The following is a 114659-nucleotide window of genomic DNA, read 5'->3' as shown; positions in this document are numbered from 1 at the left end:
CGGCGGCACCGGCAGGACGATGTTCAGCGCGGTGAAGCCGGCGGCTGTCTGCCGCTGCATGGCGACGTTGTGGGCGCGGAAGAACTCGGCGATGGTGCCCGAGGCGGCCGGGGCGATGGCGGGTGTGGGCGGCGGCGCCGGGGCGATGACCGGCTGCGCCACCGCGGGCTGGGGAAGTGTGGCCGGCTGGGGTACGGCGGCGGGCTGACCTGCGGGGATGAACGCGGGTCCGGCCGGCTGGGCCGCAGCCACCGGCGCCGGGGCGGCCTGCACCGTGACCGTCTGGGTCACCGTGGCGGGTGCCGGGAGGACGGGCTGGGGCGGCAGGGGATCGGCGGATGCGGTGTTGCCTGCGAAGCCGACGACGCCCGCCAGGCCCGCGGCGACACCTCCTGCCAGAAGCCGCCAGTGGCGGGCGTTCTCGAACATGTGGCGTCGGTCCTTCCGCTTCACTTCTGTCTCACGCGTTGCACTGGTGCCGACTGTAGGTAGGTATGTGCGGTGCCCACCAGATCCGGCGCGCACCTGCAACCGTGCTCTGACCGCACTGCAACGGAACCGAGACCAACGCCGATCGGCTGGCGTGATGCAGGTCGCGCCGGGGGTGTTGACTACCCTGTGCACGTGAGCGATTCCCCGAATGCGCAGGCAGGCGTGCGTCCCGAGGCGGCCGTGGCCGTCGACGCCGACAGCCCGCAGCACCGTTACACGGCCGAACTCGCCGGCCGCATCGAGGCCGACTGGCAGCAGGTGTGGACGGACCGCGGCACTTTCAACGTGCCGAATCCCGTCGGCTCGCTCGCACCCACCGACGGCGCGCCGGTGCCGGCGGACAAGATGTTCGTGCAGGACATGTTCCCGTACCCCTCGGGCGACGGCCTGCACGTCGGGCACCCGCTCGGCTACATCGCCACCGACGTGTACGCGCGCTACTTCCGCATGACGGGCCGCAATGTCCTGCACGCCCTGGGCTTCGACGCCTTCGGCCTGCCTGCCGAGCAGTACGCGGTCCAGACGGGCACGCACCCGCGCACCCGGACCGAGGCCAACATCGTCAACTTCCGGCGGCAGCTGGGACGGTTGGGCCTGGGCCACGACTCGCGCCGCAGCTTCGCCACCACCGACACCGACTTCTACAAGTGGACGCAGTGGATCTTCCTGCAGATCTACAACGCCTGGTTCGACGCGGCGCAGCAGAAGGCCCGGCCCGTCGCCGAGCTCATCGCCGAATTCGATTCCGGCGCAAGGGCTCTCGATGACGGCCGGAACTGGTCGGCGCTGACTGCCGCCGAACGTGCCGAGGTCGTCGACTCCTACCGCCTGGTGTACCGCTCCGACTCGATGGTCAACTGGTGCCCGGGTCTGGGCACCGTGCTGGCCAACGAAGAGGTGACCTCCGACGGGCGCAGCGAGCGCGGCAACTTCCCGGTGTTCCGGAAGCGGTTGCGGCAGTGGATGATGCGCATCACCGCGTACTCCGACCGGCTGCTCGAGGACCTGGACGTGCTGGACTGGCCCGACAAGGTCAAGGCCATGCAGCGCAACTGGATCGGCCGCTCCGTCGGTGCGGAGGTGCTGTTCTCCGCGGGGGACGCCGACATCGAGGTCTTCACCACTCGCCCGGACACGCTGTTCGGCGCGACCTACCTGGTGCTGGCTCCCGAGCACGACCTGGTGGATTCGCTGCTGGCCGGTTCCTGGCCCGCCGACATCGACGACCGGTGGACCTACGGAGAGGCCACACCGGCCGAGGCGGTCGCCGCCTACCGCGCCGCCATCGCCGCGAAGTCCGACCTGGAGCGCCAGGAGAACAAGACCAAGACCGGTGTCTTCACCGGCGCCTACGCCACGAATCCGGTGAACGGACAACAGGTTCCGATCTTCATCGCCGACTACGTGCTGGCCGGCTACGGCACCGGCGCCATCATGGCGGTGCCCGGCCACGACCAGCGCGACTGGGAGTTCGCGACGGCGTTCGGCCTGCCCATCGTGGAAGTCATTGCCGGCGGCGATCTTTCGGAGTCCGCGTACACGGGCGACGGCGCAGTGGTCAACTCCGATTACCTCGACGGACTGAACGTCGCCGACGCCAAGGCCGCCGTCACCGAGAAGCTGATCGCGGACGGCCGCGGCCAGGCCCGCGTCGAATTCAAACTGCGGGACTGGCTTTTCGCACGCCAGCGGTACTGGGGCGAGCCGTTCCCGATCGTCTACGACGCCGACGGCCGCGCCCACCCGCTGCCGGATTCGGCACTGCCCGTGGAACTTCCGGACGTACCCGACTACTCGCCGGTGCTGTTCGACCCGGACAACGCCGACAGCGAGCCGTCGCCGCCGCTGAACAAGGCCACCGAGTGGGTGCACGTCGAGCTCGATCTGGGCGACGGGCTGCAGTCCTACACCCGCGACACCAACGTCATGCCGCAGTGGGCCGGCAGCTCCTGGTACGAGCTGCGCTACGCCGACCCACACAACTCGGAAACGTTCTGCGCCAAGGAGAACGAGGCCTACTGGATGGGCCCGCGGCCCGAGATCTACGGCGCCGGCGATCCCGGTGGCGTCGACCTGTACGTCGGCGGCGTCGAGCACGCGGTCCTGCACCTGCTGTACTCGCGGTTCTGGCACAAGGTGCTGTTCGACCTCGGCCACGTGTCGTCGCGCGAACCGTACCGGCGCCTCGTCAACCAGGGCTACATCCAGGCGTTCGCCTACACCGACTCCCGCGGCACCTATGTGCCGGCGGCGGAAGTCGCCCCGCGCGAAGGCAAGTTCTTCTGGACGGGCCCGGACGGTGAGATCGAGGTCAACCAGGAGTTCGGCAAGATCGGCAAGAGCCTGAAGAACTCCGTCTCGCCCGACGAGATTTGCGAGGAGTACGGCGCGGACACCCTGCGCGTCTACGAGATGTCGATGGGTCCGCTGGAGGCATCCCGGCCCTGGGCGACCAAGGACGTCGTCGGCGCGCACCGGTTCCTGCAGCGGGTGTGGCGCGTCGTCGTCGACGAAACCACCGGTGCACCAAGGGTTTCGGACGACGCGGTCTCCGAGGAGACGCTCAAGCAGCTGCACAAGACCATCGCCGGTGTGAACGAGGACTACGCGGCGCTGCGCAACAACACCGCCGCCGCCAAGCTCATCGAGTACACCAACCACCTGACCAAGGAGGGCGTCACCGCTCGCGCTGCGGTCGAACCGCTGGTGCTGATGGTCGCGCCGCTGGCGCCGCACCTGGCCGAGGAGTTGTGGCGCCGTCTGGGCAGCGAGAAGTCGCTGGCGCACGGCCCGTTCCCGGTCGCCGACGAGCGCTACCTGGTCGACGACACCGTCGAGTACCCGGTGCAGGTCAACGGCAAGGTGCGCGGCAAGATCGTCGTCGCCGCCGATGCCGACAAGGCCACGCTGGAAGCCGCGGCCCTGGCCGACGAGAAGGTGCAGGCCTTCCTGGCCGGCGCCACGCCCAAGAAGGTCATCGTGGTGCCCGGCCGGCTGGTCAACATCGTCGCCTAACCAGGGATTTGTGCACGATTTTTCGCGCTGACCGCGGAAAATCGTGCACAAATCGCGAGGACCGCGCCGATGAGGGCCAGCGTCATGGTCACCAGGGTGGGAACCGCGATACCGGGAAAGCCGAGCGAGGCGAAGCCCACCAGGCCGCTCAACGCCGCGATGGCGAGCAGCGTCACGGGCAGGATCCAGCGTCGGCGGACGAGGCGCAGCACGCCGGGCGGCAGCCGCTTCGTCTGTTCACGGTCGAGCCACAGGACCCCCGCGCCGCCGATGATCGCCAGCACTGTCTCGACGACAGCGGCGATGTTGTGGCCTGCCGCGTTGAGGAATGGCAGCCACACTGCCCAGAACGCGAACGCGGCAACCGTAACCATCGATGTCCTCCGCGCGATGCCGCGGGCGAGTTGATTGGCGTCGACCATGCCGGAGTCGATCGCGGCCAGCGCCAGTGTGGCGTCGACCGATTGCACATAGCGGAAGCGCATCCGGGCGACTTCGGCGGCGACGGCGTGGGTGTGCGGGTTGCCGGGGTCCAGGCGCAGCCCCTCGAGAAGATGGGCATCCGCGCGACGTAGCGGTCCGCGCCGTCGCACAAAGTGGAACAGCCAGATGATGGCCATGACGAACAGCGCGAGGCCTCGGGACAGCAGCACGATCAGCACTGCCCACACCGGATTCGGGCGATAGAACCGCACGCGGTCGATCTCGACGAGTGCCTGTGCCAGCGGTCCCAGCGGCGAAGCGGGCGCAACGGCGCGGATGGACTCCGCCGTTGATTGTGCGTATGCCCGTTGATTCGACCTCAGATAGGCGCGGGTCAGCGTGTACCGGTAGTTGACGTCATTGGGGTCCAATTGCGCTGCCGCATAAGCTGATTGAACAGCCTCCTGTGGGTTTCCCGCGCCGCTGAGGATGGCGCGCGCATGGACCGACAGGACCCAGGGCTGGCGCGGGTCGATGCTCAGCGACCGTTCGGCCCAACCCCGGGCATCGGTGGAGAAGCCCTGTGCCTCCATCGCAATGGCCAGCATTCCCAACAGGGTTGGATTGTTGGGGTCGTGGCGCAGTGCTTCGATGGCCGCTTGCTCGGCTTCGCTGTTGCGGTCGAGCTCGAGAAGTATCCGCACCTTCTCGACGGCTTCAGCGTTGGACGACGTCATCGGCGCCGCTTGCGGCCGTGGAGGTATTGCTCGAGTTCGCCGAACTCTTCCCGGTTCTCGGCGAATGCGACGTAGTTCTGGGCCAGGCTGAACCACGCCCCGGTGCTGGGTGGGGTATCCCGCAGCGCGGCTTCGAGGTGATTCTGGGTCACCGGTTGGGTGGCGCCCCGTCGCACCGACTCATGTAGCGCGAATTCGACTGCGCGGCGGCACAATCCGGCAAGATCGGCCCCGGAATAGCCGTCGGTGCGTGCGGCGATCCGCGCCAGGTCGAGCGGGCCGGTCGGGCTGTGCCGGAGGTGATGGGCGAGGATGGCCTGCCGGGCTGGTTGGTCGGGCGGCAGCACCAGCACCTTGCGGTCGAAGCGTCCGGGGCGGAGCAGGGCCGGGTCGATGTCCCAGACCTGGTTCGTTGCGCCGAGGACCAGCAGCCCTTCGTTGTCGCTGGCGGCCCCGTCCAGCTCGAGGAGCAACTGGTTGACGATGCTGCGGATGTAGCTCGACGTCTGTGCCCGCTTGTGGCCCAGCGCGTCCAGCTCGTCGATGAACAGCACGGTCGGCCGCAGCTGCCGGGCCTCGTCGAAAACGTTCTTGATGTTGCGCTCGCTGTTGCCGAGCCACTTGTCCAGGACGTCGGCGATTCCGACGTGGATGAAGTACAGGCCCAGTTCGCCGGCGAGCGACTTGGCCAGGAACGTCTTGCCGCAGCCGGGAGGCCCCCACAGGAGCATGCTGGACCGCAGCGTGTGCCCGAATGATCGGCGCAGTTCCTCGTTGCGCATGGGTTCGAGGAAACCCATCCGGAGGCGCTCTTTGACGTCCTCCATCCCCGCCACGTCGGCGAGTGTCAGCTCGGGCCGCACGATGTCGATGAGGTCGCTGGCGGAGATGACGTCGTCGTCGTCCTCGGTGGTGGCCCACGCCGGTTCATGCGACGGACTGGCCGGTGGAGCCGGCGGTACCGGGGGAGCTGGCGGAGTCGGTGGAGCCGGGGGCGCGGCTGGCGGAGTCACGGGCGGGTCGACGGGTGGCAGCCCGAACTGACTGAGCGCCTTGGCCTTTCGCCCAAGAGCATCGGCGTCGTCGGGAGACTGCTGGAGCAGCACTTCGCAGTGGCCGAGTGCCGCGGCGTGTTGGCCGTCATCGAGCAGCAGGTCGACGAGGTGCAGACGCAGCGCGCGGTTGGCGGGGTCGGCACGTACCGCGCGGTCGATCGCGGCGAGCACTTGTGGGTCTACGGCCATGTGGCCATCCTCTCCAATACCGAGCCGCACGTCAGCGCGGGCGAATGATCACCTCGTGCTGGTGGGCGTCGTCCGGGGTGGCCACGATCTGCGCGATCACCTGCGCGACGGTCGAGGGCTTCAAGAACCGCGCCGGGTCGTAGTCGCCGCCCTCGTAGGCCACGAGGTTCCACTGCATGTCGGTGTCGATGCGGCCGGGGTACACCGTCGTCACCCGCAGCGCCGGTTCGTCGGTGCGCAGGGCATCGGCGAAACCCCGCAGCGCGAACTTGCTGGCCGCGTACGACGCCAGGCCGGGGGAGGGGCTGCGTCCGGCGCCGGAGTTCACGAAGATCACCTGGCCCCGGGCCGCCCGCAATGCCGGCAGCAGCGGCAGCGTAAGTCCCACGGCGCCAAGCACATTCACTTCCATGGTGGCCCGCCACTCCTCGATCGAGGATTCGCCGACCCGGCCCGGGTACGCGACGCCGGCGTTGTGGACCAGTACGTCGAGTTCGACGATCGGCTCGACCGTCGCCTCGACGCCCTCGTAGTCGGTGAGGTCCATGGGCCACGTGGTCGCGCCCAGACGCTCGGCGACGGCGTCGAGTTCGGCCGTCGGCCGGCCGGCCAGGAACAGCGTGTGGGTCGGCGCGAGGGCTTCGGCGATGGCCATTCCGAGGCCCCGGGAAGCGCCCGTGATCATTGCGGTCGGCATGGCGTGAGCCTACCGATCAGCGAATCCCCGGGCCGCGACGCACAATGGACAGCGATGCCACCCGACCACAGCTTCGCGCCCACCCAGCTCTCGGCCCGCGCCGCCTACCTGCTGCGCGGTAATGACCTGGGCGTCATGACGACGGCCGCGCCGTTGCTGTACCCGCACATGTGGAGCTGGGATGCCGCGTTCGTGTCGATCGGTCTGGCGTCGCTGACGGTCGAGCGCGCCGTCGTCGAGCTGGACACCCTGCTGTCGGCGCAGTGGGCCAACGGCATGATCCCGCACATCGTGTTCGCCAACGGGGTCGACGGCTACTTCCCGGGGCCGGCGCGGTGGGAGACCTCCAGCCTGGCCGTCAACGCGCCGCGCAACCGGGACACCTCCGGCATCACCCAGCCGCCCGTGCATGCCATTGCGGTGCAACGGATTCTGGATCACGCCCGGACCCGGGGGCGCTCCACCCGGGTGGTCGCCGAGGCGTTCCTGGACCGGCGGTGGGACGACCTGGTGCGCTGGCACCGCTGGCTGGCCGAGGCGCGTGACCCACAGGAACACGGCCGGGTGACGCTGTACCACGGCTGGGAGTCCGGCATGGACAACTCACCGAGGTGGGATAGCGCGTACGCCAACGTGATTCCGGGTGCGGTGCCCGAGTATCAGCGTGAGGACAACGCGATCATCACCGACACCAGCCAGCGTCCGTCCGACGTCGAGTACGACCGGTACCTGTGGCTGCTGGAGGAGATGAAGTCCGTCCGGTACGACGACGCGCTGCTGCCGAAGGTCATGAGCTTCCAGGTCGAAGACGTTTTCGTCTCGGCCATCCTGTCGGTGGCGTGCACGGTCCTGGCCGAGATCGGTGAGGACTACAAACGTCCGAATTCCGATGTGCGCGAACTCTATTCGTGGGCCGAGCGGTTCCGGCAGGGCGTGGTGGCGACCAGCGACGAGCGCACCGGCGCGGCGCGGGACTTCGACCTGCGGGCCGGCAAGTGGATTCCGAGTGAGACGGTGGCGCAGTTCGCGCCGTTGCTCTGCGGCGGTCTGCCGCATGACCGTGAACGGGCGCTGCTGCGCCTGCTGGAGGGGCCGCGGTTCTGCGCGCACCCCGACCTCAAGTACCCGCTGATCCCGTCGACGTCACCGGTGTCCCGCGATTTCCGTCCGCGCGAGTACTGGCGCGGCCCGGTGTGGCCGGTGATGACGTGGCTCTTCTCGTGGTGTTTCGCGCGCCGCGGCTGGTCCGAGCGCGCGTCGATCCTGCGGCGGGAAGGCTTGCGGCAGGCCAGCGACGGCACGTTCGCCGAATACTACGAACCGTTCACCGGGGAACCGCTCGGCAGCATGCAGCAGTCGTGGACCGCCGCCGCCGTGCTCGACTGGCTGGGGTGACCCCGACCTAGTCGTCGCTGCTGGTGGTCAGCTTCTCCAGCGGCCCAAGGGCCTTGGCGATGTGGTCGATGTCCTCGGGCGTCAGGTTGGCCATCATCGCGATCAGCACCTTCCGGCGGGCCTCGAGGGCCTCACGGTGCTGCACGAGTCCGCGCGGCGTCACATTGACCAGCACGGCGCGCAGATCCGATGGGTCACGCGAACGCTTGACCAGACCCAGCTTCTCCAACCGCCGGATCGCCACCGTGGTGGTGGGGGTGCGGACGCGTTCGTGGGCGGCCAGCTCCGTCATCCGGATGGGGCCACGATCCAGCAGCGTCAGCAGGATGGACAGCTGCGCCAGGGTCAGATCGGCGCCGGCTTCGGCGTCCTTCGGGATCTCGACGCGTCGGCGCATCACGTTGAACAGCTTGGAGAGGACCTGTTGCAGGTCTCCTGCAAGGTCCGCGACCTGCGGCTCCGTCGACGACATAGTTCGATAGTCTAACGTGTATGCCGGATACTGGTCGGCATTAGACAACCTGCGCCAGAAATTGACGTAAACGTTGAGTTTCCGCGGATTCGAAGATCTGCTCGGGGGTTCCGGTCTCGATCACCCGGCCGTCATCCATGAACACCACCGAATCCGCCGCTGACCGGGCGAAACCCATCTCGTGAGTGACCACCACCATGGTCATGCCGTCCGCCCCGAGTTCGCTGATGAGCGCCAGGATGCCCTTGACCAATTCGGGATCCAGCGCCGACGTGGCCTCGTCGAAGAACATCACCTGGGGGCTCATGGCGAGCGCGCGGGCGATCGCGACACGTTGCTGTTGCCCACCGGACAGGGTTGCTGGGCGCACGTCGGCCTTGTGTTTGAGCCCGACCCGCTCGAGCAGTTGCAGCCCGAGTTCGCGGGCCGCCGCGGCGTCCAGGCCCTTCAGTTTGCGGGGCCCCAGCGTGACGTTCTCCAGCACCGTCCGGTGCGGGAACAGGTTGAAATGCTGGAACACCATGCCGATCCGCTGGCGCAGCTGATCGGGGTTGTCCTTCAGGACCGACCGCCCGTCGAGCAGGATGTCGCCGCGGTCCGGTTCGTACAACCGGTTCAGGGTGCGCAGCAGCGTCGACTTGCCCGAGCCCGACGGCCCGATGACCGCCGTCGTGGTGCCGGCCGGCACGTCGAGGTCGACGCCGCGCAACACCGTGTTGGCGTCGAACGACAGGTGAATATCCTTGGCGGCCAAGGAGACTGCCTGTGGGGTGGTCATATGATCTCCTGGGTCGCGACCTCGGCTGCGACGGGCTTGCCCTTGCTCAGTCGCCGGTCGATGTAGTTGACCAGATGGGTCAGCGGGACGGTCAGGGCCAGATAGAACAAGCCGGCAGCGACCAGCGGAGACAGGTTACCGGTCTGCGCGTTGAGGTCGCGGCCCACCTGGAACAGCTCCCGCTGGCTGGCGATCAACCCGAGGAAGTACACCAGCGACGACGCCTTCAGCAGCGAGATGAACTGGTTCATCAGCGCCGGCAGCACCCGGCGAACCCCCTGCGGCACCACCACCAGGCGCATCGACGCCGGATAGCCGAAGCCCAGCGCGCGCGAGGCCTCGAGCTGGCCGGCGTCCACACTCTGGATACCGGAGCGCAGAATCTCACCGATGTACGCGCCGGCCATCAGGCCCAGCGCGGCAATTCCCAAGGGGTACGGGTTGTTTCCCGTCAGCGAGCCGACGACCGGCCCGATGCCCAGCCCGATCACCAGGATGATCACCACTTCGGGCAGGCCGCGGAAGATGTCGGTGTACACCCGGGCCGGCCACCGCAGCCAGCGCGACCGGGAGATGCCGGCGATGGCCAGCGCCATGCCGATGATGAGGCCGATGACGCTCGCGCTGATGGTCAGGATCAGTGTGTTCGGCAGGCCCGTCTTGAACAGATCGGGGATGGCCTGCCGGTACAGGCGCCAGTCCAGGAACGCGTCTTTCAGTTGCGAGAGCGTGGATTTCGGCGCGGGACCGGCCGACGGGGCCGCTGACGCGTGAGACGCGGCGATGGCGTTGAAGTCGGGCAGCTGCGGTGCGGGTGCGGCCTTTGATCCGGGCTTCCAGCCCGGCGGCAGGGCCCGCGGCACCCAGTCGGCGTAGAGCCGCGCCCAGGTGCCGTCGGCGATCACCGCGTCGAGCCCCGCGTTGAGGGCGTCGACCAGCGGCTTGTTCTCCTTGGCGACCGCGTAGGCCACGAAATTGTCCAAGCTGAAGGTGTTTTCGACGATGCGCGCCGGGTCGCCCGGTTGCACGGTGCCGGAGGCCTGCTGCGACGGCGCCACCCAGGCGTCGAGCTGCCGGGTCTTGATGTTGGCGTACACGGTGGCGTAGTCCGGGAACTTCACCGGTTCCAGGTGCAGGGTGTCGACGACGTAGGCCTCCTGCACGGTGCCCTGCACGACGCCGATACGCTGCCCGGCTTTCAGCGCGCCGAACCCGTTGATGGCCGATCCGGTCGGCACGACGAGCGAAAAGTAGCCGAAGTCATAGCCATTGGTGAACCCGACGGTGCGGCGCCGGGCGTCGGTGGTGGTGATCGATGATGATCCGACGTCGAAGCGGCGGGACGCGACCTGCGCCAGCAGGCCGGCGAAGTCGGTGCCGACGAAGTTGACGCGCAGGCCGATCTTCTCGGCGATGGCCCGCAGCAGCTCGTTGTCGAATCCGGTGAACTGGCCGCTGGAGTTGATACAGATGCTCGGCGGGGCATCGGACAGTGTGCCGACGGTCAGCACTCCCGGCGTGCCGAGCCCCAAGGTGTCGGGCCGCACCGTCGAAAGCGGTTGGGTGCCAGGTGTCGTGTATTTGTCGGTGCCGTCGCCTTGGGCGGCGGTGGCCAGGTTGGTGGGCAGGGCACTGGCGCTCTGCACGCCCGGTGGCGCGCACTGGTCCGTGGTGGCGCGGGCCGGGACGCCCACGCTCAGCGAGCCGACCAGGAGTGCCACCAGTATCGCTACCGTCGCACGCAGGAAAGAGGTCACGCAGGTCAACCTAGCCGGTACCCGGCCGAATGCAGCGGCTTCAGCTCGCCGGGAATTCATCCGGCCGGGCAGCCCCCACTACTGGGTGTCGCGCCACCGGACCAGCGTCTCGGCGTCGGTCAGGTCGTAGTCGGGCCCGTTGACGCCCACCGTCAGCAATGAAACACCGAGCGCGGTAAGGGCTTCGGCGTTGGCGATCAGGCCGTCGCCGCTGTTGTCGACGCCGGCCGAGCGGACGATGGTGCTCGGGTCGCGTCCGATGTCGGCGCAGTGCCGGTCCAGCACGGCGGCCTTCTCCGGGTAGGTCGCCGCCGTGGTGAAGCTGTGCCACATCTGCGCGTACTGCGCGACGAGCCGCAGCGTCTTACGCTCGCCCTGCCCGCCGATCAGTACCGGGATCTCGCGCACCGGCTGTGGGTTGAGCTTGCCGAGCCGCGAGACGATGCGCGGCATGGCCGCCGCCAAGTCGTCGAGTCTGCTTCCGGCCGTACCGAATTCGTAGCCGTACTCGTCGTAGTCCTTCTCTTTCCAACCTGATCCGATGCCCAGGATCAACCGCCCGTCGGAGATGTTGTCGACGGTCCGCGCCATGTCGGCCAGCAGTTCCGGGTTGCGGTACGAGTTACAGGTGACCAGCGCGCCGATCTCGATGCGCGACGTCTGCTCGGCCCAGGCGCCCAGCATGGTCCAGCATTCGTAGTGGGCGCCGTCGGGGTCGCCGTACAGCGGGAAGAAGTGGTCCCAGTTGAAGGCGACGTCGACGCCGAGGTCCTCGGCGCGCCGGACCGCGTCGCGGATGAAGCCGTAGTTGGAGGAGTGCTGGGGCTGCAGTTGAACCCCGATGCGAATGGGAAGGGTCATGACCCCACGCTAACCGCCGAGGACGCCTCGCAGGATTTCGACGAGCGCGGCCGGCTGATCGCCCTGCACGGAATGCCCGGAATCGGCGACTACGTGGGTCTGCCGGAAACCCGGCGCGCCGGCCGCGAAGGCGGCGGCATCGTCGTCGTGGACGAAGTACGACTTGGCGCCGCGCACGAGCGTGGTCGGCATGGTGATCGACGGGACGTCATCCCAAAGCCCGGCAAAACCGTCGCCGACGCGTATCGCGTCGTACCGCCACGTCCAGGTGCCGTCGTCGAGTTGCTTGGCGTTGTGAAACACACCGCGCCGCAACGAGTTCCGGCTGCGGTGCGGTGACGCCGCGACGGTGACGTCGAGCATCGCCTGGAAACTCGGGAAGCTCCGGTCACCCTTCACCAGCGCGACGGCGCCCAGCTGCGCCTGCGTCATCTGCTCGTGGCGCTCGGGGGCCGACGGCGTGACGTCGACCAGTACCAGCTCGGGCACCAGGGCCGGCTCGGTTGCCGCGATGCGCAGCGCCGTCAGCCCGCCGAGGGACATGCCGACCACCAGCCGGGCATCGGGGGCGTGCGTCCGCAGCACCGGCCGCAGCGTTTCCGCGTTGAGCTTGGGACCGTAGTCCCCGTCCTCGCGCCACGCCGACCGCCCGTGCCCGGGCAGGTCGATGGCCAGCGCCGGGACCCCGAGACCCAGGATGACGGTGTCCCAGGTGTGGGCGTTCTGCCCACCGCCGTGCAGGAACACCACCTCAGGTGCCGCGACGCCCCACTTCAGCATGCTGATCGGGCCGTCGTCGAGCCGCGACACCGTCGGCAGCGGACCGTCGGCCCCGATCTGCTCGGCGTTCTCGGGCAGCAGCGCGAACTCGTCGAGCGTCAGCAGGTCGTCGTCAGAAATCTCCTGGGCCACGTCTTCGGACACTACGCCCGAGCCGTGGAGCGCTCAGCTGCCGACCGGTGCGGTGGTCCGGATCAGGTGATCGAACGCCGACAGGGCTGCGGTGGCACCGGCGCCGGCGGCGATGACGATCTGCTTGAACGGCACCGTCGTGCAGTCGCCGGCGGCGAACACACCGGGGACCGATGTCTGGCCGCGCTCGTCGATGACGATCTCGCCGCGCTTGGACAGCTCGACGCTGCCCTCGAGCCACTCGGTGTTGGGCAGCAGGCCGATCTGGACGAAGACGCCCTGCAGGTCGAGCTGGTGCGACTCGCCGGTGGTGCGGTCCTGGTAGGTCAGGCCGGTCACCTGGTCGCCGTCGCCGAGGACCTCGGTGGTCAGCGTGCTCAGCAGGATGTCGACGTTCGGCAGGCTGCGCAGCTTGCGCTGCAGCACCTCGTCGGCGCGCAGCACCGAGTCGAACTCGATGAGCGTCACGTGCGAGACGACGCCGGCGAGGTCGATCGCGGCCTCCACGCCGGAGTTGCCGCCGCCGACGACGGCGACGCGCTTGCCCTTGAACAGCGGTCCGTCGCAGTGCGGGCAGTAGGTGACGCCCTTGTTGCGGTACTCGGCCTCACCCGGCACGTCCATCGCGCGCCAGCGGGCACCGGTGGACAGGATGACGGTGCGGGCCGTCAGCGAGGCGCCGCTCTCCAGCGAGATCTCGATGAGACCGCCCTCGTCGAGCGCCGGCAGCAGCTTCGCGCCGCGCTGCGTCTTCATGACGTCGACGTCGTACTCGTTGACGTGAGCTTCCAGCGCGGCGGCGTACTTCGGCCCCTCGGTGTGCGGGACGGAGATGTAGTTCTCGATCGACATGGTGTCCAGCACCTGGCCGCCGAAGCGCTCGGCGACCACGCCGGTGCGAATTCCCTTGCGGGCGGCGTAGATTGCGGCCGCGGCGCCCGCGGGACCACCGCCGACGACCAGCACGTCGAAGGGCTCCTTCTCGGCGATCGCCTCGGCGGTGCGCTGTGCGGCGCCGACGTCGACCTTGCCGATGATCTGCTCGAGGGTCATGCGGCCCGAGTCGAACACTTCACCGTTGAGGAAGACGGTGGGGACAGCCAGCACCTTGCGCTGTTCGACCTCGTTCTTGAACAGCGCGCCGTCGATGGCGACGTGGCTGATGCGGGGGTTGAGGATCGCCATCAGGTTCAGCGCCTGCACCACGTCGGGGCAGTTCTGGCAGGACAGCGAGAAGTAGGTCTCGAAGTGCAGGTCGGCGTCGAGGTTCCGGACCTGCTCGAGCAGTTCGGGGGCTTCCTTCGACGGGTATCCGCCGACCTGCAGCAGGGCCAGGGCCAGCGACGAGAATTCGTGGCCCAGCGGGATGCCGGCGAAGCGGACCTCGACGTCGGTGCCGGTGCGGCGGATGGCGAACGACGGCCGACGGGCGTCGTCGTCGGTGCGCGCGTAGGTGATCTTGTCCGACATCGCCGCGATCTCGGTGAGCAGTTCGGCGAGCTCGGCGGACTTGGGACCGTCGTCGAGGGAGGACACCAGCTCGATCGGCACGGTCAGCCGCTCCAGCAGGGACTTCAATTGGCCGGCGAGTGAGGTGTCGAGCATGCGGATCAACTCCATCGAGGATAGGAATGGCTGGGCCGTTCGCGGCCCGAAAGATGTTGGGGTGAAGCAGTTCTGGGGGGCGGTACGGGCCGGGCGAACCGGGCCCGTACCGCCATCAGCAGAGCGGAACTAGATCTTGCCGACGAGTTCCAGCGACGGGGCCAGGGTCTCTTCGCCCTCTTCCCACTTGGCCGGGCAGACCTCGCCCGGGTGGTTGCGCACGTACTGGGCAGCCTTGACCTTGCGGACCAGCTCGGCGGCGTTGCGGCCGATGCCCTCGGCGGTGACCTCGGTGAACTGGACGACGCCGTCGGGGTCGACCAGGAAGGTGCCGCGGTCGGCCAGGCCCTGGTCTTCACGGAGCACCTCGAAGTTGGTGCTGATCTGCAGGGTCGGGTCACCGATCATGGCGTACTGGATCTTGCCGATGGTGTCGGACGAGTCGTGCCACGCCTTGTGGGTGAAGTGGGTGTCGGTGGAGACCGAGAACACCTCGACGCCGAGGCGCTGCAGCTCCTCGTAGTGGTCGGCGAGGTCGCCGAGCTCGGTCGGGCAGACGAAGGTGAAGTCGGCCGGGTAGAAGAAGAAGATGGCCCACTTGCCCTGGATGTCGGCGTCCGACACGGGGATGAAGGTGCCGTTCTTGTATGCGGTCGCGGAGAACGGCTTGATCTGCTTGTTGATCAGGGCCACGAGAACCTCTCTTCGGGTCTGTCGGATGTCTCTTACGAGTACCCACCTTAGCCGCTTTTTTTGGACTCAATCCAGTTTAAAATGCGGTTGTGGCCAGTCTCACAACATCGGTCCCGGTCGCCCCGTGGCCTCAAACACAAAGTGGGCGACCAGGTTTCACCTGGCCGCCCACTCTGACGTCGATAATTACCCCTCGATGAAGGCTTCCAGCTGCGTGCGGGCGAGGTCGTCGGCGACCTGCACCGGCGGGCTCTTCATCAGGTAGGCCGAGGCCGGCAGGATCGGGCCGCCGAGGCCGCGGTCCTTGGCGATCTTGGCGGCGCGCACGGCGTCGATGATGATGCCGGCCGAGTTGGGGGAGTCCCACACCTCGAGCTTGTACTCGAGGTTCAGCGGCACGTCACCGAAGGCGCGGCCCTCGAGGCGCACGTACGCCCACTTGCGGTCGTCGAGCCAGGCGACGTAGTCCGACGGGCCGATGTGCACGTTCTTGTCGTAGACCTTGTCGGCCAGCGAGCCGGTCAGGTTCGAGGTGACGGCCTGCGTCTTCGAGACCTTCTTGGACTCCAGGCGCTCGCGCTCGAGCATGTTCTTGAAGTCCATGTTGCCGCCGACGTTCAGCTGGTAGGTGCGGTCCAGGGTGACGCCGCGGTCCTCGAACAGCTTGGCCATCACGCGGTGGGTGATGGTGGCACCGACCTGGCTCTTGATGTCGTCGCCGACGATCGGCACGCCGGCGTCCTCGAACTTCTTGGCCCACACCGGGTCCGAAGCGATGAACACGGGCAGGGCGTTGACGAATGCGACCTTGGCGTCGATGGCGCACTGGGCGTAGAACTTGTCGGCCTCTTCGGAACCGACGGGCAGGTAGGAGACCAGGACGTCGACGTTCGCGTCCTTGAGGGCCTTGACCACGTCGACCGGGTCGGTGTCGGAGACCTCGATGGTGTCGGCGTAGTACTTGCCGATGCCGTCGAGGGTCGGGCCGCGCTGCACGATGACGTCGCTCGGCGGCACGTCGGCGATCTTGATGGTGTTGTTCTCGGAGGCGAAGATGGCCTCGGAGAGGTCGAAGCCGACCTTCTTGGCGTCCACGTCGAACGCGGCCACGAACTTCACGTCGCGGACGTGGTACGGGCCGAACTTCACGTGCATCAGACCCGGCACCGTTGAGTTCGCATCGGCGTCCTGGTAGTACTGCACGCCCTGGACGAGCGACGCCGCGCAGTTGCCTACGCCGACGATTGCGACCCGAACCTCATTCGACTCAGACATGTGACGGTCTCCTTTTCCTACTCTTTCAGTGCGTTCGCCGTGGGCGGGTGCGCTCAGGTTTGGTCGGCGTGGCCTTGTGACGGCGGCGCCGTCGGTCCGGCAGTTGCCACGCGCTCGGCAGCAATCAGCTCGTTGAGCCATTTCACTTCGCGTTCACTGGACTCGAGCCCGAGCTGATGCAGCTGCCGGGTGTAGCGGTCGAGTGAACTGCTGGCCCGTGCGATCGCCTCGCGCAGACCTTCGCGACGTTCCTCGACCTGACGGCGCCGCCCTTCCAGGATTCGCATCCTGGCTTCGGCGGGAGTCCGGTTGAAGAACGCCAAGTGCACACCGAATCCGTCATCGGTGTAGTTCTGTGGGCCGGTGTCCGCGACGAGTTCGGTGAACCGTTGCTTGCCGGCGTCGGTGAGTTGGTAGACGCGACGCGCGCGACGCACCTTCGTCGAACCGAGCGGTGCCGCGTCTTCGACGATCAGGCCGTCGGCCTGCATGCGACGCAACGCCGGGTACAACGAGCCGTACGAGAACGCCCGGAACGCGCCGAGCAGTCCGGTCAGCCGTTTGCGCAGCTCGTAGCCGTGCATAGGGGACTCCAGCAGAAGCCCCAGGATGGCCAGCTCCAGCACAGTGTCACCTCCCCGACATTAATTGACGACATCGCATATTGAGCGCTAGGACGCTTCAACACCTCGCGCAATAGTATCGCGCCGATATATACGCGGCCAATCGAGCCGCATACGGAGATGAACGACATTCGATGCGGCCGTCAACACCGGCCGAACACGGGGCGAATCAGCTGGGGTAGCTGATGCGCTTGGTGTTGCCTTCGGCATCCAGCTCGATGTAGCCGCTGTTGTTGAACTTCCCGGACACATAGATCGAGATCGCGGCGCTGTCCGGCGGGGCGGTGATGTCCTTGCTGGCCTTGATGTCGATGTAGACGGTGTTGATCTCGTTGCGCTTGATACCCAGGGTCTCCGGGGCGCCGTGCAGAATGCCTGCGATCTTCTCGACGTCGAACTTGCCCAGGTCGACGACGCGCTCGTCACTGCTGACCGTTGTGGTGTCGGGGTCGTCCCAGCCGCCGCGGTAGTCGTACCGCAGCACGCGACGCGGCTCGGCCGGGTCGGGACGTTCCAGGATCGCGTAGTCCGAATAGATCGAGAGCTCGTAGCCGGTGGTGTCGCCGAACTTCTTCTTCATCTGGGTGAACAACCCGGTCAGCCCGCCGAGCGACTGCAGCTGGCGCGGCGGGGTCAGCACCAGGGGAGCGACGCCGTCGGGCTTGGCACCCGGGTCCTCCGCGGCGGTCAGCGGGGACTGGCCGGGCGCGGCGTAGATACCCCAACCGATCGCGACGCCGACGACGAGCATCACCGCGGCGCCGGCGGCCAGGATGCCCCAACCCGTCGTGCGGACGGGCCGACCGGCGCCGGTCTTCAAGTTGGGCAGCTTGACCGACGCGTTCGCGGTCTGCAGATCGGTCACCAGCGAGCGCAGTTCTCCGAGGGTGACGGCCTTGGTGGCCGCCGCGACGCGCTGCCGGTGCTCCTCGGCGGACAGCTGGCCGTCGGCCAGTGCCGTGTCCAGAATCTGGCAGGTGTCGTTGCGGTCGCTGTCTTTCGCCCGGGTCGCTGCGGTGGCCACCGGGAAAGCGTAAAGGTCAGGTGGCGCGCCTGCGTGAGCCCGGCCACAAGCCCTTTTGCCACCGCACCTATCGAGCCGGCCACAACCCGGCTACATGCGTGCCATCACGCATCGGCGTTCAGGTGCCCGACGTACTCTGGTCAACGTGCGATTGCAGCGGCAGGTGGTCGACTATGCGCTCCGGCGCAGGTCGCTGCTGGCCGAGGTCTATTCGGGGCGCACCGGCGTCACCGAGGTTTGTGATGCCAACCCCTACCTGCTGCGCGCAGCAAAATTTCATGGTCGTACCAGTTCGGTGATGTGCCCGATCTGCCGGAAGGAACCACTGACATTGGTGTCGTGGGTGTTCGGTGATCATCTCGGAGCGGTGTCGGGTTCGGCCCGCAGCACCGAGGAGCTCGTCCTGCTGGCCGCCAAGTTCGACGAATTCGCGGTTCACGTGGTGGAGGTATGCCGCACTTGCAGTTGGAATCATTTGGTCAAGTCATATGTATTAGGGACGCCGAGTCCCCCGAAGGCGGCGAAGCCTCGCGGCACCCGTGCGGCGCGCTCGAAAGCGCGCACCGCCAGTGAGTGACGGAGTGGGCGGGGCTGGGCGCCACAGCCGATCGGACAAGGACGCGACCAGAGGACCGGGCGCCGGCGCACCGCAAGGACGCCCGGGACCCGTGCCGCCGGATGACCGGCGCACGATGATCCTGCCGCCGGTCGGTAAGGCCGACGATCCGCGGCTGCGCGATCCGATCGACGCCGTGAAGGCCGCGCTCGACGGCACCAAGCGGCCGGGCCAGCCCCCGATGAGCGCGAGCGCGGGCATGAACCCGCCGCCGAAGTCGCCGCCGCCACCACCCCCGCGGACCGGTGGCGGCAAGTCCGGCGGTCCACAGTTGCCGCAGTTCAAGTGGAACTGGAAGGTGTTCCGCCGGTTCTGTTACGCGGGCGCCGTGGTGCTGCTGGTGCTGCCGATCGTCACGTTCGCGATGGCGTACCTCATCGTCGACATCCCCAAGCCGGGCGACATCCGCACCAACCAGGTGTCGACCATCCTGGCCAGCGACGGCACCGAGCTCGCGAAGTTCGTGCCGCCGGAAGGCAACCGGGTCGACGTCAACATCGACCAGATCCCGGTGCACGTCCGCAACGCGGTGATGGCCGCCGAGGACCGGGACTTCTACACCAACCCGGGCTTCTCGTTCTCCGGCTTCGCGCGGGCGTTCAAGAACAACATCTTCGGCGGCGACCTGCAGGGCGGGTCGACCATCACGCAGCAGTACGTGAAGAACGCGTTGGTCGGTGACGCCCGCTCCGGCGTGGGTGGCTTGGTCCGCAAGGCCAAGGAACTGGTGATCGCCACCAAGATGTCGCGGCAGTGGTCGAAAGACGAAGTGCTGCAGGCGTACCTGAACATCATCTATTTCGGCCGCGGCACCTACGGCATCGGCGCGGCGTCGAAGGCGTACTTCGGCAAACCCGTCGAGCAGCTCGACGTGGCCGAGGGGGCGCTGCTCGCAGCACTGATCCAGCGGCCGTCGACCCTGGACCCGGCCGTCGACCCGGAGGGCGCCGCCGAGCGCTGGAACTGGGTGCTCGACGGCATGGTGACCATGGGCGCGCTGTCCAAGGAGGACCGCGCACAGCAGAAGTTCCCGGCCACCGTCCCGCCTGAGCAGGCCCGGCAGCAGAACCAGACCGAGGGTCCCAACGGATTGATCCAGCGGCAGGTGATGAAGGAGCTGCAGAGCATCTTCAACATCAACGAGCAGGCGCTGAACACCGAGGGGCTGCAGGTCACCACGACCATCGACCCGAAGGCGCAGTCGGCGGCCGAGGACGCGGTGTCGAAATATCTGGACGGCCAGGCCGACGACATGCGAGCCGCGGTGGTGTCGGTCGACCCGCACACCGGTGGCATCAAGGCGTATTACGGCGGCTCCGACGCCAACGGCTTCGACTTCGCGCAGGCCGGTCTGCCGACGGGTTCGTCGTTCAAGGTCTTCGCGTTGGTCGCGGCGCTGGAGCAGGGGATCGGGCTGGGGTACCAGGTCGACAGCTCGCCGGTGACGGTCAACGGCATCAACATCACCAACGTCGAAGGTGAGGGCTGCGGTACCTGCAGCATCGCCGAGGCGCTCAAGCGGTCGCTGAACACCAGCTACTACCGGTTGATGCTCAAGCTCAAGCACGGCGCGCAGGACGTCGCGGACGCCGCGCACAAGGCCGGTGTCGCCGACAGCTTCCCGGGCGTCGAGCACACGCTGTCCGAGGACGGCAAGGGCGGCCCGCCCAACAACGGTGTCGTGTTGGGCCAGTACCAGAGCCGTGCGCTGGACATGGCGTCCGCGTACGCGACGCTGGCGGCGTCCGGCGAGTACCACAAGCCGCACTTCGTGCAGAAGGTCGTCAACGGCGACGGGCAGGTGCTGTTCGACGCGGCGTCCCAGGACAACTCGGGTGAGCAACGGATTCCGAAGGCCGTCGCCGACAATGTGACCTCGGCGATGCAGCCCATCGCCGGATACTCACGCGGCCACAACCTGGCCGGCGGCCGGCCGTCCGCGGCCAAGACCGGCACGGTGCAGCTGGGCGACACCGGCGCCAACCGCGACGCGTGGATGGTCGGCTACACGCCGTCGCTGTCCACCGCGGTGTGGGTCGGTACGACGGCCGGGACGCAGCCGCTGGTGAACAAGGGCGGCGGACCGGTGTACGGCTCGGGCCTGCCGTCGGACATCTGGAAGTCGACGATGGACGGTGCGCTGAAGGGCACCGACAACGAGTCGTTCCCCAAGCCGACCGCCATCGGCGGGTACGCGGGCGTGCCGCAGGCGCCGCCGGTGGTCAAGCCGCCGGCGCCGGATGATCAGCAGGGTCCGCCGCCGGGCGCACCGACCGAGACGGTGGTCCAGCCGACGCTCGTCGTGGCGCCGGGCATCACGATTCCGTTCGGCCCGCCGACCACCATGCAGGTTGCCCCGCACCAGGATGTGCCGCCTCCGGGTGGTGGTGACCCGAACCAGCCTGGCCCCCCGCCGCCGCCGTGACGGTCGACGAACCAGACGAGTCCGGCGTCCCGACGGTCTCGCCGGCCCGGCTCGCCCGGGACCTGCGCAGCGCCGACGATCGCGACCTGCCCAGCCGGACCGACGTCATGGGTGCGGCGCTGTCCGGTGTCGTGGGCGGGCCGGTGGGCCGGCACGCGATGATCGGGCGGGCACCGTTCCTCACTCCGTTCCGGGTGCTGCTGATCATCGCGCTGGTGTTCCTCGGGCTGGGCTACACCACCAAGGCGCCGTGCCTGGTGACGACGGGCACAGGCACCGCCGATCAGCGTGTCGCCAACTGGCAGAACCAGCGCGCCTACTACGAGTTCTGCTACTCGGACACCGTGCCGCTGTACACCGCGGAGCTGCTGAACCTGGGCAAGTTCCCATACAAGTCGAGCTGGATCGAAACCGACAGCGCGCAGAAGCCGCGCGTCCAGTACGACGGCACCCGGGCGATTCGCTACATGGAGTATCCGGTGCTGACCGGCATGTACCAGTACGCGTCCATGTCGGTGGCCAAGACGTACACGGCGCTGTCCAAGCTGGTCCGGATGCCGGTGGTCGCCGAGGTGATCATGTTCTTCAACATCTCGGCGTTCGGGCTCGCGCTGGCCTGGATGGCCACCGTCTGGGCGACCATGCTCATGTCCGGGCGGCGGCCGTGGGACGCCGCGGTGGTGGCCGGGTCGCCGATCCTGATCTTCCAGGCATTCACCAACTTCGACGCCCTCGCGACGGCCTGTGCGGCCGGCGCCATGCTGGCCTGGTCGCGCCGAAAACCCGTGGTGGCCGGCGTGCTCATCGGGGTCGGCGTGGCCCTGAAGTTGTATCCGTTGCTGCTGCTGATCCCGCTGGCGATGCTCGCGGTGCGGACCGGCAAGTGGCGGCCGGTGGCCAAGACCGCGATCACCGCGCTCGTCACGTGGATCGCGGTGAACCTGCCGATCATGGTGATGTTCCCGCGTGGGTGGTCGGAGTTCTTCCGGCTCAACACCCGCCGCGGCGACGACATGGACTCGCTCTACAACGTCGTGAAGTCCTTCACCGGCTGGGGCGGTTTCGACACCAACCTCGGATTCTGGGAACCGCCGACGGTACTCAACACCGTCACCGCGGTGCTGTTCGTCTTGTGCTGCGCGGCAATCGCTTACGTCGCGTGGACGGCGCCGCAGCGGCCGCGGCTGGCGCAGCTGGCGTTCCTGGTCGTCGCGGCGTTCCTGCTGACCAACAAGGTGTGGAGCCCGCAGTACTCGCTGTGGCTGGTGCCGCTGGCCGCCCTGGCGCTGCCGCATCGCCGAATCCTGTTGGCCTGGATGACCATCGATGCGCTGATCTGGATTCCGCGGATGCTGTACCTGTACGGCGACCCCAAGCTCGGACTACCCGAACAGTTCTTCACCACGACCGTGCTGCTGCGCGATATCGCGGTGATCGGCCTGTGCGCGTTGGTGATTCGGGCCATCTACCGACCCGAGGTGGATCTGGTCCGCTGGGGTGGCCGCGTGGACGATCCGTCGGGCGGCGTGTTCGACGAGGCCGACGACAACCCGCCGCGCTGGTTGCCCGCCCGGTTGCGGCCCCGCCCGATCGCCGTCGCCGAGCCCGATCCGGACCCCGAACCGGAGCTCGCGCCCACGGCATAAATGAGCTGCGTTCCGTCGCGCGCGGTGGCAGGGTCGGAGGCGTGACCGATCTGACCTTTTCTGATTCCGTCGTCGTCGACGCCGATCCCGAGACGCTCTACGCCCTGGTCTCCGACGTGACCAACATGGGTAAGTGGAGCCCGCAGTGCAAAGAGTGCTGGTGGGAGGACGAGGACGGCGGCCCGGTGGCCGGCGCCTGGTTCAAGGGCCGCAACGAAACCGCCGATCGGACCTGGGAGACCCGCAGCCAGGTGGTCGTCGCCGAGCCCGGCCGCGAGTTCTTCTGGGAGGTCAACGGCGGCTGGGTGCGCTGGGGCTTCACGCTCGATCCCGTCGACGGCGGCAGCACCCGACTGACGCAGTCGTGGGAGTTCCTGCCGGCCGGTATCGAGGGCTTCCACGGGCGTTGGGGCGACGACGCCGAGGCGCAGATCGCGCTCCGCACGAAGTACGCGAAGGAAGGCATCCCGGTGACACTGGCCGCGATCAAGAAGAGCGCCGAGGCCTAGGTTCTTTCGCGGCCGCTGCCGCACGCCGCTGCCGCCGCCGCGAGCGTGCGCACAGACTGCGCAAGTCGCCGGTGCGGCGCGCTGGCTGCACGTTCGCCGCGTCCGCTGGCTCTCTCCCTTGGCAACTTCGATCTGGAGCCGTCAACTTGCCTTGACGGTCAATGAAAGTTGACGGCCCGGGATCGAACATGTCGGGGAGGGCTGGCCCGGCTTACCCCTGATACGGCGACGCATATTGCGGAAAATACGGTGGCGCAACCCGCTCCGCCTGTATCCACGCGGTGGTTGACGGCAGCAGCACCAGAACCATCGTGGCGATCGGGAATGCCAGGCCGACAAAGGCGCTGACGGCACTTTCGGGTGAGGTCCAGTCGCCCGACGTCACGGCGGTGGTGAAGACGAAGGTCATCAGGTTGCTCACGATGGCCACCGCACATCCACTGACCACGAGCCACCGGCCGAGCATCTTGCGGCGAAAGAGCAGCACCGCGCCGGCGATGAGCAATGCGCTAAGCACCATGCCGAGCACGAGCCCGATGATCACCGTGGCGACCATTCCGATGGCAAGGAAGCCGAAGATGCTGTCGAGGAGTTCGAGATCGGAACGGTCGAAGTTGCTGCCGATCGACGCGATGACGATCAGAAAGAACAGCGAGACGGCGGTGACGCCGAGGCTGAGCAATCCGCCCAGCGCCGCCAGCACGCCGGCGGTGATCGCCGTGCCGCCGCTCGGCTGGGCCGGTGTCGTCGGCGGGGCGGGGTAGGCGCCTGGCTGCGGGTACTGCGGGTACGTCATGTTTTCCCTCTCGCGCCGGGTTGGTCCACTCAGCCCTGGTACGGCGGGTACTGCGGAAAATACTGCGGCGCAACGGGATTTTGCTTGGCCCGAATCCATGCCACTGTCGATGGTCGCAGGGCCAACACGATCGTCAGGATCGGGAAGAGCAGGCCCAGGAAACCAAGTCGGGGGCCACCCTCGTACTCCGAGATGGCGTTATGCAACCCGTAGCTGATCACGGTCCCGCCGATGACCAGTACGCATCCGGCGGTGATGAGCCAGCGACTGGGCATCTTCCGCATGAACAACATCGCCGCGCCCACGATGAGCAACATGGCGGCGACCAAGCCCGACCCGATGAAGATGATTGCGAGTGCGTACGTCCCGCCGGGGAAGGAAGCGGCGGACTCACTTCTGATCCGGGCGATCGCGGAGAAACCGGCTAGCGCCATGCCGCCGTTCGCAAGGCCGCCCAGGATCGACAGGACTGCCGCACCGATCGCTGTGCCACCATTCGGTGAAGCCGGTGGCATCGGCGGGTACCCGCCCGGATAACCAACCGGCGGCGGGTATCCCTGCTGGTAGACGGGCTGGGGCGGATAACCCTGACCCTGTGGATAACCCGGTTGCTGCGGGTACCCGGGTTGCCCGGGAAAACCCTGACCCTGTGGATAACCCGGCTGCTGCGGGTACCCGGGTTGCCCGGGAAAACCCTGGCCATAGGGCCCCTGCGGATACGTCATGCGTCCCCCTCGCTCAGCCCTGAGGCGGCGGATAGTACGGATACGGCTGTGGCGCAAAGAGATTCCGCTTGGCGCGTATCCATCGGCCGGTCGAGGGCAGGAAAGTCAACACCACGGTCGTCACTGAGAAGATCACGATCGGGAGGGTGATCACCGCCCCTACGGCGCTATCCCCGTCCGCATTTGCGCCCAGGAAGGCTCCCAGTCCGAACGCGAAGATGGGCACACATCCAATGCCGATGAGCCAGCGACTGGCCGGCTTGCGCGACAGCAGCATGAAGCCCCCGGCCAGGATGAGCAGACCGCCGACGACCGAGATCCCAAGGAACAGGTGGCCGACGTGTGCCGGAGATCGCGTGGCGAAGGGGCCCGGTTCTTTCGTGAGGGACTCCACCAAGGCCATGGCGCCGAGGCAGCCATGCAGCAGTCCGCCCATGATCGCCAGCACGCCCGCGATGACTCCACCGATCCCGCCAGTCGACGCGGGCGGCAGGGGTGCGGGCGAAAAACCGCCCGGATACGCACCCGGATACCCACCTGTCTGCGGGTATCCCTGCTGGTAGGCGGGCTGGGGCGGATAACCCGGTGGATAACCCGGCTGCTGCGGGTAGCCGGGCTGCCCCGGATACCCCTGGCCGTACGGCCCCTGCGGATACGTCATGCGTCCCCCTCGCCGACAATGATCGTCCACCCAGCCTAGCGATCTTGACGCCTCCGTCAGGACGCCTCTTCTGGGTGCCGATTTCGCAGCTCAGGGGCTCTTCGGGTAACCTAACCCGGTTGCCGACGCAGGCGACCCTCCTGCCACGGAACACGCCGTGGCCGATACGACCATAGGAGGTGATGGGTTCCACATGCGTCCATACGAAATCATGGTCATTCTCGACCCCACACTTGACGAGCGCACCGTAGCTCCGTCGCTGGAGACGTTCCTGAACGTCGTCCGCAAAGACGGCGGCAGCGTCGAAAAGGTGGACATCTGGGGCCGTCGCCGGCTGGCTTACGAGATCGCCAAGCACGGTGAAGGCATCTACGCGGTTGTCGACCTGAAGGCCGAACCGGCCACGGTCAACGAGCTCGACCGTCAGCTGAACCTGAACGAGTCGGTGTTGCGTACCAAGGTCCTGCGGACCGACAAGCACTAGAAGCACCGAAGCTCTGCGGATTTGTCGCGGGCCTTGCGTAGGCTCGCGCCTAATTCACCCAATCCGTCCCAGGAGGATCTCGTGGCTGGTGACACCACCATCACCGTTATCGGAAACCTGACCGCTGACCCGGAGCTGCGTTTCACGCCGTCCGGTGCTGCTGTTGCGAACTTCACCGTGGCCTCGACGCCGCGGATGTTCGACCGGCAGAGCAATGAGTGGAAGGACGGGGAGGCGCTGTTCCTCCGCTGCAACATCTGGCGCGAGGCGGCCGAGAACGTCGCCGAGAGCCTGACCCGGGGGTCGCGTGTCATCGTGACCGGCCGGCTGAAGCAGCGCTCGTTCGAGACCCGCGAGGGTGAGAAGCGCACCGTGATGGAGGTCGAGGTCGACGAGATCGGCCCGTCCCTGCGGTACGCGACGGCGAAGGTGAACAAGGCCAACCGCAGTGGCGGCGGCGGTGGCGGCTTCGGCGGCGGCGGGGGTTCCCGTCAGTCCGCTGGTGGCGGCGCTCCGGCCGACGACCCGTGGGGCAGCGCCCCGGCATCGGGTTCGTTCGGCGGCGCCGACGACGAGCCGCCCTTCTGATCCACGTAATTGGCTGGGCAACCAGCTAGACCCAGAAAGAGAAAGACATGGCCAAGGCCACCAAGCGGCGTCCGGCGCCGGAAAAGCCGGTCAAGACCCGCAAGTGCGTGTTCTGCTCCAAGAAGGCGCAGACCATCGATTACAAGGACACCGGACTGCTCCGGACCTACATCAGCGAGCGCGGCAAGATCCGTGCCCGTCGCGTCACCGGTAACTGCGTGCAGCACCAGCGCGACATCGCCATCGCCGTGAAGAACGCCCGCGAGGTTGCGTTGCTCCCGTTCAGCTCGTCGACTCGATAGGGAGGACTGAGAAACATGAAGCTCATTCTGACCACTGAGGTCGACCACCTGGGTTCGGCCGGCGACACCGTTGAGGTTCGCGACGGCTACGGCCGTAACTACCTGCTGCCCCGCGGCCTGGCCATCGTGGCCACCCGTGGTGCCGAGCGTCAGGCCAACGAGATCCGTCGCGCGCGCGACGCCAAGACGGTTCGCGACCTGGACCACGCCAACGAGCTGAAGCAGGCGATCGAGGCCCTCGGCCCCGTGTCGCTGGCTGTCAAGGCCGGTGCCGACAGCGGCAAGCTGTTCGGTTCCGTGACCGCGGGCGACGTCGTCGCCGCGATCAAGAAGGCCGGTGGCCCGAACCTCGACAAGCGCACCGTCGAGCTGCCCAAGACGCACATCAAGTCGGTCGGCACCCACAAGATCGCGGTGCGTCTGCACCCGTCGGTCAACGTGCCGGTGTCGCTGGCTGTCATCGCCGGATAGGCACGCGATAGCTCAAACAGCAGAACGCCCGGGTGGAGTCAATCTTTGACTTCGCCCGGGCGTTTTCTGTTGACAGCGGGCGAATATTTTCAGCCAATCTGCAAACAGTGATCTACGCCGGCTGTTAACCTACGCGGCCCTATTCCGCCACGCGTACGCAACACAACACGCCCGAGATGGCTACCCGGCACGACACGCCGCACCAATTCTCATACACAGGCTCACAGGCGATATATAGGCCCTTGACCTGCAAGGTTGGGAATTTACCCGGGAGTATTCCACAAGTTCTCCCCAACCCGTCAACATCGTTGTCCACGTCTTTCCACATTTCATCCCCAGGGTTATCAACAGGGGTGGTTTCGGGAGGCTCCAGCAACGCCTAACGTGATGCGTCGCGCGTCAGGTGCACGGGCTCGCGGGCCCGGTCTGTCGGCGGGGTGAAGTACGGTCACAAGTAGCTCGTTCGAACATACGTTTCATATCGATTTCGGGGAGGAGGAGCGCTTCGTGGCTGTCGCTGACGACCTGGGTCGTTCCGACATGGAGGAGCCGCCCAGCGAGGATTTCGGCCGTCAACCGCCGCAGGACATGGCTGCCGAGCAGTCCGTCCTGGGTGGCATGTTGCTGTCCAAGGACGCGGTCGCCGACGTCCTGGAGCGCCTGCGGCCCGGCGACTTCTACCGCCCTGCGCACCAGAACATCTACGACGCGATCCTCGACCTGTACGGCCGCGGGGAGCCCGCTGACGCCGTCACGGTCGCCGCGGAGCTCGATCGCCGCGGGCTGCTCAAGCGCATCGGTGGCGCGCCGTACCTGCACACCCTGATCTCCACCGTGCCCACCGCCGCCAACGCCGGCTTCTACGCCGGCATCGTGGCGGAGAAGGCCACGCTGCGCCGCCTCGTCGAGGCCGGCACGCGCGTCGTGCAGTACGGCTACGCGGGCACTGAAGGCGCTGATGTGGCCGATCTGGTGGACCGTGCGCAGGCCGAGATCTACGACGTCACGCAGACCCGTAGCAGCGAGGACTTCACGGTCCTGGAGGAGCTGCTGCAGCCCACCATGGACGAGATCGACGCCATCGCGTCTCAGGGCGGTATCTCGCGCGGCATCCCGACCGGCTTCACCGAGCTCGACGAGATCACCAACGGTCTGCATCCGGGCCAGATGATCATCGTGGCCGCGCGCCCCGGTGTCGGTAAGGCGCTGGCGCTCGACACGCCGCTGCCCACGCCCGGCGGCTGGACCACCATGGGTGACGTCTCGGTGGGCGACGAGCTGATCGACGCCAACGGCCGGCCCACCCGCGTGGTCGCCGCGACTCCAGTCATGGAGGAGCGGCCCTGCTACGAGATCGACCTGTCCGACGGCACCACCATCGTGGCCGACGCGTCGCACCAGTGGCCGACCGGCCGCGGCATCGTCACCACCGCGACTCTGCGGCCCGGCGCTGACCGCCTCGAGCCGGCGCTGACCGCCGGTGGGCTGGCGGTGCTCACCCGGCCCGTGACGATCACCGATGTGCGCCGGGTGGATTCAGTGCCGGTGCGCTGCGTCGAGGTCGACAATCCCGCCCACCTCTACCTGGCCGGGCGGTCGATGGTGCCCACGCACAACTCGACGATCGGTCTGGACTTCATGCGGTCCTGCTCGATCAAGCACCAGCAGGCCAGCGTCATCTTCTCGCTGGAAATGAGCAAGACCGAGATCGTCATGCGACTGCTCTCGGCCGAAGCCAAGATCAAGCTCGGTGACATGCGCTCGGGCCGTATGAGCGACGACGACTGGACCAAGCTGGCCCGCCGGATGAGCGAGATCTCCGAGGCGCCGCTGTACATCGACGACTCACCGAACCTGACCATGATGGAGATCCGGGCCAAGGCCCGTCGTCTGCACCAGAAGGCCAACCTGCGACTGATCGTCGTGGACTACATGCAGCTGATGACCTCGGGTAAGAAGTTCGAGTCCCGGCAGCAGGAAGTCTCGGAGTTCTCGCGGTCGCTGAAGCTGATGGCCAAGGAACTCGAGGTTCCCGTGGTTGCCATCAGCCAGCTGAACCGTGGTCCCGAACAGCGCACCGACAAGCGCCCGCAGGTGTCGGACCTGCGTGAGTCGGGATCGCTGGAGCAGGACGCCGACATGGTCATGCTGCTGCACCGCCCGGACTCCATCGACCGCGACGACCCGCGTGGTGGTGAAGCCGACATCATCCTGGGCAAGCACCGTAACGGTCCGACCGCGAATATCACTGTGGCACACCAGCTGCACTTCTCGCGGTTTACGAATATGGCGCGGTAGTTTCAGCGGCTGGTGTCGCGATGCAGGGCAGATTGAGAAATACGCATTGCTTGTTAAACAAAGATGCGAGCCAACTGCAGTTGGCTGTTGACCTTATTTTCAACGGATTTGGCGCGCTACTCGTATCGATGTGCACCGATTGATGTGCAGTCAGGTTTTGCCGCCAGATCTGGCTTTGCGCGACCATGAGAAGTCACTAGATGGTCTCGCGTCGTTCGGCCGAATCCATACTGTGCCATTCCTGGTGCTGGACTACTCGGCGGTCGCGTCGACGCTCGGACTGGTGACAGAACTCGTGCGGCGATTGGCGCCCGCGGCGGTGGTCGCGCTCTGGTCGGCCTATAAAACCTTTCACGACCGCCGCGCTGTGGACGAGGTGATCGCCCGCTCACACGCCGACCATGGGGTCGATATCCAGCCGATCATGATGCCGTGGTTGCCTGCGAGGTCAGATAGACCTTTCGCAGGGGTTCGGAGACTGTCCAGACAGTTTCCGTGCCGGCTTTCAGTCGGGCGACGTCGCCGGCTGCGAGATGCAATGGTTTGCTGCTGTCGTCGAATTCTACGACAGCACTTCCAGATAGGACGATGAAGATCTCTTCGGATTCGATGTCGCACATACTGCCGGCGGTCATCTCCCATACCCCAACCTCGACACCGCCGATGCTGCCCAGCACGGTGGATCTGGTCTGGGGGCGCCCGCTGACGGTCTGATCTTCGGAGACGTCGGACGGTTCGAGATGCAGCGTCCCGGCTGCTATGGCGGTGTTGGGCACCAACTGGGTCATCACATGGTTTCCTGGTCTATCGCGCGGTGTCGTCTGCCAGCATGCGCAATCGTTCTTGTGCGGTGGTCGCTCCCCAAATACCGAAGGGTTCGGGTGCTGTCAGCGCGTACTGGCGGCACGTGGGCATCACGGGGCATTGCGCACAGATCTGTTTGGCCTGCTGCTCGCGTCGAGTGAGACGTTGGCCTCTCTCGTCGTCGGGAAAGAACAGCGCGGTCGGGTGATCGCGGCAGTTGGCATCCAGCTGCCAGCTCATGTCCATCTTCGATTTCGCGGGCAGATTGCGTGGCCGTAGCCAGCCGGGCACCGTCAGTCGACTTGTCATGACGCCATCAACGGAACAAACCGGCCGCGTTGCTGAAGGAGACGGTCGGCAGCTCGAGGTGCGCACCTGCGATGCCGCCGATGGCGATGCTGTGCTCGCTGATGACTCGCCTAGTTGCGAACCACGGGCACTCGTCAGTGCCTGGGTGAACTGCGTAATACGGAAAATCGCTGGACTGGATCTGCAACTGAAGGCTGTGCCCCTCGGCGAGCCGATATGCGTTGTCGTCCAATGCCAATCGGACTGTGCCGCCGATCGCCTTGGTCAGAACGACGCGGCCCCAGGAGATCGGGCGGGTGGTTCCGTCGGGATGGACATCTTGGAGCTTCGCGAAGAGATGAGTCGATGGTGATGAGAACTCGACGCTCACCGTCAGAACTGGGCGGCCGGCGAAGTCAACCGGCTCGGCAAGAGGCTCGCTTCGAAACGTCAGCACATCTCGCCGTTCCGCGATCTCGCGTTCGTCGGGGTATGCGGCGAGCAGATACCACACTTCTTCGATCTCGGTCGTCGACGGCACCGGGTGGTCTGGATCATGCTTCCACGTCGCACGGGCCGATGTGGTTGGCGCTACGCGACTCAGCGCCCCGATCTGCTCGTCAGTGTGCGCAAGGTAGAACGTCACTGGAGTGCTCGGGGGCGGATATTCTTCCGACGTCTGCCATCCGACGTTGCCGGCATGCCACCGCGCACGAGGACGCGGCTTGCAAGGCACCACCCCATTGAGGTGTTCGTCGAAGAAGTCGGCGACTTCGCCGCACTCAGCCTCGATCTTCTCGGCGAGTGCACGTTCGTCGATGTATGGGTTGAATTCGTCACCTTTGCCGACATTCTCGAGTTTGAAGCCAGCGTGATCTGCAGACCCTACGTGCAGATAGTGAAGGTTGCGATGCCCGGCCAGTGACCGAAAATAGCGCCAGTCCTTCATTCCCGAAGGAGCAAGCCCTGGGTCATACCAGTTCTGCCAGTGCAGGATCGGGATTTGCGTCGTGTGATAAGGGTGTCGGGCGCCATACGGGTTGTACCAGTCCTCAGCTGCGGCACGTTGAGACTTTTCATCCGCTGAGACGCACTCGCCAACCGCATCGCGCGCGGCCTCGAACACCTTCTCGATGCCAGCAGACCAATCGATTTCCGCGAGATACCCTTTGTTGTCGGTCCAGATCTGAAGAAGGTCGTTGAGCGAAATCAACGACGGCACATCGAGATGCCATCGCCCGCCGATGTGTCCGTCACCCATTTCGATGCCGGTCACTTGTGGTACCGCCGCTTTGATCGCCGGATGCCCGCTTGCGACCGCAGCCCAGGCGGTGAACCCATAGTAGGAGCCTCCGGTGACACCGACATTGCCGTTGGACCATGGCTGCTGGGCGATCCACTCGACGGTGTCATAACCATCGGCAACGTCGAACGCGTACGGCACTGTTTGACCTTCTGAGCGGAATTTGCCGCGAACGTCCTGCGCGACGACGGCGTAGCCGCGTGCACAGTAGTAGTCCGCCTCATACTTCAGTGCGGTGTACCGGCTCGATTTGTCGTACGGGGTCCGGACCAATATTGCCGAATGCTTGGTCGCACCTTCGGGCAGGTAAATGTCGGTGGCAAGGGCGATCCCGTCGCGCATTAGGACCATTTCTTCGGTTGCCCCTTTTGCCACCGGGGCGGGGACCAGGGTTTCAATGATCTTGAAAGCCATCGCTTTTCCTTTCAGTTACGCGCCGGGGTGCTGGCTTCGACAAGCTGCTGTTCCTTAGCTGCGGCGGCTTCATCCGCAGCAGCTTTGGCTTCGCGGCCCGCCGAACTCTGCAGCGAGGCACCCGGATTCGTGGCAGTCGCGTAGCCGCCGTTGCAGTTGAGGTTGAACAACAGTTTCGTGACATGTACCTCTGCGTGCACGAAGGGCGCCGGCTGTGAACTGGTGACAATGCAGTCGTTCTGGGCGAGCTTGTCGCCAGTGCGGGTGGCGATGATCACGGTCTGACCCGCATCGCCTGCCGCCGCGGACGCATCCGCGTAGGTCTGATTGGCGTAGTCATCCGCTGCAGCCACCCCGCCTCCGAACATCGACATCGAAACTGCCACAGTCTTGACGGCGCCAATAACGATGACGTTTCTCACCCGCATTCGCCAGCCCATGCGTGGGGAGACGCGTTGTCGCAGATCGACGCAGTCTGCGTTGGGGCGAAGGAGGGCACCATCGATGGCGACGTCACCGTGATACGAGTGTCTCGCGACGCCAGGCCAGAGTTCGCACCGACCGAACTAGGTTGGTACGTAAGGGTTAGCGCGCCCATCATGATCAGGACGCCGCCGCCGAGCGCTGCCGAGAGGTCCTTCGCCCGGGCGCGAAAACGACCGAAGCCAACGTCATCCATCACTTCTCTCCTTCGTCGAATGTCCGCGGTATGCGGCGGTTGTCGTTGCGACAGCACGCTTTCCACATGGCGACGCCTCATCGGCACGGGGAAGGTCAACTAGCAGTAGTCGTGGTGCACTTGCACGTGCCAGGTGGCCCAGTCGCAGGGGTCAGTGATGTACTGCGGTGTGGCCGAAGACCGTGTACGGGTCACCGGAATGAACGTGACAGAAGTATCTGCCCGCCAACTCTCTGAGCTAACCGAACTGGTCTGGTTTGAGAGGGTCAGCGCGCCCATCGTGACCAGGACGCCGATGCCGAGCCCTGCTGAGAGGGTCTTTGCGTCGCAAAGAAGGCGGCCTAACGTTGATTCACTCACCACTGCACTCCTTCATTGCGCGCGCCCGCGACATGCGGAGCTCGCCATTGCACGGACGTCATGGACATGCCATGTGCGCGATCGACCGCCGGTATGCGCTGCTGATGCCAGGCCACGGGCCTTGAAAGGTCATGTAACCGACGTTCTATAACGAGTGTTACTTTAAACCGAATGTGTGACGTCGGCAATAGCTGGGCCGAAAGCCCTTGCGGCCAGTGTCAGCTCAGTGGTGGGTGACCGTCAGGAATCGAAGCCTAGGCCCACCGCGTCGAGCAGCCGCAGAAGAGCGTTTCGTCGACCCTGCCGGTGATCGGCCCGCTCCAGAGACCAGCGGGTTAGGTTGATCCCGATGCTCGCCAGTGGCTCGGGCGGGAACGGCATCGGTCGCTTGGCCGTCATCTGCAGGCGCGTGCGCGCGGTTGTCTGGCCGGAGAGCAGGTCGAGAAGGACTTCTGCGGCGAATCGCGCGGCACCGACTCCGAGGCCCGTGAAACCCGCCGCGTAGACCACTTTTCCCTGTCGCGCGAGGCCGTAGAACGCCGCGAATCGGGTGCACGTGTCGATCGCGCCTGCCCATCGGTGGGTGAATCGAACGTCGTCCAGTTGTGGAAAAGTGGCAAAGAAATGTGCGGCGAGGGTCGTGAACGTCTCAGGCCGTTCCTCGTAGCGCTCGTTGAGGTTCCCGCCCGCGTGATACACGGCGTCGTAGCCGCCGTAGAGGATTCGGTTGTCTTGAGTGAGCCGGCTGTAGTGGAACTGGTTCGCGAGGTCGGTGAGACCTTGCCGGCCGGCCCAGCGGATCGAATCCATGTGCTGGTTGCTGAGGGGTTCGGTCATCAGAACGTAGTCGTACACGGGGACCGTCATCAGCCTGTTGCGGCGCAGCAGTGAGCGAAACACGTTGGTAGCCAGCACGACCCGGTCGGATTCGACAGCTGCGCGGTCGGTGTGCACGGTGACTGGGCCCGTAGGCGTCGACCTCAGTTCCGCGACCGCAGAGTTCTCGAAGATCTCCACGCCGAGATCGGTTGCGACGCGGGCGAGCTCAGCTGTGAGGCGTGCCGGGTGCACGAGTGCGCACCTGTCGGGCTCGTACGCGCCGCCGAGGAAAAGCGGACTGTTGATCTCGGCTTGGACCGCGCCCCTGTCGAGTTCATGTGCAGCGCCGCGAAGCCACGCCAATTGGTGCTCCTCGACCGCCACGGTCAGCTGGCCGGTTCGTTCCCATTGGCAGTCGAGGCCCAGATCAACGATGTCCCTTTCGAACCCATCGAGATTCTCACGCCCCATCTGTTGAAGCGTGTCGAACTCGGCGGGCCACCGCGTGCGGCCGTTCTCGTCACCGTGGGTTAGGGATGCGTCGCAGAAGCCGCCGTTTCGGCCTGACGCGGCCCAGCCGACCGTTTGCGCCTCGAGGAGGACGACCCGCAGGCCCGGGTTGCGGCGCTTAGCGTGAACGGCGGTCCACAGGCCCAGATAGCCGCCGCCCACGATGGTGAGGTCGGCCTTGGTCCCGGCGGTCAATTGAGGGTAGGGAGACGCATCGGCATCTTCGAGCCAGAACACCGATCGTCGTGTGTCCTTGAGCGAGCGTTGTACGAGTCGCGGATCGGGTGCGTGGCGTTCGTACGCCGTTTGATGGGGCATCACAGTTCGCGCGATTCACGGCGGGCGCGTTCGACGGTGCCGCGCGGTAGCGCGAACGTCCACCAATCAGCGATCATCGCGGCGCTGTCGTCGCCTTCGGCGGTGAACACACATCGGCGAAGTATCTTGTAACCCTTGTCTTTTGGTTCCACGACGAGCGTTTCGAAGGTCGAGAGGACTTTCTGCCCGAAGTGGACCGGTCGGATGAATCGGACTCGGTCAAGTCCGTAATTCAGGCCCCACATGATGTCGGCGTCGGTGGGCGATGCCAGTCGCGCCGCCGCGTCAACCATGCTGAGCAGCAGGAAACCCTCGACGAGCGTTGACGGGAATTCAGGCAACTCCGCGGGGTAGGCCTTGTCGAGCCAGGTGGCCTTCTCGAAGGCTCGATGCTCGTCCTCGCCCAAGACGAAGGGGGCACCTTCGATGATGTGGCCGACCGTGGCGGGAAGGTCGTCAAAACTGTTCTCGCTCATCATGTTTTCTCCCAGTCCTAAACCCGGTCAGGGCCATCGCGATTAAATATGACGGCCGTTACACAACAGGCATGATACATAATTGGAACTACTGTGCGACGCAGAGATATGTGTTACGTTACACAACGAGTGTCATACATCCTCAAGACCAGTACGCATTGGGAGAACGCAGTGACTGACGAGCATCTCTACTGGCAGAGCGCCGCCGAGCTGGGAGCGCTGTATCGCAGCGGCGAGGTGTCCCCGGTCGAAGTGGTCGACGCCGTCTTGGACCGGATGGGGCACGTCGACCCGATCCTCAACATCATGGTCACCACCACGGCGGCGCAGGCGCGCATCGACGCCGAGGAAGCCGAGAAGCGGTTCAAGGCCGGCGACGAGCTTCCCCCGCTATACGGCGTGCCTATGACGGTCAAGGATCTCGCCGAGACGGCGGGTGTGCGCACAACCTATGGCTGCACCGCGCACGCCGACAATGTCCCGGACTTCGACGCCGTCGGATGGGCCCGGTTGAAAGAGCAGGGCGTCATTCTTCTCGGGAAGACCACCACGCCGGAATTCGGTCTCCTCGGAGTGACCGAGAGCAAGCTGACCGGATCCACCAGCACGCCGTGGCGCCCGGGCTACAACGCCGGCGGTTCAAGCGGGGGCGCGGCCGCGGCCGTCGTCGCCGGCGTCGGGCCGATCGCCTGGGGTTCTGATGGCGGAGGTTCGATCCGGGTGCCGGCGTCGCTATGCGGGGCCGTGGGCATCAAGCCGTCAGTGGGGCGCATACCCACGCTCGACAGCGTCGACGGCGACGGAACCGATGGGCCGATCGCCCGTACAGTGCTGGACGCCGCGATGGTGTTCGACGCTACCGTTGGCCACCATCCGGGCGACCGATTCTCGGTACCGCGCGAATCCACGAACTACATCGAGGCGGCTCTGACCCCTGGCGATCTATCCGGAGTCCGGATCGCTGCGTGTTATGACCTGGGCCAAAAGGTACTTGATGCTGAGGTGCGCCGACTATTCACCGAGGCACTCGATGACCTGCGCGCCGCGGGTGCGATGGTCCACGAAACGACAATCGACCTGCCTGACACCACCACCTTCTTCGACCGTATCAATGGTTACGAATACCAGGTCTACGTCGAAGAGTTGCTGACCCAAGGGGTTGAACTCTGGCCCGCCATCGTTGAGATGGCCACGCGCGCCAACGGTGTGACCGGCCGCGAAGTCAGCGACGCGTTCCGGCAGGGAAAGACCGCGATATACAACGCATTCCGTGCGGCGATGAACGGTGCTGACGTATTGGTCTCGCCCACGACCGCAGTTCCGGCATTTCCGCATGGTGGCGACAGGGGTCCAACGCGCCTCTTTGAGGGTCACGGTGAGGAGCATCTGGGAATGCTGATCCACCTCATGACCGAACCACCGAGTCATGCCGGGTTGCCAGCGATCAGTGTGCCCGGCGGATTCACGTCAGAGGGTCTGCCGATCGGGCTGCAGTTCATCGGTCGCCTGTGGGCGGACGCCGAGGTGATCTCGGTTGCGGCGCGGTATCAGCGCGCCACCGGGTGGCACACCCGGCACCCGGACCTCTGATGACGGCTGATTATGCGCTGTCCAACCGGGGCTCCGACCAACGTTGCGCGTTATATACGACCTGTTATATCTTATCCGTTACATCACGATGTTGGCTGAGTCACACTCGGCTGCCCCTCACTCCTGAAGGAGAAAGCATGTATCAATCCTGGCGATCGCGAGGGGTCGCTGTCTCGGCAGCGCTGATCGTTGGCGGCCTGATTGCCGGCTGCGGAGGCGCCAACAACTCCACGTCGTCGCCGGTCGACGCCTCGAAGCTCGTGTCGTCCTTGCCCGCGGCAAAGGGCGACGTCGACAAGGTCACGTGGAACGTCGGGAGCGAGCCGGACACTCTCGATCCACGAAACGCCGTAACTTATGGCTCGGGTCAGATCGTTCGCAACATGTGCGAGGCGCTGTTCAAAATGGACCCCGAGTTCAAGGCGTCCGAGAATTTGGCTTCGTCCTACAAGCAGGTCTCACCCACCGAGTTGAAGCTGACGATCCGTGAGGGCGTGAAGTTCTGGGACGGTAATCCGTTAACCGCCGAGGACGTTGTCTACAGCCTCAAACGCTCCGCGGCCGACGACTCTCAGATCAACTCGGCCTTCCTGTCCGTCAACGACATCACGGCGACGGGCCCGATGGAGGTCACCGTGACCTTCAAGCAGCCAGACTCGGCGTTCCTCGACAACCTGGCAACCCTGTCCGGTGTGGTCATCGAGAAGAGCTGGGCCGAGAAGGCGGGCGACCAGGTGGGCACTTCGACCGGTGGGCTGATGTGTACCGGTCCGTACAAATTTACGAACTGGCGCGCGGGTAGCGGAATTACTATCGAACGCAACGACGCCTACTGGAATCCGGAGTTGAAGCCCAAAACCAAGCAGGTCGACTTCACGTTCGTCTCCGACGACACGGCATTGGCGCAGGCCCTCGAGGCGGGCGAGATCGACGGCGCATACGAGCTTCCCGTCTCAACACTGAGCAAGTTGTCGAGCTCGAAGTCCGGACGCGTTGTATTCGGTCCGTCGACGCAAAGTGCGTCGGTGTATGTCGCGCGTCCGGATGGGCCCCTCAAGGACCAGAAGCTACGAGATGCATTCCAGCGCGTGATCGATCGCGATGCGCTGAGCAAGGTCGTGTTCAACGGGTCCGCTGAACCCACATACACCCAGCTGACGCCGGACACATGGCCGGGCGGCGAACGCCCCATCTATCAGCCGGATTACGACAAGTTCGCAGCTGCCCGCTCGTATGACCTGGACGCAGCGAAGAATCTCGTGTCGGCGTCGACCTATGACGGTCGCCCTCTAGTGCTCGCCATATCAAGCGGGGATCGGGTCGCGTCGCGCGTGGCGCAGCTGTTTCAGCAGCAGGCCAAAGCGATTGGCGTCACGGTCGAAATACAAACCATGCAGCCGCTGGTCTTCGACCAGGCGGGCTACGACGTCACAAAACGCCAGGGCGTCGATCTGATGTACACCACGAACTTCAACGCCCGGCGGAACCCGCTCGAGCTGCTGGATTTCAGCCTGCGTCCGGGCCAGGCATTCAACTACATCGACTACGACGACCCCGCAGTGATCAAACTACTCGACGAGGCCCACTCCACGTTCGATCCGAAGAAGAGTGCAGAGCTGATCGTGCAGGCGCAGAAGATATTCGAGCCAGTGACCGGCATCATCGCGCTGGTATCGGTTCACGAGACGAGCTTCATCAACAACAAGCTCACCGGTGCCCCGACGTCCTTCGCGTACTGGTCGATGCCGCAGATGGCGTATATCGGTGCGACACAATGAGATAACGCGACGGGTTCTCGCAACGGTTTCTGGCGCCGTTGCGACGGTCCTGGTCGCCTCCTTCGTCATCTTCGCCGGGCTCGCGGCGGCACCCGGTGATCCCGTAGCCCAGATCCTCGGCGGAAAGGCAACCGATCAAGCTCGCGCGCAGATGCGCGAGGACCTCGGCCTCAACGACCCATTGCTGGTGCGGTACTGGCACTGGCTGACCGGAGCGGTGCGCGGCGAGTTCGGTACGTCGCTCATCGCGCGTCAGGACGTCGTCAACCTTATCGAGCCGCGATTGATGACCACGCTGCTGCTCGTGGTGATGGCATCGGTGCTGACCGTCGTGATCGGTATCGGATTGGGCACTGTTGGCGGTATCAGCACGCGCGGTCGAGGTGTGATCGCCGCTATGGTGGCCTTAGGCATCGCGGTGCCGAGTTTCGTTGCCGCGAACGCGCTTGTCGGATTGTTCGCTGTAAAGCTCGGCTGGTTTCCGACCTTTGGCAGCGGTAACGGACTGCTTGACAGCATCTGGCACCTCGCCCTGCCATCCCTCGCGCTGTCGGTCGGCTACGGCGCTTACGTGACCCAATTGACGTCGGCCGCCGTCGCGGAGGAGGCCGAGAAGGAGTACGTCATCACTTCACGCGGCAGGGGAGTCCCGCCGGCGATCGTCCTGCGCCACCATACGCTGCGCAACGCAGCGCTGCCGGTGCTGACCGCATCAGGGCTGGCGGTCGCCGGCCTTGTCGCGGGGACGGTCATCGTCGAGGACGCTTTCGCGGTCGACGGCATCGGAGCCCTTCTCGTGCGCAGCATTTCGAGCAAGGACTATCCGGTCGTGATCGCCGTCAGCATGATCATCGTGCTGGTTTTCGTGGTGATCACCACCGCGATCGACTTGGTTCAGGTGGCACTCGATCCGCGCGAAAGGGCCACAGCCGGATGACCGCGATCACCTGGTCAGGGGCCGTCGAGGCGTCCCGGCGGCGGTTCGCCATCATGGGTCAGCAAGCACTGATCGGCTCCTCAGTGCTTGCCGGCCTGTTGGTCCTGCTCGCGGTGATCGGGCCATGGATCGCGCCATATGACCCCGACGCCACCGACGTGCTAGCGACTCGACAAAGCATGAGCAGCCAACACCTGTTGGGCACAGACTCGCTGGGCCGCGACATTCTGTCGCGGGCGCTCACCGGAGCCCGGCTAAGCCTGACCGCGCCCGCGCTCATCGTGGTGACCAGTGCCGTCCTCGGCACCGCGCTGGCGATCTTCAGTGCATGGCATGGCGGATGGGTCGACCGCATGGGAAATCGGGTCCTCAACGTGATGTTCTCCGTGCCAGGCATTCTCGTCGCTGTGCTCGCTTCGGCGGTGTTCGGAGCAGGCTTCTGGGCGCCAGTGCTCGCGCTGGGCATCGTGTACACGCCATATATGGCCCGGGTGGTGCGCAGCGTCGCGATCCGGGAGCGTCAGTGTGGATATGTGGAAAGCCTGCAACTTGCCGACATGTCCTCGTGGCGGATCTGTCTGCGCCACCTTGGGCCGAACGTGATGCCGCTTGTTGTCGCGCAGGCGACCTACGGCTTCGGATCAGCGTTGGCAGACTTCGCTGCGGTGTCGTTCATCGGATTGGGCATTCAGCCGCCTGAATCCGAGTGGGGTGTCATGGTTTCCGACGGTCGCTCGGAGCTTCTCGACGGCGCGATGCTGCAGAGTCTGGTCGCCGGCACGCTGATCATCGTCACCGTCATCGTGTTCAACGTTCTCGGCGCACAACTGTCGAGCCGATCAGGAGGGCGTTGATGAGTTACGATTCGCTTTTCAGCATCCAGGATCTGAAAGTCCTTGTCCGGTATCGAGGTTCGGACCGAACACTGGTGCGCGATGTCACATTGGATGTCGATGCCGCCGAATCGCTCGGCTTGGTGGGTGAATCCGGCTCCGGCAAGTCGCTGACGATCAAGGCCGCGATGCGGTTGCTGCCGAAGAACTCGACCACACACGGCGGCATCGAGTTCGACGGGCGCGATGTGTTGCGGCTCAACCGCCGTGATCTCACGAGGTATCGGTCACGAGACGTCGCGCTCATCCACCAGGATCCGCGCGCACACATCAATCCCACTCGCACGATTGGCCAGTTCATCACCGAGGGTCCCGTACACACCGGGCTGATGACGAAAGAAGAAGCTACCGAGCGAGCTTGCACCCTGATGCGCGACGTAGGCATCTCCGATGCGGATCGGCGGCTGCGCCAGTTCCCGCATCAACTCTCGGGCGGACTGCTGCAGCGGGTGATGATCGTCGCGGCGTTGCTTCCCTCGCCGAGTTTGATCTTCGCCGACGAGCCGACGACCGCCCTGGACGTGACGGTGCAATCCGATGTGATGGCAATCCTTCTCGAGCAGATACGGGATCGGCAGGTCGCGATGGTGTTCGTCACCCACGACCTCGATCTGGCCGCTGCCGTGACCGACCGTCTGGCGGTCATGTACGCCGGATCGATCGTCGAAACCGGTGCCTCGGTAGAGATCTGCGCTCATCCGATGCACCCCTATACGGCCGGGTTGTTGCAGTCCCGCCCGTCGACCACCCAGGTGCGTCGTCTCACAGCGATCCCAGGCCGACCAGTAGCGGCATTCGAAGCCGGCCAAGGCTGCTCGTTCGCACCGCGGTGCCCGTTCGCTGTTGACCGTTGTCGATCGGACGCTCCGTTGCGTCGGGAAGTGCGCGGCCGGACCGTCGCCTGCCACCGGGTAGAGGAAATCATGGATCAGTTACAGGTTTTCGCATCATGACCGCCCGTTCCGGGCGCGAATCCGTGCTCGAGGTCCGCGACTTGTGCAAGACGTTCCACAGCCGCGCCGGAGGCGAACGCGTCGCCCTGAGCGACGTGAGCTTCACCATCGAACGGGGTGCCTGCTTGGCGGTGGTGGGCGAGTCCGGCTCGGGCAAGACCACAGCCGCGCGGATCGTCGCCGGGTTGGAAACCGCGACCGCCGGGACGGTCGAGATTGCGGACCAGTCACGCAAGAGTCGCGGCGTGCAAATGGTCTTTCAGGACCCGTACGGCTCACTGGATCCGAGGCAATCGATCGGCTCAGGTTTGCGGGAACTGCTGCGGTTACACGGAATACGGCGCAAGTCCTATCGACAGGAGCGCGTTACCGAACTGCTGGAGGCCGTCGGACTCGACGAGCGTCATGGCAAGCAATACCCCGAGTCCCTGTCCGGAGGGCAACGTCAGAGGGTCGCCATCGCGCGCGCGCTGGCGCTCGATCCGCGTCTGCTGATCCTCGACGAGGCGGTCTCGGCACTGGACGTCAGTGTGCAGGCCCAGGTGCTCAACCTGTTGGCCGACATCAGGGAGCAGACGTCGATCAGTTATCTGTTCGTATCCCATGACCTCGGCGTCGTTCGCCAGATCAGCGAGACGTGCGTCGTCCTGCGGCATGGACGCGTCGTAGAAGCCGGTCGCACCGCTGACATTCTCGACTCCCCGCAAGAGGACTACACCCGAGCCCTGGTGGATGCCGTCCCGCGACCTGGCTGGACACCGCGCCGCCGCACCGCCTGATCCCGTGCGATGCCAATCGCGTCTAGACGGCAGGACCTCGATATGGCCACATCGTTATACAACGCAGCACACATTACACGTGACTTAAATGAAGGGACCACTGCCCGTGACCGAGACTTTTGGCGTCGACCTGACTGCGCACCAGCAGGCGCTACGGGGAAAGACGCTGCCCGATGCTCTCGAGGCGGCCGCCGCGACCTGGCCGCACAATTTGGCACTTCGTGAAGTCGAGGGGCTGCAGCGATCGCTGACCTGGATTGAGCTGCGCGCCAACGTCAGTGCACTGCGCTCCGGACTGGAGGCCGCGGGTGTCATGCCGGGAGAAAAGGTCGGTGTGCTCATGGCCAACCGGCTGGAGTTCCCCATCGCGTGGCTGGCCACCGCCGAAGCCGGAGCGGCGATCGTTCCACTCAATCCCAAGTACACCCGCCGCGAGATCGACTTCGTGCTGGGCGATGCAGATGCGACGTGGCTAATCGGTACCCACGACCTGATTGATGCCCACGTCGTCGACGGGAGGGTGGGCCCCGTCCCGGTCGAACGTGTCATCGCAGTCGGCGGCAGTCAGCATGCAGTGTTGAACTACGACCAGCTGCTGGACACACCGATCACGGCGCGCCGCACGATGAACAAGCCGTTGGACGTCGTGAACATCCAATTCACTTCGGGCACAACGGGTCTGCCGAAGGGCTGCCTCCTGACTCACGAATACTGGATTGAGTTGGGCATCTTTGGTGCAGCGCTCGACAACGAGGCGATGCGCTTGCTGGCCGACCACCCCTTCTACTACATGCAGAACCAGGCCTACCTCGCGACCGCGATGACCAAGGGCGCAGCGCTGTACATCACCCCGGGGCTGAGCCGTCGCAAGTTCATGGGTTGGCTGCACGATTACCGCATCGACTTCGCCTGGATTGACGAAGATTTGCTCGAGTTTGCCCCCGACCCGCGCGACGGTTCGCTCGCATTGAAACGCGCTCCTGTCTCAGCCATGCCGAGCGCTGCTTATGCACCCATCGAGCAGCGATTCGGGATCAAAGCCCGCGAACTCTATGCCAGCACTGAAATCGGTAACGGCACCGCGACTCCGTACGACCGGGATGATCTCGCCGGCAACGGCTCGATGGGCTTTTGCTTCCCCAACCGAGAATCAAAGGTCATCGACGAGAAGCTTGATGAAGTTCCACCCGGTGTCGCTGGTGAACTGTGTTTCCGCGGGCCAGGGATGATGCTGGGATATCACAATCGACCAGACGTAAACGCAGAGCTGTTCCTCGACGGCGGTTGGTTCCGCACCGGTGACATCGGGGTCAAGGAAGCCGACGGTCAGCACTATTACGTGGGACGCGTGCGCGACATGATCCGTCGCAGCGGAGAGAACATCTCTGCTGCCGAAGTCGAGGCACACCTCGCAGGACTCGCCGGCGTGGCCGCCGTCGCGGCCGTGTCGGTGCCCGATCCTCATCGCGAGGAAGAGGTCAAGGTCATCGTCGTGCGCGAGCCCAGCGCCGATGTCACTGCTGGCGACGTAATCGCTTGGGCGCGAGAAGGACTCGCTCCCTTTAAAGTGCCTCGCTACGTAGAGTTCCGCGACGACCTGCCCTACACTCCGAGCGGCAAGATCCACAAGGCAGCCCTCAAGGGCGAGTCGCACCCGCTGCACAGTGACGTGGTCGACACCCTTGCGTGAGTGTCACGAATCTTTCGTCGGGAGGTCGATCAATTTCAAGAACTGGCCAAGCGCTTCGGTTTGCCGCCGCGCAGTCCATGTCTCTGGATGCTCGATTGCGGTAAGCACCACCCCTGCGGTCCAGAGGCGAATCAGATCGACCGTCGCGTCGATCCGATCCGCCGGAATGAAGTCGGATATCGCAGTCCGGATGAGCTCACGCATGCCAGGATCGATCAGGTCCAGGTTCCTGGCAACAATCGGCTCGACGTTGCGTTGGCTCGCCATTGCGACGCGCGCCCGTTCGAGTGTTGTCGATTCCTCATCGACCGGCAGGAAGTACTGGATGACTGCCTCGAGCCGGTCATGCGGATCCGCGATCGCAGCCAACTCCTGCTGCTTGGACCTGGCGTCGGCGAGCGCGCGCTCGAGCAACGAATCGAGCAAGGATTCGCGACTGGGAAAATAATGCGTCACCAAAGTCGACGACCCGCCCAGCCGTTGGCCCACAGCGCGCAGGCTGAACTTGGCAAATCCACTCTCACCCAGGACTTGCGCCGCCGCGGTCACTATTTCCTCACGACGCGCATCGTGGTCGACGAAAATTGGCATAACGCCATGTTATACAACGATTCGCATATTACTGGTACGCCGGCCAAGCGATGTACTACTTGTCGCCGTCGATGCGCCGTCGGGGATGCGCAGACGCCCGGTGGCGATCTCGTTGTCGGTGACGCATGGCGGCATTGAGTGATTGTGGGTGAAGTTGGCGAACGGCGGGAGCTGCTCAGGTCGGTTTTATGTCGTGACCAGGCGTTATGCAACCTACTTTGACAAGCCTCCGCGACACGCCGAAATTTTGTCAAAGTAGCCAGGCGTGTCTTGTCAATCTTCGTTGCATCTCGACAGCTGGTTGTAGGGCCTCGGCACGCGTGCGCTGCATCGTTAAGCAGCATCAGGAATGTTGCCGAGCGCCTGTAATGCCCTTCGGCGCTAAAACGCGTGTCCGGAGGCGGGTGTTCACGTCCGTGGCTTCTTTTGCACCGCAACAGAATTGGCTGTCGTAAATGTTTCCTGGATCGCCCCGGATCCGGTGTGTGCCGCAACCGACGATCGCGATGACAAGGAGCCCCGCCAACGGCATCCACATGGTGGCGATTGCTGGCCGGATGCGGCCTCAAGACGTATGTCCCGCCGATTCCAGGGCTGCCCATCCCACCGGTGGTCGACCCGGAGCTGGTACACGTTCCCCACAACGACCATCGCCATTAGGAGAAAGATGGCTAGCGGTGAGCCCAAACCGACAGGGAGAAATGACGATTGACACGCGAACGAGTTGCCGCGGCGCTACTGGCGCTGCTGGCTGTGACGGGATGCTCTGATTTCGTGCTGAATCCAATTTCTCCGCAGGAAGCGCGCCGCCAGGTCATTGACGTCTCCCGCCAGGTGGTTACCGACCTGGGTGCCGAGGTGGCTGAGGCGAAGTTCGGGTACGACTCGTGCAACGACTACGGCAAAGCACCGTTCCGAGGTCACGTCAGTATGGGGTTGTGGATGCCTGGGGCCGAGCGGTCCCGTGAAGTGACTCCCGAATCAGTCCTCAGCCGATTGCGGGAACGTGGTTGGCGGACGGATCCTGACTTTCATTCGCACGCTGCCACATTCAAACGCGATGGCGTCGATGTGCAGGTTTGGGTGATACCGCCACCGCTGCCCAATGACCCACCGGTTGCGCACGTCCTCGTTGATGTTCTTGGCGAGTGCCGCGACAATTTCGACCACCGAAGCGACGGGACTGCCACAAAGTCGACCGATGTCAAGGGAGAGCTCACGTCCGGATAGCCTGCGCTGGGCTGTCGGGTAGTGCTGGAGCAACCCTCACTTGGGATTTCGCCACAAAGGCTATCGACATCGCCGACGACAGCCAGGCCACCGCCAAGCGCTCGAATGATGGTGGACCCGCCACGCCTTGTGAAACGCGCGAGCCGGAAGACTCGGTACGGCGGAACAAGCGGCGTACAGGCACCAGTGATGCTGTCCTACTGGCTCTCCGGCGCACCCGACGCAGAATTGATCGAGGTGGCGGTGTTCTTCGTCGCTGAACGTCCCCCGCGTCCAGGTACTAGATCTTCGTTTCTATTCCTGGGACGCGGCTATTTCGCCGAGGGGGACCGCGCCAGGGACAACGTCGGCGGGCCACTAGCGGGCCCGGAACATGCCCATGGACGGGCGCCTGCGTGCGGTTGCCGGCCAGGGACATCACAGCTGTGGCATCGATCGTGACGTAACGAATCAACTCATGCGGTGCCATCTTCTCCGTAGCCGCCCGCATGTCGGCCCACGGAGCTTGACGCTCAACTAGGCCTCGAACGACGTCGTCGTCGAACACGGGCGCAGCGCGTTCGAAACGCGCCCGGAAGTCCGCGAACGGCATTGCGGTGTGGATGTCGAGTCGAGTCATCTCGTGATGAGTCACTTCGACTTTCGCATTGTTCACGATCTGCTCCTTCATCGGACCGAATCAGCTATCCGAAGCGATTTGATTCACTCGGCGTTCGGTCAACCCGTACTCGAATTCGTTGTGTCCCGCTCTGGCTGCCGCGCTTCTCCGCGCCGGGTACACGCAATAGTCGCCTACCGGCGGTCCATGATGCATGAAGTGCACGAGACAGACCGCGGACGGGTGCATGGCGAGATCACAACCCAACTGGCGCTCGGGGTCCCGTATCGCTGGACACCCGTGTCGAGTCCACCTGTGCCCGGGCACTCGAGTTCGTCGATGAAGGTGGAGTGGCCGCTGTGGCCTACCGAAACTTGGCCGGCGATCTGGGGATATCGACCGGAACCATCACCATTCGCGTTGCCCTGAACCTGGGTCGGGGCGTCGGATCACGGTCACGCCGTGGTGAAGTTGCGTTTCATGTCTGCGGCGGCGAATTCGCTGACCGCACGGTCCGCGGCCGTGGTGGTCTCCAGTTGCTTGATGAGTGACTCGAGAGCACGTGCGGGGATAGCGCATGTCAATTCGTCTTCGCGGAGGTTGGTGCGCGTCCGGCTGACCGCGCAGCCGGGGCTCACGGCGACTTGGCCGGCGTAAGCGAGGGGAACTATCACACATTGCGGTTTGCGGGCGAGAACGAGGTCGGGGGCGGCTCCGAGCAGCGTCATGAGCGCAGTCGGTGAAAGTCTGATCAGGATGACGTCGGCGTGTTCGACCTCCACCAGCGGCTGGTAGGTGATCGTTTTGGGCCGGAACGGCAACGCGGCGGCGGCCGTCAGGTCGGCTTCGCCGACCCAGCCGCTGCCGATGAGGGCGGCGGTGTCTGCGCCGCTGGCGGCTTGTTCGAGGGGGATGAGACCGTGTGTATAGCTGCCGACGCTGCAGTTGGAGTGATCGGCGCCGACGGTGTCGATGCGTTGCTGCTGGGCCGGAGCCCAAAAGCAGCATCCGGCAGGTTGTGCTGCAGCCGGCGTCGCGGTAGCGGCGTCATCGGGAGTGTCGAAGCTCATCGCCACTGCTGTCTCGGGGAGGCCGAGGAGCTCGGACAGTCGGCGGGCCAGGTCGGCGAAATTGGTCATGAGCGTGCCTTTCGTTGCTGGACAGGGGATTTGGGCGTGCGGTCAGTTGTAGGTGAGGCGGATCCGATGAGCATCGATGTCGAGATCGATGGCTACCGCGCCGGCGGCTGATCGCCGCCAGGACTGGCACGGGCGGTTGTCAATATCGAGCGAGATTTCCGCACCGTGTGGCAGGTTGTCGACGGTGAACGTCGTCGTGGCTCCCCGCTGTGACGGGGTGGCGGCGAACGTGTCGATTTCGAGGACCCGCCGCGCAACATCGTTGTGGGTACGCCGAATGCCGATCAGCGGGTAGTCGAGGTCCCGCACGGTCGGCTCGTTGTACATGGTGGTGTTCGGGGAGGTGAACACTCGCGACCAGGCCCCGGGTGCCGCGCATTCGATCATCATCATGGTGGCGTTGAGTTGGCCGCGCGGCCATGCGTCGTCGCGGTCGGGCCAGTACGCGAAGCGCGTGTTTTCTTCACCGAAGAATCGCGGTGTGAACTCGCTTTCCGATGTGGCGCGCAGGCGTTCCCATGTGGTCGTGTCGCCGATTTCGCGGGCCATCCACAGGGCGGTGGAGAGCATCTGGGGGTCGTCGGCCAACTGGACGACTGGCACCTTGGGGTTATTCCAGCCCAACTGGCGCATCGCCGATTCGTACAGGTCGATGCCGAGTTGGGGGTCCTGCGGATAGATGTAGTGGAGGAGGCAGAGGGCACTGTAGGCGTTCACCGGGCCGGGGAACGTCATTGTCGCGTTCTCGATGGGGTCGTAGTAGAACGCCACCCATTCGATGCGGCCGCGCCTGTCCCGTCCCATGTAGTGCTTCTTGGCGAACGCGATCCAATCCAGGAACGGTTCGTTGACCGTCGTGTGCAGCAGCGAATCGTAGAGCTTGAGGCCCAGGCCGGCGGCGCTCATGCAGAACGGCCAGATCTTGGTGTTCTCGCAGTGCGCGCCCTGCGGTCTGGCCGATAGCTGGTCGGAGATGAACTGGGCGATCCGCTGGTGCGTCCAGGAGAACCTACGGTTCTGGTAGCCGGAAACGTCGAACGGCGTCGTGTGTGTCGGCTGACCCGACACGTAGTGGCGCATGCCCAACAGCAGGTTCAGCCATCCCCGGTAGAAGAGGTTGCCGTCGCAGCCGACCGGGTCCGGCTGCAGCCCCCACGGCTCGATGCCGTTTCCGGTCCAGCCTGGCAGCGAGTAGCGGCCGCGCAGATGCTCGGGCACCACCATCAGCCATTCGGGTGGATATTTGTCGACGCCCGGGTCGGGTCCGATGAGGGTGTTCCAGTCGACGCCACCCCAGAAGCTCACATAGCGGCGTGCCAGTTCGTCGAGGATGCGGGTATAGCCTTCCCGCCACGCCGGAGTCGCTTCCAGCATCATGGGCAGGACATAACCCATCATGGCCAGGTCGAAGCGCGGGAAAGCGCACATCGGGGGCTCGCTGTAGCGGTCCCACCACGGATGTGGCTCGCCTTCATCCGACCAGTCGTCGTCGGTGGTGGCCTTGTCCCATAAGAACCTCAGCCACCCCACGGATCGGTCGTTGAGCCCCTCCGAGGCTGCCGATGTGTCGGTGTGTCTCGTGTGCGTCAGCGTCATCTCAAGGCTCCATCATGGGTTCATCGGTGCAGGCGCGGACCATCGACAAGGTCGAACGTGCTTTCCACGCGGCCGTCCACCCGGGTTCCAGGCGTACGACCGCGGGTTCGATCACGATTTTCTCCGCACCGCACGCCGCGTCGTCATGGGCGATGTACGCGCCGGGAATGCGGTGACGCGGTCCGGTCACGCGGCCGATCTTGACGAATTTTCGAGTCAGGCCGTAGAACCACAGCAGCACGAAGGCGCTGCCGTGAAGCGTGACCGTGCCGTTGTGCAGGCCGGAGACGATCTTGTCGACCGTGAGCGGAGAGCTGAGCGCGCGCAGCGCTTGCCAACTCGAACTGAGGTGAACCGCACAGTCGGGAGCCTTGGCATGACCGGAATATGTTGCGGCGCGGCGCAACTGCCCGTCGAAAACCCAATACCGAGCCACAGTGTCACCGGCCGACAATTCAAACACCAATGTTCGGGTGATCTGGGAGCGCAGCGATGGCATATACCGAGATCCCTGCGCAATACACTGCCCGAGCACCCACAGCAGTAGTCGCAGTGCCGCATCCGACATCTTCTATCCGTCCGTGACCTTCAGCCCGCTTGTGACGGCCGCTGGTTGCAGATGACGCACCAGGAACTCTGTCTGGTCAGCGACCAATCGCTCGAATGCCTCTCCGAAATAGAACTCGAAATGTCCTGCGGCATAGAGCCGAACATCCCCACGCGGTGCCTGCCGCGCATAACGCTCAGTCGGCGCGGGCGGAGCGACCGAATCGGTTGAACTGATACAGATCAGGATCGGCGCTGCAATATGCTTGGCCGACCGTCCCGGTCGATAGCGGATCAGGCTCATCACACTTCGGGCCGCTGCACGGTTCACCCATGGGTAGCCTTCGGGCAGCAGCGCCAGCATGCCGGGCACCGCATCCGGTGCGGTCATGAGCCCCGGCTGGCCGGGCGCGGCCGCGACGGGGACGCAGACCGGCTCCTTGCCACGGACCGCGGCCAGCACGTCGCGGGCCACGAATCCGAATAGCGTCAAGGATTCGCGCATGCCGAGGGCGCCTGCTGAGGCCAGCCCGTCGGTAAACGGGCATTGGGAGACCGCGGCACGGAGCTCAGGATGGCGCGCGGCGACCGCGATGGCGTGCCCGCCGCCCAACGAGCTTCCCCACACCGCGAGGCGGCTGCGGTCGATTTCAGGAAGTCCGGCGGCGTAGTCGATCGCGGCGTCCCAATCGGCCAGCTGTTTGGCCATCGACAACACCTGGCGTGGTTCCCCGCCGCTATCGCCGAGGTGGCGATAGGTGAAGACGAGCACCGCCAACCCGGCTGCGGCGAATCGCTCGGCGTACGGGGCCAGACCCATCTCCCGGGTGGCTCCCAAACCGTGCCCCATCACCACAACGGGCACCGGGGTGTCCGAACCCGTGGTCGGTAGATACAGCCAGGCCGAGCAGAACGAGTCGCCGGACCGGAATGCCACGTTGCGTCGGCGAAAATTCTTGGGCGCTTGTCGTGCCATGGTGCTACGCCTTTGCCGCGCTGTTGATGGCAGCGCTGCCGTGTGCGAGGGCGGCGTCGTAGCCGCCGGGCCGGTACAGCGGCAACTCACCAGCGTCGGCGGTGTCGCACAAGTAGCGCGACATGATGTCTTGCGCCTGCCGCTGGGGCAGCGAGGCGAGAAATTCGGTTCGTTCGAGGTGCAGGCCCTCGGCCATCGACAGCGATCCACCCACATTCACCGCACGCTTAATCGCGGCGATCGCCTCGGTCGGCCGGGCTGCCAAGTACTTGGCGCGTTCGACGGCCCGGGCGATCAGCTGATCGGCGGGCACGATCTCATCGATCGCCCCAACTTGCAACGCTTCCTCGGCCGGGAAGGGCTTTCCTTCGAGGATCGCCACCAGCGCACGGTGCGCACCGATCAACCGGGGCAGGCGTTGGGTTCCTCCCGCGCCGGGTGGAAAACCAAGCAGCACCTCAAGATGTCCGATGAAGTAGTCGCCCTCGGCCATCAACCGAAGATCACACGCCCAGCACAGCTCTGCGCCCATGCCGAGTGCCGACCCGTTGAGGGCCGCCACGAAGATGGTGGAGCTGGTGGTCATGCGCAGCAACGTCTCGTGCACCCGGTCGAGCTGAACTGCTCCCATCATTGGGGTCTTGCCCGCCAACCATCGGGTGAGTTTGTTGCGGCCGAACTGGTGGGCGACCCTAGACACGACCCTGGTGACGCGGCGCCCCACGGGTGGGATGACCGCTCCGTCCTCCTGCAGCCACTTCAGATCGGCGTGACTGATGAACCGGTCCGGGTGAGAGCCGGTGAACACCACGGCCCGCACGTTGCTATCGCGGTCCGCGCGCTCGACGAGGTCGGCCAGCTCAGGAGCATCATCGCGGCAGAACAATCCCAGGTCATTGCCGACAAAACGGGCCAGGATCACCCCGCCGTCGAGTTCCTCGGTGTGGATGCGCTGTTGAGTGCTCCGCGGGGTGGGCATCATGAACTCCTGGTGTGTAACCTCGTTATAAACTTCGTTATGAGATTAGTGCGCTGCGTCACTTATGGCAATCCCTGGTTGCTAGATGTCGGTTGTTGGGCGGGCGGCAACCGGTAAGCGCCCGTTGATGGTTGTAACCTCGTTTCACGAGATCGAGGTCGGTGAATTGGAGGTGCGCGACTCGGATGCCCAAGGCCAGGAAAGAAACCTCCCCGCGGCTGACGCCCGAGCAAATCGTCGAGCTGCTGGTTGAGGCAGCGACAATGCTGCTCGCCGAAGAGGGGCCGTCAGAGATCAAGGCACGGTCGGTCACCGAGGCCGCAGGGGTGTCCACGACCGCTGTGTACTACCACCTTGGCGGACTGCCCGAACTGTTACAAGCCGTTGTCGACAAGGGCTTTCGCGACCTGAGCGAAGCATTCGCTGCCGTACCCGTCAGCGATGATCCTGTCACCACACTGTTCGAGATGGCACTGGCCACCCGGCAATTCGCCCAGAACAATCCACATCGATACGACTTGATGTTCGGGTTGTCGACTCGCGGTAGTTATCGACCGCCGCAAACCTCGCAGTCCGGCGGAGGTAGGCGATCCGAGGAATTCCAGGCCGCCTACGCCCAGCTGGTCGTGGCCTGCGCCCGGCTGACTCGTAGCGGCCGCGTGCGCACCGACGAAGACCCAGAAGCTGTCGCTTTCCAGCTGTGGAGCTCGGTACATGGATTCGTCACGCTCGAGCTTGGCGGACACTTCGTGCAATTTCGGGATCCAGTCCGCGAGGTCCTGCAGCCGATGATGGTGAACGTCTTCGTCGGACTGGGGGACACCGCCGAATTGGCCGAGGCCTCTCACTCCGATGCGGTCGTGGCGTCGCACGCGAGTGCGTAAACGAGGCCAGACCGCCGTGCTCACGCAACGCGACGTGACCTTATCGCCTCGTCGGGTCTGCTGGTAGCAACCCCGACATGCCGCGCGAATGTTGCCGGGCGCGCACCGCCGGGTGCCGCGAAAATGTCCGCGACGCAGGTGATTTGGATCGCAGTCGTTGGCCCGCTGGGTGCGATAGGTCGATCTGCGAGGCTATGGTCGGCGTATCAGGCTCGAAACATGTTGCACTGGTGCAAATTTCCCAGATGGCCGCGCGGCGGGCTGATTGTCGCCGCTGACGATGTCACTCTGGACTGTCGAGTATCCGAAGTGCGTTGTTGATCCCGGCGTCGAGCACCTGGGTGGAGACTTCGGGGTCGGTGATCGCTCGGGCGAGTTGCAGCGACGTGACCAGAATGCTGAACAGTCCCCACGCTGTCTGCATCCGATTCGCTCCCGACCACGCGGCTGGGAGATGCGCGGCAATTTCTTGGACGATCGACTGTGCCCCAGCGGAATAGGCGTCCCTGACGACGTCATCGCAACGTCCGATTTCACTCAGCAACGGTGCCGTCGGGCAGCCGTCGGGTTGGTTGTCCCGGTGTTCGGTGGACAGATAGGTGCGGATATAGCCTTCCAGTGAATCGCGATCAGCCCCTAGGGCGCTGACGGCGGCACGCTGCCCTTCGAGTTGATCGGCGATGACGTTCGCGACGAGATCGTTCTTGGATTCGAAGTGTGCGTAGAACGCGCCGTTGGTGAGGTTGGCGTCGGACATCACCGCGGCGATCCCTGAACCGTCGATACCGTCTTGCTTGAGGCGCCGGCTGGCTGCCGCGATGATGCGCCGACGCGTCTCAGTCTTGTGTTCCGCTCCATACCTGGCCATGGAACTCACCTCCGCTTGTGTCACGAACCACTCTTGACGATGATAGTACAGTCATAATATTATGATCGTAATAGCAAAGTTCCGCGGCGAGAGGCTCCGATGAACGCCCTACATCAACCACTCCGGCTGCCCAACGGCCTGGTGCTGCCCAACCGGATCATGAAGGCCGCGATGAGCGAGGCCCTGGCTGATGGGCGCCACGCGCCCGATGACCGTTTGGTGCGCCTCTACGACCGATGGAGCCGCGGCGGCTACGGGCTGCTCATCACCGGCAACGTCATGGTCGACCGCACCCAATTGGGGGAACCGGGGAACGTGGTGATCGAGGACGACCGGGATCTGGCGGCACTGTCGCGATGGGTCAAGTCCACTCACGACGCCGGCGTACCGATCTGGGCGCAGCTCAACCATCCTGGGCGGCAATCCAATCCGCTGGCCATCGGCCATACTCCGGTTGCGCCTAGCGCCGTGCCCCTAAGTCTGCCGGGCTCGCCCACACCGCGCGCGCTGACCGGCGCGGAGATCGAAGGGATCATCGAGCGTTTCGTGACTGCGGCATCGGTGTGCGAAGCGGCGGGATTCGACGGCGTCCAGATCCACGGCGCGCACGGATATCTGGTCACCCAGTTCCTGTCGCCGCTGACGAATCTGCGTGATGACGAGTGGGGCGGCGACAGTGAGCGCCGGATGCGTTTCCTGCTCGAAGTGGTCCGCGGTATCCGGGCTCGCGTGTCGCCGGCATTCGCGGTGAGTGTGAAGCTCAACTCGGCTGACTTTCAACGGGGTGGGTTCACCGAAGACGACTCGCGTGAGGTGGTCAGTGCGCTGGCCCGAGAAGACATCGACCTGATCGAAATCAGCGGCGGGAACTATGAATCGCCGGCCATGTCGGGATCGGCAGCAGCGAGTACCCGAGCCCGCGAAGCCTACTTCCTCGACTACGCACGCACCGTTCGCCAAGCGGCCGGGCAGGTACCGCTGGCGGTCACCGGCGGTTTCCGGTCGCGGGAAGCCATGGCGCAGGCAATCGAATCGGGAGACTGTGACGTGGTGGGCCTGGCGCGTCCGACGGTGACCATGCCCGACGCCGCAGCGGCCATATTGTCCGGCCAGCTCGACGTGCTTCCGACCCGCGAACTCAAGTACGGAATGCGAAGCCTGGTCAGCCGATTCGTCGATGTCAAAGCGCTTGACGGCGTGCTCAACATCAGCTGGAGCACCGATCAGCTCCACCGCCTCGGAGCTGGGCTCGAGCCCGACTTGAACCGTGGTCGACTTGCCACCACCCTCGCGATGCTCAAGCGCAACGGAACCGCGTCGCTGCGCCCCAAACGCGGCATCCGATAACGCCCAGAATCCCAATTCGTACCCAACGCAAAGAGGTTTGACCATGCTCAGCTGGAAAGACGCACCCACCAAGACAATCGACGTCAACGGAGTGCCGTTCGCATACCGGGAGCTCGGCGTCGAATCCGACGTGCCCGTGGTGTTCTTGCATCACTTCACCGCCGTGCTCGACGACTGGGATCCGAGAGTGATCGACGGCATCGCGGCGCACCACCGTGTCGTCGCGTTCGACAACCGAGGCGTTGGGGCGACCGGATCGGTAGTACCGGACAACATCGACGAGATGGCCGACGACGCGATCGCGTTCATCCGCGCGCTCGGCTTCACCAAGGTGGATCTGATCGGGTTCTCCCTCGGCGGGGCCGTTGCGCAGGTGGTGGCGCTCAAAGCGCCCGACCTGGTTCGGCGAATGATCTTGGCGGGCACCGGACCTCGCGGCGGCGGCGGAATCGACGCGATGCGCAAGATCGTCGCCGTCGCCTACGCCAAGGCCCTCCTGACGCGGAAAGACCCCCGCGAGTACCTGTTCTTTCCCCGCACTGCGGAAGGTAAACGCGCCGCCTCCGACTACTTCGCCCGCCTACAGGAGCGAACCTTCGATCGGGACAAGAAGGTCTCGATGCAAGCGCGGCTCGCGCAGCTCAAAGCGATCGTCAACGGCGGCAAGGCCACACCCGACGACCTGTCGCGGATCACGGTTCCCGTCCTGGTCGCCAACGGCGATGACGACCTCATGGTGGCAAGCAGCTTGTCGGCGGACATGGCGCGGCGAATTCCCAACGCGGAGTTGAAGATTTACCCGCGCTCGGGGCACGGCGGGATCTTCCAGCATCACACCACCTTCGTTCCCGACGCTCTCGGGTTCCTCGCTGACTGATTGTCAGTCGGGTCGCGCAAATCTCATGCACCGCAGCACTATTAAAGAAACGAGTACCTCATGAGCAGTATCGGTGACATCATCACCTCCTACGCCAAGGCGCCGTCGCGCACTGTAACTGCCGGGGGCACCACCTATGCCTACCGCGAACTCGGTCCCAAAGGCGGCATCCCGGTGGTCTTCTTCGTGCACCTGGCCGCGACCCTGGACAATTGGGATCCACGAATCATCGACCCGATCGCCAAGACCCGCCACGTGATCGCCTTCGACAACAAGGGCGTGGGAGCGTCCAGCGGCAAAGTGCCGGGCACCATCGAAGAAGCTGCCGACGATGCGTACACCTTCATCACGGCGTTGGGGTTCAAGAAGATTGATGTGTTCTCGTTCTCGATGGGTGGCATGATCGCTCAGGATTTGGTGCTCAAGCATCCTGAACTGGTGCGTAGGCTGGTGCTGACCGGGACCGGGCCGCGCGGCGGCAAGGACATGGACAAGGTGGCGGGCGTCACTTACTGGGACATGCTGCGGGCCACGCTGACTCGTTCTGATCCCAAGGAGTTCTTGTTCTTCAACCGCGACGCCGTGGGCAAGCGTGCCGGCAAGCAGTTCGTCAACCGACTCAAGGAACGGACCACCGACCGCGACAAGGACATCACGATCGGTGCGCTCCAGACCCAGCTCAAAGCGATCAAGGCCTACGGCCGTTCCAGGCCGTCGGACCTGTCAAAGATCACTCAGCCGACGTTGATCGCCAACGGTGACCACGACCGCATGGTGCCAACGGTGCTGTCTGAGGACCTACACCGGCGCATCGCGGGATCGGAACTGATCATCTATCCCAACTCCGGGCACGGTGGCATCTTCCAGTACCACGAGCAGTTCGCGCCGATCGCCGCGTCATTCCTCGCCGGCGACGGCCAGTAGCGAATCCATTACGGCAGAGAGAGTTTCGTGATGGCTCACGCGCGTCAGCAGACCTACTCGCTGGACCGCAAGGTCGTATTCCTCACCGGCGCGGGAGGCGGGCTCGGCGCGGCGACGGCGGCGTTGCTGACTCAGCGCGGCGCAAAGGTTGCCCTTGCCGACATAGACCGCAGTGCCGCAGAACGAACGGCTCGGACGCTGCCGCCGGGGCAGGTCCTGACCGTGGACTGTGACGTCACGGCGATCGACTCCGTCCATGCCGCAGTCCGCAAAGCCGAGGACCGATTCGGGCCCATCGACGTAGCCATCGCCAACGCGGGCCTGATGGGGCGCGGGGGAACATTCCGTACCCTGACGACCGACGAGGTCAACCGTGTGCTGTCGGTCAATGTGTCCGGCGTCCTGAACACGGTGTCGGCGACGATTGACTCAGTCATTCACAATCGTGGCCAGATCGCCTTGGTGAGTTCGGTTTTCGCCTACCTGAATGGTGCAGGAGCAATGCCGTATGCGATGAGCAAGGCGGCGGTCGAGCAAGCCGGTCGCGCGCTCGCCGTCGAACTGGCCAGCCACGGCGCAACGGCCATGACCGCATATTTTTCGCTCATCGAGACCGGCATGATCCAGCACGGCATCGACGAAGACCCGCACGTGCAAGCTTTGATGTCGGCGATGCCGAGGTTCATTCTCAAACGCATCCAGCCGGCCACGGCGGCAGCAGTCATTGTCAATGGCCTCGAACAGCGCCGACGCACCGTATCCGCACCAGCGCGCTGGCGCCCGGTCTCGGCATTGCGCGGTGTCCTCGGCCCCGTGGTCGATGCCCGACTGGCACGCGACGTCGGCGTGCAACGCGCACTGTCTGAACTCGATACCAGGCATGGGGGTTGAGCCGCCGTGTGGAACTGTGCTGACGCTCGGCAAGAGCTTCTGATGGCCGCCAGCTATTGGTTCGGCGGGCAGGTGGGAACCCTTGCCCAGAACAGAAATTCGTTACAGATGGTTCGCTCGAAAGGACGGCGATGACACAGCAAGTACGAGGCGATCTGGTGATCGAGGACCACGGACGGGTGTTGGTCGCCCGGGTAGACGGTGGCCCGCATAGTTTGTTCGGGATCCAAATCGCACGGCAGCTCGAGGCATTGGTGGACCGGGCCGACCGTGACCCCGGTGTGCACGCCGTGGTGTTCACCGGCGCACGCCCGGGGAGGTTCGTCAGTCACGCGGATGTGCGCTGGCTACAAGCAGAAGGTGCCGCGGTGCCCGAGTTGGGCCGGCGCAGCGCGTCGGCCGCCCTGCGTCTGGCCCGCGGCGTGGACCGCGCCCGGGTCTTGGATCCGGTGGTGCAGAAAACACCGCTGCGCGGTGTCGCACAGCTGGATCGGCTCCACGCGACGTTCCTGAAGATGAACGCCAGCGGCGTCATCTTTGTCGCTGCCCTCAACGGATCGGCTCTCGGGCTGGGTGCTGAATTCGCGTGGGCCTGCGATCTGCGGATCATGGCCGACGGCGACTTCTTCATCGGCCAACCCGAAGTGCTGCTGGGCATCATGCCGGGCGGCGGTGGCAGCCAGCGTCTGACTCGGCTCATCGGCACCCACAAGTCACTGGTCGCCATCTTGGAAGGCAAACCGTTCACTCCCGCACAGGCGTTGGCCAACGGCGCCGTCGACGAAGTGGTGGCCCCCGAGGACGTCGTGACGCGGGCGGTCGAGGTCGCCGAATATTTCGGCAAGCGGACGAAGGGCTCGGTCGAGGCGATCAAGCGGTCGGTCTACTTCGGCGGGTCCATGTCGTTGCAGGAGGGTCTGCACGTCGAGCGCACCGAATTCCTCGGCACCGATCAATCCCCGGAAGGCCAGCAGCTGATGTTGCAGTACCTCGCCGACATCGAATCCTCGGGTGAGCTGCCGCTGTATCACGATGACGTCTACGACCGCGCGCTGGAATCAGGCACGGTACCTGCACTCGACGGCATCGGCGGCGCGGGGGCGCGGAAATGACCTCGCCACAGTCATTTACGCGACAGGACGTATCGTTCACCTCCGGCAAGGACACCTGCGCCGGGTGGCTCTACTTGCCCACGGGTGTGGCCTCGCCACCGGTGGTGATCCTGGGGCATGGCCTGGGCGCCACCCGGGAGATGCGGCTGGACGCGTTCGCCGAGCGGTTCGCGCAGGCCGGCATCGCCGCGTTGGCCTTCACCTACCGGCACTTCGGCGACAGTACGGGTCAACCCCGCCAGCTGCTGTCGATCAAGCGCCAACTCGCCGACTGGGACGCGGCGATCGCCTACGTGAAGGCACGGCGCGATGTCGACGGCACCCGGATCGCGGTGTGGGGCAGCTCTTTCGGCGGCGGCCATTCCATCACGGTCGCTTCCCGTCACCCTGAGCTGAAAGCGGCTGTGGCCCAATGCCCGTTCACCGACGGACTGGCGTCCGCGCTTGCGCTCGGGCCGCTCGGTTCACTCAAAGTTCTGCCATTGGTAGCCCGCGATTACGCCTCGATCCTGCGCCGGCGGAAACCTGCGATGATTCCGCTGGCGGGCGCTCCGGGAACTCTGGCGTTGATGAACGCTCCGGACGCGCTACCCGGCTATCAGGCACTCCTACCGGCGAATTCGACGTTCCGCAACGAGGTCGCCGCACGTGTGGCACCGACGATCATGGCCTACCGGCCGGGACGGGCCGCCAAGAAGATCGCGCTTCCCATCCTGTTCTGCATCAGCGATACCGACACGGTCACCCCACCCGAAGAGACCGAACGCTACGCACGGTCGGCGCCCCGCGGCGAGATCAAACATTACAGCGCAGGCCATTTCGCGTTCTACCTCGGCGAACCATTCGAGCAGTTGGTCGCCGATCAGACCGAATTCCTGACTCGTCACCTGAACCCGATACACGTCGCGCCGTGACTGCCGATGCCTTGGGCGGCCGACTACCGCTGGCCGACCCCATGACGCTGACCCCGGCGCAACGCGCTGTGTTTGATCGGATGATCGCGCGCATCGTGCCGTGGGCCGACGCCGCCGGATTCCGGACCATAGCCGGCGACGGCCGGCTCATCGGCCCGTTCAACCCCGCACTGCGCAATCCCGCCGTCACATCGTCCCTGCTGGACCTATCGGTCGCTGAACACGCCAATACCTCGTTGACCGATCGGGTCCGGGAAGTGGTCATCCTCACCGTCGGCGCGGTCTGGCAGGCCGATTACGAGCTGTACGCACACATTGCGCTGGCCCAACACGCGGGACTGTCCGAGGACGCTGCCCGGATGATCGCCAATGGTGATGTCCCCGCTGAACTCAGTGCACCCGAAGCGCTCGCGCAGCGCCTGACACGGCAACTATCGGCCACTCACCGCGTCGACGACGCGCTTTACCGCGAGGCTGAAAGTACGTTCGGTGCAGACGGATTGATCGACATTGCCTTCCTCGTCGGCATCTACCACACCGTCTGCGCGACGCTGACCATGTTCGCCATTCCCGCCCCCGAACAAGCAGGACAACCATGAAGCTATCCACGCTCACCGACCGGCGTGCTGAGTACGACCCGAACGGACCAGCCGTGTCCGACGCCCGCCACACACTGACCAACGCACAACTACATGACCGTGTTTTGGCCACCGCGCAGCACCTGTGCGACGTGGGGATCAGTGTCGGGGACGTGGTGGCCGCCCAGCTGCGCAACCGTGTCGAGTTCGTGGTGCTGCTGTTCGCGGCTTGGCGGCTGGGCGCCGCGGTCACTCCGGTCAATCCGAGCCTCACCGACGATGAGGTCCATCGCCAGCTCGCCGACTCTGGGGCGCGACTGCTGGTGATCGATGACGATGGCATCCCCGTCACCGGGGTACCTACTCTGAGCGTCGCCCGGTTGGCCACCACAGCTGTCGGGGCCGATCCGACACCGCACGACGATCCTGCGGCGCTGGCGCTGCTGATCTACACCAGCGGCACCACGGGCACTCCCAAGGGCGTGATGCTCGACCACGGCAATCTCGATGCGATGGCCCAGATGGGCCGCCAGGCCCTGCAGATCGGGCCGACCGACCGCTGCCTGCTGATCCTGCCGCTGTTTCACGTCAACGGGATTGTCGTCAGCGTGATCACGCCGCTGTTGGCCGGGGCCAGCGTCGTCATCTCCGACCGTTTCGCGCCCCAGACCTTCTTCGAGCTCATCGAACGCGAGCGGCCCACCTTTTTCAGTGCGGTGCCCACCATCTACACCATGCTGGCTGCCCTGCCGGACGACATCACCCCCGACACGTCGTCGGTGCGTTTCGCGATCTGCGGCGCCGCACCGGCATCGCCGGAGTTGTTGAACCGCTTCGCAACTCGCTACGGATTCCCCCTCATTGAGGGCTACGGGCTTTCGGAGGGCACCTGCGCCTCCACGATCAACCCACCCGATGCTCCCCGCGCCGGCACAGTCGGAAAACCGTTCCCGGGTCAGCGGATTCGGATCGTCGACGCCAACGGCGACGACGTTCCTACCGGCACCGACGGTGAGGTCATCATCGCCGGGCCGAACGTCATGCGCGGCTACCTCGGCCGCCCCGAGGCCACCGCCACCACGGTCATCGACGGTTGGCTGCACACCGGCGATATCGGTCACCTCGACACCGACGGCTACCTGACCCTGGCCGGCCGTTCCAAAGACATGATCATCCGGGGCGGCGAGAACATCTATCCCCGCGAGATCGAAGACGTCTTGTCCAGCGACCCCAATGTGCTCGAAGCGGCGGTCATCGGGGCACCCGATGAGAAATGGGGCGAAATAGTCGTGGCCTACGTCGCACCACGTCCGGGGGCCACCGTCGACCTCAACGCACTGCAGGCTCTCTGTGCACTGAGTCTCGCGGGTTACAAACGCCCCACCGAAATCCGCATTCTGGACACCATCCCCAAAAACCCTGTCGGCAAAACCGACAAGGCCCCCTTGCGCGCCGCGCACACCGCACCGACCAACCAACGCACCGAGAAGGCCACACCATGAAAGCGTTCGCCCTTACCCGCTACGGCAAGAAAAACACGGTCAAACCGGTTGAACGTCCCGTCCCCGACCTCCGCGACGACGACGTCCTCGTGCAGATCCACGCCACCAGCATCAATCCACTGGACCTCAAGATCCGTAACGGCGAACTCAAACCGCTTCTGCCGTACAAACTTCCACTCGTCCTCGGCAACGACCTGGCCGGCATCGTGGTCAAGACCGGCCCACGGGTGCGCCGGTTTGCCCCTGGCGATGCGGTATACGCCAAACCCAACCAGGACCGGATCGGCACCTTCGCCGAATACCTCGCCGTCAACGAGAACGACGTCGCCCGCATACCCAAGACCGTCACCATGAACGAAGCCGCGGCGCTGCCACTGGTCAGCCTCACCGCCTGGCAAGCGCTGGTCGACAAGGCGCAGTTGCGGCCGGGACAGAAAGTGCTCATCCACGCCGGCTCCGGCGGCCTCGGCACCATCGCCATCCAACTGGCCAAACACTTGGGCGCCACCGTCGCGACAACGACCAGTACCAAGAACGTCACGTGGGTCAAGGCGCTCGGCGCCGATATCGTGATCGACTACAAGACACAGGATTTCGCCACCGCACTACGCGACTACGACGTCGTCCTGGACACCCAGGGCGGCCAGACGCTCGACAGATCATTTCAGGTCGTCAAACCCGGCGGCACGGTCATCTCGGTCGCCGGACCGCCCGAGCCCGCCTTCGCCCGCGAATTCGGGGCCAACTGGCTGCTGGTCCAAGCGATGCGCGCCCTGAGCTTCTCGGTACGGCGCAAGGCCAAACGACGCTCGGTGCACTACTCGTTCCTGTTCATGACCGCGAACGGGGACCAGCTCCGTGAGCTGGGCGCCCTGGTCGACGGCGGTGCCATCCGTCCGGTCATCGACCGGGTGTTCCCGTTCGACGCCACGCTAGACGCCTTGGCCTACGTCGAAAACGGCCGCGCCACCGGCAAAGTCGTCGTCACCGTCCCAGGCGACAATGACCACCCGTGATGGGTTCTTTGACTACGACTGGCTCGTGATCGGATCGGGCTTCGGCGGCAGTGTTTCAGCATTACGCCTGTCGGAGAAAGGGTTTCGCGTCGGAGTGCTCGAACGCGGCCGCCGCTACGCTCCACAGGACCTGCCCAGGTCGGCGTGGCAATTCGACAAGTACACCTGGGCGCCGAGGCTGGGCAAGCTCGGCATCATGCGCACCTCAGTATTCCGCCACATCTTCTTCCCCTCCCAAAGCGGTGTCGGCGGCGGCAGTCTGGTCTATGGTGGCGTCCTCTATCGCGCCAAGAAAGAGTTCTTCGGTGACGCCCAATGGCGCGACCTCGGCGACTGGGAACAGCGCCTCAAGCCGCACTACGACACCGCAGAACGAATGCTCGGCGCAGCGCCGGTCCCATTCGATTCGCCACACCAACAATGGATTCGGGAAATGGGCCGACACTTCGGCACCGAAGACACCGTCAGCCGCGCACCCACGGGGGTGTTCTTCGGCGAACCGGGAAGAACAGTGCCCGACCCCTACTTCGGCGGCGCCGGCCCGGACCGTACCGGCTGTACCCGCTGCGGTGCCTGCATGGTCGGCTGCCGTGTCGGGGCAGTGAACTCGCTGACCCAGAACTACCTGTGGTTCGCTGAACGCAATGGCGTGCACATCCTGCCCGAGCACCAGGCCATCGACGTCACCCCGATGGGACGCGCCGACGGCAGCGACGGCTACCACGTCACCACCGTCCATCCCACCGGCGGCCAGCGACAGACCTACACAACCCGCGGTGTGGTGTTCGCCGGCGGGGCCCTGGGTACCAACGAACTGCTCGCCAACTGCAAACACGGCGGCTCCCTGCCACGCATCAGCGACCGCCTCGGAGAACTGGTCCGCACCAACAGCGAATCCGTGCTGACCGTGCTGCTGCCGGAAGATCAGGGAAGCTGGCGCGATGTCACTGCCAGCAGCAGCGTGCACGTCGACGCCGACACCCACATCGAACTACTTACCTATGGGCCGAACGCCGACATGCTCAGCCTGCTCTACACCGTGCTGGTCGGAGACGGCACCCGACTGACCCGGCCCCTGAAATGGATCGCCGCCATCGTGCGGCATCCGCGCCGCTGGCTGGCAACGCTGTGGCCGGTCGGCTGGAGTCGGCGGATGGTGATGCTGTTGGTGATGCAGTCACGCGACAACGCAATCGCGTTTCGCGCCCGAAAACGCCGGTGGGGGAGCGGCTATCGGTTGTCCACCGCCTCGAACGCCGACAACCCTGCCCCGACCTACATCGACAAAGGCAACCAAGCCGCACGCTGGTTGGCCGAGCGCACCGGGGGCATCGCCCAGAGCAACGTGCTGGAGGCGCTCGGCAACATCCCCTCCACCGCACACCTGCTTGGCGGCGCCGTCATCGGCGCCACCCGCGCCGAGGGAGTCATCGATGCGAACCTAAGCGTTCACGGCTATCACAACATGCTCGTCTGCGACGGCTCCGCGATGCCGGCCAACCCCGGCGTCAACCCGGCCCTGACCATCACCGCACTCGCCGAATACGCCATGGCGCAGATTCCCGCACCCACCGAGTCAGACGTGAACACCAACAACGAAATGAAATCATGAACAACGGAACAGGAATAGCATGACCGTTCTCACTGGGCAAACAGTCCTCGTCACCGGAGCCAACCGCGGCATGGGACGCGAATACGTCGTCCAGCTGTTAGACCGCGGAGCCGCCAAAGTCTATGCCGCAGCACGTGATACCGCCGCGATCGACCTTGTCGATCCGAGGCTCATTGCCCTACAACTCGACGTCACCGATGCCGCGTCGGTGGCCGCCGCGGCCGAAACAGCCAGCGACGTCAGCGTGCTCATCAACAACGCCGGTATCTTGCGCGGTGCCTCGGTTTTAGCACCCGACACCACCGGCTTACGCGCGGAGCTGGAAACGAACCTGTTCGGCCCCCTGGCCATGGCATCAGCATTCGCCGACCGGATTGCCGAGCGCTGCGGAGCGATCGTCAACGTCGCCTCGGTTCTCGCCTGGCTGCCTATCGGCGCCAGCTACGGGGTATCGAAAGCCGCCATGTGGAGTGCCACCAACTCCATGCGCCTAGAACTCGGACCACGCGGAGTGCAGGTCATGGGCGTCTACGTCGGCCTGGTCGACACCGATATGGCGTCCTTCGCCGATGCCCCCAAATCCACACCACAGGACGTGGTGCGTCAGGTGCTCGACGGTATCGAATCCGGAGCCGACGAGGTCCTTGCCGATGACTTCACCCGTCAGGCGTGGGCGCAGCTGGGCAAGCCGATCGGCGGCCACTGAGCATCGGTTGCTGCGGTCCGCGCCGGGCGGCCGATCTCTTCGGTGCCGCCGGTGGTCGCTGACGCGCCGAATATGGTGTGGGCGATCGACTTTCGGTTCGACTCCACCATCCACGGTAAGGCCATCAAGATCGCCTCGATGCTCGACGAGCACACCCGTCTGTCGGTGCTCAATGTCGTCGAGCGGTCCATCACCGGCGAGCGGGTCGTCGACGGACTGGCCAAGGCCTTCGCCGCCGCCGGTGGACCACCGAAAGTGCTGCGGATGGATAACGGTCCGGAGTTCATTTCTCAAGCGCTGCAACAGTTCTGCGACAGCAAGACCGGCATGGTCTATATCCCGCCGGGCACGCCGTGGAACAACGGATACATCGAATCGTTCAACAACCGCCTACGCAAGGAGTGCCTCAACCCCAGGCGGTAAAGCGTTGGCTGACAAGCCATCCCCGCTTCGTGCGACCAGTTCGTCCTGCCTCAACCCGGTTGAACGTTGGTTCGCCGAACTGACCATCAAGAAACTGCGCCGCGGCACCCACACCTCGGTCCGTCAACTCAGCGCCGACATCCGGGCCTGGTCTGCCCCGTACGCGGTTTACGTGTCAGCGCCGCGGGCATCACACCCTTCGGAGGCTGGGGTTCGGGTTGGGTCTGCGCCTCCGCCAGGTGATGCGTGGGCGTCAACCGCAGCGTTGAGAAAACTAGCGCTGGACCCGCATCGCCGCCCCACGGCCAGTGCACGCGGGCCGGCCGGCGGCGGCGGTGGGCGCGATTGGCAGGGCAAAGCCTGCCGGTCGGTCACGAAGAGCCGATGATGGTGGTACAAGTTGCTTGTGCCTGACGATCGGCTGAGTACCCTTTTCACCAGCGACGCCCTCGCGGCATTTCACGATTTGGCGCGCTTGATCTACGAGGGCACCGATTCCGACGAGGTCTACCAGGCCGTGTGCGTGGCCGCGACCCTCATGGTCAACGGCTGCGACCACGCCAGCGTGCTGATGCGCGATCCCCGTGGCACCTACGTCACCGTCGCCGCCAGTGATCACGTCGCCGCCGACATCGACGCCCTCGAACGCGCAATCGGCGACGGCCCCTGCTTGGATGCGATCGACACCGAAACCGCCCAGATCGACCCCGATTTGACGACCCACAGCCAATGGCCGTCGTTGGCGGCCTGCGTCCTGGCCGCCACACCCGTGCGCGGGGCGATGGGGTTCCGCATGCTGGTCGACGGCCACAAAGTGGGCGCCCTGAACCTGTTCTCGGATACGCCCGGAGCCTTCGACGCCACCTCTGCGGCGCAAGCGATTGTGCTGGCATCCTTTGCATCGGTCGCCGCCAGTGCAGCCGCGCTGGGTGAGGACGTCGCCGGGTTGCGCCACGCGGTGCAGTCCAACCGCGAAATCGGCAAAGCGGTCGGCATGTTGATGGTGCTGTTCGACATCGGCGACACCGAGGCGTTCGACCGGCTGCGGCGCATCTCGCAAGACATGAACATCAAACTCGCCGACGTGGCCGCCCGAATTGTCGCGAACCGCGAACACTTCCGACCCAACCGCACATCACCGTAATGGCCGGCCAGACCGCTCATTGGTTCCACAACCCTGGTCACCGAATCGCCAACCAACCCGCAGTCGGTGTTAGAGGACGGCAGGCACAACTGCTCAGGCGTTGAGCGACCACACCGAGAAGTTCAGCACTGTCGCGAACGGCGTCCACCCGAGATACGGGACGAGCATCGCGGCCGCTGCGCGGTTTACCTTCCAGAACAACGCAATTGAGACAACGATGGCCACGTCGAGCAGCACGATGTCAACGAGCGCTACCCCGCGCCGGCCAAGGCCGAAGAACAACGCTGACCACAGCAGATTCAAAACCAGCTGCCCCGCGTACACGACGAATCGGCAGGCCGTGCTCGGCGAGCACGGTGCAGATCGGGTCGACCCAGAACCGGCTGCGGTGAGCGCCGATGTAGTCGACGATCACCGAACCGATCAGTTTCGAATTTTGGGGATCTGTGAAGCAATCGTGGACAGGAGCGTCGGGAATCGGCCCACCTCTGGATACACGAGGGGTTTGCCCGAGGTGATGAGTCCGGCGCTGATGCCGCGTTCAGGGTCGGCCCAGCCGAGGTTGTTGGTCAGCCCGATCGTCCCGAAGGCGCGTTCGGTGTCATGACCGAACAGGCTCAACCGCTTTGCGCCGAGCATGTAGCCGTAGCCGTAGCGGACGGGCCAGCCGCACATCATGGGGTCCGGCTGGAGACGCGACTGTGGAATCAGAGCATGGCGGATGGTGTGGGGCTGCAACACCCGGACTCCGTCCAATTCGCCTCCTGCGCGGAGGATCTCGTAGAAGCGTGAGAGCTCGTTGGCCGTGCCGACCGTATTGGTGCCGGCCAGCACGGTGGTGAGATAAATGGGCGAGTTGAGCATCTCGACAAGTTCGTCCAGGGCGGCGCCGTAGATCCACTTGGAGAGCACATCGAGTGAGGGCAGGAGCGGGAGGCCGGTGGGATAACAGGGTGCGACCAGCGGGAGGTCGCCGTTGGTCACTCCGTAGTTGGTCCACCGGAAGCCGAGCGGATCGAGGATCGCTTCGGCCAGCACCTCGCGGATGGTCCTGCCGGTCGCGGCATGGACGACTTCGGCCAGCAGGAAGCCGAAGGTGAGTGCGTGGTATGCGGTGACCCTGCCGGAGGGCGAGACCGGTCTCATGGCGCTGAGCCGTGTCAGCCGATGGTCGCGGTCGTCCAGGACCTCGGGGTCGAGTAGCCCAGCCGGGACGTGGGGCACGCCGGCTCGGTGGGCGAGAACGTGCGCAATTGTGATGCGGTGCTTGCCGTGGCGGCCGAAGCCGGGAAGGTACTCCGCGACGGGGGCGTTGAGGTCGAGTATTCCGCGCTCGCAAAGCAAATGGATGACGGTCGCGGTGATGCCCTTGGACGCGGAGTAGATGCAGAACGGTGTGTTCGGCGTCGCGAGGACCTTCTTCGAATCTCGGTTGTCGAGGGGCCCGTTGCCCCAGCCGTGCCCGATGGTGCGGTCGAGGACGACCACGCCGTTGCGGCGGATGCACAGCTGGATCGCGGGATGTACTCCGGCGCGGTAGAGGTCTTGGGCCGCGGCCCAGATGGTGGCGACTTGGTCAGTGTCGAGTCCACCGTCGGAGGCGCTCTCTTCGCCGATGGTGGTGATGGCGTCCAAGTCCTTCGGCACGTGGATGCGGCGGAAGGGATTGAGGGACGGGCGGGCGACCATCCCGGCCACTGTGATCGATCGTGCCATCTTCAGCCGCCGAGCTTTCGGAAGTCCCAGCTGCGGATGGTCTCTGGCCGGATCCGGAGCCAGGCGTGCTGCCCGTCATACGGCAGGGTGTCCAGGCCGACGTACTTGGCAGCAAATAGGTTCTCGGGTGTCTTCAGGGCCGGCTGGGGCTGACCGGTCCGTGGGACCTCGCCAACGACTTCGGCATCGCCGACGAGCTCGACGCCGCGCAGTTCCAGGTAGTCGTGACCGGTGTCGACCACGACCGCGATGCGTGGCTGTCTGGTGATGTCGGCCCACCGCTGGCTACGTGTCAGGGAGTACAGCCACAGGCACTCGTTGTCCCAGACGAACCACAGCGGAGTTGCGTGCGGACCGGACGGACCGTTGGTCGCCACCCGACAGACGCGCTGGTCGGCTAGGAAAGCGTCACGCTCGTGGTCTTCCATGGCGATGCGTCGGCCACGCCGTTGAGTACTCATCGACCGCTCCACTCGGGTGCACGTTTCTCCGCGAACGCGAGGAGACCCTCGTGGATGTCCTCGGACTCCAGCACGGCGGCGAAGGCCCGCTCGGTGGCCCGCCACCCGAGCTCGTCATCCGGCGCATGCAGCTGTTCGACGGCACGCAGGGTTTCGCTTACCGAAACCGGGGCATTGCAACAGATCCGGCCCGCCAAAGCGATCGCCGCCTCGAGTGCATCCCCCGGTTCGGTGAGGACGTTGACCAGGCCGAGAGCATGGGCCCGCTCGGCGGTCAGGGGGTCGCCGGTGATTAGCAGCTCGGTGGCGACGTTGCGGGGTAGCGCCCGGGCTGTGCGGAACAGCGCTCCGCAGGTGGCGATGACGCCGCGCTGGACCTCGGGCAGGCTGAAGCTGGCCCGACTCGAGGCCACCACGAGGTCACAGGCCAGGACCAGTTCGAACCCGCCGCCGTACGCCGGTGCATCGACCGTGGCGATCACCGGCTTGCTGCGACGGCGGCGGATCAGCCCGTACTCTCCCCCTCGCTCCGTCGGAGTGCCGGAACCGGCCTTGAGGTCGGTCCCGGCGCTGAACACCGCACCGGTGCCAGCCAGAACCCCGACCCGAAGTTCCGGATCGTCGTCCAGCAGGTTGAAAGCGGCGTCCAGGCCGGCGGTCATGTCCGCGTCGATGGCGTTGCGCCGGGCTTCGCGGCGCATGGTGATGATCAGTGTCTGTCCGTCGCGGTCAAGGTCGACCAGGTGTGGCATTGTCTCTCCCTTTCGTACATGGCGGTTGAAGTCCCACGGTCGAGGCCACCGGTCGCGCAGGTGAGGGGGACGCGGGTACCCCGAAGGTCGACAGTCATGGCTGCCTATCGTTCTTTCTCAAGTCGGCGGTTGACAGGAACTCGCGGATGAGATCAACGACGCGATCGGGCGCCTCGATCATCGGCGAGTGCCCCACGTGTTCGAGGACCGTGGTCGTGATCGTTCGCACTGCCCGGTAGCGCGCCAGTGCGGCGTCCACGTTGTAGAAGCGGTCTTCCCGGCCGAAGATGACGAGCGCCGGCAACGCGAGATTCTCTAGCCGTACGTCCAGACCAAGCTGTTTGGTCCACACCTTCCGCAGCTTCATGGATTGGGTGAAGGCGGGGTGGTTCAGGCTGCGGGCGTCGTCGAGCCCCTGGCTTGGGTTGCGAAAGGCGGTGGCCATGTCGAAGCCCGGCGAGAATGCTCGCCGGACTACACGGTTGGTGACGAATGCGGGACCATGTTGCTGCAGGATCGGGCCGATCCAAGGGGTGTGTATCGCCCACTCGCCGGGTGGCAGTGTTCCGGTGCTCGTGTCGGGCCCTTCCCCCATCAGCACGAGGTGGGTGATGCGGGTGCTGTGCTCGGCGGTGGCCACGCCGAAGAGGCTGCCCATTGAGTGCCCAACAACCGTGACGTCGCTCAGGTTCAAGTCGCTCAGTAGACGCGCATAGAGCCGACCTTGGCTGTCGGGGTCGTAGCCGGATGTGGGTCGTGCGGAACCACCGTGCCCGAGTAGGTCGATCCGGATGATCCGGAATTCCGTTAGGCGAGCAACGATCTGGTCGAACCATGCCGTGGAGGCACCGAAGCCGTGCAGCATCAGGAGTGCGGGTCCGTCGTCGGGGCCGTCCGCTCGGACGTGCAGGTCGACGCCACCGACCGTCATGACCGTGCCCGCGCCGCCTGTCGCGGGTTCGTAGCTGGTGCGGCCGGCCAGGTTGCGAATCGGGCTGCCGATGCGCCACCGCCCGGTTGACGATGTGTTCTTGGTGGTCACGCGCTTCTCCTCGGGCGGGTGTTCATGTCGCGGCGGCATGGCTACGGCCTGTCTCTCTCGCTGTCCGGTATCCGCCCTTCGTGGTGGCGGGTCGTCACCCGGTGGTCTTGGATTGGATGCCGAGCAGGCGGACAAGGACGGTCCCGATCGTGTCGGCTGGAACGCTGCCCGGATCGGCGAGCTCTTCGATGGCAAGGCCGTTGTTCAACGCCAGCATGGTGAACATGAGGGTGCGCGAGGAGATGGCTGCGTCTGCGCCCCAGCCGGCGAGAGCTTCGTCGGCCAACTCGGTTAGTTGTCGGTGGTAGTCCCGGCGTTTCTCGACCCATCGCTCGCGTAGCTGCGCGTCGCGGATGGCACGAAGCCAGAACTCGGTGAACAGCAGCTGCCATTCGCGGTTGTGCTGCATCGCGGCGGTGAGCTGCTGGCCGGCTGCGTGTGCTGTTGCCTCGTTGACGACTGTCAGGTTGGCCTGGCCGAGGATTGCTCGTACCGCGGCGATGCGGCCTGTCACCTCCCGGTCGAACAGCTCGAAGAACAGGTCGTCCTTGCTCGCGAAGTTGGAATACAGCGCGCCGGTGGTGAATCCGGCGGTGGCCGCGACCTGTTGCATGGTGGCTCCGGCGAAGCCGCGTTCGGCGAACACCGTGGAGGCCGCGCGTAGGAGCCGGTCTCGGACCTCGGCGCGGGGTGTCCGCCGGGTGACGGCGGCTGGGCCCGAAATCACGCCGGTGCCTTTCCTGCGCGAAGGAAAGACCCGTAGCTTCGCGTCGTGCCGAACCCGTCGGTGAAGCGGCCGTCGCGGTAGACGACGTGGCCGCCCACGATGGTCGCGGCCACCGCGTTGTCGTTGCGGTTTACCATTCGCGAAATGCCTCCGAGCTCGGCGAGGATGGCTTCTGCGTAGTCCGCCGAGGCTTCCGAAAGCCCGGCAGGATTGATGACGACGATGTCGGCGCGGTCGCCAAGCAGGAGAGTGCCGGCGTCCAGGCCGTACCAGTCGCCGAGTTCGCCGGTGAGCCGGTGCACGGCACGTTCGAGGCTGAGGAATTCGTGGTCCGCCTCGGCAGACTCCTTGACCCGCCTGAGCAGCCGAAGACCGGTGTTGTAGAACGCCATGTTGCGCAGGTGGGCGCCGGAGTCGGCGAAACCCATTTGAATCTGAGGGTTGTCCGCAATTTTGTCGAGCACACCGGGCCGGTGATTGGCGATCGTCGTGCGCCAGCGCAAATCAGTGCCATGGGCGACCACCAGGTCAAGGAAGGCGTCAGCGGGATGGATGCCCCGCTCCTGGGCGACGCGACCGAACGACTTGCCGATCAACTCGGCATCAGGACAGCTGACGATGTCGGCGTCGAACAGGTCACGGTGCCACAGCTTGGGGCCGAACTTGTGCTCGATGTCCTTGCGGAACTGGCGGCGGTAGGCCTCGGAGTCCACGAGTTCGCCGCGCTTGACCACATCGCGCACGTTGAGAGCCGCGGCACCAGAGCCGAACTCCTCGAAAACGACCAGATCGATGCCATCGGCGTACACCTCGAACGGCACCGGCAGATGCTGCCAGCGCAAGTCCGACGCGATCACCCGGTTCAGCAACGCCGTCGCCCTGGTCATCAACCAGATCAGCCTCGGGTTGGCCTTGAGATCTGCCGCGGCGAGCATCGTGGTTTTCAAGGGCGCTCGGCCTCGACCGGCGCTCTGAGCAAAGAAGTTGCTGATCTCGGCCATGCGGGCAGCGTTAGGCGTGCACTGGTGCACGCGCCCGCGGTCGCGGAGCACGCGATTCAGTGCGCGGTACTCTCGCCAGGAGGCGTAGGTAGACGGCAGTTGGCGCGCTGGGTAGCGCACGCCGTCGAGCTTCGTGAACGAACTTCTCACGGTCGACATTCCCACGAACCCGGCGTCAAGCGCATCGGTCACCATTGCGCACATCCGGCTCAGTTCCGCGGGAGTTGGGCGTTCGTCTGGATCGGTGGCCCGATCCAGACCCATGACCGCCGCGCGGATGTCGGAGTGGCCGATGAACGCCGCGACGTTGGGCCCCAGCGGGCGAGACTCGATTGCTTCGACGTAGCCGTGTGGATCTTTCCAGGTCTGGTGTTCCTTGACCGCCGTATGGACAGCGTCCCACGGCAGGGCTTCTACGCGGGAGAACAGGTCCGCACAGTCGTCGGGCGACGCATACACGGTGGAAAGGGAGCAGTTCCCGAAGACCACGGTCGTGACGCCATGTCGTACCGATTCCGAGAGCCCGGGGGCAACCAATACCTCAGCGTCATAGTGCGTGTGGACATCGATCAGGCCCGGCATCACCCATTGGTCGGCAGCGTCGACGACCACCGCTCCCTCCGTCGCCAAAGGTTCCGCGCTGATCGCCGCCACCCGCCCCGCGCGTACTCCTACGTCGCGAATCGCGGGTTGAGCACCAGTTCCGTCGAAGAAGAATCCGCCCCGGATCACCAGATCGAAACCATCCACAGCGGTGCCTTTCAAGTTCGATAACAGTGATTATTCGATAATGAACGTTATCCAAGGGCGCTTGCGCCGTCAAGAAGGACCGCTGGCTGTGCCATTGAACGGAGGTCACTTGGATGACTCGGCTACACGGCCGCGCAACGTGTAGACGCTGACGTGGCTGGCGCGGGCAAGTCTGTCGATGTAGGAGGTTGCGGCTTCAGAGGCGAACGGTGCGATGGTTCGCGGGAGTCGTTGGTGCGGCCCTCGAGGCCATTGCAGGGTCGTGGCCACGTCAGCTGGCGGTGCGGGCCGCGGTAGTGCGGGCGGCGTAGTCGATCAGCACCGCGTCCATCCCGTCGCGAGTGATGTCGCGAGTGATGTGTTCGGTGCCGCCGAGCATCGCTTGTGTAGCTGCCGCCCGGATCAGGTGGGCCAGGCTGCCGATCATGCCGCCGGTCCGCCGGTGTGGGTAACGGGACTGGGCGACAAGGGTTCCCGGTTCGTGTCGATGCAGCCGCGGGGGTCGAAGGCACGGCAGCCGATACTTTGGGTGGGGAAAGGTATTGCCCGACTGGTCATTTCGGAAACCGCCGCCATCCATCGGACACCGTTCGGCAAATCGTGGCAGACCACTGCCACGGGTGGCGTGCACCCGCCAACGAAGTCTCGACGGAGATTGAACCGAGTCCCGATACGGAAATAGTCGTGCGGGAAAGTGATTCAGCATGGCGGCGGCGATCGTTGGAAGCTCAGGCAGCTCTCGTGCAGTTCCTCGCGGCTCCCGCCGGCCTTGGTCTGCGTGACGGCTGACACGTCGGTCGGCCTCATGTGAGCCCGAACACCATGCAGGCGAACAGGTTTCGACAAGCCCTCGATGCAGCGTTTAATGACAGGGCGTTTGGCGTAGCGGACCAGCAAAGGGGTTGGTGCAGTGGCGGGTCCCGACTCGGGGAGCGACCTCGATGGATTGCCGCCGCCGCCAATCGCCGAGGGGCAGGTCCATGCCCCGCTGAACCCCGACCGTAGCCCGCCGTACCAGGCGGCAGCGGTTGGGCTGGTGCTGTTCTTTGTGTTGGTGCTGGCGCTGACGTGGTCCCAATTCCGAGGCTATTTCGACACCAAGGCCCAGCTGTTCGTGGTGTACAACCGGTCCGGGTTGTCGATGGATCCTGGTTCCAAGGTCACCTTCAACGGGGTGCCGATCGGCCGGTTGCAGGCTGCTGAGGCCCAGTCTGGGAATGATGGCCGGGCTCAAGCCAAACTTGTTCTCAGCGTTGATCCGCAGTACTTGGACCTGTTGCCCAGCAACGTGGACGTCAAGCTGTTGGCCACCACCGCGTTCGGCAACAAGTACATCTCGTTCACCTCGCCGGCTAACCCGTCGCCACAGCGCCTCAAAAGTGGTGACGTGATCAACGCCAGTGGCGTCACCACTGAGTTCAATACGCTGTTCGAGACCATCACCGCGATCTCCGGGCAGGTGGACCCGGTCAAGCTCAACCAAATTCTGACCGCCGCGGCTCAGGCGCTCGACGGGCTGGGGGACAAGTTCGGACAGTCCTTGGTCAACGGCAACGACATCTTGGGGGACATCAACGCGCGGATGCCCGCTTTGCGGCATGACATCAAGGCCTTGGCCGACCTATCGCAGGTATACGCCAACGCGTCCCCGGATCTGTGGGACGGCCTGGCGAACGAGGTCACGACGGCCCGCACCTTCAATGATCAGCGCGGCAACCTGGACCAGGCGTTGGTCGCCGCGGTCGGGTTCGGCAACACCGGTGGCGACATCTTGGAGCGAGGTGGTCCGTACCTGACCCGGGGCGCCGAGGACTTGCTGCCGACGACCCGGTTGCTGGACAAGTACAGCCCCGAGTTGGACTGTCTGTTCCGCGGCTTCGCCTCCGGTGCGCCGGCCGCGGCCAAGGGCCTCGGCGGTAACGGTTACTCGCTGGCCATGCACATGGAACTGGTCGGCACCGCCAACGCCTATGTCTACCCAGACAACCTGCCTCGGATCAACGCCTCCGGCGGTCCGATGGGTCGCCCGGGTTGCTGGACGGTCACCAAGGACATCTGGCCGATGCCGTACATGGTGATGGACACCGGCGCGTCGATCGCGCCGTACAACCACTTCGGCTTGGGCTCGCCGTTCGCGTCCGAATACATCTGGGGACGTCAAGACGGGCCGAGCACCATCAACCCATGACCCAGGCGCCGCCCGATGGCGAGGTGGCACAGCCTGATCAGGACGCAGGCGCGGTCCAGAGTGTTCCCGCCCCAGAAGAACTACGGGTACATACTCCTTCGCAGTCGAGGAAGGCGTGCGACCGGTGTTCGGAAGGTGCATCACCGCGGGTCAGGACCATCGGCAGATGTCAGGGAATTTGAGACCCTGCATCTTGACGGGCCACACCGGCAGTCGTCGGGCCCGTGGTTGGACAGCGTAGGCGTCACTTTTGTAGCCTCCTCGACAACTAAGGCACACGGACAGTCGATTCGACGGAGCAGACGTCGACAGCGTCGAAGGATGCGCAGACTTGAAGGTTCACTCACCGCTTCTGGCGAAGGACGCCGTCCATAAGCCGGTGGTCGGTGCCGTCGCAGGACTGGTGGCCTTGAGCGTGGTGTGGGGTGGCGTGGCATACGCCGACCCGCCCCAGGACGGCTTGGCACAGCTCAACGAGCTGTCCCGCCAGGTCGAGCAGCTGTCCGACACCATCCGCAATGCGCAGCCGGATCTCGACGCGAAGCTGCAGTCGCTGAGCCGGGCAGACAAGAAGCACTCCGACGATCTCGCCGGCCTCGAGGCGACCAAAGCCCAGCTGAACACCTACCAGCAGGACGTTGACCAGTATGCCGCTGCGGCCTACATGGGCGGGCGAACCGACGGCGTCAGCGCCATTCTGACCGCGTCGTCGCCCGCGAACCTGATCGACACCCTGGCTGTCCAGCGGGTCGTGGCTACCGAGATCTCCGCGCAGATGCGGGGCTTCCGTCAGGCCTACCAAGAGGCGCAGGCCAGCGAGGAGGCCTCGGCAAAGTCCGCGGCTGAGGCGAAGGCGGCCGTCGACGCGGCAGCTGCGGTCCGCGCGGACTTGCAGAACATGCGGGCTCGGCTGCGCAAGCAGATGGCCGCTGTCAGCGCGAGCTATGCTGCGTTGCCCCCGGCCCAGCAGGCGGGAGTGGTCCTCCCGACGGCAGCCGTCACGGCAGCGTTGGGCCCGATCGCGCCGATCCCCACGGTCGGGATGAGCGGTTTGGTCCCCAATGCGAGGGCGATCGTGGATTACATCATGGCCACCTACCCCGGCGTGAAGTCGATTGGTGGCGTGCGCGCGGATCGGCTTCCCGACCACCCGAGCGGGCATGCGGTGGACATCATGATCGGCTCGGACATGGGTCTCGGGGACGAGATAAAAGCCGATCTCGAAAGTCAGGCGGGACGCTTCGGCATCTCCTACACAATGTGGCGGGTGGCTGCCCACTTCGACCACGTCCACGTGACCGTCTCCTGACGATCCGACTATCGACCGCGTCGAACCGCGCGGTGGTGAAGCCGCGGGTCTCCAATATGGCGCGGTAGTTCTCAGCAGCTGCAGGACCTACCGTCCCGGTGTCGATGGTTCCGGGGCAGGGGCGGGTTCGGGCGCCGGCCTGAGCAGTCGGTGTGCGATCACGCCGATCACCAGCGCCCAGAACGCCGCACCGACACCGGCCACCGTCGTCCCCGAGGCCGCAACGATCACCGTCACCGCTGCGGGGAGTCGCGCCGATTCGTCGGCCATCGCTCCCGCGCAGGCGCCGGCAAAAGCACTGAGCAGCGCCACACCGGCAACGGCCTGCACGACACCGGCCGGGGCGGCGAGAACAGCCGCTGTCAGTCCGGTGGAGACCAGCCCGAGCCCGCAGTACACCGCCCCCGTCGTGAACCCGGCGATCCAGCGGCGCCGGGGGTTCGGATCGGCGTCCGGTGCGGCCGCCAACGCGGCGCTGATCGCGGCCAGGTTGACGGCGTGTCCGCCGAACGGAGTCGCCAGCAAGGAACCGATCCCGGTCACCGTCAGCGCCGGACGCCAGGGAACGTGGTAACCGAAACCCGACATGACGGCGACGCCGGGGATGTTCTGCGCTGCCATGGTCACGATGTACAGCGGCACGGCGATGCCGGTGAGAGCTTGCAACGTGAAGCTGGGAGCCGTGACCTGCAGGTGGGGGATCCATGCAGTGGCTGCGGGCAGGGCGTGGTGTCGGACCAGCGTCACCGCGATCACGACCAGGGCGGCGCCGAACGCGGCCGGTACGGCCCAGCGGGGTCGGACCGCGACCATGATCAGCCACACCACCAGCACCGGCGCGATCGCGCCCGGATCGTGGGCCAAGGCGGTAACCGGAGCAACGCAGAGCGGCAGGAGGACCCCCGCGAGCATCGCTTGAGCGACGGGATTGGGGATGCGGGTGACCAGGCGCGCGAGCGCCGGCCAGAGCCCCGTCGCCAGCAGCAGCACCGCCGTGAGCGCGAACGCACCGACGGCCGCGGGCCACCCGCCGGCCACCGCACCGATCGTGACCAACAGCGCCGCGCCGGGCGTCGACCACGCACTGGTGATCGGCATCCGGAACCGCCACGACAACAGCATCGATGCCGCGCCCATCGCCAAACTCACCGCCACCAGGCCCGAGGCCGCCTGTTGCGGATTTGCGCCCGCTGCCCGCAATCCCGCGAGAACCACGGCGAACGACGACGTGAAGCCGACCAGCGCGCACACCACGCCGGCACTGATCGGCACTGCCTTCGAGACGTCCTGTTCCATCCGCCCCTCCGTTCTGAATACGGAACGTTCTGTAAACGGAACGTACCATGAGGAGATGTATGCAGGAGAGGTCGGTCGCCGGTTGCGCGAGCTACGGGTGGAGCGGGGTCTGAGCCTGTCCGAGCTCGCCCGCCGAGCGGGGGTGGGCAAGGGGTCGTTGTCCGAGATCGAGTCGGGCGGTCGCAATCCCACGGTCGAGACCCTCTACGCCCTGTGTGAACCCCTGGATGTACCGCTGACCGCGCTGGTCGGCGAGACCCCGGGCGTGCATCCTGCCGCCGATGGCGGGATGCGCACGGTGCTGCTCTCGGTGCGGCACCTGCCCCGGGTGACCGTTGAGGTGTTCCGCCTGGAGTTCCCCGACGGCGCCGAGCACATCTCGCCGTCGCACGGGGTGGGCGTTCGCGAGCACCTCACGGTCGTCGACGGCAAGGTGCTGGCCGGGCCGGTCGGTGAGGAGAGCCTGGTCGAGGAAGGGGCGACGCTGAGTTGGCTGAGCGATCGCCGCCACCGGTTCGCCGCCGTCGGTGGTGCCGCTGAAGCAGTAGTGGTGATCACCACCCCGCGGTGAGGGCCGCAGAAGGAAGAAGGGCGCTCGACTAGGCAGGGAAATCCGCACTGCGAGAGAGTTTTTCGTTGGCTCGGATGTCGGCCAGGTTCTGCTTCAGCGCATCGATCACGGCGTCGTACCCGCTGTTGCCCAGGACCAGTCGGCGGGGCGGCGAGTCCTGGGCCATCGCTGCGAGCACCGCACGAGCTCCGCGGCGAGGATCGCCCGGTTGCACACCGTCCATCCCGACGAAGGTGGCGCGGACCTGCTCCAGCATGTCGTGATACTCCGGAATCGCCTCAGCGACAGGCTCGTTGGTGAAGCCGGCGTAGGCGTTGGTGCGGAACGCGCCCGGCTCGACCGTCAACACGGAGATGCCCTGTGCGGCAACTTCATCGCGCAGCGCGTCGGTGATGGCTTCGATGGCGAACTTCGTCGCGCTGTAGTAGCCGAATCCGACCGCCGACACGAGGCCGGCCACCGAGGACACGTTGACGATCCACCCGTTTCCGCGGGCCCGCATGCCTGGCAGCACTGCGCGCGTCACGGACAGCACCGCGAAGAAGTTCAGTTCGAACATCGCCCGCAGCGAGGTCTCGTCCATCCCCTCGATCGATCCGTACCAACCGCGACCCGCGTTGTTGACCAGTACATCGATACCGCCGAAGTGCTCCTCGGCGGCGCGCACCGCGCGCTGCACCTGCGTCCCATCGGTGAGTTCCAGCGGCACGACGAGAACGCGGTCGCCGAACTGTCCGGCCCAGGTCGCCAGCTCCCGCGGGCGCCGGGACGTGAGCGTCACGCGGTCTCCGGTCTCCAGTGCTGCCTCGGCGAAGGCCACCCCGAAGCCGCCGGGCGTGCCCCCTGTGATGAACCACGTCCTGCTCATGGCTCGATCACCAGCCGGCTGATCGAGGCGCCATCGAGGGTGAAGCGGAAGTGCAGGTCGACGACGCCGCCGGGGAAGTCGCCCTCCAGGTGCTGCACGACGTCGATCGTGGTGTCGGTCGTGGTCGCCCCGGTGAACTCTGACGTGTACGTGTACTCGCCGGCCGAGGCGGTCAGCCAGGCCCCGATCTCGTCACGGCCTGTGTAGTCGCGCCCCTCGTCGGTCACGACCGCATCGGTGGTGAATGTGGCAACCGCGCGGCCGTCCTGCGGCGTGCTGAGCGCGGTCATGAACGTCTTTATGTTGTCCGGGAGTGCATCCCAATCTGTGGTCATGACCCCACGGTGGAGCTTCCTGTAGGGGGAGAGTCAAGCCTGGGCCGCGACGTTGACCTTGCCCCAGGGGGAGACTGCAGGATGGCCTCAGCCGATAACGCGGGCGGCCGATCGCATGAGGAGGATGTCGTGGGCGCACAGGTTTCGATCGGTGACTTCGCCGTCATGACCAGCCTGAGTAGGAAGGCGCTACGGCACTACCACGACATCGGGATTCTCGAACCAGCTCACATCGATGCGCATACCGGCTACCGCTTCTACGACACCAGTCAGGTCGATCATGCGCACATCATCCGACGGTTCCGATCTCTCGGTATGTCCATTCCCGACATCAAGGCGCTGCTGAGCACAGACGATGCCGCGACGCGCACCGAGATCATCACGACTCATCTCGAACAGATGGAAGAGCAGCTGCAGCAGACTCGTGACACCGTTGGCGCGCTGCGCGAGTTGCTTTCTCCCGTGCAGACTCCCGCCTTCGTGCAGGTGCGCCAGGAGCCGGCACTCGCCGTGTGGTCTGTCGGCGCCACCATCGAGATATCCGAGATCGACAGTTGGTTCGCAGCGACACTGGAGACGCTGCGGGACGCAGTCGCCGCGGTGGCGGACGCGCCATCCGCAATTGTGCCGGGCGGCCTCTACGACCGCGCGCTGTTCCTCGAATCACGCGGCCACGCAACTCTATTCGTGCCTGCGCCGCAATCGACGGACCCGCCGGAGGGTGTCCGCGCCGAGGTGCTGCCCAAGGCCGACTACGCGGTGCTCACCCACTCCGGCGGTCACGACGAAAGCATCGACCGCAGCTACGGGGCGCTGGGCATATACGCCAACGAGCATCTCATCAGTGGTCAGGGGCCGATCCGCGAACACTACCTCGGCAGCACGCCCTCTGATCCGACAGCGTTCACCGCCACAGAAATCCTCTGGCCGATCTTCAGCACCACCCCGCCGCCGGCATGATGGCAACGCTCGGCCGGCTCAGGTGCGCACCCGCATCCAGTCGACCAGGCCGGCAGCGTCGTCGCCAGACAACTCGACGCCGAAGGTGTCGGCCAACAAGGTTGGTACGTCAGAGATCTCGACTCCTCTTGTCGAGCATGATCCGTCGGGATTCGTTGTGGTCCAGGTGGTTCCGTCGAGTACATGCTGAACGTCGGCGGCGAATCGTTGGACGAACGGCCGGGTGGTGAACGGTGACCGCGGCGAGGTCGACACGAAATGGTTGGCGACGGCGTAGTCGATCGGATACTGCGGATCGAGCGTGAAGACGTGCCGGTCGAGCCAGCCGACCGTGCCGTCCACACTCGACCGCTGCCACAGCGTCCACTCGTCGGGGTGGAACACCTCGGTGTCGGCGCCGAGCGGTGCCCTGGACAGGCGCAACTGCCAGCCGTCTTGCTCGACCTCGTTGCCCGTGATGAGCTCGATGGGTTCGAGTGGTCCGCGGCCGAATCCGACGTCGCACAGCCAGCGGCGATCGTCATCGAACTCGACGACGATCAGCGCGTGCGTGCGTGGGCGCTTCGTCTCCGCGCCCAGGGTGACGCGGCCGGCGAGCGCGGTGAACCGGAAACCGAGCCGCTCCAGTGCCGCCGCGAACAGCGTCACATGCTCGTAGCAGTAGCCGCCGCGTTGGCGTCGAATCATTTTGTTCTGCAAGGTATCCAGATCGAGGACGATCGGCCGGCCGAGCATGATCTCCAGATTCTCGAACGGAATCGAGGTGGTGTGGGCGCGGTGCAGAGCGGCCAAGGTGGCGGCCGACGGGAGTCGCTCGCCATCGAAGCCGATGCGCACGAAGTAGGCCTCAAGATCGAGTTCGTCGCCATGCCATGTGGTCACAGCCCCACGATAGTCAGAACACGCCCTTACGAGGTTTGGCGGGACGCGGCCTCGATCGCCGGCAGGTAGATGAGGTCGATCAGCTCGGCGAGGGCGCGGGGCTCAATGGCCTTGTCTGCAAACAACAATTCGTTGCGCATCAGCGCCAGAATGCTCGTGGCCACGCGGTCGGGAATTCTGGCCGGCCCGATCTCGGCCCGATCCCGCGCGGCGTCCAGCGCGCGGCGGATCGTGTGGTCCGTCTGCGCGGCCACCTTCGCCTGAAAGGTCTCCAGGGTGGCCTCGTCGGCTTCGGCGATGAGGTTGCGATAGGTGTCGAGGCCGATCTGCTGCCACTGATCGACCAGGGATTTGACCATCGTGAGGATGTCCTCGCGCAGCCCCTTGGACGACGCCACCTCGAATGGTGGGGTGCGAAGCGTCGGTAGCGCGTCGGTGACCATCTGTGCACGAGAACGGTAGCGGCGGTACAGAACTGGCTTGCCCGTCTTGGCGCGGCGGGCGACGCCTTCGAACGTGACACCGGTGTACCCGTTGTCTGTCAGCTCGGCCCAGGTGGCGTCGCGGATGGCGGACAGCAGCGCGTCGTCCCGGCGTCGGAAAACCGGCTCGGGCGGTACGGCCGCTGTTCGATTAGGCACGTTGCGTATCTTAACCGGCCGCGCTACTCTGGCGATAGGAAACGCTCCGTATCTTATGAGCGCCGCCGAACAAGACTCCTTTTGAAGCGAAGGTGAGGATTCGTGGCTGTTCAACTGCCAAACGTGGAGGACCTCGATCCCGCGCAACGCGAGGTCTATGACCTGTTTCCGGCCAACCTCTCGAGGGGTCTGGTGATGACGAGCGCGAGCGCGAAGCCGTATCTGGCCCTGGGTCTTTCGTTCCGCACGGGCGCGCTGTCGGCCGACACGCGGGAGCTGGTGATCTTGCGAGTGGGCGCGGTGACGAACGCCCCGTACGAGATTCACCACCACGTGCCCGAAGCGCGGGCCGCCGGGGTTTCGGAGCCGACGATCGACAGCGTCGTGTCAGGAGCCACCGAGTTCGGAGACCGTCGCGTCGACGTGCTCATCGGGTTCGTCGATGACCTGCTGGCGCAGATCAAGGGCGGCGGGGCGAGTACCGAGGCGATGCAGGAGTTCTTCTCCGACAACGACATTGCCGAGGTGACGCTGTTGGTCGGCCACTACGTGATGACCGCGATGTTCATCAAGACCCTCGGCATCGTCCCCGAAGGAGACGCGGCTGACGCGGCGAACATTCTGGCCGACGCCACCGCCAAGCTGCACGACGAACGAGCGAAGGACGGACGATGACCGACGAAATCCCTTTTGCGGAAGGCCTATTCGAGCTCGGTGGGGGAGCCCATGTCTTCCTGTCCGGCAATGAAGCCCTCGGCTTGGCCAATGCCGGCCTGGTGGTGAGTGCCGGCGAAGCACTGGTCATCGACACGCTCTACGACGTGCAACACGCACGGGCCATGTGTGCACAGATGGACGAACTGACCGCGTCGGCGCCGGTGCGGTACGTCTTCAACACCCACACCGATGGTGACCACTTCTTCGGCAATCAGGTGTTCTCCGCTGCCACCGAGATCATCACCACCGAAGCCGCCAGTGCGCTGATGACTCAGGAACACGCCGACCTCACCACGAAACTGCTGAACACCGATACCAGGCCGGGCGGTCCGCTGCAGGCCCTCGCACCACTTGGCCGGCCGTTCGACTTCTCGGAAGTACGTGTTCGCGCCGCCGACACCACCTTCAACGGTGAAAAGGCGCTGAGAGTCGGCAAAATCGACGTCGAACTCCACGAACTGGGGCCGGCACACACCGTGGGCGACGCCATCGCCTACCTCCCCGAGCTGGGTGTGCTGTACGCCGGAGATTTGTTGACGCACAACCCCGTTGCGGTCACCTGGTCGGGTTCGATCCCGAACTGGATCAGAGCGCTCGAGCGCATCCGCGCCTTCGGTGCCCGAAAAGTCGTCGCCGGGCACGGCCCCGTCCTGATCGGTCCCGAGATCAACGCGGCGATCGACCGCGGAATCCGATTCTGGTCCACCCTGCACAACGACGCGACGCGCCTCTACGACCAAGGTGTGCCGGTGGCCGAGGCGGTTGCTCGCATGGACATCCAGAACTACCCGGAAGCCGCTGCGACACTTCCGATCATCGTCACCGCGATCTACCACGAACGTGACCCCGGCATCCCGTACCTGGACCTGACGCAGGCCATCGAGTCCATCGCGGCGCAGCTCACGCACGCCCACGGTTAGGGACGCGCGCCGGTCAGATCAAGGCGCCGTTCACTCGATGTCGTGCGGCGCCTGATGCTCGGGCAGCGCCGCGACGTCTTCGTCTTCGGACACCAGGCAGGCGCGGCAGAAGTCGACGCCGAACGGCGTGAGGTGGATCGACCGGCGGACGACCTTGTGCGCGCGCACCGAGTGCATCGCGGCCAGCACGTCCGGTTGGGCCTCGACCACCTGGTATTCGAGCGGGTCGCGTAGTTGTTCCTGCGAGAACCAGATCAGCCCCAGCCGGAACAGGTTGTTGAGGTAGGCGGGCACATTGTCCATGTAGCGCAGGCCCGCCCGCGGGCCGATCATGTTGAGGCCCGGAGCCACCAGCCGCGAGGACACCATGCCGATGGGGCCGCCCGTGCGGACGTCGACCGCCGGCTGCGGTCCGCCGCGCAGGAGCAACAGCAGGATGCGGGCCTCGTCGGGCGCCATCTCCTCGAGGATGCGGGCGTAGGCGGGGTGGCCGCGTTCGGTGTTCCACACGTCGCGCGAGCGGGTCAGCAGGGCCTGCCCCTGAGCGCGCAGCGACTGTTCCATCTTGCGCTGGCGCTCTTCCTCTTCCTGCTGATGCGAAACGTCGTGCGTCGTCGTCACGGTTTCGGTGAGTGAGGCACTGACCTGGACGACGGCCTGCGACACCGAGACACCGTTCGAGACGGCCTTGGCCACCTCGCCGAAAACGGTGCCGGCCTGGGCAACGCCGGAGATCAGCTCGCGTGCGGTGTCGGCCGCCGATGCCGGGTCGGCGACTATCTCGAGTGCGCGACGGCCCGTTTTGAGCCCGGCAACCAGAGTCCATTCCGCCGTGCGCACCCAGGCCGTCGCGGCCAGTCGGACGAGGCCGGGCAGTGCTTCGCCGATCTCGACGCTCGTGGGAAGGAGCGACGAGGTCGGCTCCGGTGACGGAGAAAAGGTGGCGCTGAGTGGTCCCCACTGGGCGTGGCGTCGTCTGGGCGTCTGACGTTTGTCGTCACTCATGCCACACCAAGTCCCAAGAAGATTCCGTAGTGGAGGAAGCCACCGGCAGCGCCCATGATCGCGCCGTGAGCGTAGAGCATCCACTCATCTTCCCTGATTGCCGAACGCAGCATCTCCACGAAGTCGGTCGGCGGAAGTTCTTTGGTGCGCTGAGCGATCAGCGTGCGGATTTTCCCTGATTGCGCCTTCGAGAACTCTTCGTCCTTGAAAGGCGTCAGCGTCCGGCCGACGGCTTCGGCGGCGAAGCCGGCCTTGATCGAGTCGTAGGCCTGGGCGCCGAGCGCCACCCGCGCGGCGCCCCGGATGGGGCCGGCTGCCCGGTCGATGGCCGGGCCGAGCGCCGCGGCCATCATCTGGCGGGTGCGGTCGCCGCTCGGGCCGTCGATCAGGAAGTCGCCGATGCGTTCCAGCGTGATGACGTCGTCGGCGATGATCCCGGCGTACACCTCGGCGGCCTGCTCTTGCCGCCGCAGGAACAGGCCCTGGAACTTGATGCCGAAATAGCGCGTCGGCTCGGTCGGTTCGAAGATGAGCCACATGCCGAGTGCGTTGGTGATCCAGCCGACGATGACGCCGAGCGTCGGCAGCATCCACCAGGTGTGGAACCAGTGGTCGATGAACGCGACGGGGATGCCCAGCAGGAACCCGAAGATGAAGCCGAAGTTGACCATCAGGTTCAGCTCGCGCTGGCCGATGTCCTTGAAGACGCGGATAACGAGGTCAGGGTTCTTCCGAAAGTGCTCGATGACCATGATCTTGGGGTCGAGCAGCTGGTCGATGTGGATGCCGATCTCGGTGGTGATGGACCGCACCACGTCGGGTAGTTGCGACTGGACCCGCGCGACGATCGCGCGTTTGCCGACGGTCGGCAGGTCGCGCCAGAACTGGGGGTCGTTGGCGACCATCACCTCATCGACGAGCTGCGGGATCTCGGCTTCGAAAAGCTTGACGATGTGCTCGGCGATCATGTCCGGCTCGAGCTGCTGATAGAACTCCGCCGGCGTACCGAGCTTGGCGATGGCCTTGTCAGACGCGATCGAGCCCATCTTGGCCGCGCGCGCGGGCACGATGCCCTGCCAGCCGACTCCGCCCTGCAGGATGCCCGGAATCTCTTGCAGCTTGTGCGGCAACAGCCGTGCCAGCTCGGCCATTCCCGGGATTCTGAACCCATGGAAGTTGACGGGATAGAACAGCATGATCAGGCCGGTCCAGTTGATGAGCCAGCCGATCACCGCGGTGAACAACGGGATGCTGAGGAACGCGAACCACCCCATCGGGGTGTGGATCTCGCGCAACGTCCAGTCGCGATCGACCAACCAACCCCACAATTCGTTGAACGTCGACCTCACCGCCTTTCGCCGCGCGCACTGATCCGCAGCACCTGTGGTTTGCCACCTGTGCGTGTGCACATTAGCGGTTGTTTCGATGACAGACGGTGACTTGTCTCCCGCCGCACGGGGACGGCCCAATCTTGGGCGGCAGCGCCCGCCAGGACCACGAGGTATCGCGCGCTGTCCGTCATGAAGCCGTCAGGACGCTTCCGTTCGGCGCTAGGGCGGTAGGAGCTCCGATCACGGTGCCGACGGCCGGCCCGTTTGCGGTGGCAATGGTGACGGTGGTGCCGGGCACCAGATCGTCGTCGGCGCCGGCATTCCCAGAGAACCAATCGTTGAGCCACTGCGCGGACAATTGCCCGACTGCCAGTGAATTCCGCTCGAGCGGAACGCCGGCGACCAGGTGTACCAAGAGCTGGCTGAGCGCACTGCCGCCGCCCATGGAATCGGTATGCACGCCACCGGACAGCACGACACCGGCGAGATGCCCCGGCCGATCCCGGGACAGTGTCGCGTTGACATTGCTGATGAAGTTCCACAGATTGGGCGGTGACCCGATTTCCCGCACCGGGATGTAGCGACCTGACTGTTGTTGATAGACATCCAGTTTGGTGAGCGCACTCGATAATTGGCCGGCGGTCGTGACGGCGTCCAGCATCAAAACGCCAACGAGGTCGCCTGCTGCGCGGTAATCCGCCAAGTAGCCGGCGGCGCCGGCCACCAGTGCGCCGCCGGCGGAATGGCCGGCAAGCGCAAACTGCGTCGGCAGGGTCGCATCTCTGGCGGCCAGTCCGTACTGCCCGGCATAGCCGGCTGCGATCGCGCTGGACGTCAGCGCCGTGCGGTCGCCGACAAACAATCTGGCGATCGCCTGCTGCATGCCCACGCCGTTGACCCACAGCCCGCCGTCGGCGAACGGATTGGAAGTCAGTGTCGGAACCACCACGACGCTGTCCGTGGCTTCGGCCAGCCGGGCCGCAGTGCCGCTGTACATCGCACCGATCGCGAAGAAGCCGTGCTGCAGCAGGACCATCCGCTCGGGCTGCTTACCGGCCGGGTAGTACCAATCCGCCGGTACGACGACGCCGGCCGCGAGCTCCAGAGTCGAGCTGTGCACGGTGACCGAGCTTCCGGGTGGAATGGTCGGAGGCCCTGTGATCACCCGCTCCAGTTGGGTGAATGCGCCGAAGATCAGGCCGGTGACGACACCGAGCAGCGTCGGTGCGCGGGCCGGCGTGATCGCCGTCGCGGCGGTCTTCGCGGTCGTTCTGGGGCTTGAGATCGCAGAGACCAGCGCCAGGTTCGACCCCGGCTGTGCGGTCGGCACGGCAGTTCTGGTGGTGTTCGCGGATATGGAGGTCGGCGAGTCTTTGGCGGAGCGCTCTGCCTCGACAGGAGTCCGCGGCATGCTCCTGGCCGGAAGCTTGGCCGGGCGCATGATGACTTTCCTGCCAGACCCGGAGACGTCGGCGGGCGTCGGCACTGCTTCGACAGCGACGGGAGCTGTTGAGGCAGCCTTCCGGTCTGCGGTCTTCGATTCCGGCCGCTTGGCAGATTCGACGGACGAGCCGCGCGGGCGCCGTTCATGCTTCGCGTTCGCGCCGGCGGGTGCATTCCGGCCGGACTGAGTTTGGTTGCCCACCGCGGCGTGCTCCAACTTGTGTGTATTGGTCGTGTCCGACGGCGCCGTGTCGGCGCGCGCCGTCGCGGGCGCGAAACCGAGTGCGGCACCCGCGATCAATGCAGCCGCAGCCCAGGTCAGAATTCGCATCATCGCCCTGCCGTTGGTGAGTGCCGCTGAATGGGAGAAGCCAGGAAAGAAGCCAAGGATGGTTCTGTCCTTCGCGCAGTCCAACACATCCGACGCCTCCCTCGACCATGAATGACCTCAAGAGTGGATTCGGCGCCATGACCCGAGCGGATGGGTCAACCCAGAGGCTGCGGCCGCGCCACCCCGGCGAACCCCGACAACGCGAACCACGTCGGCATGGCCCGTCGCACCGAACTGGGTGCATCGATGGCGAGCGCGTCGCCGCGCAGCGCGTCGGTCCACGACAGGTCACCGCGCCAGATCCCGGTCATGGTGCGCAGGTTGGCGGTGACGGTCGCGGTGACGGGCTGGCCCGGGTCGCTGTCGCAGACGTCCGCCTCGTCGGGTGTGATCACCAGCCACCATCGACTCGCGCGCGACTCGACGTCGGGAAAGCGGAAGTGGACCACCGCGCGCCCGTCGGGAACCGCACCGTGGTTGACGTTGCGGTGCATATCCCACAACAGCAGCTTGGGATCGAGGTCCTCGTCGCCGAGTTCACCGATCCATCGGACGCCCCACCTGCCGACTGCTTGGACGATGGGCCACAGTTCCCGGCCCGCCTCGGTGAGCACATAGCGGACGTCCGCGCCGTCGGCGTGTCGATCCACAATCCCCGCCCGCGTCAGCTGCTGTAGCCGCTTGGACAGCAGGGTTGGGGACATCTGCGGGACGCCGCGCCGGAGATCGTTGAAACGTTCACTGCCACAACCGAGTTCGCGGACGATCAGCATGGTCCACCGCTCGTCGAGCAATTCCATCGCTTTCGCGACGGGACAGAACTGGTGGTACGACGCACCCATCGACTCAGCGTACGAGCAGTCGCTCCGAGTAGTCCAGATTTTGTACTAGTCGGCGGAGCGGGGGGCTCGTAGCGTCAGTTTCAACCCGCCGAGAAGGGAGCCGACATGACCACTGCAGCTTCGTCGACCGATGAGGACCGTGCCCTCAAGGAGCGGCACCGTGCCATGTGGGCACTGGGGGACTACCCGGCGCTGGCGACCGACGTCATCTCCAGCCTCGGTCCAACGCTGGTCACCGCGTGCGAAATCGGGCAGGGCGACCGGGTACTCGATGTCGCCGCGGGATCCGGCAACGCTGCCATACCCGCGGCGCGCGCGGGCGCCGACGTCGTCGCCTCCGACCTGACACCCGAACTCCTCGATGCCGGAAGGGAATCCGCCGAGCGTGACGGTCTGACGCTGACGTGGCAACAGGCCGATGCCGAGGCGCTTCCGTTCGGCGACAACGAGTTCGACGTTGTCATGTCTTGTCTCGGTGTGATGTTCGCCCCGCACCATCAGGCCGGCGCTGATGAGCTGGTGCGCGTGTGCCGCCCCGGCGGCACCATCGGTCTGCTCAACTGGACGCCGGAAGGTTTCATCGGCCAACTGTTCGCGACCATGAAGCCGTACGCTCCGCCGCCCCCTCCCGGCGCACAGCCGCCACCGCTATGGGGCAATGAGGACCACGTGCGCGCGTTGTTCGGTGACCGGGTGACGGACCTCGTCGTCCGGCGGCGGACCGTCACCGTTGATCAATTCGCACGGCCCGAGGACTTTCTCGACTACTTCAAAGCCCGGTACGGGCCGACGATCTCGGTCTACCGCAATATCGCCGATGATCCTGAGCGCACGGCAGCGCTGGACCATGATCTCGTCGCCCTCACCCGGAAATTCAGCCGCGGCGGCACCACCGCGGTGATGGATTGGGAGTACCTGCTCATCACCGCGCGAAAGCGCTGAGAAGACGACGACGTAAGGGGATGGACATGATGCCATTCGGTCCTTTGACCCACGTTGCGGTCACCGTGCGCGATCTCGCGGTGAGCGTCCCGTGGTACCGCGCGCTGTTCGGCACTGAACCAGTGCTCGACGAAGACACCGACGGGGGATTCCGCCATGCGGTCTTCGCGCTTGGCACCGGCACGTTGTTCGGCCTGCACCAGCACGCGAAAACCGCACCGGCAGAACGGTTCAGCGAGTACAACGTCGGACTGGACCACGTCGCGTTCGGTTGTGCTGACCGCGACGAGCTCGAGGAGCGTGCTCGACACCTCGAGGGACTGGGCATCACGCACGGCGGCGTCGTCGACGCGCACTATGGTTCGGGCGTCAGCTTCCGCGACCCGGACGGCATCGCGTTGGAGTTCTTCGCGCCGCCGGCCTAGCGGCGAACACGAACCACCTGGCCGCTTTCTACTGCGCCGGTGCCGCGAAACCCTTCCAGCGCAAGCCGGTTTGAGCGTTCGCGGTCGACGGCCGTGTGGAGGCGGCAGCGACGCGCGATCTGGTGGCCGTCTCCGCACGCAGGCGGCGCTCTTCGCGCATTATGCGGCGGCCCAGGATTCGCTCGTCGCGGGCGGTGAGCGATCGATTCAGCTCGGACAGCTGATCGAGTTGCAGCCAACTGAGCCCGTCGAGATCGCCGTCGGCGTCATGGCTGGCCAGGACGATGGACCCACGCAGCAGCGGAACGTTCTTGGCGGTGAAAGCTGTTGTCGCCAGCAATAGTTCGGTTGCCTTGCGATTGATGCGGCGCTGGCACCGGCGTGATGTCGGGTTGAACCAGAAGTCGAACTGGCGGTCTGTGCTGGTCAGGCATTGAAGCCGTTGGCCGTGAATCAGATCGGTGATGTCCGCCGGTGTGTAGGCGCGGGTTTCATAAACGGCGCCGTTGGTGCTGAAGTACAAAACGGTGTTCATAGCGATAACCCATTCGGTTCTTTCTACGTATGGACTCTCTGTCGACCGACGCACCCACACTGGGGGTGCTGTTATCAACGGTACCCATGTGACAATTGAGACAAACATTGATAACGCTGGGGGTGCGGGAAATATGCCCGCAGCCGCGCGCTAACACTGCCGCCGCCACCGCCGATAGCAGTGACATGACCTCATTCCGTGCTGCTGCTCCGCTCGTCGTCGCGCTCGCAGCGCCGTGGTTGTCGGTGGCCGCCGCCCATGCCGATGCGTTCGGACAACTCGCTGCGGTTCCCGTGGTCGCGTCACCCACGTGCGGCGGCACCGTGAGTGCCGATGCGCAGCAGACGCCGGTCCAGATCGGCAATGACGTCGGCCATGGCGTCGGGGTATCGATCCGCTACGACGCGGGCATCTACGACGGCTCCTGTTCCCTGACGGTGACGGCCGCGTGGCGCAATCTCGACACCGGGGCCTCCGGGCGAGGCGATATCTCCGCGGTTTCGACGATCGACGGGCACTACGGGTTCATCGGCTACGCGAGCACAAGCTTCGCGACGGGAACCGGCACGGTCGTCGTCACCCTGAGCTCGCATCCGGGTCAGGAAATGCGCATCACGGCGTAGGCGCCTCCGCACAGGATCCGTCTGTCGCGCTGATGCGACGATTGGGCCATGACCGCGACGCTCGTCACGACCAACCTCGCCGGCGGATTCGCCCATCGCACGCTCTTCGAGCGTCTCGATGTGACGGTGGCGCCCGGTGATGTGATCGGCGTCGTCGGCTCCAACGGGGCCGGCAAGAGCACGCTGCTGCGGATCCTGGCGGGTGAACTGACACCGCTTGACGGGGCGGTCAGCCTGGCGCCGGCCGACGCGTTCGTGGGCTGGCTGCCGCAGGAGCACGAGCGGGTGTCGGGGGAGACCGTCGCCGCGTACGTCGCGCGTCGTACTGGATGTGCCGCCGCCACCCGTGCGATGGACGCCGCGGCCGAGGCGCTGGCCGATCCGGCCGCGGACGCCGACGGCTACTCCGCCGCGCTGGATCACTGGCTCGCGACAGGCGCGGCGGATCTCGACGAACGTCTGCCGGCGGTATTGGCCGACCTGGGGCTCGATTCCGACGCGGTGCGGCCGGAGTCGACGCTGATGACTGCGCTGTCGGGTGGCCAGGCCGCGCGCGTGGGGTTGGCGGCGCTGATGCTGTCGCGTTTCGACATCGTCCTGCTCGACGAGCCGACCAACGACCTCGACCTTGACGGACTGGCGCGCCTGGAAGAGATCGTCGGCAACCTCCGCGGCGGTGTGGTGCTGGTCAGCCACGACCGAGAGTTCCTGGCGCGCACCGTAACCCGCGTTGTCGAACTCGATCTGGCGCAGAACCGGACCACCGTCTACGGCGGCGGTTACGAGAGCTATCTGGAAGAACGTGAGGTCGCGCGGCGGCATCGCCGTGAACAGTACGACGAGTTCGCCGAGAAGAAGGCCGATCTCGTGGCGCGCGCACGCACGCAGCGCGAGTGGTCGAGCCAAGGTGTGCGCAACGCGATGCGCAAGGCACCCGACAACGACAAGAACCGGCGTACCGCACAGACCGAGTCCAGCGAGAAGCAGGCGCAGAAGGTCCGGCAGATGGAGAGCCGGATCGCCCGTCTCGAGGAAGTGGAGGAACCCCGCAAGGAGTGGACGCTCCAGTTCACCATCGGTGCGGCACCGCGGTCGAGTTCGGTTGTCGCGACGCTCGACAATGCCGTTGTGCGACAAGGAGACTTCGTCCTGGGTCCCGTGTCGTTGCAGGTCGATGCCGGCGAGCGGATCGGTATCACCGGCCCCAACGGCGCGGGAAAGTCGACGCTCCTGCGGCTCCTGCTCGGTCGGCAGCAGCCGGACGAGGGCCGCGCGAGTTTGGGCACGAACGTCGCCGTCGGTGAGATCGACCAGGCGCGTGCCGATTTCACCGGGGACAGCCGGCTCGTCGATCGCTTCGAGCAATTCGTGCCGTCCTGGACGACCGCGGATGTGCGCACCTTGCTCGCGAAGTTCGGGCTGCGCGCCGACCATGTGGAACGCACCGTTGACGAGTTGTCTCCCGGTGAGCGAACGCGGGCAGGCCTGGCGCTACTGCAGGCGCGTGGGACGAATGTGTTGGTGCTCGATGAGCCCACCAACCATCTCGACCTGCCGGCCATCGAGCAGCTCGAGCAGGCGCTCGAAAGCTACGACGGCGCACTACTTCTGGTGACCCACGACCGCCGCATGTTGCAGAACGTCCGATTGGACCGGTCGTGGCTCGTCGAGGGCGGACGAGTCACCGAGTTGTAGCGGGGGTCAAATGTCACCGGGCGGACGTCGGGACGTGGCTGCATCTGCGACCGCGGTAGCGGGCGTGCCGGCCTGCCGGAACGACGCGGCGCGCTCATGCTCGCGGCGGCGGACCGCATTCTGAATCTGTTCGAGATTGTTGCGGAGTAGGTCGGAGACGAACTCGTCCATCCGGGGATCGGCGAGCATCGCGATGAGGACGTGCATGACGGATTCGCTCGCCTGGCCGACGACCTTGTCGTATCCGGGGATACGGCTGATGACGGGTATGCCCGCGTCTGTGCGGATCTTGTCGGCCGCAAGGGCTTTCAGCTCGGTGTAGTTCTCTTCGATGGCGTCGGAGATGTTGCGCGTGTAGTGACCGGTCTTGATGACGTCGATGACCTCGTCGAGCACCATGATGGTGATCGGCCGCTTCACCAGCTGGACCGCCCGGACGCTGATCCGGTTGATCAGCCGGAGCCCGGCCGGTGTCTTGAGCCCGCGTCGTACCAACAGGGGCGTGATCACCAGCGAGCCGATCATGATCACCAGCGCGAGGCCGACGATCAATCCGAGGTCGCGCCAGCCATGGATCTCCATGGCTGTGGTCACGACCGCGTCCTCACGGATGCAGGTTCCACTGCCCGACGTCGGAGGCCAGGGCGTCGCTGACGTCGACCTCGAGACCACCGACCACCGGACCCGGATTCGACGCGGTGCTCACGATCCGTTGGTACATCACTGCGGCCGGATAGATCTTGCCGCCCGACCAGGACCGGGTCTGCCACGCCCATACCTTGCCGGGCGTGGTCGAGCGCCCGATGACACCGTCGGCCGCGGCCCACTGGCAGGTGTTGATGCCGCCGTAGACGCCGGTGCGCTGCGGGCCGAGGACCGAGTTGATGCCGCGAAACCAAGGCAGCGCAACGTTGTTCCACGTTTCGCGGTTGATGTCGTCGTCGACGGAGAAGAAGATCGGTGCGCTCTGGCCGCCGCCCGCCGCGGTGTGCAGTTGCCAGGCGGTGCGCGCATCGGCGACGCCGCCAGCGTAACCGCGCGTGAAATCGGACGGCGCGGTCCCGCCGGGCTTGCCGTACTGGTAGTTGCTCACGATCGCGAGCCCCGCCGCGGCCAGTGAACGGGCATAGGGCAGCGTGATCGGCTTCGCACCCATGGTCGAGCCGGGGCGCGATGTCGAGACGTAGTTGACGACGCCGGCGTGCCCGGCGGCCCGGATGTCTTGCGCCGGAATCTGCTTCATGGCGAAGTCGATCAGCGTGGGCGCGGCGGCCGCAGCCGTCGGCAGGCCGAGGCCTGCCGCACTCAGCCCAGCGAGTGCCGACGCTGCGCCGGCATAGCGCAGCGCATCACGACGCGAGAACGGGCGCCGAAGGCCGGTGGTCTCCGGGAAGTCCTGCATTTCGAGATGTTAACAATGCGACAGATGTGAAAGTTGTGGTCGTAACGCGCTGATCCCAGATCGTGACCGGACTGTTTCATCGGCCGGTGCGCAGGCCCGTTCGATTCAAGGTGACGGTAACGGTGTCCAGGGCCGTCTTCCTCGCGAACACTGGAGCCCGGTTCGATGAGGGAGTCGGGATGTATCAGGGCCGCAGTACGCGGGCGCCGCAGGTGGTGCTGTCGGTGGAGGTTCCCACCCGCGATGCACTGGATCAGGTGACGACCCTGATGGACGAGTTCAGCGCGTATCTCGCGTATCGCGTGCCCGGCGCCAGGGTGGAGAAGTCGGTGGCCGGCACGGCCCCGGCCCGCATCCCGGTATCGGCGCCGATGAGTGGACTCGTGATCGACCGGACCACCCGGCAGGTCAGCGCCGACGGTCACCCGATCGCCATGGCATACAAGGAATTCGAGCTGCTCGCCTATCTGGCCCAACACCCGCGCCGGATCATCTCGCGCGAAGAGCTGATCGAGAACGTCTGGGACGCGGGGTTCGCTTCGATGCGGACCGTCGACACCCATGTGCGACGGCTCCGGGTCAAGCTGGGTGCACATGCCCTGACACTGACGACGGTCCGTGGCAAGGGTTATCGCTTCGACCCGCAGCCCTCGACACGCTTTCGGGACCACCGACCGATCCGGTCTGCCTGACCGTCAGAACGCCGGCACCACCAGGGCGCCGTACGAGCGAGCGATGAACGAACGTACGGAATCTGACTGTAAAGCTCTGGCCAACAGCCTGATTGGTTCGCTCTCATGGTTGTCCGGGCGGGCGACCAGGTATTCGGCGTAGTCCCGGTTGGCGTGGTCACAGTAGAGCGCCGACTGCAGGTCGATCTGACGGTCCATGGCGTAGTTGCCGAACAGGAACACCAGATCGAAGTCGGCGAGGACATCCGCGAGGTGCGCGCTGGCGATCTCCTTGAACAGCAGCTGTTTTGGGTTGGCGATCACCGAGGCGACGCCGGGGGCAGACGACTCACCCGCGCGCAGGGTGACCAGACCCAGGTCGCGAAGGATGTGGAGGGCGCGCCCGACGTTCGCCGGATCGCCGGGCAACGCCACCTGTGCGTACTGCGGCACGTTGCCGAGAGCGGATATCGATTCCGAGTAGAGCGCAAACGGCTCGATGTGCACCGGCGCGACGGGAACCAGTCGCTGAGCCGCCGAGGCGTTGAACTCGTCGAGGAATGGCAGGTACTGAAAGAAGTTGGCGTCGATCGTCCCGGCGACCAGGTGGTGGTTCGGTTCGTCGAAGGTGTCGAACACCTCGACGTGGAGGTCGATGCCGTCGCGCGCGAGCACCGGGCGGACGTGATCGAGGATCTCGGCGTGCGGGACCGGTGTCGCACCTACGCGCAGGACGCGGCCCGTGCCACGAATCGATCGAATGGTCCCCACTGACAACCCCTTTGACTGACGCGCCCGCGGCGCCATGTCATGGAGACTACCGACCGGCGGCCGAGTCTGCGGCCCCGAAGTCCGCCGAATGTTACGGCATGTGACGCATTGTCAGCGCCGGTGTCCTGCCCGCTGGAGCGCGTCCACCCCGACCAATAGTTTTTGTCTCCAACAACATTCACCGACCAGCAAGGGGCGTCATGACAGTCGAACATACGGCGGTGCGCACCGATGGTGGGCCTCCGGCCGGCGCGCAGCGTCTTCGCGGCAACTTGGGGATCCCCGCCATCGTCTTCATGGTGTTGGCTGCGGCGGCGCCGCTGGGCGTCATCGGCGGACCGGTGCCCTTGGGTATCGCCACCGGCAATGGATCAGGGTTCCCCGCGACCTTCGTCATCGCCACCGTCGTGCTGCTGCTGTTCGCGGTCGGCTTCACCGCGATGACGCCCTTCGTCCGTGAGGCCGGGGCGTTCTTTTCGTATGTGCAGCAAGGGTTCGGGTCCAGCCCGGCCATCGGCGCCGCGTTCGTGGCGGTCCTGACGTACGCCTCGATGGAGGCCGCGGTCTACGGCCTGCTCGGTCCGCAGCTCGGCGGTCTGTTGGCCCTCGTCGGCGTACCCCAGTTGCCCTGGCCGGTATGGGCGTTGGCCGGGCTCGCGGTGATCACCTACCTCGGGTACCGCAACATCGAGCTGTCCAGCCGGGTACTCGCGGTTCTGCTCGTCGCCGAGATCGCGATCGTCGTCGTACTCGACGCGGTGATCGTCGCCCGCGGTGGTGACCACGGATTGTCGACGGGACTGCTCGATCCCGCGCAGATCACCTCGGGCGCACCGGGTATCGGGCTGCTCTTCGCGATCATCTCGTTCCTCGGCTTCGAGGCAACCGCCATCTTCCGCGACGAGGCCCGCGATCCGGACCGCACCATTCCGTACGCGACATACCTCGCGCTCGCGGTGATCGGCGTCTTCTACACGGTGTCGAGCTGGGCACTGATCTCGGCGTGGGGCGATCACGAAGCCATTGAGCGCGCAACGAATTCGGGCGGCACCATGCTGGTCGACACCGCACAGCGCTACCTGGGTGTGGTGGGAGCGGACGTCATTCAAGTCCTCTTCGTCACGAGCCTCTTCGCGTGCATCCTGTCTTTCCACAACGTGGTGTCCCGCTACCTGTTCGCGCTGTCCGGCCGGGGCGTGTTGCCCGCGGCCTTCGGCCGGCCCCACACCCGCCACGGCTCGCCGCACGTCGCGTCGCTGGCGCTGTCGGCACTGATCCTCGCGATCATCGGTGTCGCCATCGTGGCGAAGCTCGACCCGAGCACGGAGTTCTACACCTGGCTGTCCGGGATCACCACGGTCGGTGTGCTCGCCCTGATGGTGCTGACGAGTGCGGCCGTGTTGACGTTCTTCGCACGGGACCGGCGGCACTACTCGGTGTTGCGCGTCCGGGTGGCTCCGGCGCTGGGCCTGGCCGGGCTAGTGGCGTTCCTGGTCCTGATCCTGGTGAACCTCAAGGATCTGGTCGGCGGGTCGTCAGGGTTGGCATTGGCCGTAATCCTGGTGCTCGTAGTGGGTTTCGTGGGCGGTGCCGTGCTGGGCTACCGCCGCGCGCGAACCGAGTCGGCCACCCCGGCAGGCGAGGAGGGCTGAGATGTCGCTGACCGCAGACGCCGCAACCGAGGAGCGGCACAGGAACGTTGTCGACCTGCTGGACTCCGGCGTCATCACCGAGGTCGAGGTGGCATGGAGCGACCAGTTCGGCCACGCACTGGGCAAGCGGGTCCCCGTCGACCAGTTCCGTAGGCGCGCTGAAACTTCCGGATTCGGCTTCTGCGATGGCGCGCTCGCGTGGAACTCCAACGCCCGGGTGATCGAGAGCCTTCGGTCGACCAACTGGAACACGGGCTACCCCGACGCTTTCGCCGTACCCGACCTGAGCACCTTCCGTGCGCTGCCGTGGCGATCCGGCGTGGGGCACGTCATCTCCGACATCGTCGGTCACGACCGGACGCCGTCACCGCTCGATCCCCGTGCGGTGTTGCGGCGCGTCATCCAGCGGCTGGAGGCCCTGGGGTACACCGCGAAGGTCGGCGCCGAGTTCGAGTTCTACCTGCTCAATGCCGACGGGTCGATCTTCCAGGACGACGTACACGCCTACTCGCTGCAGAACGCCAACACTCTCGAACCGGTGCTCAGCGAGCTCTATTCGGTCTTGCGCGAGTTCACCTCCCTGGAGGGCCTGCTCACCGAATACGGTCCCGGGCAGGTCGAAGCGAACCTGGTCTACAGCGACGCACTGGATGCCGCCGACAACAGTGCACGGCTCAAGTACGCGGTCAAGGAGATCGCCCGACGCAACGGCAAATTGGCGACGTTCATGCCCAAGCCGTTCTCGGAGCACTCCGGAAGCTCTGCGCACCTGCACATCTCGCTGTGGCGCGACGGCGAGCCGGTTCTTGCCGGTGCCGACGGTGCCGAGAGCCAGGTCGGTCTGCACGCCATCGCCGGCCTTCTCGAACACTTGCCGTCCATCACGCTGTTCGGCGCGCACTCGGTCAACGCGTACCGCAGGTACGTCCCCGGATCGTTCGCCCCGGCGACCTTGACGTGGAGCCGGGACAACCGGACGTCCGCCGTCCGGTCGCTGTTGGAGTCGACGCCCGAGGCGACGCGAATCGAACTGCGCACCGGCGCGTCCGACGCAAACCCGTACTGGCTCATCGCATCTGCCCTGGCCGCCGTCGTGGCTGGCCTGGAAGCCCGACGCAATCCGTCAGAGCCGCAGACCGGCAACCTCTACGACGTCGGGGTCCGGCTACCGGAATCGCTCAGTGTTGCGATCGCGCTGGCCCGCAGCGATGACGCCATCGTCGACATCTTGGGCGCGGACTCCGTGCACGACTTTGCCGAGATCGCCCAGAGCGAGTGGGACGAGTACTCCAGTGCCGTCACCGACTGGGAATTCCGGCGCTACCTGGAGAATTCATGACTGCAACACTCGCGGCGCCCCGGTTCGGGGTGTGGGCACCCGTCTATGGAACCTGGGGCGCCAGAACACATCCCGTCGAGGTGCCCGATGCCAGCTACCGCCGGACACGCGATCTCATCGTGCGCGCCGAAGAGCTGGGCTTCGATTCGACGTTGGTGGCCCAGCACGTCCTGCATCCGGGTGGTGCCGAACACGATGTACTGGAAACCTGGTCGACGCTGGCCGGCCTGGCGGAGGCCACCAGCCGCGTCGAGTTGATCGGCGCGATCAAGCCGCTGCTGTTCAATCCGTTGGTCTTCGCGAAAACCGTTGCCAATATTGAACAGATCGCTTCCGACCGCGTGGCGATCAACCTCGTCAGCGGCTGGTTCCTTCCTGAGCTGGAGGCAATCGGCCTCGGCGACGTCACCCACGGTGACCGATACGAGTACTCCCGGGAGTGGCTCGACGTCGTCGGTCGGCTGTGGCGCGGCGACGCCATCGAGTCCGGGCTGGACGGGGCCGTCGCGGCCGGTGCGCAATTGCGGCCGGCCCTCGAGCGGACCCCGCGCGTCTACCTCGGCGGGGAGTCCGAAGCGGCGCGCGTCCTGGCGGCGGCGCAGGCCGACGTGTTCTTCCTCAACGGGCGGCCGCCACAGGATGCCGCCGAGATCATCGACGACATGCGGCGTCGCGAGCGGAAGAAGCCGGAGCCCTTGCAGTTCGGGCTGTCGGCGTTCGTCATCGCCCGTGAGTCGGAGGAAGAAGCGCAGCACGAGTTCGAATACCTGCAGGGCCTGGTTGACGGTTCGGGACAGCGAGACCGCACGGTGGGGGCCGACCCCGCCACCGCGATGTTCAAGGTGCACGAGGGTGTCGCGCGCGTGGGCACCAACGGCGGCACCCTGGCCGGCCTCATTGGCAGTTATGAGCAAGTGGCCGAACGGATCACGACATTCGCGGGCCTCGGGATAGACCTGTTCATGCTGCAGTTCCAGCCTCTGGAGACCGAGATGGAACGCTTCGCGACCCACATCCTGCCCCTGTTCCGATGAGTTGAGAAGGAAATCCCATGACCATCACGGCATTGGCCGCAGGGTCGGTCGCGGACCGGCGGGCGTCGCTGGAGTCGGTCGTCGAGAAGCTCGGCGCGGACGACGCCCAGCACGAGCTGACCCGAACGTTGCACCATGAGGCGATTCGCGCGATCGCCGACACCGGCGTCCTCGCACTCCGGATCCCCCAGGAGTACGGTGGCCCAGGCGGTTCCATCGTTGATGTCATCGAGACCGTCATCGATATCGCGCAGGCCAGCTCGAACGTGGCCCAGGCGCTGCGCGCCCATTTCGGATTCGTCGAGCGGCTCCTGGGTAACCGGGGCGACGACGCTCTGCGGGCCCGCTGGTTCCCCGATGTGCTCAGCGGAAAGATCGTCGGCAACGCGATCACCGAGGCCGTTGGTGCGTCCCCGGCGGCCATCGGCACCACGCTGCGTGCCACGGGTGACGGCCGATACCGGTTGGACGGCAAGAAGTTCTACTCGACCGGCACCCTCTACTCCGACCTGATCGCCGTCTCGGCCGAACGGGAGGACGGCCGCGAAGTGCACGTGATCATTCCGGCCGATCGCCCGGGCGTGACGTTGTTCGACGACTGGGACGGCTTCGGGCAGCGGCTGACCGCCAGCGGTGCAACGACTTTCGAGTCGGTGCTGGTGCACGAGGACGAGGTGTCGCTGGTACCCGAGGATCACCGGCTCGCGCACAGCCAGACTTTCCTGCAGCTGTACCTGACGGCGGTGACAGTGGGAATTGCCAAGGGCGCCTTGCGGGATGCCATCTGGTTCGTCCAGAACAAGGCACGTCCCGCCGCCCACGGGCTGACTCCCTCGGCCACACAGGACCCGTTCATCCTGCAGGCGGTCGGGGAGATCGCGGCCTGGACTTCGACCGCCGCCGCAGTCACCCTCGGTGCCGCGGCGGCACTGGATCGGGTGGTGGACTCCGGCCAGATCGACGACCAACAGGCCATCGGTGCGGCCGCGATCGAGGTGGCGAAGGCCCAACTCGTCGCGGAGCGGCTCACCCTCGATGCCGCGCAGCGACTGTTCGACACCGGTGGCGCATCGGCGACGGCCCGTACACTGAATCTCGACCGGCATTGGCGCAACGCGCGAACCATCGCCAGCCACAGCCCGCTGGCGTACAAAGCCTGGGCGACGGGGGATTTCGTTGTCAACGGCGCGCTGCCGCCCAACTCCGGATACTTCTGACCCGTGATGAGAGGACAGACCCGATAGTGGCCGCACCTGTTGTCGTCGTACCGCGCCGGTTCTCGGTCGGCGACGACCCACGCGTCATCGCGGCGAATGAACTCTTCGACCGGATCGTCGATCTGGTCGCCGAGGCCGGGCTTACCCCGCTGGTGGTCGACGACCCGTTCGTTGCACTGTCCGGCGTCAGTGGACTCGTGCTGCCCGGTGGCGGCGATATCAACCCGCAACGGTACGGACAGGCCACTACCGAGGTGGTGTACGACGTCAACGACGAGCAGGACGAACTCGACTTCACCTTGGCGGCGCGGGCACAGGACGCCGGCTTGCCGGTGCTCGGCATCTGTCGTGGAGCGCAGGTACTGAACGTACTTCGGGGTGGCGATCTCCAGATCGACTTGGTACCAAGTGAAGTCCCGCACCGGAGCGTGACGGCCGGCGAGCTGTTCGGTTGGCACACGGTTGCCCTGACAGCAGATAGCCGAGTCCACGCCGCACATGACTCTGACCGGATCGTCGTGGCGTCGGCGCACCACCAGGGCATCGCATCGCTGGGCGCCGGGCTGGTGGCGACGGGTTATGCTGCCGACGGCCTGATCGAGTCGTTCGAGGCCGTCGACGGTTGGGTGCTTGCGGTGCAGTGGCATCCGGAGGCACCGGGCACGTCGGAAGCGGTGCGGCGCGCGCCATTCGTGGCATTGGCGCGGAGGATCGAATCAGCTGCGACGCCCGACCGCAGCGCACCGACAGCCTGCTAGGACAACCGTTCGACGATGGGGCCCAACGCGAGTGCCGGCAGGTACTCCAGTCCGACCACGATCAGGGCGGCGCCGATCATCAGCCCCACGAACGATGGTTGATGAGTGCGCAGAGTGCCGTCGGTGACTGCCCCGGAACTTTGCCTGGCGAAGCTGGCGGCCAGGGCGAGCACCAGCATCATCGGCACGAACCGGCCGATGATCATTGCCACCGCCAGACTGATGTTGAATCCTGTTGTGTTGCCGCTGAATCCGCCGAACGCGCTGCCGTTACCCGCGACACAACTGGTGAACGCATACAGCACCTCGGACAGCCCGTGCGGGCCGGAGTTGGTCGTGGCGTTGGCGCCGGCCGGCAGCGCCATCGAGATCGCGACGCCGGTCAGTACCGTCACCGGCGGGGTGAGCACTGCCAGACTGACCAACTTCATCTCCCGGGCGCTGACCCGCTTGCCCAGATACTCCGGCGTGCGGCCGATCATCAGACCGCCGAGGAACACGGCGAGCAGCGCGATGACGACCAAACCGTACAGTCCGCTGCCCGTGCCGCCGGGGCTGATCTCGCCCAGCATCATGTTGGCCATCAGCACGCCGCCACCAACGCTGGTGAAACTGTCGTACGACGAGTTGGCCGCGCCGTCCGCGGTAGCGGTGGCCACCTGGCCGAACTGCGCACTACCGGGCATTCCGAAGCGAATCTCCTTGCCTTCCAGCGCAGTACCGACCGCACCGGCGATGGTGCCGTGCGGCATCGCTTCCGACATCCCGACGGCCGCGGTACCCAACCCGAACAGCGTGACAACTACGGCCAGCAAGGCCCAGCCCTGACGCCGGTCGCCGACCATGACACCGTAGGTGCGGACCAGCGACACCGGGATGACGGCCATGGTCACGATCTCGATGACGTTGGTCAGCGGTGTCGGGTTCTCGAACGGGTGCGCACTGTTGGCGTTGAAGGCCCCACCGCCGTCGCCGGACATCAGCTTGATGGACTCCCACGACGCAACCGGCGCGGACGGCAAGGTCTGCGAGCCGCCGGCCAGGCTGCCGATCGCCTGTGCCGGACCGAAAGTCTCCATCACACCGAGTGCGGTGAGCAGAACCGCAATGATCAACGCCATCGGGATCAGGATCCGGATGATGCCGCGCACCAGGTCCACCCAGAAATTGCCGAGTTCGAATGTCTGACGACGCACGATGCCGCGTATCAGCGCGATGGCCACGGCGATGCCGACAGCGGAGCTGGCGAAGGCATGCACGCCCAGGCCGACGGTCAGTCCGAAATGACCGAGCGTCGACTCGCCGGCATAGTTCTGCCAACTGGTGTTGGTGACGAAGCTGACCGCCGTGTTCAGCGCGAGCAACGGCGTCATTCCTGGTGCGCCCCAAGGTGCGGGCAGCTGCGTTTGCAGCATCAGCAGACTGAACAGCGCGGCCACGCTGACCACCGAGAACGCGACCACCGATGCCGCGTACCAGACCCAATGCTGTTCGCGATCCGGCTGCACTCCAACTATTCGATAGATCAATCGCTCAGCACGCCAATGCCTTTCGCTGGAGTAGACCGATGCGATGTAGTTGCCCAACGGCACATGCAGCAGAGCCAGGATCGCGACGATCGTGATGAGTTGCAGCCACGCCGCCGGTCCCCAATGCATAGTCACTGCCCCTCCTGCGTCAGCCTGCGGCATGCCACGCGCCGCGGGGGCCGACGTTAGACCCGCATCCGAGGAATATGACCTGGTCTTGACGCGATCTGAACACCCGCTGTAAAGATCGCCTCCAGCTGCGTAAGGATTCCGTACACATCCCGTCCGTCCCGCCGGCGAGCGAGTAGACCGACATACATGGAGAACCCGCGCTACTGGGTCGGCGGTGATCGCTGGCCCCAGCCGCTGCCCAGTTGGGCGCCTGCCTCCAGGCGGTGGTGGACTCGCCTGCTGGACGGCGACCACGTGTGGGGGTCGTTGAGCGTCTCACCCACCCGCTACGGCGTCACACGCTATTGGCTGGTCGTGTACCCACCTGGCATCGACAATGTCGAGCGCCGTTGGCTGCGCGCGTGGCGGGCGTGGCCGACGTGGGGCACCGTCCTGTGGCTGTTTTCCCTTCTGCTGCTTGGTGCTGCGACATCCTGGCTGCAGTTCGCCATTCCGACCGTCGTGTGGCTGGGAGTTGGGGTCGCGCTCTTCGCCCGGGTCGCACGATCGCACGCTCAGATTCGGACACTCTGCATCACCCGGTTCGCCGGCCGACCCGATGAGCAATTCGAAGCCGAGTACGTCGAGCTGAAAGTACTGGTAGGCAAGCTCCGGGCCGCAGACATGTGGCGTGATCAGGGCCGCTTGTCGGCAAGCGCTCACGAAGCGATCTGGTGGCAGGTCTACGACCGGCTCGGAGCAGCCCAAACCGCCAACGAACACCACTGTCCCTGAACGGTTTCGACTGAATCTGACAGACGGCCGTTCCACCTCACATCAAGGAGATTCTCAATGGTCATGGTTGCACGTCACCACCACGAAATGACGACTTCGCTGCTACCTTCGTGGATTACATTGGCGCGACAGGGATTTCGACGCCTGTGGGCCCGACGGAATTTAACCCTTCAAGAACGGGCCAACTTGTTCGCTACCTACACGCCACCAGCCCTGATCACGGCGTCGCTGGGCGGGCACATCCGTTGATCTGCGGCGGGCCGTCCAAGGGCACATGGCCTGCAGCTCAAGGTGCGGTGGCGACGCTGCTTCCTGAAGGCGCTTACGCCGCGGATTGCGGTCACATAGTGACTGCAATCCGCGGCATAGGTGTCGGTAACCGTAGGCAGCACCGCCAACGGCGCGATGTCCTACGAGGAAGCCCAGGCACTCACTGATGACGTGAATAGCTCACGGTAACAACAGAATTACGCGGCTGCTGCCAGGTCCGGCGTGGCTGCCGGTGCCCGCCGCAACCGGAGGCGCGGCAAGCGCATCGTCGCGTATCGGTTGGGCAGGGAGAGCCGGAACACCTTCCGCCACGCCGACGCGACCTGTCGCGGCAGTGAGCCGCTGGTGTAGGTCAGCCCGTAGCGTTCGAAGAGGTCGGCGACCTGCGGTGCGATCTCCTGGTAGCGATTACTGGGCAGATCGGGGAACAGGTGGTGCTCGATCTGGAACGACAGGTTGCCGGTCATGAAGTGCATCCACCGACCACCGGAGATGTTGGCCGAGCCGAGCATCTGCCGCAGGTACCACTCGCCGCGGGTCTCGCCCTCGATGGACGCCTTCTCGAACGTCTCGACGCCTTCGGGGAAGTGTCCGCACATGATGACCGAGTGGGTCCACCAATTGCGGATGAGGTTGGCCGTCAGATTCGCGGTGAGCGTGGTCAGCGCCGACGGTCCCGACAGAAGCGGGTGCAGGACATAGTCTTTCAGCGCCTGGCGGCCGGTTTTGGCCAGCACTTCCTTGCCCTGACGGCGGAACTCTTCCTTGTCGGTCTTGCCCTTGAGGTAGCGGCCGATCTGCAGGTCGTATGCCGCGATGCCGTACTGGAAGAAGCAGGCGTTGATGAAGTTGGTCAGCGGCTGCATCAGGTAGAAGGGACTCCACCGCTGATCCTCGTCGACGCGCATGATGCCGTAACCGAGGTCATGGTCCTTGCCGAGCACGTTGGTGTACGTGTGGTGCAGCTCGTTGTGCGAGTGCTTCCACATCGCGGCGGGCGAGGCGCTGTCCCATTCCCACGTCGTGGAGTGAATCTTCGGGTCGCGCATCCAGTCCCACTGGCCGTGCATCACGTTGTGGCCGATTTCCATGTTGTCGATGATCTTCGACACGGCCAGCCCGGCGGTGCCGGCGATCCATGCCGGCGGGAACAGCGAGAACAACAACACGGCGCGGCTGGTCAGCTCGAGCTTGCGCTGGCCGGCGATGACCTTGCGGATGTAGGCGGCGTCTTGTTCGCCGCGGCTGGCGATGACGTTGGCGCGGATCGCGTCGAGTTCGATGCCGATGTTCTCGATGTCGGCCTCAGAGAGGTGCGCGACGGGGTTGTTGAGTTTGCGTTGGATTGCAGTCATGGCGTAACTCCTTGTGTGAAGGCAGTTTTCGATCAGATGTCGATATCGCAGGCGCCGGCGGCTGCGCTGATGCAGGTTTGGATTACGACGCCGTCGCCTTCGACGGCGGTGGTGAGGTCGCCCGTGCGCACGTCGCGCACTGCTCCGCGGCGGAGGGGGACGACGCAGCCGAAGCACACGCCCATCCGGCAGCCCGAGGGCATCAGGACGCCGGCGGCCTCTCCGGTGTCGAGCAGCGTCTGATCGCCGGCGGCCTCGGTGGTGGTGCCGCTCTTGCTGAATGTCACGGTGCCGCCGTCGCCGGTGGCGAGGATTTCGGCGCGGAACCGTTCGGTGTGCAACCGGTCGGGTATGCCGGCCGCGGTCCAATGCTGTTGCAGCGCATCGAGTAGTCCGGCGGGTCCGCACGCCCAGGTGTGGCGTCCGGTGAGATCGCCGACCAGTTCCTGCAGGCGCGTCACGTCGAGCCGACCGTCGGTGGCGGTGTGGACCTCGATCAGCCGGATCCGGCCGCGCGCAGCCAGTTCGCGCAGCTCCCCGGCGAAGATCATGTCGTCGGGCGTCGGCGCGCAGTGCACGACCACGGCGTCGGTGTCCGTGCTATCGGCGAGGTTGCGCAGGATGCCCATGATCGGGGTGACGCCGCTGCCGGCGGCGACGAACAGCAGTTTGTCCGGAGCAGCGGTGGGAAGGACGAAGTCGCCGGCGGCCTGGTCGAGGTGCACCAGCGTGCCGACAGTGGCGCGACGCACCAGGTAGTTGCTGACCGTTCCGTCCGCGACGGCTTTCACGGTGATCGCGATGTGCCCATCGGGGCGATCGGTGTGCGAGGTCAGCGAGTAGGTGCGCCATTGGCGTACCCCGTCGACATCGATCCCGATGCGAGCGTACTGGCCGGGGATGTGCGATTGCCATCCGCTGCCGGGCTTGATCGTCACGGTGACGCAGTCGCGCGTCTCGGGATGTACAGCGGTGATCCGGCCGCGCAGCGGGGCTCCGGAACGCAGGGGTGCGACGAGGTCGAGGTAGTCGCCGGGCAGCAGTGGGGTGGTGATCCGCTCGGCCAGCTCGAGCACACGCCGGCGCAATCCTGCAGCGGTCGGGCGAACTGATGTCGTGGTCATGCTCTTAGCTTCCATGAGCAAGCGGTACAAAGTCCTATGCTGGGAGGGTGATAGATCCCGAACAATTTGTTCGAAAAGAACAGTTATGACGGATCCTGCTGCCCGATTCAGTGGCCTGGACCTCGACGAGGAGATAGTTCGGGCGCTGGAAGGGGTGTTGCCTCAGATGGCCGAGCGGACCGTCGCGGCGGTCACGGCCGAGGTGCCGAGCTACACCGACGCGTTCAGCGGACCGATGGGGCAGACCATCGAGAACGCGGTACAGCTGGCGCTGGGCGCGTTCCTGCGTCTGACCACCCGGTCCCACGACACCGATCCGGGGCCGAGGCTGTCTCCGGCGCTCGACGGTGCCTACGACCTGGGTCGGGGTGAGGCCCGCACCGGCCGGTCGATCGATGCCCTGCTGTCGGCCTACCGGGTCGGCGCTCGAGTGTCGTGGCGAGAGCTCTCGGCCACCGCGGTCGCAGCAGGACTGTCTGCGGCGACCACCGCGAGGTTCGCCGAAATGGTGTTCGCGTTCATCGACGAACTGTCGGCGGCCAGCGTGTCGGGCCACGCAGATGAACTCGCCGCCGCCGGCCGGGTCCGGCAACGCCACCTCGACCGGCTCGCCGCGGAACTGTTGGCGGGCGCGCCCATGAACCAGCTGCTCGCCAGTGCCGAGCAGGCCGACTGGAAGCCGCCGAAGACGCTGAGCGCCGTGCTGCTGCCGGAGGTTGAAACCCGCAAGCTGTCAGTCCTCTTCGCCCAGGAAACCCTCCACACGAGTCTTGACGTGTCTGAGGTGGACGCCGGTGAATCGCTGGCCGTGGTGCTCGTCCCCGACGCCGATGGTCAGCAGCGGCAGCGGGTCCTCGACGCCATGACCGGCAGCCGCGTGATCGTCGGACCTTCGCGTCAGTGGTGGCAGGTGAAATCCTCCTACCTGCGCGCGATGCGCACCCGGGCCCTGGTGGCAGGTGGCTCCGGTGTCGTTGACACCGAAGAACACCTCGTCGACCTGGTGCTCAGTGCCGACCACGACGCCATCGACGACCTGCGTCGGCGCGTGCTGGCGCCGCTCGCTGGGCTGCGACCGAGCACAGCTGAACGGCTCGAGGAAACGCTACGGGCCTGGGTCCTGCACCTCGGCCGCCGCGACGCCGTCGCCGAGTCGCTGTTCGTGCACCCGCAGACGGTGCGTTACCGCATGACCCAGCTGCGCGACTTCTACGGCGACCGGCTCGACGATCCAGATGCGGTATTGGAAATCACTGTGGCACTTGGCCTTACCGGCGCGCGGACACCTGCAGTCACCACGACGCCGGAATCGAGCAGCGGATCAGCTGGCGGCGTTGGGTAGCAGCGGAGGGCAGTCCCCGTGGGCATCGGTGGCCAGCTCGAAATGCCAGAGTTCGTTGGCGTAGATCTGACACAAGCCGAAGCGCCCACCATTGGCGATCAGCCACTTGTCGGCACTCTGGCCGCCGATGTCGACGGCCTGGCCACTGACATGCTTGGACTGCTGCGGCGTCTGGACGTACTGCCGCGCGGCGTTGTAACTGCCGTAGGTCTGGATCGCGTCGTCGAGCAATTGCTGCTGGAACTCTGGAGAGCGCCAGCCGGAGGTGATCGTCATGGGGATTCCCTCGGCAGCCGCCGCGGTCGTGGCATGCTGGACCGCTGCCAACAAGGCCGGATCAAGCCGGCCGACCGCCGGATCAGAAACATCGAAGGGGCTCGCCGCATCGGCGGACGCGGATGGCATCGGTCCGAGCAGCGTGAGCGCACCTGCCAAGGCCAACGTGGTCGCAGCGAGTCGCATGGGGGTCGAGACTACTTGAGGTTGCGAATCCGTCTCGCTGTCGAGCACCGGGCGCTACCCTCCGCTCAGGCCGGTGCTCATCGACCGTCGCCATCGCCGCGGAGGAGAAATCATGACCGGCACGACTTCGTCGGATCAGGCCGACGCCGACGCGGCACTCAAGGCGAAGCACCGCGCCCTGTGGGCCTCCGGCGACTACGCCACCGTCGCCTCCGACCTGATTTCGTCGCTCGGCCCGGAGCTGGTGCGCGCCTGCGGAATCCGGCCGGGAGATCGCGTGCTCGACGTGGCGGCCGGGTCGGGTAATGCGGCGATTCCCGCGGCGGCGCTCGGTGCGACGGTCACGGCGAGCGACCTGACCCCCGAGCTGTTCGATGCCGGCCGAGCCATCGCTGCCCAGCGCGGCGTCGAACTGGAATGGATGACGGCAGATGCCGAAGCGCTGCCCTACGAAGACAACAGCTTCGACGTCGTGATGTCCTGTGTCGGCGCGATGTTCGCACCACATCACCAGATCACCGCCGACGAGCTGGTCCGGGTGTGCCGTCCCGGTGGCACCATCGGCATGATCAACTGGACGCCAACCGGTTTCATCGGTCAGTTGTTCGCGACCATGAAGCCCTACGCAACCCCGTTGCCCCCCGGCGCCAGCGCGGCGCTGCTCTGGGGCGACGACAACCACGTGCGAGAGCTGTTCGGCGACAAGGTGACCGAGCTGACGGTTCAGCGGCAGACGGTGACGATGGCCCGTTGTCCGACGCCGGTCGAATTCCGTGAATACTGGAAGACCAACTACGGGCCGACCATCGCCGTCTACAACTTCAACGCTGACCAACCAGATCGAATCGCACAGCTGGACAACGACTTCGAACAGTTCCTGACTGCGGCCAACCAGTCGACCGCGTCCGGCCACACGCTGTATCAGGCCGAGTACCTGCTGGTCATCGCGGTCAAGAGGTAGCGTTTTCCCGCAGCGAGATCGGCGGTGTCGTTGCGGCGGCCAATGCAACGGCGTCGATCGTCTGACACTGGTACGGGAGTGTCTCCAGCCGTGCCGTCATCGTGCCGAGCGGATCCTCGAGCACCCCGGTGGTTCCCGACAGGAACGCCCACTCGTGCTCGTCGCTGCCGAAATAGACCACGGTGGCGAAGGTTTCACCGAAGCGCTCCCACGATCGGATCAGCGTCTCGTTGCGCCACAGCGTGGGGCAGCCCGCCTGGCCGGCGACGACGGCGCCGATGTCGCCGCACAGCTTCATGAAATCGGCACCGTAGAGGCGGTTGTGCTGGGCGGCATCAGCGCGTTCGTCGGGAAGGTCGATGACGACGACGTCGTACCTCGGTCCGGAATAGGTCGCCACAAACTCGTATCCGTCGGTGTAGTGCACCTTGACAGGGCCGAGTCCGGCTTCGGCCCTTGCCAATTCAGCGGGGGTGTAACCGTAGGGCAGATGTTCGGCACAGAGCCGGACGGCGTCGCGGTCGATGTCGACGTGATCGACGTGGGTGGCGCCGGCAGCCACGGCCATCTGGCTGGCCACGCCCTCACCGGAGCCGATGATCAGTACCCGATCGACCGCCTCGGCCAGCAGCATCGCCGGCACCATCAGAGCTTCGTGATAGACGAGCTGGCTCAATTCGGTGCTCTGCCGGTCCGAGTCGCTGAACAAAGAAATGCCCTGCTCCGTTCGGCCGATCACCAGATGCTGGAACTCGGTGTGGACGTCACACAGCACGTCGGTCAGCTGCCAGGTGCGGGTGATGCCGGGTGCCATCGGCTCGACGATCTGCTTGCCGGCGCCGCGAAACACGGTGTGGACGTGAGCATCTGCTGCGCCGACAGCCTGGCGCAGCAGCCGGACGGCCTCCTCGGCGTCGGCGGACTCGCCGCAGGTGAAGACGTCGACGAACATGGCGCCGCGCTCCGGGTAGCTGTGGATCGAGGCGTGCGACTCCGCGAGCAACGCCAGCACCGTCACGCCGTGCGGCTCGAAGCGCTTGTCCACCATGTCGCACACAGTGGCTCCGGCGCGTTCGACCGCGGTGCGCAGTAGGTGGCGCAGCCGCACGCGATCGTTGGCCAGTTCGCGATCGACGCCAGTGAATTCGGCCAGCACGTGACAGCCCGCGAAGCTGCTACCCGGTTGTGACTGCATCATCGACCTCCACGAATTCTGTTGCCAAAAAGGCAAATCCATTGAATGACGACGAATAGCTCGTCGTATACGCGCCGGCCGCATCGATCTCGACCAGATCGCCCGGCCGCAGCGTCACCGGCAGCGGATAACGCCGGTACAGCACGTCGTCGCCGTCGCACGTCGGGCCGGCGACCACGGCGTCGTCGACGGCATCACCGTCGCGGCTGGTGCGCAGCCGGTACCGGATGTACTCGTTCTCGGTTTCGGCCAGCCCGCCGTAGCGCCCGATGTCGAGGTACACCCAGCGGCGGCCGTCGGTGCCGGTCCGCACCGACACGACTTCGCAGTAGAGCGTGCCCGCCGACCCGACGATCGCGCGTCCCGGTTCGATGGCGACGTGAGGGAGCACCGGGAAATGGCGCTCCAGTGCGTCGGCGATGGCGTCGCCCACGACCCGGACGCTGGGCACGCGCGAATCGTACGAGACCGGGATTCCGCCGCCAAGATTGAGCGTGGCCATGCCGGGTACAGCGTCGAGAACATCACGTGCGCAACGGATGCCGATCTCCCACGCGCCCGGGTCGAGCTGCTGTGAGCCGACGTGGAAGGCCAGCCCGTCCCCTCGCAGACCCAACCGGGCAGCCTGGCTCAGCAGCCCCACCGCCTCGTCCGGTGCACAGCCGAACTTGTGCCCGAACGGTGTCACCGACGACGGGAACGCCGGTGCGATGCGACATTCGACGCTCGACCCGGGCGCGTTCTCGGCGATCGCCTCCAAGCCGGCTGCGGTGTCGAACGTGAATCGCCGCACGCCCCGCGCAAACGCGTACGCGACCTCGGCGGGCTTCTTGAGCGGGTTCCCGAACGTCATCAGGGCGCCGTCGACCCCGGCCGCCGCGCACAGGTCGATCTCGCCGACGGACGCGACGTCAAACGTGCAGTCAAGGTCGGCGAGGAGCCGGAGGACGGGTTCTGCCGGATTGGCCTTCACCGCGTACCGAATCTCGGCCGTGGGCAGCGCACCGCGCAACGCAGCAACGTTCCTGCGCACCGTCGCGAGGTCGATCCTCAGGTAGGGCCTACTGGGCACACGCGGCAGAGTACTGAACCGAGCCGTCCGCTGCGCGCTGATCGGTGAGTGGTTTCAGCCGACGAGGTTGATCACGAGATTGATCGTGCACGCGATGATCACGGTGCCATAGATGTAGCTGAAAAGGCAGTGCCGGAGGACTTCCGCCCGTATCCGTGAGTTCGTGACGTCGGTATCGGACACCTGGTAGGTCATCCCGAGGTTGAACGAGAAGTAGTAGAAGTCGCTGTATTGCGGATCGACATCGGGGTTGTTGAAGTCGATACCGCCGGGTTCGTCGTCGTAGTAGATGCGGGCGTAGCGCGCCGTGTACATGGTGTGCAGCAGCGCCCACGTCGCGAGGATCGCGGCGAGCGACATGCCTGCGTACGACGCCTTGTCCGCGTCATTGGCGGACAACAACAGGATTCCGATGGAGGTCAGGCTGGCCGTCAGGATGAGGAACAGGACCAGATCGCCGATCTCGTCGTCGACGTCGGCTTCACCGGCGTGCTCCTTCGTCTGGTCGGGGTCCATCCGCCACAGCGCCACGAGCGCCCAGAGGACGTAGCTCGCCGCGGTGACGATGACGACCGCCAGCAGGCCGACGGGCCACCGTTGCGACAAGATCCCGGTGGCCAGGCCGACTACGAGGCCCGCGGTCAAGCTGATCCAGAATCTGTTCGCACCGGAGATTGAGGTCACCCTGTGCATTCTCCTGCGGTGACGGTGATCTCGGCGCGCTTCTGCCCGCGTCAGCTCCCGTAGAGACGCAGCGCCCGCGCGGCTTCCGTGGCGATCTCGCCGCTGAGCCTCGCGATGGGTGGGCCGCCGCGTTGATGGATCACGTTGGCGAGCACCGCGACGTACGTGTCCGATCCGGGGTCGATCCAGAGGGTCACCCCGGTGAAGCCGGTGTGACCGAAGCTGCCGACGGGAAACACCATGCCGCGGGGTCGCGAGTGCTCGGTGTCGATATCCCAGCCGAAGCTGCGCAGTTCCTGTCCCGCGATGGCCGGATAGTTCGGCGCCAGCAGCGGATCCGTTGTGTTGGGGTGATTTTCGGTGGCTGCTCGGCTGGCCGCATCTGCCGCGGGCACCTGTCCGGCGTTGTGCCCGGGCTGTTGCGGCGTCGCCATCAATTCCGCGGTGGACGGTGCCAAGGGGAACAGGCTCGGACGTCCGGCGAGCCGATCGAGCAGTGCCTGCGCGTAGCAGCCGATGTCCGCCACCGTCGAGAACACTCCCGCGCTCCCTCCGGTGCCGCCCATCCGCCGGGCCGTCGGGTCATGCACCGTGCCGCGGATCAACTGGTCGAAGTCGGGGTTGATGCCGGGCGTGTCGTCATCGTGGGCGGTCGGCGCGACACGCGCCAGCAGGTCGGTGCTCCAGGTTCCCGGCGGGCACGGGCCCGATGGTCCGCCGGTGAAAACAATTGCCGTACCGCGAACTTGGTGCGGACCGCATGCCTTGGTGGCGGGCAGGTACCGGGTGTCGGCAAGATCGAGTGGCGCAAAGACGTTGTCCTGCACGTAGTTGTCCAGGGATTCGCCGGTTATCTTCTCGATCAGGGCGCCGAGAATGATGAAGTTCAGGTCGGAGTAATGGAATCCCTCGCCCGGACCGAACTCCAAAGGCGCTGTGAGCGCACGACGAATGCCCTCCGCCTTGTCGGCACTCGTCAGCCCCCACGGGCCTTGGTGACTGAGATCGCCACCGGTGCCGGACGTGTGCGTCAGCATCATGCGCACCGTCACCTGGGCGCGGCGTGGATCGTTGGTCGGATTGAACTCCGGAAAGTAGGTCTGGATCGGTTCGTCGACCTGCACCAGGCCTTTTTCGTACAGCTGCAGGAAAGCCACCGTCGTCGCGATGCTCTTCGACAACGATGCGAGATCGAAGATGGTGTCGTCGGTCATCGGTTCGGCCGGTGCGGAGGATCCGTCCAGTGCGGGTTCGTCGTCGAGTCGGCGAGCGCCGTAGGCCTGTCGGAAGACGACCTTGCCGCCATGCCCGATCTGAATCACCGCGCCGGGCAACCGATGTGCCGCGATGGCGTCATTCACCAGGCGGGACACTGCGGCGAAGGGTCCGGTGGGAATGACGCTGGGCACCGGAGTGGCGGCCGCAGAGGTCGTGGCCGGAGGCTGAGCGGCCGGCGAGGTCGCAACCGGCGGCGGCGTCGGATGGCCGCATGCCGCGAGGGCAAGCGCCACCGCGGATACCCGTGCGACGTGCGACCCCGACACCTTCACCGCTTCGACGTTAGCGCCTGACTCGGTTCAGCAGGGACCCGACGATGAGCAGACCGCAGAACCACAGCGGCAATGCGATCGCTCCGGAGTGCGACGACGGGTCCAGCGTCATCAGGACGTAGATCAGTGCGAAATACGCGAGGCACAGGTAGTTCGTGATCGGCGACAGCGGTGTCTTGAAGACACCGGCGCCTTCGCGCGCCCGGAATCGTAGGTGGCTGAGCGCAATGATGCTCCACGTGATCAGCTCGGCCCCGACCACGACGGGAATGAGGACCGCGAGAGCCTTGCCGGGCAGCACGATGTTCAGCAGTACGGCCACGGCGACGAATCCGGAGTTGAGCAGCAGGGCACGCACCGGCACACCGCGGGCGTTGGTGTGGGCGAGGAACCGGGGGGCCTGGCCGCTGGCGGCGAGGTCGTACAGGACACGCGCGTTGCTGTAGGTCATGACGTTCGCCACCGACAGCGCGGCGGTCAGGACGACGA

Annotated in this window: 113 protein-coding genes and 2 pseudogenes (2 of these 115 running past the window's edge); 54 read left to right on the top strand and 61 right to left on the bottom strand. The window is 65.5% G+C overall.

Features of this window, described 5'->3' with window-relative positions; translation table 11 throughout:
• Positions 1-429, bottom strand: partial view of an LpqN/LpqT family lipoprotein gene (locus H289_RS0106040; protein WP_020099866.1) — the beginning only. It extends 603 nt beyond the left edge of the window; only the first 429 of its 1032 coding nucleotides appear in the window; it begins with the start codon at positions 427-429; its stop codon lies off the left edge, out of view.
• 195 nt (positions 430-624) lie between these two features.
• Between H289_RS0106040 and leuS the strand changes: the two genes are divergently transcribed.
• Positions 625-3507, top strand: coding sequence for a leucine--tRNA ligase (gene leuS, locus H289_RS0106035; RefSeq protein ID WP_020099865.1), 2883 nt, complete (start codon positions 625-627; stop codon positions 3505-3507).
• Here leuS and H289_RS0106030 read toward each other — a convergent pair.
• From H289_RS0106030 to H289_RS0106020, 3 genes are read right to left on the bottom strand one after another with little or no spacing between them, the layout of a single operon-like run.
• Positions 3504-4667: a tetratricopeptide repeat protein gene (locus H289_RS0106030; protein ID WP_020099864.1), complete on the bottom strand. Its 1164-nt coding sequence runs from the start codon at positions 4665-4667 to the stop codon at positions 3504-3506. The genes leuS and H289_RS0106030 overlap by 4 nt on opposite strands.
• Positions 4664-5911, bottom strand: a complete 1248-nt coding sequence (locus tag H289_RS0106025) for an ATP-binding protein (protein WP_029104839.1) — start codon at positions 5909-5911, stop codon at positions 4664-4666. Before H289_RS0106025 ends, H289_RS0106030 begins: the two co-directional genes overlap by 4 nt.
• A gap of 31 nt (positions 5912-5942) precedes the next feature.
• Positions 5943-6608, bottom strand: a complete 666-nt coding sequence (locus tag H289_RS0106020) for an SDR family oxidoreductase (protein WP_020099862.1) — start codon at positions 6606-6608, stop codon at positions 5943-5945.
• Positions 6609-6662: 54 nt separating this feature from the next.
• Here H289_RS0106020 and ggh point away from each other — a divergent pair, with 54 nt between their 5' ends.
• A complete protein-coding gene (gene ggh / locus H289_RS0106015) occupies positions 6663-8003 on the top strand; it encodes a glucosylglycerate hydrolase (protein ID WP_020099861.1) in 1341 nt (446 codons plus the stop codon).
• A 7-nt stretch (positions 8004-8010) separates the two neighbouring features.
• Here the strand turns inward: ggh and H289_RS0106010 are convergent, their stop codons facing one another.
• The 10 genes from H289_RS0106010 to H289_RS0105965 form a co-directional block, all read right to left on the bottom strand.
• Complete coding sequence (locus tag H289_RS0106010) at positions 8011-8475, bottom strand: MarR family winged helix-turn-helix transcriptional regulator (protein ID WP_020099860.1); 465 nt, start codon at positions 8473-8475, stop codon at positions 8011-8013.
• 40 nt (positions 8476-8515) lie between these two features.
• On the bottom strand, positions 8516-9253 hold the full coding sequence (locus H289_RS0106005) for an amino acid ABC transporter ATP-binding protein (protein WP_020099859.1): 738 nt from the start codon (positions 9251-9253) through the stop codon (positions 8516-8518).
• Positions 9250-11010 (bottom strand): ABC transporter substrate-binding protein/permease, encoded by a 1761-nt coding sequence (locus H289_RS0106000; RefSeq protein WP_020099858.1) that lies wholly within the window; start codon positions 11008-11010, stop codon positions 9250-9252. Before H289_RS0106000 ends, H289_RS0106005 begins: the two co-directional genes overlap by 4 nt.
• A 78-nt stretch (positions 11011-11088) precedes the next feature.
• On the bottom strand, positions 11089-11871 hold the full coding sequence (locus tag H289_RS0105995) for an LLM class F420-dependent oxidoreductase (protein WP_020099857.1): 783 nt from the start codon (positions 11869-11871) through the stop codon (positions 11089-11091).
• 9 nt (positions 11872-11880) lie between these two features.
• Complete coding sequence (locus H289_RS0105990; RefSeq protein ID WP_020099856.1) at positions 11881-12795, bottom strand: Rv0045c family esterase; 915 nt, start codon at positions 12793-12795, stop codon at positions 11881-11883.
• 21 nt (positions 12796-12816) lie between these two features.
• Positions 12817-14388 carry an alkyl hydroperoxide reductase subunit F gene (gene ahpF, locus H289_RS0105985; protein WP_029104837.1) on the bottom strand — a complete coding sequence of 524 codons (1572 nt, stop codon included), beginning with the start codon at positions 14386-14388 and terminating at the stop codon, positions 12817-12819.
• Positions 14389-14517: 129 nt separating this feature from the next.
• Entirely contained in the window at positions 14518-15081 is a 564-nt protein-coding gene (gene ahpC / locus H289_RS0105980) for an alkyl hydroperoxide reductase subunit C (RefSeq protein ID WP_020099854.1), read from the bottom strand.
• A gap of 186 nt (positions 15082-15267) precedes the next feature.
• Positions 15268-16356, bottom strand: a complete 1089-nt coding sequence (locus H289_RS0105975; protein WP_020099853.1) for an inositol-3-phosphate synthase — start codon at positions 16354-16356, stop codon at positions 15268-15270.
• Between the two features lie 53 nt (positions 16357-16409).
• Positions 16410-16982: a PadR family transcriptional regulator gene (locus H289_RS29885; protein WP_020099852.1), complete on the bottom strand. Its 573-nt coding sequence runs from the start codon at positions 16980-16982 to the stop codon at positions 16410-16412.
• Positions 16983-17148: 166 nt separating this feature from the next.
• A complete protein-coding gene (locus H289_RS0105965) occupies positions 17149-18003 on the bottom strand; it encodes a DUF1707 SHOCT-like domain-containing protein (protein WP_020099851.1) in 855 nt (284 codons plus the stop codon).
• Positions 18004-18148: 145 nt separating this feature from the next.
• Here H289_RS0105965 and H289_RS0105960 point away from each other — a divergent pair, with 145 nt between their 5' ends.
• From H289_RS0105960 to H289_RS0105945, 4 genes are read left to right on the top strand one after another with little or no spacing between them, the layout of a single operon-like run.
• Positions 18149-18580, top strand: a complete 432-nt coding sequence (locus H289_RS0105960; protein ID WP_020099850.1) for a DUF5318 domain-containing protein — start codon at positions 18149-18151, stop codon at positions 18578-18580.
• Between the two features lie 4 nt (positions 18581-18584).
• On the top strand, positions 18585-21044 hold the full coding sequence (locus H289_RS0105955) for a transglycosylase domain-containing protein (RefSeq protein ID WP_196809995.1): 2460 nt from the start codon (positions 18585-18587) through the stop codon (positions 21042-21044).
• Positions 21041-22690, top strand: coding sequence for a glycosyltransferase family 87 protein (locus H289_RS0105950; RefSeq protein WP_020099848.1), 1650 nt, complete (start codon positions 21041-21043; stop codon positions 22688-22690). Before H289_RS0105955 ends, H289_RS0105950 begins: the two co-directional genes overlap by 4 nt.
• A 41-nt stretch (positions 22691-22731) precedes the next feature.
• Positions 22732-23199, top strand: a complete 468-nt coding sequence (locus H289_RS0105945; protein ID WP_020099847.1) for an SRPBCC family protein — start codon at positions 22732-22734, stop codon at positions 23197-23199.
• A 211-nt stretch (positions 23200-23410) separates the two neighbouring features.
• Here the strand turns inward: H289_RS0105945 and H289_RS29880 are convergent, their stop codons facing one another.
• From H289_RS29880 to H289_RS33320, 3 genes are read right to left on the bottom strand one after another with little or no spacing between them, the layout of a single operon-like run.
• The gene (locus H289_RS29880; protein ID WP_020099846.1) at positions 23411-23995 is read right to left on the bottom strand and encodes a hypothetical protein; all 585 of its coding nucleotides are present in this window, start codon (positions 23993-23995) and stop codon (positions 23411-23413) included.
• A 29-nt stretch (positions 23996-24024) separates the two neighbouring features.
• On the bottom strand, positions 24025-24720 hold the full coding sequence (locus H289_RS33325; RefSeq protein WP_196809990.1) for a hypothetical protein: 696 nt from the start codon (positions 24718-24720) through the stop codon (positions 24025-24027).
• 13 nt (positions 24721-24733) lie between these two features.
• On the bottom strand, positions 24734-25381 hold the full coding sequence (locus tag H289_RS33320) for a hypothetical protein (protein ID WP_020099844.1): 648 nt from the start codon (positions 25379-25381) through the stop codon (positions 24734-24736).
• 193 nt (positions 25382-25574) lie between these two features.
• On the opposite strand from H289_RS33320, the gene rpsF reads away from it, so the two are divergent.
• From rpsF to dnaB, 5 genes are all read left to right on the top strand, one after another.
• Entirely contained in the window at positions 25575-25865 is a 291-nt protein-coding gene (gene rpsF, locus H289_RS0105925) for a 30S ribosomal protein S6 (RefSeq protein ID WP_020099843.1), read from the top strand.
• A gap of 81 nt (positions 25866-25946) precedes the next feature.
• Positions 25947-26453, top strand: coding sequence for a single-stranded DNA-binding protein (locus H289_RS0105920; protein ID WP_020099842.1), 507 nt, complete (start codon positions 25947-25949; stop codon positions 26451-26453).
• A 47-nt stretch (positions 26454-26500) separates the two neighbouring features.
• On the top strand, positions 26501-26755 hold the full coding sequence (rpsR, locus tag H289_RS0105915) for a 30S ribosomal protein S18 (protein WP_020099841.1): 255 nt from the start codon (positions 26501-26503) through the stop codon (positions 26753-26755).
• 15 nt (positions 26756-26770) lie between these two features.
• On the top strand, positions 26771-27226 hold the full coding sequence (gene rplI, locus H289_RS0105910; protein WP_020099840.1) for a 50S ribosomal protein L9: 456 nt from the start codon (positions 26771-26773) through the stop codon (positions 27224-27226).
• A gap of 507 nt (positions 27227-27733) precedes the next feature.
• Complete coding sequence (gene dnaB, locus H289_RS0105905) at positions 27734-29524, top strand: replicative DNA helicase (protein ID WP_020099839.1); 1791 nt, start codon at positions 27734-27736, stop codon at positions 29522-29524.
• A gap of 422 nt (positions 29525-29946) precedes the next feature.
• Here dnaB and H289_RS0105900 read toward each other — a convergent pair whose 3' ends face one another.
• The 6 genes from H289_RS0105900 to H289_RS31730 all read right to left on the bottom strand — a co-directional run bounded on the left by H289_RS0105900 (position 29947) and on the right by H289_RS31730 (position 35498).
• On the bottom strand, positions 29947-30312 hold the full coding sequence (locus H289_RS0105900; RefSeq protein WP_020099838.1) for a cupin domain-containing protein: 366 nt from the start codon (positions 30310-30312) through the stop codon (positions 29947-29949).
• A 16-nt stretch (positions 30313-30328) separates the two neighbouring features.
• Positions 30329-30637, bottom strand: a complete 309-nt coding sequence (locus tag H289_RS0105895; protein WP_231387961.1) for a WhiB family transcriptional regulator — start codon at positions 30635-30637, stop codon at positions 30329-30331.
• Between the two features lie 7 nt (positions 30638-30644).
• A complete protein-coding gene (locus H289_RS29870) occupies positions 30645-32333 on the bottom strand; it encodes a CocE/NonD family hydrolase (protein WP_081633313.1) in 1689 nt (562 codons plus the stop codon).
• An 11-nt stretch (positions 32334-32344) separates the two neighbouring features.
• On the bottom strand, positions 32345-32761 hold the full coding sequence (locus H289_RS0105885) for a hypothetical protein (protein ID WP_029104833.1): 417 nt from the start codon (positions 32759-32761) through the stop codon (positions 32345-32347).
• Positions 32762-33612: 851 nt separating this feature from the next.
• Positions 33613-35019, bottom strand: a complete 1407-nt coding sequence (locus H289_RS0105875) for an NAD(P)/FAD-dependent oxidoreductase (RefSeq protein WP_020099833.1) — start codon at positions 35017-35019, stop codon at positions 33613-33615.
• Positions 35019-35498 (bottom strand): hotdog family protein, encoded by a 480-nt coding sequence (locus H289_RS31730; RefSeq protein ID WP_020099832.1) that lies wholly within the window; start codon positions 35496-35498, stop codon positions 35019-35021. The genes H289_RS0105875 and H289_RS31730 overlap by 1 nt, the downstream gene beginning before the upstream one ends.
• A gap of 168 nt (positions 35499-35666) precedes the next feature.
• Between H289_RS31730 and H289_RS0105865 the strand changes: the two genes are divergently transcribed.
• The 7 genes from H289_RS0105865 (at position 35667) to H289_RS0105835 (ending at position 44115) form a co-directional block, all read left to right on the top strand.
• Positions 35667-37085 (top strand): amidase, encoded by a 1419-nt coding sequence (locus tag H289_RS0105865; protein ID WP_029104832.1) that lies wholly within the window; start codon positions 35667-35669, stop codon positions 37083-37085.
• A gap of 137 nt (positions 37086-37222) precedes the next feature.
• Complete coding sequence (locus H289_RS0105860; protein ID WP_020099830.1) at positions 37223-38863, top strand: ABC transporter substrate-binding protein; 1641 nt, start codon at positions 37223-37225, stop codon at positions 38861-38863.
• Positions 38850-39800, top strand: a complete 951-nt coding sequence (locus H289_RS29860; RefSeq protein ID WP_196809989.1) for an ABC transporter permease — start codon at positions 38850-38852, stop codon at positions 39798-39800. Before H289_RS0105860 ends, H289_RS29860 begins: the two co-directional genes overlap by 14 nt.
• Positions 39801-39883: 83 nt before the next feature.
• Positions 39884-40654, top strand: a complete 771-nt coding sequence (locus H289_RS0105850) for an ABC transporter permease (protein WP_196809988.1) — start codon at positions 39884-39886, stop codon at positions 40652-40654.
• On the top strand, positions 40654-41646 hold the full coding sequence (locus tag H289_RS0105845) for an ABC transporter ATP-binding protein (protein WP_020099827.1): 993 nt from the start codon (positions 40654-40656) through the stop codon (positions 41644-41646). The genes H289_RS0105850 and H289_RS0105845 overlap by 1 nt, the downstream gene beginning before the upstream one ends.
• On the top strand, positions 41643-42425 hold the full coding sequence (locus tag H289_RS0105840; RefSeq protein WP_020099826.1) for an ABC transporter ATP-binding protein: 783 nt from the start codon (positions 41643-41645) through the stop codon (positions 42423-42425). The genes H289_RS0105845 and H289_RS0105840 overlap by 4 nt, the downstream gene beginning before the upstream one ends.
• 88 nt (positions 42426-42513) lie before the next feature.
• Positions 42514-44115 carry a class I adenylate-forming enzyme family protein gene (locus H289_RS0105835; RefSeq protein WP_020099825.1) on the top strand — a complete coding sequence of 534 codons (1602 nt, stop codon included), beginning with the start codon at positions 42514-42516 and terminating at the stop codon, positions 44113-44115.
• Positions 44116-44118: 3 nt separating this feature from the next.
• On the opposite strand, the gene H289_RS0105830 is transcribed toward H289_RS0105835, so the two are convergent.
• On the bottom strand, positions 44119-44706 hold the full coding sequence (locus H289_RS0105830) for a TetR/AcrR family transcriptional regulator (protein ID WP_020099824.1): 588 nt from the start codon (positions 44704-44706) through the stop codon (positions 44119-44121).
• Between the two features lie 708 nt (positions 44707-45414).
• On the opposite strand from H289_RS0105830, the gene H289_RS32855 reads away from it, so the two are divergent.
• Positions 45415-45936, top strand: a complete 522-nt coding sequence (locus tag H289_RS32855) for a lipoprotein LppJ family protein (RefSeq protein ID WP_196809987.1) — start codon at positions 45415-45417, stop codon at positions 45934-45936.
• A gap of 280 nt (positions 45937-46216) precedes the next feature.
• Here H289_RS32855 and H289_RS29855 read toward each other — a convergent pair whose 3' ends face one another.
• The 6 genes from H289_RS29855 to H289_RS0105795 all read right to left on the bottom strand — a co-directional run bounded on the left by H289_RS29855 (position 46217) and on the right by H289_RS0105795 (position 51770).
• Positions 46217-46606, bottom strand: a complete 390-nt coding sequence (locus H289_RS29855) for a hypothetical protein (RefSeq protein ID WP_020099822.1) — start codon at positions 46604-46606, stop codon at positions 46217-46219.
• A gap of 383 nt (positions 46607-46989) precedes the next feature.
• Positions 46990-47673, bottom strand: a complete 684-nt coding sequence (locus tag H289_RS0105815; RefSeq protein WP_020099821.1) for a DUF169 domain-containing protein — start codon at positions 47671-47673, stop codon at positions 46990-46992.
• A 42-nt stretch (positions 47674-47715) separates the two neighbouring features.
• A complete protein-coding gene (locus tag H289_RS0105810) occupies positions 47716-49269 on the bottom strand; it encodes a linalool dehydratase/isomerase domain-containing protein (RefSeq protein WP_020099820.1) in 1554 nt (517 codons plus the stop codon).
• 1 nt (position 49270) lies between these two features.
• The gene (locus H289_RS0105805) at positions 49271-49768 is read right to left on the bottom strand and encodes a hypothetical protein (RefSeq protein ID WP_155944040.1); all 498 of its coding nucleotides are present in this window, start codon (positions 49766-49768) and stop codon (positions 49271-49273) included.
• A gap of 72 nt (positions 49769-49840) precedes the next feature.
• The gene (locus H289_RS0105800; RefSeq protein WP_029104831.1) at positions 49841-50791 is read right to left on the bottom strand and encodes an alpha/beta hydrolase; all 951 of its coding nucleotides are present in this window, start codon (positions 50789-50791) and stop codon (positions 49841-49843) included.
• Between the two features lie 4 nt (positions 50792-50795).
• Positions 50796-51770, bottom strand: a complete 975-nt coding sequence (locus tag H289_RS0105795) for an enoyl-CoA hydratase/isomerase family protein (protein ID WP_155944039.1) — start codon at positions 51768-51770, stop codon at positions 50796-50798.
• 185 nt (positions 51771-51955) lie between these two features.
• Here H289_RS0105795 and H289_RS0105790 point away from each other — a divergent pair, with 185 nt between their 5' ends.
• The gene (locus H289_RS0105790; protein WP_020099816.1) at positions 51956-52654 is read left to right on the top strand and encodes a TetR/AcrR family transcriptional regulator; all 699 of its coding nucleotides are present in this window, start codon (positions 51956-51958) and stop codon (positions 52652-52654) included.
• A 283-nt stretch (positions 52655-52937) separates the two neighbouring features.
• Here H289_RS0105790 and H289_RS0105785 read toward each other — a convergent pair whose 3' ends face one another.
• On the bottom strand, positions 52938-53546 hold the full coding sequence (locus tag H289_RS0105785) for a TetR/AcrR family transcriptional regulator (RefSeq protein ID WP_231387960.1): 609 nt from the start codon (positions 53544-53546) through the stop codon (positions 52938-52940).
• A 75-nt stretch (positions 53547-53621) separates the two neighbouring features.
• On the opposite strand from H289_RS0105785, the gene H289_RS0105780 reads away from it, so the two are divergent.
• The 14 genes and pseudogenes from H289_RS0105780 to H289_RS0105720 all read left to right on the top strand — a co-directional run bounded on the left by H289_RS0105780 (position 53622) and on the right by H289_RS0105720 (position 66568).
• A complete protein-coding gene (locus H289_RS0105780; RefSeq protein ID WP_020099814.1) occupies positions 53622-54869 on the top strand; it encodes an NADH:flavin oxidoreductase/NADH oxidase family protein in 1248 nt (415 codons plus the stop codon).
• Between the two features lie 43 nt (positions 54870-54912).
• Positions 54913-55746, top strand: coding sequence for an alpha/beta fold hydrolase (locus H289_RS0105775; RefSeq protein ID WP_020099813.1), 834 nt, complete (start codon positions 54913-54915; stop codon positions 55744-55746).
• A gap of 60 nt (positions 55747-55806) precedes the next feature.
• Positions 55807-56670: an alpha/beta fold hydrolase gene (locus H289_RS0105770; RefSeq protein ID WP_020099812.1), complete on the top strand. Its 864-nt coding sequence runs from the start codon at positions 55807-55809 to the stop codon at positions 56668-56670.
• Between the two features lie 30 nt (positions 56671-56700).
• A complete protein-coding gene (locus H289_RS0105765; RefSeq protein ID WP_020099811.1) occupies positions 56701-57561 on the top strand; it encodes an SDR family NAD(P)-dependent oxidoreductase in 861 nt (286 codons plus the stop codon).
• A gap of 131 nt (positions 57562-57692) precedes the next feature.
• Positions 57693-58673 carry an enoyl-CoA hydratase/isomerase family protein gene (locus H289_RS0105760; RefSeq protein ID WP_020099810.1) on the top strand — a complete coding sequence of 327 codons (981 nt, stop codon included), beginning with the start codon at positions 57693-57695 and terminating at the stop codon, positions 58671-58673.
• Positions 58670-59587, top strand: a complete 918-nt coding sequence (locus tag H289_RS0105755) for an alpha/beta hydrolase (RefSeq protein WP_020099809.1) — start codon at positions 58670-58672, stop codon at positions 59585-59587. The genes H289_RS0105760 and H289_RS0105755 overlap by 4 nt, the downstream gene beginning before the upstream one ends.
• Positions 59588-59628: 41 nt before the next feature.
• The gene (locus tag H289_RS0105750; protein ID WP_051128413.1) at positions 59629-60186 is read left to right on the top strand and encodes a carboxymuconolactone decarboxylase family protein; all 558 of its coding nucleotides are present in this window, start codon (positions 59629-59631) and stop codon (positions 60184-60186) included.
• Positions 60183-61667 (top strand): class I adenylate-forming enzyme family protein, encoded by a 1485-nt coding sequence (locus H289_RS0105745; protein WP_020099807.1) that lies wholly within the window; start codon positions 60183-60185, stop codon positions 61665-61667. Before H289_RS0105750 ends, H289_RS0105745 begins: the two co-directional genes overlap by 4 nt.
• A complete protein-coding gene (locus H289_RS0105740) occupies positions 61664-62683 on the top strand; it encodes an NADP-dependent oxidoreductase (protein WP_020099806.1) in 1020 nt (339 codons plus the stop codon). The genes H289_RS0105745 and H289_RS0105740 overlap by 4 nt, the downstream gene beginning before the upstream one ends.
• On the top strand, positions 62670-64295 hold the full coding sequence (locus H289_RS0105735) for a GMC oxidoreductase (RefSeq protein WP_020099805.1): 1626 nt from the start codon (positions 62670-62672) through the stop codon (positions 64293-64295). Before H289_RS0105740 ends, H289_RS0105735 begins: the two co-directional genes overlap by 14 nt.
• A gap of 19 nt (positions 64296-64314) precedes the next feature.
• Positions 64315-65001: an SDR family oxidoreductase gene (locus tag H289_RS0105730; RefSeq protein ID WP_020099804.1), complete on the top strand. Its 687-nt coding sequence runs from the start codon at positions 64315-64317 to the stop codon at positions 64999-65001.
• A 72-nt stretch (positions 65002-65073) separates the two neighbouring features.
• A complete protein-coding gene (locus H289_RS29850) occupies positions 65074-65424 on the top strand; it encodes a DDE-type integrase/transposase/recombinase (protein WP_225433739.1) in 351 nt (116 codons plus the stop codon).
• A pseudogene (locus H289_RS32850) lies at positions 65418-65575 on the top strand (IS630 family transposase); the annotation flags it as partial. The gene H289_RS29850 and the pseudogene H289_RS32850, both read left to right, overlap by 7 nt.
• A gap of 255 nt (positions 65576-65830) precedes the next feature.
• Positions 65831-66568, top strand: coding sequence for a GAF and ANTAR domain-containing protein (locus H289_RS0105720; RefSeq protein ID WP_020099802.1), 738 nt, complete (start codon positions 65831-65833; stop codon positions 66566-66568).
• Positions 66569-66661: 93 nt separating this feature from the next.
• On the opposite strand, the gene H289_RS29845 is transcribed toward H289_RS0105720, so the two are convergent.
• The 8 genes and pseudogenes from H289_RS29845 to H289_RS32255 form a co-directional block, all read right to left on the bottom strand.
• Positions 66662-66892, bottom strand: a complete 231-nt coding sequence (locus H289_RS29845; protein ID WP_020099801.1) for a TspO/MBR family protein — start codon at positions 66890-66892, stop codon at positions 66662-66664.
• Positions 66893-66991: 99 nt separating this feature from the next.
• Positions 66992-68257, bottom strand: a complete 1266-nt coding sequence (locus H289_RS0105710; RefSeq protein WP_020099800.1) for a serine hydrolase — start codon at positions 68255-68257, stop codon at positions 66992-66994.
• Between the two features lie 29 nt (positions 68258-68286).
• Entirely contained in the window at positions 68287-68745 is a 459-nt protein-coding gene (locus H289_RS0105705) for a pyridoxamine 5'-phosphate oxidase family protein (RefSeq protein WP_029104828.1), read from the bottom strand.
• Entirely contained in the window at positions 68742-69497 is a 756-nt protein-coding gene (locus H289_RS0105700; protein WP_020099798.1) for an enoyl-CoA hydratase-related protein, read from the bottom strand. The genes H289_RS0105705 and H289_RS0105700 overlap by 4 nt, the downstream gene beginning before the upstream one ends.
• A gap of 94 nt (positions 69498-69591) precedes the next feature.
• A complete protein-coding gene (locus H289_RS0105695) occupies positions 69592-70539 on the bottom strand; it encodes an alpha/beta fold hydrolase (RefSeq protein ID WP_231387959.1) in 948 nt (315 codons plus the stop codon).
• Between the two features lie 94 nt (positions 70540-70633).
• The gene (locus H289_RS0105690) at positions 70634-71266 is read right to left on the bottom strand and encodes a TetR/AcrR family transcriptional regulator (protein ID WP_020099796.1); all 633 of its coding nucleotides are present in this window, start codon (positions 71264-71266) and stop codon (positions 70634-70636) included.
• Positions 71263-73017, bottom strand: a complete 1755-nt coding sequence (locus H289_RS0105685; RefSeq protein ID WP_020099795.1) for an N-acyl-D-amino-acid deacylase family protein — start codon at positions 73015-73017, stop codon at positions 71263-71265. Before H289_RS0105685 ends, H289_RS0105690 begins: the two co-directional genes overlap by 4 nt.
• Positions 73018-73288: 271 nt before the next feature.
• Positions 73289-73513 (bottom strand): annotated as a pseudogene (locus H289_RS32255) (ATP/GTP-binding protein); the annotation flags it as partial.
• A gap of 465 nt (positions 73514-73978) precedes the next feature.
• Between H289_RS32255 and H289_RS0105675 the strand changes: the two are divergent.
• Together H289_RS0105675 and H289_RS29840 are read left to right on the top strand one after the other, a co-directional pair.
• Entirely contained in the window at positions 73979-75205 is a 1227-nt protein-coding gene (locus H289_RS0105675; protein ID WP_029104827.1) for an MCE family protein, read from the top strand.
• A gap of 331 nt (positions 75206-75536) precedes the next feature.
• Positions 75537-76514 carry a VldE C-terminal domain-containing protein gene (locus H289_RS29840; protein WP_020099792.1) on the top strand — a complete coding sequence of 326 codons (978 nt, stop codon included), beginning with the start codon at positions 75537-75539 and terminating at the stop codon, positions 76512-76514.
• An 87-nt stretch (positions 76515-76601) separates the two neighbouring features.
• On the opposite strand, the gene H289_RS29835 is transcribed toward H289_RS29840, so the two are convergent.
• Entirely contained in the window at positions 76602-77810 is a 1209-nt protein-coding gene (locus H289_RS29835; RefSeq protein WP_020099791.1) for a benzoate/H(+) symporter BenE family transporter, read from the bottom strand.
• Between the two features lie 55 nt (positions 77811-77865).
• On the opposite strand from H289_RS29835, the gene H289_RS0105660 reads away from it, so the two are divergent.
• A complete protein-coding gene (locus H289_RS0105660) occupies positions 77866-78381 on the top strand; it encodes an XRE family transcriptional regulator (protein WP_029104826.1) in 516 nt (171 codons plus the stop codon).
• Between the two features lie 28 nt (positions 78382-78409).
• Here H289_RS0105660 and H289_RS0105655 read toward each other — a convergent pair whose 3' ends face one another.
• Together H289_RS0105655 and H289_RS0105650 are read right to left on the bottom strand one after the other, a co-directional pair.
• Positions 78410-79249 (bottom strand): SDR family NAD(P)-dependent oxidoreductase, encoded by an 840-nt coding sequence (locus tag H289_RS0105655; protein ID WP_020099789.1) that lies wholly within the window; start codon positions 79247-79249, stop codon positions 78410-78412.
• Positions 79246-79584: a hypothetical protein gene (locus H289_RS0105650; protein ID WP_020099788.1), complete on the bottom strand. Its 339-nt coding sequence runs from the start codon at positions 79582-79584 to the stop codon at positions 79246-79248. The genes H289_RS0105655 and H289_RS0105650 overlap by 4 nt, the downstream gene beginning before the upstream one ends.
• A 129-nt stretch (positions 79585-79713) precedes the next feature.
• Here H289_RS0105650 and H289_RS0105645 point away from each other — a divergent pair, with 129 nt between their 5' ends.
• A complete protein-coding gene (locus tag H289_RS0105645; protein WP_029104825.1) occupies positions 79714-80544 on the top strand; it encodes a MerR family transcriptional regulator in 831 nt (276 codons plus the stop codon).
• 18 nt (positions 80545-80562) lie between these two features.
• Here H289_RS0105645 and H289_RS0105640 read toward each other — a convergent pair whose 3' ends face one another.
• Together H289_RS0105640 and H289_RS0105635 are read right to left on the bottom strand one after the other, a co-directional pair.
• The gene (locus tag H289_RS0105640) at positions 80563-81426 is read right to left on the bottom strand and encodes an arylamine N-acetyltransferase family protein (protein WP_020099786.1); all 864 of its coding nucleotides are present in this window, start codon (positions 81424-81426) and stop codon (positions 80563-80565) included.
• 26 nt (positions 81427-81452) lie between these two features.
• Entirely contained in the window at positions 81453-82067 is a 615-nt protein-coding gene (locus tag H289_RS0105635) for a TetR/AcrR family transcriptional regulator (protein WP_020099785.1), read from the bottom strand.
• A gap of 102 nt (positions 82068-82169) precedes the next feature.
• On the opposite strand from H289_RS0105635, the gene H289_RS0105630 reads away from it, so the two are divergent.
• Both H289_RS0105630 and H289_RS0105625 read left to right on the top strand, forming a co-directional pair.
• Complete coding sequence (locus H289_RS0105630; protein WP_020099784.1) at positions 82170-82742, top strand: carboxymuconolactone decarboxylase family protein; 573 nt, start codon at positions 82170-82172, stop codon at positions 82740-82742.
• Positions 82739-83704, top strand: a complete 966-nt coding sequence (locus tag H289_RS0105625; RefSeq protein ID WP_020099783.1) for an MBL fold metallo-hydrolase — start codon at positions 82739-82741, stop codon at positions 83702-83704. The genes H289_RS0105630 and H289_RS0105625 overlap by 4 nt, the downstream gene beginning before the upstream one ends.
• A gap of 30 nt (positions 83705-83734) precedes the next feature.
• Here H289_RS0105625 and H289_RS33580 read toward each other — a convergent pair whose 3' ends face one another.
• The 3 genes from H289_RS33580 to H289_RS29825 form a co-directional block, all read right to left on the bottom strand.
• Positions 83735-84709, bottom strand: a complete 975-nt coding sequence (locus H289_RS33580) for an Abi-alpha family protein (protein WP_020099782.1) — start codon at positions 84707-84709, stop codon at positions 83735-83737.
• Complete coding sequence (locus tag H289_RS0105615) at positions 84706-86058, bottom strand: DUF445 domain-containing protein (RefSeq protein ID WP_020099781.1); 1353 nt, start codon at positions 86056-86058, stop codon at positions 84706-84708. The genes H289_RS33580 and H289_RS0105615 overlap by 4 nt, the downstream gene beginning before the upstream one ends.
• Before the next feature lie 169 nt (positions 86059-86227).
• Complete coding sequence (locus H289_RS29825; RefSeq protein WP_020099780.1) at positions 86228-87370, bottom strand: dienelactone hydrolase family protein; 1143 nt, start codon at positions 87368-87370, stop codon at positions 86228-86230.
• Positions 87371-87716: 346 nt separating this feature from the next.
• On the opposite strand from H289_RS29825, the gene H289_RS29815 reads away from it, so the two are divergent.
• Positions 87717-87929 (top strand): hypothetical protein, encoded by a 213-nt coding sequence (locus tag H289_RS29815; protein WP_020099778.1) that lies wholly within the window; start codon positions 87717-87719, stop codon positions 87927-87929.
• A 40-nt stretch (positions 87930-87969) separates the two neighbouring features.
• Here H289_RS29815 and H289_RS0105605 read toward each other — a convergent pair whose 3' ends face one another.
• Positions 87970-88656 (bottom strand): winged helix-turn-helix transcriptional regulator, encoded by a 687-nt coding sequence (locus H289_RS0105605; RefSeq protein ID WP_020099777.1) that lies wholly within the window; start codon positions 88654-88656, stop codon positions 87970-87972.
• Between the two features lie 105 nt (positions 88657-88761).
• On the opposite strand from H289_RS0105605, the gene H289_RS0105600 reads away from it, so the two are divergent.
• On the top strand, positions 88762-89598 hold the full coding sequence (locus H289_RS0105600; protein WP_020099776.1) for a class I SAM-dependent methyltransferase: 837 nt from the start codon (positions 88762-88764) through the stop codon (positions 89596-89598).
• A gap of 29 nt (positions 89599-89627) precedes the next feature.
• Positions 89628-90023, top strand: a complete 396-nt coding sequence (locus H289_RS0105595) for a VOC family protein (RefSeq protein ID WP_029104822.1) — start codon at positions 89628-89630, stop codon at positions 90021-90023.
• Between the two features lie 28 nt (positions 90024-90051).
• On the opposite strand, the gene H289_RS0105590 is transcribed toward H289_RS0105595, so the two are convergent.
• Entirely contained in the window at positions 90052-90558 is a 507-nt protein-coding gene (locus H289_RS0105590) for a hypothetical protein (RefSeq protein ID WP_020099774.1), read from the bottom strand.
• 185 nt (positions 90559-90743) lie between these two features.
• Between H289_RS0105590 and H289_RS0105585 the strand changes: the two genes are divergently transcribed.
• Entirely contained in the window at positions 90744-91181 is a 438-nt protein-coding gene (locus H289_RS0105585; RefSeq protein ID WP_020099773.1) for a hypothetical protein, read from the top strand.
• A gap of 48 nt (positions 91182-91229) precedes the next feature.
• Positions 91230-92876 (top strand): ribosomal protection-like ABC-F family protein, encoded by a 1647-nt coding sequence (gene abc-f, locus H289_RS0105580; RefSeq protein ID WP_020099772.1) that lies wholly within the window; start codon positions 91230-91232, stop codon positions 92874-92876.
• A gap of 6 nt (positions 92877-92882) precedes the next feature.
• Here the strand turns inward: abc-f and H289_RS31725 are convergent, their stop codons facing one another.
• Positions 92883-93470: a hypothetical protein gene (locus H289_RS31725; protein ID WP_131810204.1), complete on the bottom strand. Its 588-nt coding sequence runs from the start codon at positions 93468-93470 to the stop codon at positions 92883-92885.
• Positions 93471-93480: 10 nt separating this feature from the next.
• On the bottom strand, positions 93481-94278 hold the full coding sequence (locus H289_RS0105570) for a DUF1906 domain-containing protein (protein WP_020099770.1): 798 nt from the start codon (positions 94276-94278) through the stop codon (positions 93481-93483).
• A gap of 122 nt (positions 94279-94400) precedes the next feature.
• Here H289_RS0105570 and H289_RS29805 point away from each other — a divergent pair, with 122 nt between their 5' ends.
• A complete protein-coding gene (locus tag H289_RS29805) occupies positions 94401-94970 on the top strand; it encodes a winged helix-turn-helix domain-containing protein (RefSeq protein WP_155944037.1) in 570 nt (189 codons plus the stop codon).
• A 3-nt stretch (positions 94971-94973) separates the two neighbouring features.
• Here the strand turns inward: H289_RS29805 and H289_RS0105560 are convergent, their stop codons facing one another.
• Complete coding sequence (locus tag H289_RS0105560; RefSeq protein ID WP_020099768.1) at positions 94974-95720, bottom strand: MetQ/NlpA family ABC transporter substrate-binding protein; 747 nt, start codon at positions 95718-95720, stop codon at positions 94974-94976.
• A gap of 200 nt (positions 95721-95920) precedes the next feature.
• Between H289_RS0105560 and H289_RS0105555 the strand changes: the two genes are divergently transcribed.
• The 5 genes from H289_RS0105555 to H289_RS29800 are packed head-to-tail and all read left to right on the top strand — an operon-like array spanning position 95921 to position 101720.
• A complete protein-coding gene (locus H289_RS0105555; protein ID WP_020099767.1) occupies positions 95921-97372 on the top strand; it encodes an APC family permease in 1452 nt (483 codons plus the stop codon).
• 1 nt (position 97373) lies between these two features.
• Complete coding sequence (locus tag H289_RS0105550; protein ID WP_020099766.1) at positions 97374-98711, top strand: glutamine synthetase family protein; 1338 nt, start codon at positions 97374-97376, stop codon at positions 98709-98711.
• Entirely contained in the window at positions 98708-99745 is a 1038-nt protein-coding gene (locus H289_RS0105545; protein ID WP_020099765.1) for an LLM class flavin-dependent oxidoreductase, read from the top strand. Before H289_RS0105550 ends, H289_RS0105545 begins: the two co-directional genes overlap by 4 nt.
• Before the next feature lie 17 nt (positions 99746-99762).
• Positions 99763-100962, top strand: coding sequence for an acyl-CoA dehydrogenase family protein (locus tag H289_RS0105540; protein ID WP_020099764.1), 1200 nt, complete (start codon positions 99763-99765; stop codon positions 100960-100962).
• A gap of 26 nt (positions 100963-100988) precedes the next feature.
• Positions 100989-101720: a gamma-glutamyl-gamma-aminobutyrate hydrolase family protein gene (locus H289_RS29800; protein WP_020099763.1), complete on the top strand. Its 732-nt coding sequence runs from the start codon at positions 100989-100991 to the stop codon at positions 101718-101720.
• On the opposite strand, the gene kdpA is transcribed toward H289_RS29800, so the two are convergent.
• Positions 101717-103378, bottom strand: coding sequence for a potassium-transporting ATPase subunit KdpA (kdpA, locus tag H289_RS0105530; RefSeq protein ID WP_020099762.1), 1662 nt, complete (start codon positions 103376-103378; stop codon positions 101717-101719). The genes H289_RS29800 and kdpA overlap by 4 nt on opposite strands.
• A gap of 189 nt (positions 103379-103567) precedes the next feature.
• Here kdpA and H289_RS0105525 point away from each other — a divergent pair, with 189 nt between their 5' ends.
• Positions 103568-104155 carry a DUF6611 family protein gene (locus H289_RS0105525; RefSeq protein ID WP_020099761.1) on the top strand — a complete coding sequence of 196 codons (588 nt, stop codon included), beginning with the start codon at positions 103568-103570 and terminating at the stop codon, positions 104153-104155.
• A gap of 467 nt (positions 104156-104622) precedes the next feature.
• Here the strand turns inward: H289_RS0105525 and H289_RS0105520 are convergent, their stop codons facing one another.
• On the bottom strand, positions 104623-105780 hold the full coding sequence (locus tag H289_RS0105520; protein ID WP_020099760.1) for a fatty acid desaturase family protein: 1158 nt from the start codon (positions 105778-105780) through the stop codon (positions 104623-104625).
• A gap of 32 nt (positions 105781-105812) precedes the next feature.
• Positions 105813-106904, bottom strand: coding sequence for a ferredoxin reductase (locus tag H289_RS0105515; RefSeq protein ID WP_029104819.1), 1092 nt, complete (start codon positions 106902-106904; stop codon positions 105813-105815).
• Between the two features lie 85 nt (positions 106905-106989).
• Here H289_RS0105515 and H289_RS0105510 point away from each other — a divergent pair, with 85 nt between their 5' ends.
• Positions 106990-108246: a PucR family transcriptional regulator gene (locus H289_RS0105510; protein WP_020099758.1), complete on the top strand. Its 1257-nt coding sequence runs from the start codon at positions 106990-106992 to the stop codon at positions 108244-108246.
• Here the strand turns inward: H289_RS0105510 and H289_RS29795 are convergent.
• Entirely contained in the window at positions 108226-108708 is a 483-nt protein-coding gene (locus H289_RS29795; RefSeq protein ID WP_020099757.1) for a M15 family metallopeptidase, read from the bottom strand. The two genes, H289_RS0105510 and H289_RS29795, sit on opposite strands and share 21 nt — an antisense overlap.
• Before the next feature lie 112 nt (positions 108709-108820).
• Here H289_RS29795 and H289_RS0105500 point away from each other — a divergent pair, with 112 nt between their 5' ends.
• The gene (locus tag H289_RS0105500; protein WP_020099756.1) at positions 108821-109669 is read left to right on the top strand and encodes a class I SAM-dependent methyltransferase; all 849 of its coding nucleotides are present in this window, start codon (positions 108821-108823) and stop codon (positions 109667-109669) included.
• Here the strand turns inward: H289_RS0105500 and speD are convergent.
• The 5 genes in view from speD to H289_RS0105475 are tightly spaced (at most 59 nt apart) and all read right to left on the bottom strand, a layout consistent with a single transcriptional unit that may run on beyond the window.
• On the bottom strand, positions 109659-110864 hold the full coding sequence (gene speD, locus H289_RS0105495) for an adenosylmethionine decarboxylase (RefSeq protein ID WP_020099755.1): 1206 nt from the start codon (positions 110862-110864) through the stop codon (positions 109659-109661). The genes H289_RS0105500 and speD overlap by 11 nt on opposite strands.
• Positions 110845-111936, bottom strand: a complete 1092-nt coding sequence (locus H289_RS29790) for a type III PLP-dependent enzyme (protein WP_051128392.1) — start codon at positions 111934-111936, stop codon at positions 110845-110847. The genes speD and H289_RS29790 overlap by 20 nt, the downstream gene beginning before the upstream one ends.
• A 54-nt stretch (positions 111937-111990) precedes the next feature.
• Positions 111991-112611, bottom strand: coding sequence for a DUF1345 domain-containing protein (locus H289_RS0105485; RefSeq protein WP_029104818.1), 621 nt, complete (start codon positions 112609-112611; stop codon positions 111991-111993).
• A gap of 59 nt (positions 112612-112670) precedes the next feature.
• Positions 112671-114170, bottom strand: coding sequence for a serine hydrolase domain-containing protein (locus H289_RS0105480; RefSeq protein ID WP_020099752.1), 1500 nt, complete (start codon positions 114168-114170; stop codon positions 112671-112673).
• 10 nt (positions 114171-114180) lie between these two features.
• Positions 114181-114659, bottom strand: the final stretch of a protein-coding gene (locus H289_RS0105475; RefSeq protein WP_051128411.1) for an amino acid permease. It continues 901 nt past the right edge of the window; 479 of the gene's 1380 nt are visible here — the last part of the coding sequence; its start codon lies off the right edge, out of view; the stop codon is at positions 114181-114183.

Source organism: Mycobacterium sp. 360MFTsu5.1 (assembly GCF_000383495.1).
Lineage (GTDB): Bacteria > Actinomycetota > Actinomycetes > Mycobacteriales > Mycobacteriaceae > Mycobacterium > Mycobacterium mucogenicum_B.
Note: the sequence above shows the minus strand (reverse complement) of the source record. Positions and strands in the feature narration are given on the sequence as shown.

Bases quoted from the DNA above. Each gene is read 5' to 3' on its own strand.
- H289_RS0105650 (WP_020099788.1), bottom strand. From the start codon at position 79,584: ATGACCACAGATTGGGATGCACTCCCGGACAACATAAAGACGTTCATG.
- H289_RS0105800 (WP_029104831.1), bottom strand. From the start codon at position 50,791: ATGGCACGACAAGCGCCCAAGAATTTTCGCCGACGCAACGTGGCATTC.
- H289_RS0105730 (WP_020099804.1), top strand. From the start codon at position 64,315: ATGACCGTTCTCACTGGGCAAACAGTCCTCGTCACCGGAGCCAACCGC.
- H289_RS29850 (WP_225433739.1), top strand. From the start codon at position 65,074: ATGGTGTGGGCGATCGACTTTCGGTTCGACTCCACCATCCACGGTAAG.
- H289_RS0105705 (WP_029104828.1), bottom strand. From the start codon at position 68,745: ATGAGTACTCAACGGCGTGGCCGACGCATCGCCATGGAAGACCACGAG.
- H289_RS0105895 (WP_231387961.1), bottom strand. From the start codon at position 30,637: ATGACAAGTCGACTGACGGTGCCCGGCTGGCTACGGCCACGCAATCTG.
- H289_RS0105885 (WP_029104833.1), bottom strand. From the start codon at position 32,761: ATGCGGGTGAGAAACGTCATCGTTATTGGCGCCGTCAAGACTGTGGCA.
- H289_RS0105600 (WP_020099776.1), top strand. From the start codon at position 88,762: ATGACCACTGCAGCTTCGTCGACCGATGAGGACCGTGCCCTCAAGGAG.
- H289_RS0105540 (WP_020099764.1), top strand. From the start codon at position 99,763: ATGACCATCACGGCATTGGCCGCAGGGTCGGTCGCGGACCGGCGGGCG.
- H289_RS0105660 (WP_029104826.1), top strand. From the start codon at position 77,866: ATGTATGCAGGAGAGGTCGGTCGCCGGTTGCGCGAGCTACGGGTGGAG.
- H289_RS0106020 (WP_020099862.1), bottom strand. From the start codon at position 6,608: ATGCCGACCGCAATGATCACGGGCGCTTCCCGGGGCCTCGGAATGGCC.
- H289_RS0105845 (WP_020099827.1), top strand. From the start codon at position 40,654: ATGAGTTACGATTCGCTTTTCAGCATCCAGGATCTGAAAGTCCTTGTC.
- H289_RS33325 (WP_196809990.1), bottom strand. From the start codon at position 24,720: ATGACGTATCCGCAGGGGCCCTATGGCCAGGGTTTTCCCGGGCAACCC.
- speD (WP_020099755.1), bottom strand. From the start codon at position 110,864: ATGCAGTCACAACCGGGTAGCAGCTTCGCGGGCTGTCACGTGCTGGCC.
- H289_RS29835 (WP_020099791.1), bottom strand. From the start codon at position 77,810: ATGGAACAGGACGTCTCGAAGGCAGTGCCGATCAGTGCCGGCGTGGTG.
- H289_RS0105710 (WP_020099800.1), bottom strand. From the start codon at position 68,257: ATGGTCGCCCGCCCGTCCCTCAATCCCTTCCGCCGCATCCACGTGCCG.
- H289_RS0105860 (WP_020099830.1), top strand. From the start codon at position 37,223: ATGTATCAATCCTGGCGATCGCGAGGGGTCGCTGTCTCGGCAGCGCTG.
- H289_RS0105900 (WP_020099838.1), bottom strand. From the start codon at position 30,312: ATGACCCAGTTGGTGCCCAACACCGCCATAGCAGCCGGGACGCTGCAT.
- H289_RS0105875 (WP_020099833.1), bottom strand. From the start codon at position 35,019: ATGCCCCATCAAACGGCGTACGAACGCCACGCACCCGATCCGCGACTC.
- H289_RS0105750 (WP_051128413.1), top strand. From the start codon at position 59,629: ATGACGCTGACCCCGGCGCAACGCGCTGTGTTTGATCGGATGATCGCG.
- H289_RS0105745 (WP_020099807.1), top strand. From the start codon at position 60,183: ATGAAGCTATCCACGCTCACCGACCGGCGTGCTGAGTACGACCCGAAC.
- H289_RS0105760 (WP_020099810.1), top strand. From the start codon at position 57,693: ATGACACAGCAAGTACGAGGCGATCTGGTGATCGAGGACCACGGACGG.
- rplI (WP_020099840.1), top strand. From the start codon at position 26,771: ATGAAGCTCATTCTGACCACTGAGGTCGACCACCTGGGTTCGGCCGGC.
- H289_RS31730 (WP_020099832.1), bottom strand. From the start codon at position 35,498: ATGATGAGCGAGAACAGTTTTGACGACCTTCCCGCCACGGTCGGCCAC.
- H289_RS0105515 (WP_029104819.1), bottom strand. From the start codon at position 106,904: ATGACCACGACATCAGTTCGCCCGACCGCTGCAGGATTGCGCCGGCGT.
- H289_RS0105755 (WP_020099809.1), top strand. From the start codon at position 58,670: ATGACCTCGCCACAGTCATTTACGCGACAGGACGTATCGTTCACCTCC.
- H289_RS29870 (WP_081633313.1), bottom strand. From the start codon at position 32,333: ATGGCTTTCAAGATCATTGAAACCCTGGTCCCCGCCCCGGTGGCAAAA.
- H289_RS0105815 (WP_020099821.1), bottom strand. From the start codon at position 47,673: ATGACCAATTTCGCCGACCTGGCCCGCCGACTGTCCGAGCTCCTCGGC.
- H289_RS0105590 (WP_020099774.1), bottom strand. From the start codon at position 90,558: ATGAACACCGTTTTGTACTTCAGCACCAACGGCGCCGTTTATGAAACC.
- H289_RS0105525 (WP_020099761.1), top strand. From the start codon at position 103,568: ATGGAGAACCCGCGCTACTGGGTCGGCGGTGATCGCTGGCCCCAGCCG.
- H289_RS0105795 (WP_155944039.1), bottom strand. From the start codon at position 51,770: ATGCCCACCCCGCGGAGCACTCAACAGCGCATCCACACCGAGGAACTC.
- H289_RS0105840 (WP_020099826.1), top strand. From the start codon at position 41,643: ATGACCGCCCGTTCCGGGCGCGAATCCGTGCTCGAGGTCCGCGACTTG.
- H289_RS0105500 (WP_020099756.1), top strand. From the start codon at position 108,821: ATGACCGGCACGACTTCGTCGGATCAGGCCGACGCCGACGCGGCACTC.
- rpsF (WP_020099843.1), top strand. From the start codon at position 25,575: ATGCGTCCATACGAAATCATGGTCATTCTCGACCCCACACTTGACGAG.
- H289_RS29880 (WP_020099846.1), bottom strand. From the start codon at position 23,995: ATGACGTACCCGCAGTACCCGCAGCCAGGCGCCTACCCCGCCCCGCCG.
- H289_RS0106005 (WP_020099859.1), bottom strand. From the start codon at position 9,253: ATGACCACCCCACAGGCAGTCTCCTTGGCCGCCAAGGATATTCACCTG.
- H289_RS0105830 (WP_020099824.1), bottom strand. From the start codon at position 44,706: ATGCCAATTTTCGTCGACCACGATGCGCGTCGTGAGGAAATAGTGACC.
- H289_RS0105780 (WP_020099814.1), top strand. From the start codon at position 53,622: ATGAACGCCCTACATCAACCACTCCGGCTGCCCAACGGCCTGGTGCTG.
- H289_RS0105770 (WP_020099812.1), top strand. From the start codon at position 55,807: ATGAGCAGTATCGGTGACATCATCACCTCCTACGCCAAGGCGCCGTCG.
- H289_RS0105655 (WP_020099789.1), bottom strand. From the start codon at position 79,249: ATGAGCAGGACGTGGTTCATCACAGGGGGCACGCCCGGCGGCTTCGGG.
- H289_RS0105585 (WP_020099773.1), top strand. From the start codon at position 90,744: ATGACCTCATTCCGTGCTGCTGCTCCGCTCGTCGTCGCGCTCGCAGCG.
- H289_RS29795 (WP_020099757.1), bottom strand. From the start codon at position 108,708: ATGCGACTCGCTGCGACCACGTTGGCCTTGGCAGGTGCGCTCACGCTG.
- ggh (WP_020099861.1), top strand. From the start codon at position 6,663: ATGCCACCCGACCACAGCTTCGCGCCCACCCAGCTCTCGGCCCGCGCC.
- H289_RS0105550 (WP_020099766.1), top strand. From the start codon at position 97,374: ATGTCGCTGACCGCAGACGCCGCAACCGAGGAGCGGCACAGGAACGTT.
- H289_RS0105520 (WP_020099760.1), bottom strand. From the start codon at position 105,780: ATGACTGCAATCCAACGCAAACTCAACAACCCCGTCGCGCACCTCTCT.
- H289_RS0105995 (WP_020099857.1), bottom strand. From the start codon at position 11,871: ATGACCCTTCCCATTCGCATCGGGGTTCAACTGCAGCCCCAGCACTCC.
- H289_RS0105570 (WP_020099770.1), bottom strand. From the start codon at position 94,278: ATGCAGGACTTCCCGGAGACCACCGGCCTTCGGCGCCCGTTCTCGCGT.
- H289_RS0105700 (WP_020099798.1), bottom strand. From the start codon at position 69,497: ATGCCACACCTGGTCGACCTTGACCGCGACGGACAGACACTGATCATC.
- H289_RS0105975 (WP_020099853.1), bottom strand. From the start codon at position 16,356: ATGTCTGAGTCGAATGAGGTTCGGGTCGCAATCGTCGGCGTAGGCAAC.
- H289_RS0105595 (WP_029104822.1), top strand. From the start codon at position 89,628: ATGCCATTCGGTCCTTTGACCCACGTTGCGGTCACCGTGCGCGATCTC.
- kdpA (WP_020099762.1), bottom strand. From the start codon at position 103,378: ATGCATTGGGGACCGGCGGCGTGGCTGCAACTCATCACGATCGTCGCG.
- ahpF (WP_029104837.1), bottom strand. From the start codon at position 14,388: ATGCTCGACACCTCACTCGCCGGCCAATTGAAGTCCCTGCTGGAGCGG.
- H289_RS0105740 (WP_020099806.1), top strand. From the start codon at position 61,664: ATGAAAGCGTTCGCCCTTACCCGCTACGGCAAGAAAAACACGGTCAAA.
- H289_RS0105735 (WP_020099805.1), top strand. From the start codon at position 62,670: ATGACCACCCGTGATGGGTTCTTTGACTACGACTGGCTCGTGATCGGA.
- H289_RS0105605 (WP_020099777.1), bottom strand. From the start codon at position 88,656: ATGGGTGCGTCGTACCACCAGTTCTGTCCCGTCGCGAAAGCGATGGAA.
- H289_RS29855 (WP_020099822.1), bottom strand. From the start codon at position 46,606: ATGAAGGAGCAGATCGTGAACAATGCGAAAGTCGAAGTGACTCATCAC.
- H289_RS0105835 (WP_020099825.1), top strand. From the start codon at position 42,514: ATGAAGGGACCACTGCCCGTGACCGAGACTTTTGGCGTCGACCTGACT.
- rpsR (WP_020099841.1), top strand. From the start codon at position 26,501: ATGGCCAAGGCCACCAAGCGGCGTCCGGCGCCGGAAAAGCCGGTCAAG.
- H289_RS0106025 (WP_029104839.1), bottom strand. From the start codon at position 5,911: ATGGCCGTAGACCCACAAGTGCTCGCCGCGATCGACCGCGCGGTACGT.
- H289_RS33580 (WP_020099782.1), bottom strand. From the start codon at position 84,709: ATGAGTGACGACAAACGTCAGACGCCCAGACGACGCCACGCCCAGTGG.
- abc-f (WP_020099772.1), top strand. From the start codon at position 91,230: ATGACCGCGACGCTCGTCACGACCAACCTCGCCGGCGGATTCGCCCAT.
- H289_RS0105510 (WP_020099758.1), top strand. From the start codon at position 106,990: ATGACGGATCCTGCTGCCCGATTCAGTGGCCTGGACCTCGACGAGGAG.
- H289_RS0105805 (WP_155944040.1), bottom strand. From the start codon at position 49,768: ATGCCATCGCTGCGCTCCCAGATCACCCGAACATTGGTGTTTGAATTG.
- H289_RS0105625 (WP_020099783.1), top strand. From the start codon at position 82,739: ATGACCGACGAAATCCCTTTTGCGGAAGGCCTATTCGAGCTCGGTGGG.
- H289_RS0105810 (WP_020099820.1), bottom strand. From the start codon at position 49,269: ATGACGCTGACGCACACGAGACACACCGACACATCGGCAGCCTCGGAG.
- H289_RS0106010 (WP_020099860.1), bottom strand. From the start codon at position 8,475: ATGTCGTCGACGGAGCCGCAGGTCGCGGACCTTGCAGGAGACCTGCAA.
- H289_RS0105765 (WP_020099811.1), top strand. From the start codon at position 56,701: ATGGCTCACGCGCGTCAGCAGACCTACTCGCTGGACCGCAAGGTCGTA.
- H289_RS0105545 (WP_020099765.1), top strand. From the start codon at position 98,708: ATGACTGCAACACTCGCGGCGCCCCGGTTCGGGGTGTGGGCACCCGTC.
- H289_RS0105790 (WP_020099816.1), top strand. From the start codon at position 51,956: ATGCCCAAGGCCAGGAAAGAAACCTCCCCGCGGCTGACGCCCGAGCAA.
- H289_RS0106030 (WP_020099864.1), bottom strand. From the start codon at position 4,667: ATGACGTCGTCCAACGCTGAAGCCGTCGAGAAGGTGCGGATACTTCTC.
- H289_RS0105775 (WP_020099813.1), top strand. From the start codon at position 54,913: ATGCTCAGCTGGAAAGACGCACCCACCAAGACAATCGACGTCAACGGA.
- H289_RS33320 (WP_020099844.1), bottom strand. From the start codon at position 25,381: ATGACGTATCCGCAGGGGCCGTACGGCCAGGGGTATCCGGGGCAGCCC.
- H289_RS0105555 (WP_020099767.1), top strand. From the start codon at position 95,921: ATGACAGTCGAACATACGGCGGTGCGCACCGATGGTGGGCCTCCGGCC.